Below are 111,614 nucleotides of genomic sequence, written 5' to 3' on the forward strand. Positions count from 1 at the left end.
ATTGATGGGGTTAGCGCAAGCGAAGCTCTTGATCGAAGCCCCGGTAAACGGCGGCCGTAACTATAACGGTCCTAAGGTAGCGAAATTCCTTGTCGGGTAAGTTCCGACCTGCACGAATGGTGTAACCATGGCCATGCTGTCTCCACCCGAGACTCAGTGAAATCGAATTCGCCGTGAAGATGCGGTGTACCCGCGGCTAGACGGAAAGACCCCGTGAACCTTTACTACAGCTTGGCACTGAACATTGAACCTACATGTGTAGGATAGGTGGGAGGCTTTGAAGGCGTGACGCCAGTTGCGCTGGAGCCGTCCTTGAAATACCACCCTTGTATGTTTGATGTTCTAACGCAGGGCCCTGAATCGGGCTCGCGGACAGTGCCTGGTGGGTAGTTTGACTGGGGCGGTCTCCTCCCAAAGAGTAACGGAGGAGCACGAAGGTTGGCTAATCCTGGTCGGACATCAGGAGGTTAGTGCAATGGCATAAGCCAGCTTAACTGCGAGACGGACAGGTCGAGCAGGTACGAAAGTAGGTCATAGTGATCCGGTGGTTCTGAATGGAAGGGCCATCGCTCAACGGATAAAAGGTACTCCGGGGATAACAGGCTGATACCGCCCAAGAGTTCATATCGACGGCGGTGTTTGGCACCTCGATGTCGGCTCATCACATCCTGGGGCTGAAGTCGGTCCCAAGGGTATGGCTGTTCGCCATTTAAAGTGGTACGCGAGCTGGGTTCAGAACGTCGTGAGACAGTTCGGTCCCTATCTGCCGTGGGCGTTGGATGATTGAAGGGAGTTGCTCCTAGTACGAGAGGACCGGAGTGAACGAACCTCTGGTGTTCGGGTTGTCACGCCAGTGGCACTGCCCGGTAGCTAAGTTCGGAATCGATAACCGCTGAAAGCATCTAAGCGGGAAGCGAGCCCTGAGATGAGTCATCCCTGACCCCTTGAGGGTCCTAAAGGGCCGTTGGAGACCACAACGTTGATAGGTGGGGTGTGTAAGCGCAGTGATGTGTTGAGCTAACCCATACTAATTACCCGTGAGGCTTAACCATACAACACCCAAGAAGTGTTCTAAGGCTTGTAGCAAATACCAAGCGAACTACTAACTAATTCAGTGATAGCGAAGCCAACAGGCAAATCGTTATTCACGTCAGCTTTCTGGATTAAGAATTTGCCTGGCGGCCATAGCGCCGTGGAACCACCTGATCCCATGCCGAACTCAGAAGTGAAACGCGGTAGCGCCGATGGTAGTGTGGCATTCGCCATGCGAGAGTAGGACACTGCCAGGCACCCAATACAAGAAACCCCGCTCATCGAGCGGGGTTTTTTATTGGCTGCAATTCAGTAAGTCGCCTGATAATTGACCCATCTTATCTCTTCTCCTCTGTTCTTATTGTTACTCGTCGCTGTTTTCTGGTTCCACAAATAGCCCGATGTTCCGCTTGGTACTCTTTCTTCGCTGAACCGCTGTCGCTTTTTTCGGTGGCTCTGGCGTCGTCATATCCCGTGCATCCCATGATCGCCTATACGTCATGATCTTTTGCTTGGGCTCTCTGCTTCCTGAGTTAGCTGCCCCCTCTTTTTAAGCCGCAACCCCATCGTCCCTGCTTTTCTATGACGGTGTTAACCGGCCCTGACTTTATTCCGAAGAGGGGTTATTGGCGGTAGCAACATGCAGGAGCCGTGGTCGCTGCGTTGGGTCGTTGTTGTTTGGGGTAATAAGGAATTGGGAAGGGATTCGCGCAGGAACGCAGAGGTTCGATGTTGATAGGTGATCTTGTGGCAGCTGTTGAGCCCACAGGTGAGAAGATCAAGAAAGGAGTTGAAGAAGACTAATGTGTTGAGCTCTATGAGGAGTGGCAAATCGCAGGCAAATAAAAAGCCCACGCAACATGCGTTGCATGGGCTCGGTATGAATGGCGGAGGAGGTGGGATTTGAACCCACGGATGGTCGCCCATCGCCGGTTTTCAAGACCGGTGCATTCAGCCGCTCTGCCACCCCTCCGCAGCAGTGCGGCGAATATTACCATGCTGATCCGGCTTGTAAATCCCCGTCCGGTTCGATTGCTGGTTAATTGCACGAAACGACATGAAAAAGTGGCAATCAGGGTGCATCAAGCGCTTTTTTGGCCAGATAACTTGACTTGAAAACAGACTCAACCACTATAGTGGCCTCTATCATATCCTCTGCAAGATAACGTTATGACTATTAAAAATGCCCTGTTTTGCGCGCTGGCTGGCGTGACCCTGCTGGCGACGCCGGTACATGCAAGTGAGCTGACCAAAAGCGATGTCGAGCAAATCGTTCGCGACTATCTGGTCAAGAATCCCGAGATCCTGGTCGAGATGTCCAATGCCCTGCGTGCCAAGCAGGAGAGCCAGCAGGCCGAGAGTGACAAGGCGCTGATCAAGGCTCACTCCAAGCAGCTTTATGCCAATCAGGATCCCGAGATGGGGAATCCGAAGGCGTCGCTGACCATTGTAGAGTTTTTCGATTACAACTGCGGTTACTGCAAACGGGCCCATCCGCTGGTCAAGCAGCTGATGGCGGAAGATAAAGATATCCGGTACATCTACAAGCAGTTCCCCATTCTGAGCGAGTCCTCCTACTTCGCTGCCCGTGCTGCGCTGGCTGTCCAGCTGGGTCAGCCTGACAAGTACCAGGCGTTCCACGAGAAGCTCTATACCCATCAGGGCCCGCTCGCTGATGAAGCACAGGTCAAGCAGTTGGCTGTGGCGGCCGGTGTGGACTGGAGCAAGGTGGAAGCCAAGATCAAGGATGGCAGCATTGACCAGAACCTCGGTACCAACCGTGCGCTGGCTGAAGCGCTCGGTATCTCCGGTACCCCGGCCTTCATCATCGGTGATCAGATCCTGCGCGGTGCCCCCCGTGATCTGGCCAGCCTGAAGGGGTTTATCAAGGACGTGCGTGCCGGCAAGAGCATTCAATAAGCAGTTGTCATGGTCGAGGGCCCAGCGCCCCGGCCAGATACAGAAAGAGGGTCGGTATCACTACCGGCCCTCTTTTTTATTATGTCCTTTGGCACAAGTGGTCGTCGCGAAAGGACCATAACAACGTGCTCAGGACCCGGCCTGTTGGCCTCAGTAACAAGTATTAGCAGAGTCGTTCGGAGTCTATTGATAAATATTTCACCTTGCAGAGGCGTGTCGTGAGCATTGCTTAATTCCGGTCAAGATTTTTTCTGCTGCTTGCCTTAGAATCGCCGCCCGTTGCAGGAGAAACCCCTATGTTAGTTGATATTTTACGGCTGGTTTTTATAGCCGGAGGCCTCGTATTCATCTTTATGCTGGTGCAAGCTTGCTGGCGGAAGAAGCAGAGTGGATCCTTTGAGGCGACCCCCTTCTGGCCGGTGGCGTTGATCGGTGGGGTTGCCAACTTTCTCGATACCCTGGGGGTGGGCAGCTTTGCGGTAAAGACCGCCTGTTACAAGCAGTTCAAGCTGATCGATGATCGGGTGCTGCCGGGTACCCTAAATGGGCAGTGCGTGCTGCCGACCGTGACTCAGTCGCTGATCTTCGTCGGCGCAGTCGCAGTGGAGCCGCTGACGCTGATCAGCATGATGATGGCCGCCGCAGCTGGCGCAGCCTGGGGCGCTCGTCATGTGGCCTCGTTTGATCGGCAGACCATCCGGCTGGTGATGGCTATCTCCTTACTGGTCGTTGCAGGGCTTATCTTTGCCGGTCTGCTGGGGCTTTTCCCTGTAGGCGGCGATGCGATGGGGCTCAGCGGCTACAAGTTGGCGATTGCCCTGCTTGGCAATTTCATCTTCGGGGTACTGATGAATGTCGGTATAGGCCTGTTTGCCCCCTGCATGACGCTGGTTTATCTGCTGGGGATGAATCCGCTGGCGGCGTTTCCGATCATGATGGGCTCCACCGCCGTGCTTAGCGTTTTCTCCGCAGGCACCTTTATCCGCAAAGGGGCGTTTGATGCCAAGGCGGTGCTGGCGGTAGCCATCTTCGGGCCCATCGGTGTGGTGCTGGCAGCCATGCTGGTCAAATCCATGGATATGGAGATGCTGAAGTGGCTGGTTGCCTTTATCGTCATCTATACCTCTTGGACCATGTATGCCTCCTGGCGGGCGGTGCGTCGCTCCCCTGTGCAGCTGACGGTGGAGAGCGCAGGCTAGCCTGTACCAGTGCCGCTTCGGCCTTGGCTCCCAGAAAGACATAGAGGCCGAGCGCCAGCAGCAAACCCACCGCACACCCCATCACTCCGACCGCTGGCCAGAGCAGCTCGCTCTGGCCGAGCGAGCCTTTGAACAGCAGCAACAGCCCCTCGATCGAGACCGCGATCAGAATGGCGGCGATAAAGCGGGTGATGGTGCGACGAATGGCGCTGTGGCGGAAGATATCCTTATGCAGCAGTACCTCCTCTTCCAGAATGGTCTTGCCCAGATCGAACACCGCCAGTGCCAGCGTCAGAAAGATGATGGCGCTAAAGGCGCCGAGCTGGTTCTGCTGCTCGCCGCACAATAGCTGGTAGAGCTGCTCCAGCCCGTGCCAGATCAGGGTAGCGACGATCAAAAACAGCGCCATGCTGAGCACCACATAGACCGCCTTGAACCAGGGCATGGCGCGGCGGCGCTCCCTGTCTCCCATCAACCAGCCAATCAGCTGATTCAGACAGACGGTGATCTCCCGTCCTTGCCCCTGCACGATAAGGTGCAATCGGTTATGGGCGGCCGGTGCCGCAGGCTGGATGCACATCGGTCCCTGATAGTGGTCAATGCTGACCACAAAGGGATACCCCTTGAGTGAGACAAGGGGGGCGCTGAGCAGCCCCTGCAGTAGCGGGGTCAACTCCTCCTGATACTCCTGATAGCGTCGCAGCACATCGATGGGGCTCATCTCTGCCATATGGACCTCGGTGACGTGGGATCTTTTGGTGAATGTGCAAATAGTGGGCCTGCTTTATGACAGGGATGGCGGGGCAAGTTGCACCAGAGGATGACAAATCGGCGGATTGCTAGGGGGGAATGCACTAGAACTGGGCGTATCGATGCCCTGTCTGGTGATGAAGGCACTGCAATAGAAAAGGGCCCATGACGGGCCCTTTGCGACAACCAGCGGCGATTTAGCCAGCCAGCTTGGCGAAGCTGCGTTCGGCGGCAGCTAGGGTATGTTCGATCTCCTTGTCACCGTGAGCCAGTGACAGGAAGCCTGCCTCGTAGGCGCTCGGCGCCAGATAGACACCCTCTTCCAGCATGAGATGGTAGAAGCGCTTGAAGCGTTCCATATCGCAGCGAGTAACCTGCTCGTAGCGGGTGATTTCGGGCTCGTCGGTGAAGAAGAAGCCGAACATGCCGCCCACATAGTTGATGGCGAGCGGGATGCCGTGCTTGGCGGCGGCCGCTTTCAGTCCCTCGGCAACACGAGCTGTCTTGGCGCTCAGCTGCTCATAGAGACCCGGCTCCAGCAGCAGATCCAGCATGGTCAGACCGGCCGCCATGGCCACCGGGTTGCCGGAGAGAGTACCCGCCTGATAGACAGGGCCGGTCGGGGCTATGTGCTGCATCACCTTCTTCTTGCCGCCGAAGGCGCCCACAGGCATGCCGGCACCGATGATCTTGCCGAGGGTGGTGAGATCCGGGTCGATGTTGTAGTGACCCTGAGCACCGCGCAGGGAGACGCGGAAGCCGGTCATCACCTCGTCCAGGATCAGCAGGGCACCGAACTCGTCACAGATGGCGCGCAGCCCTTCCAGGAAGCCGGGGACCGGCGGGATGCAGTTCATGTTGCCTGCGACCGGCTCGACGATGATACAGGCGATCTCGCTGCCGTACTGGGTGAAGGCTTCACGCACCGAATCCAGATCGTTGAAGACGCAGGTCAGGGTGTGTTTGGCGAAATCGGCTGGAACGCCCGGGCTGTTGGGTTGACCCAGGGTTAGGGCGCCGGAACCGGCCTTGACCAGCAGGGAGTCGGCGTGGCCGTGGTAGCAGCCCTCGAATTTGACGATCTTGTCGCAGCCGGTGTAGCCACGGGCCAGACGGATGGCGCTCATGGTGGCTTCGGTACCGGAGTTCACCATCCGCACCTGCTCCATGGAGGGGACGATCTGGCGCACTTTCTCGGCCATCAGCACTTCGATCTCGGTCGGCGCGCCGTAGCTCAGCCCCTTCTCCACCGCCTTGATGACGGCAGCCTTGATGGCCGGGTGGTTGTGACCCAGCAGCATGGGGCCCCAGGAGCCGATGTAATCCACGTAGGCCTGACCATCCACATCATAGAGATAGGCGCCATCGGCGTGATCGATGAAGCGGGGCGTGCCGCCGACCCCATTGAAGGCGCGGACCGGTGAGTTGACGCCACCCGGAATGGTCTGGCGGGCCTGTTCAAACAGCTGATCTGATTTTGACATGGATCATCCTTAATGGGATTTTGGTCGTCACACAAGGGATTGCAGCCGATTGAGACTCGGCAGGTCGGAGCATCAGGAGTATGCTTTGCGCTCTCGCCACCCGGACTCTCGGTCTGCTCCCGTGACAAAAATTTAACGGGCCGACTATAGCAGAAAGCCCCAGCCCTGGGCAGCCGAGCAACGCGCCGGGTGATCCTGATCTCAGCTAGCTGACGATATGGTTTTTCCAAGTTGGTGTAACAAGATGGCGCAACAAGCTTTCTCCTCTGAAGCCGATACCTCTTCGCGGGGGCCGTTTTCCCGCATTATCCGGCAAGACAAGATGCCCTTGCTGGTTCTGTTGCTAGCGGCGCTGGTCGGCACCCTGGCCGGACTGGTGTGCGGTCTGTTCGAATCTGGTGTCCACTGGCTGGCAGAACAACGTATCGCCTTGCTGGCAGACCGTCCCTGGTGGCAGCTCGGTCTGCTCGGCTTTGGCTTCAGCGCCTTGTTGGGATTTGTCGGTTACTTCCTCACTCATACCTTTGCCCCGGAAGCGGGTGGTTCCGGCATTCCCGAGATCGAGGGGGCGATGGACGATCTGCGCCCTGTTCGGTGGTGGCGGGTGTTGCCGGTCAAGTTCTTCGGCGGCATCTGCACCCTGAGTTCCGGCATGGTGCTGGGGCGGGAGGGGCCTTCGGTACAGATCGGCGGCAACCTCGGCAAGATGGTGGCGGATATCTTCCGGCTGCCCAAGGAGCATGGCCATGCCCTGTTGGCCGCCGGTGCGGCGGGCGGTCTGGCGGCAGCCTTCAATGCGCCGTTGGCAGGCATCCTGTTCGTGATGGAGGAGATGCGACCGCAATTCCGCTACTCCTTTCTGGCCATCAAGGCGGTGGGGATCTCCGCCATCATGGCGACCTTGATGTTGCAGAACATGAAAGGCCAGGGGGCGGTGATCACCTTGCCTCACTACGATGCGCCAGCCCTCAAGGCGCTCTGGCTGTTCCTCTTTATGGGAGCCACCTTCGGGGTGCTCGGTTTTGTCTTCAACAAGCTGGTGCTGGCCTGTCAGGATGGCTATCTGGCGTTGCATCAGAACAAGCGCCACCGTTTTGTAGCCATTGGCATGCTGGTCGCCGGAACGTTCGGTGTGCTGTCGCTGTTTGCTCCTTCGGTGACGGGGGGCGGCACCGAGCTTATTCCTCATCTGATGGGGGATGAGTATGCGATGGCGACCCTGTTCCTTATCTTCTCGGTGCGGCTGGTTGCGACCCTCATCTGCTTCTGCTCCGGTGCCCCGGGCGGGGTGTTTGCGCCAACCCTGGCGTTGGGCACCCTGTTTGGCGTGGTGTTTGGCCATCTGTTTCATGCGGCGTTTCCGGAGCTTGGCATCGAGCCCGGCGCCTTTGCCATCGCCGGAATGGGGGCTCTCTTTGCTGCCACTGTGCGCGCCCCCATCACGGGTATCGTGCTGGTCACCGAGATGACCGACAACTATCAGCTGATCCTGCCGATGATGATTACCACGGTTGGGGCGACTCTGGTTGCCCAGTGGCTGGGTGGCCGACCGATCTATTCCCAGATCCTGGAGCGAACTTTACGGCTCGCCGCGCGTCAAAAGCGGGGTGATGGCAGCGCCACGGCCAGTTAATTTTTCCCTTTATCGCCTGTGACCCCGGTCAGGGCGGTATAGTGAAGGGAGAGGCGCTGCCGTAAATGGCGTGATAACGGGATGAGGGGCTATGTCCAATCTATTGAAGTTATTGGTCGTGTTAGCCGTTGGCGGGCTCATCGGTTACTTTGTCGGGAACCGTCAGGAGCTGGCCCAGAGCAGTCTGTTGGTGGTACAGCAGGAGACGCTGGATCGTCAGGGCAAGGCCATCGGCCAGCTCAAGACCGAATTGGGGGTGAAAGATACCCAGCTGGCGACCCAGAAAGCGGCCTTTGAGCAGTTGCAGACCACCCTGAAGAGTCAGGAGGCGCAGGTGCAGGAGCTCAAACGCCAGTTGGCCTTTTTCGAGCGGATCATGCGCCCCACCGGCGAACAGGTGGGGGTAGTGATCGACAACCTGACTCTGCAGGAGACCAGCATTCCCGGTCGCTACCACTATCGTCTCGCCCTGACCCAGCCCGCCAAGAAGCGGGAGCTGTTTCGTGGTCAGGTGCAGATCCGGGTCGAGGGGAGTCTGGCTGACAAGCCGAAGACGCTAACCGGCCGCGATCTCGGGATGAAGGTGAGTGAGTGGCGCTATGCCCTGCGTTATTTTCAGCTGCTGGAAGGGAATTGGCAGTTGCCGGAAGGCTTTGTGCCGGATCGGATCCGTGTCACCATCAACAAGGATGGCAGGCAACCGGCGCAAGAGCTGTTGGTTGAGTGGGGTGAGGTGATCAAGCCGCTGGTCGCCGCACCGCCTGCTCCGGTTCCCGCGGCCGGTTAAACGTGGTGAATACTTGAACTGAATGGTCGGGTATTGGATAATTTCGCGGTTTCCATGTTTGTGGATCTAATGGTTGTGAGGTCAGTAATGAGTGCAGTAGCAGAAGCCCCGCTGCCCATCCAGATGACGGATGCGGCGGCCAACAAGGTGAAGAACCTGATCACCGAGGAAGAGAATCCCGAGCTGAAGCTGCGGGTATACATCACGGGTGGGGGCTGCTCCGGTTTCCAGTATGGCTTTACCTTTGATGAGAAGATCAACGACGGGGACACCGTAGTCGAGAAGAATGGCGTCACCATGGTGATCGATCCCATGAGTCTGCAATATCTGGTAGGCGGCAGTGTGGATTACACCGAGGGTCTGGAAGGTTCGCGCTTCACCGTGACCAACCCCAATGCCACCACGACCTGTGGCTGTGGCTCCAGCTTCTCCATCTGATCGGCATTATCGGTCTGATGAAACGGCTCTCGGCAACGAGGGCTGTTTTTGTTTGTGGTGCTCAGTGCCTCCATCAAACAGCATTTCTCTGAAACAACAAAGGCGCCTCGATGGCGCCTTTGTTGTTTGCTGGATGGCTTAGCGGGAGCTTGCCGCCGCGACCAGCGGGATCCGGTTCACCGCCTTGCCCATGTAGGCGAGGGTGATGGTCACAATGATGCAGGTGAAGCTCAGCCACATGTAGGGCAGGTAGTCGAGGGTTGCCACCCCCAGTACCCCGGCCATGAAGATGCCGTTGTCGCTCCAGGGCACCATGCCGCAGGTGAGGGTGCCGCCAAACTCGGCGTTGCGAGAGAGGTTCTTGCGCGCCAGTCCCAGTCGGTCGTAGTTCTTGGCCATGATCTTGGGAGTCAGGATCAGCGACACATACATGGCTGAGCCAAACACGTTGGCCAGAAACGCGGTGCCGATGGTGTGGCTGGTCAGGCTGCCGACGCTATTGATGCGCTTCTCGAAGGCGCTGGCGATCACTTCCAGAATACCGACCTTCTCCAGCAGGCCGCCAAACCCGAGACCGAAGATGATGACCGCGACCGAGCCCAGCATGGACTCCATGCCGCCGCGACCGAGAATGTTGTCGATAAAATCGATGCCGGAGGTGATGGCAAATGGGCTATAAGCCGAGTGCATTGCCTTGACCGGATCCATGCCCTGGAAGGCGATGGCCCAGATCAGGCCCAGCAGGGCGCCGAAGCTGATCACCGGGAAGGCGGGCTTGCGATTGGCCAACAGGCCCAGCACCAGCACCACCGGCACTATGGCCAGCGGAGTGATGTTGAACTGGTTGTCGAGGGCCTCCATCACCAGATTGACCTGCTCCAGGCTGACATTGCCTGAATACTGCATGCCCACCACGGTGAACAGCACGGCGGTGATGACATAGGAGAGCAGGCTGATAGGCAGCATCCCCTTGATATGCTCCACCACGTCGACGTTGGACATGGTCGAAGCCAGCACTACTGAGTCGGAGAGCGGAGAGAGCTTGTCACCAAAATAGACGCCGGAGAGCACGGCACCGGCGACCAGCGGCGCAGGCACGCCGAGACTGTGGCCGATCCCCATCATGGCGATACCGGCGGTGGCGGCAGAGCCCCAGGAGGTGCCGGTGGCCAGCGAGGTCAGGGAGCAGATGATCAGGGTTGCCAGCAGGAAGATGGACGGGTGGATCACCTTGAGGCCGAAGTAGATGATGCTGGGGACTATGCCACCAGCAATCCAGGTGCCGACCAGAGCACCGACGGAGACCAGGATCAGGATGGCCCCCATTCCCTTGGCAACGCCGTCAACGGCCGCCTGTTCCAGGGATTTGTAATCGTGGCCGAGTTTGATGCCAAGCCCCATGATGACGAACCAGGCGATGAACAACGCCAGCTGGATCGGCAGATCGAGCACGCTGGTGAACGAGAATGCCAGGGCCAGGAAAATGGCCAGACAGGCAAACACCTGTGCCATGCCCGGTAGTCGGATGTGGTTTTGTTGGTTTTGCATAGATACTTCCTAAACTCTTGCTCGCCAAGGTCACTCCCTCTCGTCCTGTGGATACATCGATCCCGAGGAGGCAACCCAAAAAGAGGCCGCAATCTACCACAAACCCGACGGGTTAAAGCCCCATCAAATTGGCAAAAATGCACATTTGATTGAAAAAATCACAAATTAGTTGATCTCATAACCCGTTTTTGAGCGGCCTGTTGACACATAGGGTCACATACGAAGCTTTCCTGTGACGCCACTTGCATCCCCAGTAGATGAAGATAATTATTATCAATTGTTGATTGGGGAGAAAACAATGCGCTGGATATTGCGGGGGATGATGTTGCTGGTGGCGGTGGCCGTACTCGCATGGGGTCAGGATAAAGAGTACGGCACCTGGAGTGTAGGTTTTCTGCTGGCTGCCTGGGTGATGCTGGAGCCCGGATTGCGCCCCGCCTTGATCTTGCTGCCAGTGGCCGGGTTGACCGGTATCGTCACCCTGCTCTGGCAGCAGCCCTGGTTATGAGCTTTTGACGGGAGCCTGCTTAATCTTCTGCTGTGCCACCTTGAGCGATTCGACCACCAGCTTCTCCATTTCGGTGCGCTTGGCGTCGGTCAGGAAGTAGATCATGTCGACATTGTGGCGAATATAGTGGGCGGGGAGCTGGTTGAGGGTGAGGCAGCAGAGGTCGGCCATCTGATCGCTGTTGAGCTTCTGCTGCAGCCCCTGTTTCTCAATCTCCTTGAGCACCAGATGTTCGTAAAAGTTGTGAATGTCGGTATCCAGTATCATATGCGTTCCTTGGCATGACGATGAGCGGGGAGTCGTCAAAAGCATAGCCATAACAAGGAGTAAAAACAAAAGGCCCATCACTTTCGTGATGGGCCTTTTGCGTAATGAATGGTGCGAAGAGAGGGACTCGAACCCTCACATCCGTGGGACACTAACACCTGAAGCTAGCGCGTCTACCAATTCCGCCACCTTCGCACACTGATTTTCTCCAGCTGGTTTTTAAATGCGGTTGGAGCGCATTGATCTGTGTTTACATGTCAGAATCATGGTGCGAAGAGAGGGACTCGAACCCTCACACCCGGGGGGCACTAACACCTGAAGCTAGCGCGTCTACCAATTCCGCCACCTTCGCACATTCGGGTTTCCAGTCTGGATTTACATGCTGTCTGGATAAAGCATGGTGCGAAGAGAGGGACTCGAACCCTCACATCCGTGGGACACTAACACCTGAAGCTAGCGCGTCTACCAATTCCGCCACCTTCGCACATTGTGTTACCAGTTTTGATTTACATGCTGTCTGGAGAAGCATGGTGCGAAGAGAGGGACTCGAACCCTCACACCCGGGGGGCACTAACACCTGAAGCTAGCGCGTCTACCAATTCCGCCACCTTCGCACATTCGGGTTTTCTAGTTGGATTTACATGCTGCTGAATCAGCATGGCAGTATTGGTGCGAAGAGAGGGACTCGAACCCTCACATCCGTGGGACACTAACACCTGAAGCTAGCGCGTCTACCAATTCCGCCACCTTCGCATCACTGCGGAGGGGGATTCTATAGAGTTTTGGGGGAGCGTCAACAGCCAAAGGGGACTTTTTTCGCTGTTGACGCTCAAAGTGGCGCCAAGGGTACAAAACTTCAGCAATCAGCTGACGTTTGGCGTTCAGTAACGGCCCAATGCGCTCTGATACATCCGTTCATACTGGGTGACCGAGTCAGGCCAGTTGAAGCGGGTGCTCATGGCATTGCGCTGCACCTTGGCAAAACGCTCTTTGTCCTGCAGGAAATAGAGCAGACTGCGGCGCATGGTATCGAGCAGGATGGCGGCAGTCGGATCGTTAAAACAGAAGCCGGTGGCATGCTCGGGATCGGCATCCCAATCCACCACGGTATCTTTCAGACCTCCCACGGCGCGCACCAGTGGCAGGGTACCATAGGCGAGACTGTACATCTGGTTGAGGCCGCAAGGCTCGAACAGAGAGGGCATAAGGAAGAAGTCGGCACCGGCTTCGACCAGATGGGCCAGCCGATCGTCATAGGTGTTGATGAAGGCGAGCTTGCCCGGATAATCCCGGGCCATGGTTTGCAGTTGCGTGGCGAGCGCAGGATCGCCAGAGCCGACGATCACCACTTGTACTTGATGGTGGAGGAATTTCTCCAGCGCAGGGAGCAGCAGGGGAACGCCCTTCTGCTCGGTCAGGCGGCAAACCATGCCGTAGATGGGCAAGTCCGCCACGGCCAGCCCCGCTTCCTGCTGCAGGCTCTCTTTGCAGAGCTGTTTGCCAGCCATGTTGTCGATGCTGTAGGTCGCAGGCAGGAATTCGTCGAACTCCGGATCCCAGTCCTTGTAGTCGCAGCCGTTGAGGATGCCGCAGAGATCGGCCGCCCGTTGCTGGAAGATATGCGCCATGCCGTGGGCGCCGAGGTGAGTCAGCAGCTCCTGGGCATAGTTGGGGCTGACCGCATTGATTTTGTCGGCGTAGAGCACCCCGCATTTGAGCAGATTGACGTGGCCGTAGTCGTAGTTGATGCGGCGTTCGTAGTCGGCGATCTCGGGCATGGCCCAGAACTGCTCGCGGCCAAACACCCCCTGAAACGCCGCATTGTGAATGCTGATCACGCTGCGGGTCTGCTGGAAGAAGGGGTTGTGAGCGTGGCGAGTTTTCAGCAGCAGTGGCAGCAGGCCGGTGTGCCAGTCATTGCAGTGGGCGATATCCGGGGCAAAGCCAAGCTGCTCGCAGGCATGGAGGGCTGCGGCCGAGAAGAAGGCAAAGCGCTCGCCATTATCCGGATAGGCCTGATTGTTCTCGGCGTAGAGCTGGGGACGATCGAAATATTGCGGGCAGTCGAGCAGATAGACGCAGACGCCATCCAGCTCCATCTGGTAGATGCGATAACCGATATCTGGCAGCCCGGGGTGGGTTGGCAGCCAGCGTGACGCCACCAGTCTGGCCTCATCCCGTCGCTTTATCGTCTTGTAGAAGGGCAGCATGATCCTGACATCATGCCCCTTCTGGGCCAGGTACATCGGCAGGGCTCTGGCGACATCGGCCAGACCCCCGGTTTTGACCAGCCCCTCAACTTCCGAGGCAACAAACAGGATTTTCAGTGGGTTAATAGCCAACTCTTGCTCCCTTAGGTACCACCACGATACCGCCTTCGGATACGGTAAATCGCTCTCTATCGTGGTCCAGATTTTCACCGATAACGGTGCCGGGCGCAATTTCAACGTTTTTATCAATGATGGCGCGCCGGATGGAGCAGCCTTCACCAATCTTCACATCCCCCAGCAGAACGGATTCACTGATATGGCTGCACGCGCCGATATTGCAGCGGAAACCAAGGATGGATCGCTGGATCTGGCTGCCCTGAATGAAGCAACCGGCGGAGATCAGCGAGTTGGCGATCTTCACCTTGCACTCGTCGCTGTCGATGAAGGTGGCCGGTGGCAGCGCCGGATAGTGGGTGTGCAGGGGCCACTTGCGGTTATAGAGGGAGAAGGGGGGATTGTCGGCCACCAGGTCCATGTGCGCTTGCCAATAAGAGTCGAGGGTGCCCACATCCCGCCAGTAGACGTGCGGTTTCTCGCCGGGGATGACGTTGGTGCTGTAGTCATAGACATAGACGGGGGCACGTGGGTAGAGGCTCGGGATCACATCCTTGCCAAAGTCGTGGCTGGAGTTCTCCTCGGCGGCATCCCGCTTCAACTCGCGGCAGAGGGCATCGGTCTCGAAGATGTAGTTGCCCATGGAGACCAGCGCCTGGGTCGGATCGCCGGGAATGTGCTTGGGCTGCTTTGGTTTTTCCTGAAAGCCGATCATCCGCCCTTCGGTATCCACCTCGATCACCCCGAAGGCGCTCGCCTCTTCGATGGGCATGCGCAGGGCCGCGACAGTCATGGCGGCGTTCTTCTGCTTGTGGAAGGTGACCATCTGGCTCACATCCATCTTGTAGATGTGGTCGGAACCGAAGATGCAGACGTGATCCGGTTCGGCCCGCTCGATAAAGCCGAGGTTCTGGTAAATGGCGTCGGCGGTGCCGTCATACCAGCGTTTGCCCATCCGCATCTGGGCCGGGATGGGATCGATAAAGCGGTCGGTGATGCCGACGATATTCCAGCCCTTCTTCATGTGCAGGTAGAGGGACTGTGATTTGAATTGGGTCAGTACATAGATGCGCAGAAAGTCGGCGTTGACGAAGTTGTTGAGGACAAAGTCGATCAGCCGGTAGCTGCCACCGAAGGGGACGGAAGGCTTGCTGCGGGTGGTGGTCAGAGGCTGTAGGCGAGTACCTTCGCCACCAGCCAGGATCATGGTCAAAATGCCTGCCATCGTATTTCTCTCCCTGAATTAACAACATGAAAAGGTTTTCAATGTTCGGTATAAAAACACCCCTAAAGGGGTGGTTTTTATCGTGTGCTTAATACCTTATCAGATGCCGGATGGCGCTCTCTAGCTGTTTTATTGTGCGGCTTACACTTATTTACATTTTGCTCAGATAGACCTTGAATTTGGCATCACTGCTGATCACTTCAGTCCGTTTGAAGTGTGTCTCCAGTATAGGCTGGTAGCGCAAGAAGGCGTTGGCAACAATGGTCAGTGAACCATTTGGCAGCAAAAATTCCGGCGCCTTGGCCAGGAACTGCTCGGTCGCCGCATAGAAGGTTTTGAGACCCGCATGGAATGGCGGGTTGGAGACGATGTGCTGGAAACGGGTGGAGACATCCGAATAGACATCGGAAGCGGTGACCTTGCCCTTCAGACCGTTGATCGCCAGGGTGCGGCGGCTCGATTCGAGCGCCAGCGCGCTGATATCCACCATGTTGACCTGCAGATCCGGATTGCGCTTGGCCAGCACAGACCCAATCACCCCGGCGCCACAACCGAAATCGAGCAGCTCGCCCTTCATCGGCGGCACGGCGGCCAGCAGCATCTGGGTGCCGAGATCCAGCTCGGCGGCGCTGAAGACACCGGGCAGCGCCAGCACGGTCAGCTCGGTATCACCGGCCTTGCACTGATAGCGGCCAAACCAGCTATCCAGATCGAACGGGGCGACCGGTTTGCAGAGCTCACCGTGATAGAGCGAGCAGCGGCGGGCCGAATCGCGCTTGATCGGCTTTTCGCCATAGGGGGCCAGCAGCTTGTCGGCACCATTGATGCCGCCGCGGTTTTCACCGGCGAGGAACAGATCGGCACCCGCTTCCAGCAAGGGGGTCATCATGGCCAGCAGATATTGTGCCTCGGCCTTGGCCTTGGGCATCAGCAGCAACAGGGCATCGAAGCGCGGGGCTCCACCGAGCTGGTGGTCGAACAGGATAGCCTCGCCGAGGGCGGCCTGCTGGCTGCGGTAGTAGCAGTAATCGGTGGTAAAGACGGTCAGGGTCCGGGCCAGGCTCGCCAGTTGGCGGGGGTAGTCATCCTCCAGCGCGCCGCAGACAAGTAGCCGCTTGCCGACAAAGAGGGCTTGGTTTCGTTCCAGCATCTGGCTGACGGCACTGATAGGGCTGCTCATCGGGTCTCTCCACGCAATTTTGGGCGGCCATTATACATAGCCCCTTTCGCCTTGACATTTATGCCGTGTTCCCGAAATATGCCCAGACACCATTTTTTGACCAGAGATGACGAAATGCGGTTCAACGGGTTGAAACGAAAGCACAAAAAAAGCCTGAAATTCGGGCCTGCCGACGTTCGCGCGTAACCTCTCATCCCTGAGAAGCTTCAAACCCCGGTTGCGCACATCGTACCGGGGTTTTTTATTGCCATATGCGCGTCATTTAGGAGAAGGAGATCCCATGTTTCAAGGTTCAATCGTTGCGTTGATCACCCCGTTTCGACAGGGAAAGCTGGATGAAGAGGCGCTGCTGCGTCTGGTGGAGTGGCATATCGAGCAGGGTACTCACGGCATTGTGCCGGTAGGCACCACGGGCGAAAGTCCGACCCTGACCCACGACGAGCACTGCCGGGTGGTGGAGCTGGTGGTCAAACAGGTCGCTGGCCGTATTCCGGTGATTGCCGGAGCGGGCTCCAACAATCCGGTCGAAGCCATCGAGTACACCCTCCATGCCGAGCGGGTGGGCGCCGATGCCACCCTGCATGTAGCCGGTTACTACAACCGCCCCAATCAGGAGGGGCTCTACCACCACTTCAAGGCGGTACACGATGCCACCGCCAAGCCGATCATTGTCTACAACATCCCGCCGCGTGCCATCGTTGACGTGCAACCCGCGACCCTGGCCCGTCTGGCCGAGCTGCCGCGCATTGCTGGGGTGAAAGATGCCACCGGCGATCTGGCCCGCCCCTGGACCGAGCGCCAGCTGATCAAAAAGCCTTTCGCCTGGCTCTCCGGTGAAGATGCTACTGCCGTCGCCTATAACATCGGCGGTGGTCAGGGCTGTATCTCGGTGACTGCCAACGTGGCCCCCAAGCTGGTAGCCGAGGTGCAGAACCTCACGCTGGCGGGCAAGTGGCAAGAAGCACGCGAATTGCAAGACAAGCTGATTCCGCTTCATCAGGCGATGTTTGCCGAGCCGAGCCCGGCTGGTGCCAAGTATGCCGCTTCCCTGCTCGGTTTCTGCAGCGAGGAGTGCCGCCTGCCGGTGATGCCGCTGTCAGAAGCGACCCGCGAGCGCATTCGCAGCGCCATGCAGCAGCTCAACCTGCTGTAATGCAAAACGGGTGAGCCAAGGCTCACCCGTTTTGTTTTCGGCTTTTGTTTCCGGTCTTTATTTCCGACCTTTAGTAACGGTATGGCCACGCTCAGGCTGCGTGATGCAGCCAAGCGGCGATGGCCAGTTGCAACTCGACATATGCCGGATAGAGGAAGAGCTCTGCCAGCTCGGCAGGCCACTCGTCATGCTCGTCCGACTGGGTTTGCAGATGGGCGTGCAGGCTGGCCAGAGCTGGCAGCCAGGGCGCTGGTTGTGGCAGCGTGGCCGCAGTGCGGGCGACCAGATCGATCCCCTGGCACAGGGCCGCGAGTGCCTGCTGTTGAATGCCTTTATCCTGAGGATGCTCCAGCCAGAGCTGCTCGTGATGCTGCCAGTGACGCAGCCCCTCGCTTACCCCCGTTATGCCATCCATACCTTCATGTTCGACCTGCGCCTGCAGGGCCAGCGGTTTGCCAAGACCAGCCAGTCGATAGCCGCGCTGGGCCTTGGATTGGGCGCCAAGGCGCAGCCCGCCGATCCTGGCGAGGTGCCGGGCCAGTGCAAACAGCGCCGCGGTCGCGCCGGATTTGAGCTCCAGTTCCAGCTCGTTGATGGTGGTGCTGCCCTGACTGCCGACTATCTCTCCCTGATCCCAGGCCAGCTCAATCTCGGTCCCCTCGAAGGCGATCAGCCAATGGCGGCGCAGGAAGTCGGTACGAAACTGGGCGACCAGCTGCTGCTGAATGTGGTCACGCTCGGTCAGGGTCGGCCAAATCTCATCGGGAAAGGCCGAGAGGGTCGGCAGATCGCCGCTCACGGGAGCGTTGTACTCGGGTCTGGCGTGCAGGCCGCCCACCACCTGACCGCGGCATTTGATGGTCTGCTCGGCGAAGGCGTCGCAGCGGCGAATGCGCAGCCCCATGTCCAGACGACGCAGGGCAAGGGTCGGCGTATCGAAATAGACGTTGCCGAGCTGCTGTTGTGACGATTCTTTAATCTCAAAAGAATTCAGCAGGTTGGATAACTCGGGTTGAATGTCGCGGGCGACAAAAAACTTTATCTCGATCTCAGTTTGCATAGTCATTCCGGGCTGGCAGGCAACTTTGGGGGGCAGGATTCGGGTCGCGGGGATATAATGCCCGCGAGACGACTAGATTAATTCGCGGTTTAATTGAGGGCGCAGTTCGGTTACCATGCGCGCCTCATAAAATCGTATCGAGTGTTTTTTCACCGACACAGGTTTGGCCATGCCAGTAAATACTATTTTGGGGCTTTTTGCCAAGTCCCCCATCAAGCCGCTGCAGAAGCATATCGTCAAGGTTCACCAGTGCTCACAGCAGTTGGTTCCCTTCTTTGACGCCGTTGCCGAAGACCGTTGGGAAGATGCCGAGAAGATCCGGCAGCAGATCGCCCAGCTGGAAAAAGAGGCAGATACCCTCAAGCGTGAAATCCGTCTGAAACTGCCTCGCGGCCTGTTCCTGCCGGTTGCACGTACCGACCTGCTGGAGCTGTTGACCCAGCAAGACAAGATTGCCAACCGTGCCAAGGATATCTCCGGCCGCATGCTTGGTCGTCGCATGGAGTTCCCCGCCGAAATGCGGACGGATTTCATGGCTTACCTCAAACGTTGTATTGATGCGACCGCTCAGGCCGAGAAAGCGATCGGGGAGCTCGACGAGCTGCTCGAGACCGGCTTCAAAGGACGGGAAGTGGAAATGGTTGCCGAGATGATCCACCAGCTGGATCTGATCGAGGACGATACAGACACCATGCAGATCGGACTGCGCCAACAGCTGCAAGCGGTTGAGCACAATTACAATCCGATCGATGTGATGTTCCTTTACAAGATCCTCGAATGGGTAGGTGACCTGGCAGATCAGGCCGAGCGCGTAGGCGCCCGTCTGGAACTGATGCTGGCTCGTTCGTAATCGACTGACTGGGTAAACACTACTAATGGACATTATCGCGAATTACGGCACCACTCTGGTGCTCGTGGCGGCCTTGTTCGGCTTTTTGATGGCTTGGGGCATTGGCGCGAATGACGTGGCCAACGCCATGGGGACATCGGTCGGCACCAAATCCCTGACCATCCGTCAGGCGATCATCATTGCCATGATCTTCGAATTTGCCGGTGCCTATCTGGCCGGTGGCGAAGTGACGGCCACCATCCGTAACGGCATCATCGACAGCAATGCGTTTGTCGATAGCCCGGACCTGCTGGTGCTCGGCATGATCGCCTCCCTGCTGGCAGCAGGCGCCTGGTTGATCCTCGCCTCCTACTTCGGCTGGCCTGTTTCCACCACTCACTCCATCATCGGCGCCATCGTCGGTTTTGCGGTGGTGAGCATTGGCCCGGAAGCGGTGCAGTGGAGCAAGTTTGGTGGCATCGTCGGCTCCTGGGTCATCACCCCGGCCATCTCAGGTGTTATCGCCTACTTCATGTTCATCAGCGTGCAGAAGCTTATCTTCAACACCGATGATCCCCTGAACAACGCCAAGCGCTATGTGCCGTTCTACATGTTCCTGACTGCGCTGGTGATCTGTCTGGTGACCATCAAGAAGGGGCTGACCCACGTCGGTCTGCACCTGAGCGATGGCGAGGGCATTCTGCTTTCCATCGCCATCTCCATCGCAGTGGCGTTTGCCGGCTGGATCTACATTCGCGGCCAGAAGTACAACCCGCAGGATGACAGCAAGATGCACTTCGCCAACGTGGAGAAGGTGTTCGGCATCCTGATGGTGATCACCGCCTGTGCCATGGCCTTTGCCCACGGCTCCAACGATGTGGCCAACGCCATTGGCCCGCTCTCTGCGGTGGCCTCTATCGTGGCTTCCGGTGGCGAGATTTCCAGTCAGGCAGCCATTGCCTGGTGGATCCTGCCCCTCGGCGGTATCGGTATCGTGATCGGTCTGGCGACCATGGGCGAGAAGGTGATGGCGACGGTCGGTACCGGCATCACTCACCTGACCCCGAGCCGTGGTTTTGCTGCCCAGCTGGCGACTGCCGCGACCGTGGTGATTGCCTCCGGTACCGGTCTGCCCATCTCCACCACCCAGACCCTGGTCGGTGCTGTGATGGGTGTCGGTCTGGCGCGCGGTATTGCGGCGCTGAACCTGGGGGTACTGCGCAACATCGTGGTCTCCTGGATCATCACTCTGCCTGCCGGTGCCATCCTGGCTATCGCCATCTTCTACGTGCTGCAGGCCTGCTTCTCCTAATCGAAGCGGCATTCAGCAAAAAGCCCGAGTCATTGACTCGGGCTTTTTATTGTGCGCGGGAGAGAGGTGCTGCTCCCTTTGCAATCAGCCTTAGAGGTTGGCGCAGATCTGCCACAGATCGTACTGGATAGCGGCAGCGGTTACTTCCCGACCCGCCCCCGGTCCCTGTATCACCAGCGGGTTGGTGCGGTAGCTGTCGCTCTCGATGGCGAAGATGTTGTCGCACGGCAAGAGGTTCGCAAACGGGTGGTGGGGCTCCAGCGCCTCCAGTCCGACCCGCGCCTTGCCGTCATGCTCGAAGCGGGCCACGTAGCGCAGCACCTTGCCAAGGCGCTTGGCCCCTTCGAAGGCGGTCTGGATCGGGCCATCCAGCTCTTTCAGTCTGTCCATAAACTGATCGGCGGTCACCTTGCGAAGCGTAACGGGCACCAGATTCTCCAGCTCGATATCGGCGGAGTCGAGCTCGAAGCCCGCTTCCCGCGCCAGAATAAGCAGCTTGCGCCGCACATCCTGACCAGAGAGATCTTCGCGGGGATCCGGTTCGGTCAGGCCGTGCTGCCACGCCTCGTCCACCAGCTCGGAGAAGGGGCGGGTGCCATCATACTGCTGGAACAGCCAAGAGAGGGTGCCGGAGAAGATGCCGGAGACCCCCTGAATGCGGTCGCCGCTCTGGCGCAGCATCTGGATGCTGGACTGGATTGGCAACCCGGCACCCACGGTGGCGTTGTAGCGCCACTGTACCTGATGGTCACGGCAGGTTTGCTTGATGCGCTGGTAGAACTCGCTGTCGGCGGCACCGGCAAACTTGTTGGCGGCGATGATGTGAATGCCGAGCTGGGCAAAATCCGGGTAGTAGCGGCTCACCGTTTCGCTGGCGGTCATGTCCAGCGCAATCAGCGCATCGAAGCCGTGCTGCTCAAGCTGGGAGAGCAACTCTGGCCAGATCAGCGGTTTGGGATTGAAGTTGTCCTGTACCTTGAGGGGGTTGAGCCCCTCTTCATCCAGCAGGCCCCCTTCCGAGCTGAACACCCCGTAGAGGGTGAGCGCCAGATTGAGTTCATGTTCCAGCCGTGCCTTTTCGCGGGCATAGAGGCTCAGCCAGTGGCCGCCGATATTGCCCTTGCCGAACACCACCAGTCCGACCCGGGTCGGGCGGCTGAAGAGGGCGCTGTGGAGGGCGATGAGCAGCGGCTCCAGCACCACCTGGCGCAGCACGGCCACCAGACTCAGGCCATCTCGGGCCACCTGTACGAACTCCAGTGGTTGATCTGCCAGCAGCTGATAGAAGCGGTGACACTGCTCCGCGTTGTCGGTGACACCGGCGCCGACCAGCGCCACCAGACTGAACCCCTCTTTCTGGATTAGGCCGGTGAAGCTCCCTTGCAGCTGGAAGTCGCGCAGCAGCTCGAAGGCGCCTTGTGCCACCTCAAGGGTGTAGGCGAGGCGCAGGATCCGGCGATCCGGCTGGCGCTGCAGGGTGAGCGGGTTGAGGCGGTGACGGGCCAGATGGGCCTCGATGGTGGCGACCGTCTGTTCATAGTTGGTCTGCGGCAGCACCTTCAGCTCGATGAGGGCGATCTGATCCACCGAGGAGACGATGCGGGCGCCACCAGAGCGGGGGGCGCGGCGCAGGATGTGGGTGCAGCCCTCATCCGGGTTGTAGCTGCAGCGCAAAGTGAGGCGCTGGCGGCTGTCGGCCACCGGTTGCAGGGTGCGCGAATGCAGCACCGAGGAGCCAAGACGGGCCAGCTCGTTGGCTTCGGCGAGGCTCAGGCGCTCCAGCAGGCGAGCTTCCTTCACCCGGCGCGGGTCGGCGCTGTAGACACCGGCCACGTCGCTCCAGATGGTGGTGGATTCGCCGTCCGCCAGTAGCGCCAACAGGCTGGCGCTGTAGTCGGATCCATTGCGACCGAGCAGCAGGGAGCGCCCCTCCATGTCGGCGGCGATAAAGCCGGTTACCACGATGCGACCGGCATGCTCCGCCAGCCGCGCCTTGAGCAGTTCGCTGGAGAGGGCGGTATCCACCTTGACCAGTGCGCCATCCTCGGCGCGCAGGAAACTGCGGGCATCGAGCCAGATGGCCTTGTCACCGCGGCTGGTGAGCAGGGCAGCCAGCAGGCGAGCCGACCACACTTCGCCAAAAGCGAGCAGGCCGTTGCGGGCGAAGCGATCAAACTGCCCTTCAAGCGTTTTGGCTATCAGCTGCATGTCGTCGGCCAGCTGCTTGCTCAGATCGAGCTGCAGTTCACCCTCCAGCAGGCCGTCGATCAGGCTCTGCTGATAGGCCTGCAGGGCAGAGATGGCTTCACCGGCGGCTTCGTCCCCCGCTTCGGCCAGCTCCACCAGCTGGATCAGTCGGTTGGTGGTCTTGCCAGCGGCGGAGACTACGATCAGCTCGTCGCCACCCACCTGTTGTTCAACGATACTGGCGACCCGGCGATAACAGACCGGATCCGCCAGACTGCTGCCACCGAATTTGTGGACGTGACGCCGCTTCAATCCTGCTTCTGCTGCCACCGCGATCTCTCCTTGTTGCTGCTGTTCCATTACTTCGCTACCTGTTCTGCCTGCTGCGCCTGTTCAAAAGCCTGAGCCAGATCGGCCACCAGGTCTTCACCGTGTTCAATACCGACCGACAACCGCAGCAGCTGGGCGCTGATGCCTGCTGCCTGCTGCGCGACCGGGGTCATGGCCCTGTGAGTCATGCTGGCCGGATGGGCCACCAGACTCTCCACTCCGCCGAGGGACTCGGCCACTGAGAAGAGGGTGAGGGCCGCGAGGAAGGCGCGAATGCCCGCCTCGCTGCAATCGAGTTCAAAACTTAGCATGGCGCCGAAGCCGGACTGTTGACGGCGCGCAATATCGTGGCCCGGATGGCTCGGCAGGCTGGGGTGATAGATGCGTTTCACCAGCGGCTGCTGTTGCAGGAAGGCGAGGATGCGGTCGGTGTTCTCCTGATGGGTGCGCAATCTGGGGGCCAGAGTGCGCAGGCCGCGCAGGGTAAGGTAGGAGTCGAACGCCCCGGAGGTGAGCCCCAGACAGTTGGCCCACCACACCAGCGACTCGGCCAGTGCCGCCTCCTTGGCAATCGCCACTCCGCCCACCACGTCTGAGTGACCGTTGATGTACTTGGTAGTGGAGTGCACCACCACGTCGGCACCGAGTGCCAGGGGTTGTTGCAGCAAGGGGGAGAGGAAGGTGTTGTCCACCACTACCTGTGCACCCACCTCATGAGCTGCGCTGGCAATGGCGCTGATATCCACCACCCGCAGCAACGGGTTGGAAGGGGTCTCGACCCATACCAGCACAGGCTTCTGGGCCAGCGCGGCGGCCAGAGCTGCCTCATCCCCCTGATCTACAAACTGCACCCGGTAGTGGCCCTTGGCTGCCAGATACTCGAACAGGCGCCAGGTGCCGCCGTAGCAGTCGTGAGGGGCAATCAGCAGATCCCCAGCCTTGAGCAGTGCTGTGGTGACCAGATGGACGGCGCCCATGCCGGTGCCGGTGACCACGGCGCCAGCGCCCCCTTCCAGCGCCGCCAGCGCGTCCGCCAGATTGGTGCGGGTCGGATTGCCGGAGCGGGCATAATCGTATTGACGGGGCTCGCCAAAGTCGGCAAAGGTGTAGTTGCTGGAGAGGTAGATGGGGGGCACCACGGCACCGTGTTGCTGGTCTGTCTCAATCCCGGTGCGAACCGCCAGGGTGGCCTTGTGGGTCATATCACTCTCCTTGATGTCTCTTTACACGCCGGCATCTTGCTGCCACGCGCCATCCCGCCATTGTGGGCTCATGGACAACCACACTACGCCAGCTTAAAAAAGCCGTCAACACTTCCAGACGTCTAAATGGCTTTGCTGTTGGATTGCCATTAATTTCCTTAAGGGTTAAAATCCGCGCTCACGGCTAAATGAGAACAGGTGAGTCATGGGAACAGAGTGGAACGGCGACTACGTCAGCCCCTACGCGGAACACGGTAAGAAGAGCGAACAGGTCAAGAAGATTACCGTCTCGATCCCGCTCAAGGTGTTGAAAGTGTTGACCGATGAGCGCACCCGCCGTCAGGTGAACAACCTGCGTCATGCGACCAACAGCGAGCTGCTCTGTGAAGCCTTCCTGCACGCTTTCACCGGCCAGCCGCTCCCTTGCGACGAAGACTTGCGCAAGGATCAACCGGACAGCGTCCCTGCCGAAGCGCGCGCCATCATGGAAGCGCTGGGCAAAGAGATCGAAGATTTCGACAAGGAATAACCCCCAATGACGCGGCCCTGGCCGCGTCATTGCTATCTGCCATGTCCCGCTTCAGCCTGCGCCACTATCACCACCACGTCTGCAGCCATAGCCACGACTTTGCCCAACTGGTGATCCCCCTCGATGGCCCCCTCGAGATCGAGGTGCAGGGCCATGGGCGCCGGCTTGCCCCCGGTTCTGCCTGCGTCATCGCCCCCGGCGAGCGGCACGACTACGCCGCCGATCCCGCGCTTTCGTTTCTGGTGCAGGAGAGCGACTGGCTACCCGGCGATCTGGCGGCTTGCCCCTTTATCGAGCTGGATGAGCCCCAGCGCCACTACCTCGCGTTTCTGCACCGCATGGTGGCCGAAGGGCGGCAGGTGGCGGGCATGGCGCAGGTGTGGCTCTCCCTGCTGGCGGAAGGGCAGGGGATGAAGAGCGCAGCCATTCCACGCCTTGCCGCCCGCATCCTCAAGGTGCAACGCCATATCGATGCCAACCTCGCCTCCCCGCTGACCAATCAGCAACTCGCCGCCATCGCCTGCCTTGGCCAGAGCCAGTTCAAGCTCGCCTTTCGCCAGCAGCTGGGGGTAAGCGTCTCCCACTACATTCGCAGTCGACGCATGGCGCTGGCGCGTACCCTGCTTGCCGGTACGCAACTGCCCGTTGGCGAGATTGCCAGCCGCTGCGGTTACCAGAATCAGGGGGCGTTCAGCGAGCGCTTCCTGACCGAGACCGGGCTCACTCCGTCCCTCTGGCGCCAGCAAAACGGCCGCCTGCCGCAACGAAACGGCTGATCGCCGAAGACAGGTTTCTCTCTTTGGGCCATGCTGCGGGTCATGCAAGGTGCACGATAAACAGGAGCAGAAATGGAGACGATTAGCTGGCAGGATTTCGAGGTGGTGGAGCTCCGGGTGGGCACCCTGGTGCGGGTCGAGCCGTTCCCCGAGGCGCGCAAACCGGCCTACAAGGTGTGGGCGGATTTTGGCCCTGAACTGGGGATTCGCAAGAGCAGTGCCCAGATCACCGCGCTATACCAGCCAGAGCAGCTGGTGGGCCGCCAGATCATCGCCGTAGTCAACTTCCCGACCAAACAGATAGGGCCGTTTCAGTCTGAATTTCTGCTGACCGGTTTCTACCGGCCAGATGGCGCCGTGGTGATGGCGATCCCCGAGCGGGCGGTGGAGAACGGCGCCAGGCTGGGCTGAGTTCACACCCGAACAGAGACAAGAGAGGCGACCCTAGGGTCGCCTCTCTTTTTGTTTTCTGTTGTGGGTCGTTACTTCAACAGGCTGAAGATCAGCGCTGATACCGCCAGCGAGCCGGTCAGCAGGATAAAGCCGTTGGTCCAGCCCTGACGGAAGCGGGCCAGCGCCTCCACCTTGTAGATGGCAATCACCGGCATGATAAACAGGATCATGGCGATGACCGGGCCGGAGAGGGTTTCCATCAGCCCCAGAATGCCCGGGTTGATGACGGCGGCCCCCCAGATAGAGAAGAACATCAGGGCGATACCGACTTTGTCCGCCTTGGCCAGCGGCAGGCCGGTAGGCTTGGCGATCAGGCTTTTCAGGCTTTCACGGGCACCGAGGAAGTGGCCAAGGAAGGAGGAGCTGATGGCGATAAAGGCGATGAGCGGTCCCAGAGTCACGATCACCGGGTTATCGGTGATGTTGGCGAGATAGGAGAGCACAGAGACGTTCTGGGCCTTGGCTTCAGCCAGCTGGGCTGGCGAGAGGCTCAGCACGCAGGAGAAGACGAAGAACAGCACGAAGCCCACCAGCATCACTGTGGTGTTGCGCAGGATCAGGCCGCTCTTGGCTTCCGCCTGCTCGCCATATTCACGACGCTGCACGTTGGCAAAGCCGGAGATGGCTGCGGCGTGGCTGAAGGCGAACACGGTGACAGGCAGCGCCAGCCAGACGGTGTTGAGGAAGCTGACCCCTTCAAACGCCGTCACTTCCGGCCATTGCCACTGAGGGATCAGGTAGCAGGAGAGAGCCGCCAGAATGGCCGCCAGCGGATAGACCATAAAGGCGAAGGCACGCAGCATTGCTTTCTCTCCCGCCAGCATCACGGCGATCATGGCAAACACCAGCACGCCGGAGAGCATCACCCGATCCGGAGCCGCCATGCCGAGCTGGTTGACCATAAAGCTCTCTACAGTGTTGGTCAGCCCGACCCCGTAGATGAGCAGGATCGGGAAGATGGAGAGGAAGTAGAGCGCCGAGATAAGGCGACCGGCCATCTTGCCGAAATGCTCCTCCGCCACTTCAGTGAAGTCGGCGTGGGAGCGTGACGAGGAGAGCACGAAGCGCGCCAGCCCGCGGTGGGCGAGGAAGGTCATAGGACCCGCCAGTACTGCGACGATGACGAGGGGCCAGATGCCGCCCAGACCCAGATTGATAGGCAGGAACAGGATACCGGCCCCAACGGCGGTGCCAAACAGGCTGATGACCCAGTGGGTGTCGTGACGGCGCCAGCGGGTGGTGCTGGCTGTGGTGGAGCAGGAACCGGATAGCTCCTTGGTAGCCTCTACAGATAAACTCATTACTAATTCACTTTTTGTTAGTGTTTTAATCTGAGTTTATTGTGGTTTATCGGGATTTAATTCTCAAAAAGTGAGACTGAAACATATCACTGCCATTGCGGGGTTTAGCCAGCGAGATTGGGAATGGAATCTGGTTCACAGAATGGAACAAAACTGATATTGGTGATTTTTGTGAAATATAAAACCAAAATTTGATCTACTATCATTTTTTTATTTTGGCTAATCAGGTGTTTTCAGAATTACGTGAAAAATAGCACCGTTTCTCGCCGGCCGATTGTGATGTTTCACTATCATTTCGCTTCTTTGCCAGCGTATCACGCTGTTCAAAAGCGCCTTTGGTAGCGGATCACACCGGCCATCACTCGGGGATACTTCCCTGAAAAAGCAGGCGGCCATCGGGCCGCCTGCTTGTCTGGTGTGATGATATCGCTATCCGTTTAGTGGGCCAGAATGTTGCCCCAGGCGAGATCCGGATCCCCCATCACGATAAAGTCAGGGTTCTCCAGCGACTCGGTTTCGTTGTAGCTGAGTGGCTGCAACGCCAGGCTGAGGATGCGGCCACCGGCTGCCTCGACGATGCACTGGGCGGCGGCGGTGTCCCACTCGCCGGTGGGGCCGAGCCGCACGTAGCAATCGGCCGCCCCTTCCGCCACCAGACAGGATTTGAGGGAGCTGGAACCAAGCGGGATCAGCTCGTAGTTGATGGCCGGGTTGAGGCGGCGGGTGAGGTTCTCCAGCTTCTGGCGGCGGCTGATGGCAACTACCAGCGAGTCGGGCTGGTCATGCTCGTGATGCATGGCGCTGATGGGCAGTACCTCGCCATTCACCTCCTTGAAGGCGCCGTAGCCGCGCACCGCCCAGTAGAGCACGTTGGACTCGGGAGCGTAGATGACCCCGAGCACCGGCACATTGTCCCGCACCAGGGCGATCAGGGTGGCGAAGTCGCCGCTACCCGCGATAAATTCGCCAGTGCCGTCGAGGGGGTCCACCAGCCAGTACTGCCGCCAGTTGGATCGCTGGCTGAAGGGGATGTCGGCTGCCTCTTCGGTCAGCACCGGCACATGGGGGGTGAGCGCCGACAGCGCCTGTTTGAGGTAGGCATCGGCAGCAAGATCGGCACTGGTGACCGGGGTGGCATCCTCCTTCAGCTGACGCTCGAACTGACCGCCGTGATAGATGTCGTGAAGGATCCTTCCGGCTTCGCGGGCAATCTCCTTGACCCCCGGCACCCAGGCCAACAACTCCTGCATCTCGTTATCCTCTGTCTGTTAACTGCCCGTCTGCGGGCTACTCTGCCTGCTCCGCCAGCCACTTCTGGGCCAGGAGCAGGGCACTGATGCTGCGCGACTCGGTGAAGTCGGGCCGCGCCAGCAATTTGTCGATCCGGTTGAGTGGCCAGGGGATTACCTCCAGCGGTTCGGGCTCGTCGCCGATCCGCTGTTCGGGGAAGAGATCCCGGGCCAGCAAAATGTCCATCCGGCTGGAGAAGTAACCGGGCGCCAGCGACACCTGCTTGAGCAGGGTCAGGCTGTTGGCGCCAAAGCCTGCCTCCTCCATCAGCTCCCGGTTGCCCGCCTCGAAGGCATCTTCGCCCGGGTCGATCAGCCCTTTAGGGAAGCCCAGCTCGTAGGAGTGGGTGCCTGCGGCATATTCGCGCACCAGCAGCAGGGTGTGGGCATCGAACAGCGGCACCACCATGACGGCGCCACGATTACCGCCGCGCATCCGCTCGTAGACCCGCTCTTCGCCGTTGGAGAATTTGAGGTGTAGCGATTCCACCTTGAACAGTCGGCTCTCGGCGACGATATCGGCTTTGAGGATCTCCGGCTTGCTCTTGGGGTGATCCAGTTGGTCGGCTGAGATGTGCTCGGGTTTGCTCTTGTGGGGGTCGCTCATCGGACGCTGGCTGCTCGTTAAAAAATCGTGCTTCAAGAGTAAACGACTCTCACACCGAACACCACGGGGCAGGGAGGGCAAAGGGGGAGGAAAAATCCGTTATACTGCCGCCCCGTTTTCCGAGATCCGCGATCAAGAGGCCCGATGCCACACTTCCGCTCCACCACCTTGCCCTGGCACCAGATAGATACCGTCTTGCTCGATATGGATGGCACCCTGATCGATCTGCATTTTGACAACCACCTCTGGCAGCAGCTGGTGCCGGAGCGTTACGCCGAGCGGCTCGGTCTGCCGCTGGATGAAGCCAAAGCGCAGATCGACGTCCACTATCACGCCGTCAACGGCACCCTCAACTGGTACTGCGTGGATTACTGGAGCGAGACCCTAGGGCTCGATATTCGTGCCCTCAAGCAGGAGCTGCTGGCGAAGATCCAGTGGCGTCCCCACGCCATCCCCTTTCTGGCCGCGCTACGCGCCGCGGGCAAGCAGCTGGTGCTTTTCACCAATGCCCACCCCGCCAGTCTGTCGGTGAAGGATGCGCAGCTGGGGCTGAGCGACCATCTGGATCTGATGGTGAGTACCCACGAGCTGGGCTGGTCGAAGGAGAGCCAGCACTGCTGGCAGGCACTGGCCGAGCGGCTGGCGTTCGATCCGGCCCGCACCCTGTTTGTGGATGATAGCGAGCGGATCCTGCAGGCTGCCGCCGACTACGGTATCGGCTATCAGCTGGCGATCCAGAATCCGGATAGCTGCCAGCCGGAGCAGAGCATTACCGCTTTTCCGGTGATCCGCGACTATGCCGAGTTGCTGCCGCTGGCAATCTGAAGCAGTTCAAACAAGAGAGGGCTGCATCATGCAGCCCTCTTTCTTTGATTTGAATTTTGGTTATCTGACGCCTGATGGCGAAAAATCACAGCTCCCGAAACGGGCGCCGCTTCTCCTCTTCGATGACGATCGCCTCCAGATTGGCGATCCGCTCCTGCAATTCTCTGATGATCATATCCTGCTTGCCGAGGCGGTCGGTGATGCGTGCATCCCCCATCTGATAGCGGGCCCGCTTGCCGAGATATCCGAACAATACGCTGATAAATACGATCAGGACTATGCCTGTCCACATGGTCATGTCACGACTCCTTGTCGTCTATAAACGGCGAAAACGCTGATGAGGTTTGCTCTGTTTTCTCATAGCCGCCGAGCGGCCGCAATGGGGCCCATTGTCCCTTTGTGACGCAGACAGCTATTGCTGCCAGAGTAGCCGACCGACCCAGAGCGCCCACAGGGTGAGGTGCAACAGCACGATAAACCAGAAGACCAGCCGGTAGCTGCGCTTCTGGGTCTTGTGACGCAGCCACTGGCGGGCAACCAGCGCCCCCGGCCAGCCGCCGCACAGCTCCAGCAGATGGAGCCTCGATTCGGGAATGCGCCACTCACCGCGCACTGCCTGCCGCTTGTCCCAGGCGTAGGCCGCCAGCGTCAGCAGACTCATGGTCAGCAGTGCGGCCAGTGGCCACCACTGCTGGCCGTCGAGGCCGAGCCAGAGGGCGGCGCCCAGCGGCAGCAGTGCCAGCGCCATCATTGGGCCAGCTCCCAGCAGCGCTCCTCATCCTGCTTGAGGGTGCGGATCACCCTGGCCGGATTGCCCACCGCCACCGAGTCGGCCGGGATGTCGCGGGTGACCACTGCGCCGGCACCTATGATGGAGCGCGGCCCTATGGTGACGCCGGGGCAGATGATGGCGCCGCCGCCGATCCAGCAGTCATCGCCGATCCGCACCGGCTTGTTGTAGGCGGTCCAGTTGCGTCGTTCCAGATAGTTCATGGTGTGGGTGGCGGTGTAGATCTGCACGTTGGGGGCCAGCAGCACATGGCTGCCGATGTGTACTTCGCCCACGTCGAGAATGGTGACGTTGAAGTTGAAGAAGGTCTTCTCGCCGATATGGATGTTGCGGCCAAACTCGCAGGTAAACGGCGTGCTGATCCAGCAGGAGTCGGGGCAGTGGCCAAACAGCTCGCGGCAGATCTGCTGGCGCAGAGGGGCATCGCCTGCAGGTGAACCATTGAGCCGAGCCAGCAGCGCCTGACCGCGGATCCGGTCGTTGGCTATCTCCTCGCTCTGGCTATCCAGTGCCCCGCCAGCCAGTACCTTGTCCCAGTCGCTCGCCATTGCTACCTCCTCATGCTGCAAGAGCAGGCAGTATACGTGACTGTCAGGGGCGCCGTCAGTCTGTCACTTGTTGCAGGTGATCCCCGTCAACCTGCGGGCCAGACGAGGGGCAGGATCAGCAGGGCCGAGACGAAGTAGGGGAGCAATACCCGCAGCCCGAGACTGCGACCGCCGATACCGAGGGCCAGCAGCCCCTTCACCAGCGAGTTGACCAGCCCGGCCAGCAGGATGCCTCGGGCCGCCACCTCCAGCGCCAGCTCCTTGTGGGAGAGTTGGGAGAGCGACAAGGTGATGGCGTCCACGTCGGTGATCCCCGACACCAGCGCCAGCAGGTAGACCCCGGAGTTACCCACCTTGTCTTGCAGCAGGGTGGCCATAAAGCCGATCAGCGCCAGCAGCAGGCCGAACTTGATGGCGGTGGCCAGATCGAGCGGGTTGCTGGTTTCCGGCTGCACCGGGCCGTCGGTCAGCTCTTCGCGCTGACGCCAGAACCAGAAGGCGAAGCCGTAGACAGTGGTGGCCAGCAGCAACAGGGGGGCGACGAGGCGCATCGCCAGCTCGCTGTGAATCAGCAACACCAGCACCAGCAGCCGCAGCCACATGGTGGCCCCCGCCAGCAGGATGCCGGTAGCCAGCAGCCGCTCCAGCCCCCCTGCTCCTTGTTGAGGCGAGCGAACTGCAGGGTGAGGGCAGTGGAGGAGGCCAATCCCGCCAGTATGCTGGTGAGCACCAGCCCGGCGCGGGTGCCGAGCAGCCGTACCGCGAAGTGGCCACAAAACGAGATGCCGGCGATCACCACCACCATCAGCCAGATCTTGAAGGGGTTGAAGGCATCGAGAGGGCCCATCTCCTCGTTGGGCAGCACCGGCAGCAGCACCAGCGAGATAAGCAGAAAACGCAGGGTGGCGTGGAACTCGGTTTCGCTGAGAAACAGCATCCCCTGCTGGATCTGCCCCTTCAAACCCATCAACAGGGCGGCCAGCACGGCGCAGGCGACCGCTTCGCTCGGGCTGAGCAGCACCGACATCAGCCCCAGCAGATAGGTGAGCAGCATGGCCACCGAGCTGGTGAGGCCAAACTCCCCTTGCCAGCGCTGGGCCAGCCAGACCGAGAGGCCGCAGCCGATCACCACCGCTAGAAGGCCGAGCAGCGGCAGCCAGGGGCCCAGGGTAGGCAGCAGCAAACCGCACACCCCGCCGAGCAGGCCGATGAGGCCGTAGGTACGCATCCCGGCGATGCGCTGGTTATCCCCCAGCTGGCGCACCTGCCAGCCCCGCTCCAGCCCGATGATCAGGCCGATGGCCAGCGAGACCAGGGCTCCGTTGACCGGTTCTGCATTGATCCACATAACGACTTCCTTTTCGTCATCTGCCTGCCTTGTTCCCATGATGGCACAGCGCTTGAGGTCACTGAGAGGCATGGCTCACAGAGTCTGCGTCTGGCTCCCGGTGCGGGTGGCTGAGTTGATATGAGCAAAAGAGATAAGCAAAGAGTTATTTCTTTCTTCTGGGCATAACAACTCCACGGCATGCTGTTCTCAACCCAACAAGATATGGAGTATCACCATGAAACTGCGAATGACCGCCCTGACCCTGCTCTCTCTGCTGGCATTTGGCCAGGCGAATGCCGCCGAGATCCGCCTGCTCAACGTCTCTTACGATCCGACCCGCGAGCTGTTTCAGGAGTACAACGCCGCCTTTGCCAAGGAGTGGAAGGCCAAAACCGGCGACGACGTGGTGGTGAGCCAGTCTCACGGTGGCTCCGGCAAGCAGGCCCGCGCTGTGGTGGATGGACTGGAGGCCGACGTGGTATCGCTGGCGCTCGCCTACGATGTCAACGCCATCGCCAAGGCGGGGCTGACCGCTGCCGACTGGCAGAGTCGCCTCGGCAACAACGCCTCGCCCTATACCTCCACCATTGTCTTCCTGGTGCGCAAGGGCAATCCCAAGCAGATCAAGGATTGGGATGATCTGGTGCGCAAGGATGTCGCCATCGTGACTCCCAACCCCAAGACCTCTGGTGGGGCACGCTGGAACTATCTGGCCGCCTGGGGCTATGCCCTGAAGAAGAGCGGCAGTGAAGAGGGGGCCAAGCAGTTTGTTGGCGATCTATTCAAGAACGTGAAGGTGCTGGACTCAGGCGCCCGCGGTGCCACCACAAGCTTTACCGAGCGCGGTCTTGGTGACGTGCTGCTGGCGTGGGAGAACGAAGCCCTGCTGGTGCTTGGTCAGGCGGGTGCCAGCGACAAGTTCGAGTTGGTGGTGCCTTCGGTCTCCATTCTGGCGGAGCCGCCGGTCGCGGTGGTGGACAAGGTGGCCAGGAAGCACGGTACCGACGCGGTGGCCAAGGCCTATCTCGATTATCTCTACTCTGACGAGGGGCAGCATATCGTCGCCAAACATCACTATCGCCCCAGCAACCCGGCGATCCTGAAGGAGACGGCAACCCAGTTCCCTCAGCTTGCCTTCTTTACCGTCAAGGATCTGGAAGGGGATTGGGAGAAAGCCCAGAAGAAACACTTCGCCCAGGGCGGTCTGTTTGACCAGATCTATCAGCCGGGTCGTTGATAGCTTCGTTATCCATCACTGAACTGGCCCCTGTGCCAGCCGATAGGAGCACCAAGATGAACAAGATCCTCCTGGTTCCCGGTCTGCACAACAGTGGGCCGGATCACTGGCAGAGCCGCTGGCACGATCATTTTCCCCAATGGCAGCGGATGACCGGGCTACCGTGGGACAAGCCGGACCTCAGGGTCTGGAGTGCCAAGCTGGCGAGCAAGCTGAAACGTCGTCGCAGCCGGGTCCATCTGGTGGCTCACTCTTTTGGCGCGCTGACAGCCATCGCGGCGGCCCGCTTGCAGCCGGAGAAGGTGGCCTCGATCTTTCTGGTGGCGCCCGCCGATCCCGCCCGTTTTGGCATTGCGGATGAGGCCTTGGCCGGGCCGCTGCAGGTGTCGGCCCAGCTGGTGGCCAGCCGCAATGATCCCTGGATGAGCTTTGAACGGGCCGAATACTGGAGCCGTCAGTGGCAGGTGCCGCTGTTCGATGCCGGTGAGGCGGGCCATATCAATGCCCAGTCAGGTCATGGGGACTGGCATCAGGGGCTGCATTTGCTGGGGGCACTCTACCGCCGTGGTGAGCTGGTAGTGGCATCGGTCAAGACCGCATCGACCCGGCCGGTCGTATTGGGCTTTCGCTAGGTATCTGTGAAGTGGTTGGAGGGTTGTCGGGCGCGCTGTTCGCTGGCTACTCCATGCCCCCGTTCTTTGAATGCTCCGCTCCGTATTGCTCCATTTCTTAGGTCTTTTATTTATATAAAAGACCTTTTTTTATTTGGAGTGCGCCAAGAGCCTTGTGACTCTGCGGTTAGACAAAAAAGTGATTAGTAAAGTCGCAATTGATGTTTGTTGCCGATGAGGGGAGTGCGCAGAATCACCATATCGAAAATTCTTCATAACAGATGGATGTGTTATGCGATTTGGTTCTTATTCTGTCCTGCCCGGTTTTGGCCCCACCTTGGGGTTCAGCCTGCTCTATCTGGGCCTGCTGGTGCTGTTGCCGCTCTCGGCCCTGGTACTGTTTGCGATCAACAACCTGACCGCCGCCGAGTTCTGGCAGGTGATTGGTTCACCCCGGGTGCTCGCCTCCTTTCGCCTGAGCTTCGGGGCGGCCTTTGTCGCGGCGCTGCTCAACAGCCTGTTTGGCCTGATCCTGGCCTGGATCCTGGTGCGCTACACCTTCCCCGGTCGTCGTCTGGTGGATGCGCTGATCGACCTGCCGTTTGCCATGCCGACCGCCGTGTCCGGCATCGCCCTGTGCGCCATCTTCGCTCCCAACGGCTGGATCGGCCAGTTGCTGGCGCCGCTCGGCATCCAGCTCGCCTACAACCCTATCGGGGTGGTCATCGCACTCACCTTTATCGGATTGCCGTTTGTGGTGCGTACCCTGCAGCCGGTGCTGCGGGAGGCTGAAACCGAGCAAGAGGAGGCCGCCGCCAGCCTCGGCGCTGATCGCTGGCAGACCTTTATCCGGGTGCTCTGGCCGACCCTGATCCCGGCCCTGCTCACCGGCTTTGCGCTGGCGTTTGCCCGCGGGGTGGGGGAGTACGGCTCCGTCATCTTTATCGCCGGCAACCTGCCTATGGTCTCGGAAATCGCGCCGCTGATGATCATGAGCCACCTGGAGGAGTATGACTACGCCGGTGCCTCTGCCATTGCCGTGGTGATGCTGCTGATCTCATTCATTTTGTTACTGCTAATCAACAAGTTGCAGGCCTGGAGCTGGTCTCGCATCGGAGGGAGCCGGATATGAGTTCATCTGCTATCGCCATTGAGGCGGCCTCTGTGGAGGCGACCCCCGCTCGCAAGGCACCGGTCGTGATCCGTGAACCCCAGTGGGTCAAGTGGCTGCTCATCACGGTGGGTCTCGGCTGGTTTGCCGCCCTGTTGTTGCTGCCGTTGGCCACCGTCTTTATTCAGGCGCTGACGCCGGGGCTGGCTTTTTTCTGGCACGCCATCAGCGAGCCGGATGCTCTGAGTGCCCTCGGTCTGACAGCACTGGTGACGCTATGCGCCGTTCCCCTCAATCTGTTGTTCGGGATTGCTGCGGCTTGGGCCATCGCCCGTTTCCGCTTCCCCGGTCGGCAGCTGCTCATCACCATCATCGATCTGCCCTTCTCGGTGTCGCCGGTGATCGCCGGTCTGATGCTGGTGTTGATGTTCGGCAGCCGCGGCTGGTTCGGTGACTGGCTGAGCGAACATGACATCAAGATCATCTTCGCCACCCCGGGGATCATCCTGGCCACCACCTTCATTACCGTGCCCTTCGTGGTGCGCGAGCTGCTGCCCCAGATGGAGGCGCGCGGCCCGGAAGAGGAGGAGGCGGCCATCATGCTGGGGGCGAGCGGTCTGCAGATGTTCTGGCGCGTCACCCTGCCCGGCATTCGCTGGAGCCTGATGTACGGCCTGCTGCTCTGTACCGCCCGTGCGGTCGGGGAGTTTGGCGCGGTGTCGGTGGTTTCCGGTCATATTCGCGGCCAAACCAATACCCTGCCGCTGCATATCGAGATCCTCTACAACGAGTACCAGACCGGCGCCGCCTTTGCAGTGGCAAGCCTCTTGGCTCTGTTCGGGATCTTCACCCTGCTGGGGGAAACCCTGTTGGCCCGGCTGCGTGCCCAGCCCACCAAATCTCACTGATCACCGTTTTAAAGAGGCAGCCATGAGCATTCAGGTTCAACAACTCAACAAGCATTTCAATCAGTACGCGGCGCTGGCAGACATCAACCTCGACTTTCACGACGGTGAGCTGGTGGCACTGCTCGGCCCCTCCGGCTGTGGCAAGACCACGTTGCTGCGGATCATCGCCGGGCTGGAGCAGGCCGACAGTGGCAGCGTCATCATCCGCGGTGAGGACGCCTCGGATCTCCATGTGCGCGAGCGCAACGTCGGCTTCGTATTCCAGCACTACGCCCTGTTTCGCCACATGACGGTGTTCGAGAACGTAGCGTTTGGCCTGCGGGTCAAACCGCGCAGCGAGCGCCCGGCCGAGGCGGCCATTCGTGCCCGGGTCAAAGAGCTGCTGGATCTGGTGCAGCTCAGCCACGTGGCCGAGCGCTATCCGACCCAGCTCTCCGGCGGTCAGCGTCAGCGGGTCGCGCTGGCCCGCGCGCTGGCGGTGCAGCCCAAGGTACTGCTCTTGGACGAGCCCTTCGGCGCCCTCGATGCGCAGGTGCGCAAGGAGCTGCGCCGCTGGCTGCGCGAGCTGCACGACGAGCTGCACGTCACCAGCCTGTTCGTGACTCACGATCAGGAGGAGGCGCTGGAGGTAGCGGATCGGGTGGTGCTGATGAATGCCGGACGGGTCGAGCAGATCGGCACCCCGGCCGAGGTCTACGACCAGCCCGCCAGCTCCTTCGTCCACAGCTTCCTCGGCAGTGTGAATCAGTTCCGCGGTCGGGTGGCGGAGCAGGGATTCGGCATCGGCGAGCAGCTGCTCGGCGGGCCGTCGGCTTCTCATCTGGCTCACGGCAGTGCCGCTATCGCCTATGTCCGTCCCCATGAGCTGGAGATCTTGCCAGCCGATGCTCCGGGCGGGATCCGCGCCACCATTACCCGTCTGCTGCCCATGGGGCCACGCATTCGGGTGGAGCTGCGTGGCGATGGCGAAACCAAAGGGGCCCACTATGAGGCGGAGCTGAGCAAGGAGGCGGCCAAGCAGTTTGCCCCGGGACAGGGGGTGCGGCTGGTGGCCAGACAGGCGCAGTTCTATCCCGATTACCAGATTTGATGTTGTGTTGCGGGCGGCATGGCCACCCGGGTTCAGGTGCTCTGCCGGGGCATGATCCGGCCAAATAACAAAAATGAGGGGGTGACCAGCTTGTGTCACCCACTCTTCGCAGGAGGCGACAAGGTGAATTTTCAGCAGTTACGAATTATCCGGGAGGCAGCGCGGCGGGATTACAACCTAACCGAGGTGGCCAACGCCCTTTTTACCTCGCAATCCGGGGTGAGTCGCCATATCCGCGAGCTGGAAGAGGAGCTGGGGATCGAGTTGTTCATCCGCTACGGCAAGCGGCTGCTCGGCATGACCGGGCCGGGCAAGGAGTTGCTGGTGATTGCCGAGCGCATTCTCAATGACGCCAACAACATCCGCAAACTGGCCAGCACCTTTGCCAACCGCGACTCGGGCCGTTTGCTGGTGGCGACCACCCATACCCAGGCGCGCTATGCCTTGCCGCGGGTGGTGAAGGCGTTTCGCGAGCAGTTCCCGCTGGTGCAGCTGGAGCTGCGTCAGGGCAGCCCGGAGGAGATAGTGCGGCTGGTGCAGAGCGGCGAGGTGGATATCGGCATCAGCAGCGAGCAGCTCGACAAGAGCGAAGGGGTGGTGGCATTCCCCTACTACCGCTGGCACCACAATATCGTGGTGCCCGAGCAACATCCGTTGGCAGGCGAGCGGGATCTGACGCTGGCGGCGCTGGCCAACTGGCCTATCGTCACCTATCAAGCCGGGTTGACCGGGCGGGTGCGGGTGGATGAAGCCTTTGCTGCGGCTGGCATCGAGCCGCAGATCCTGCTGACGGCGCAGGACTCCGATGTCATCAAGACCTATGTCGAGCTGGAGATGGGGGTCGGCATACTGGCCGACATGGCGTTCGACACCCAGCGTGATCAGGGGCTGGTGCAGCTCGATGGCAGCCATCTGTTTGCCCCCCACACCGCCTGGATTGGCCTCAAGCAGGGGCAGTTCCAGCACAACTTTGCCTGGCAGTTTATCCAGCTCTGCAACCCCGAGCTGGCGCTGGCGGATATTCAGGCCCGCGCCATGGGCAGCGAGCCCGCCCTCGACTTCCAGATTTGAATCGGAAGATAAGAGCAAAAGGGGAGCCAATGGCTCCCCTTTTGCTATCCGGTGGCGAGTTACTTCACTTCATCCCACGCCATCTGCCAGTGGGAGCCGATGCCCGGCTCGTACTGGGTGGCGGTGGTGGTCCACTGCTGGCAGTAGCCGCTGTAGGGGAAGGGCTTGCACTGATAGACCTTGCCATTTTTCGGCTGCTGAACCTTGGTACCGGCGGTGTAGGACTTGATGTTGTTCGGGAAGACGAAGTCATATTCGCCGCTGCTCTGCTCCTTGAACATCAGATCCATGGTCTGCTGGATGGTCTCGCCGCCCGCTTTCGGGGTGGCCTTGATCACCAGCTGGTGGTGACCAGCCTTGAGACCTTCCAGCGCCATGGTGAAGGTGTGGCTGCTGTCCTTGATGTCGGCACTGCTTTCCCCCTTGGCCACGCCGCCGTGGTCATAGAGGGTGTTGGAGACGGTCAGATCGCCCTGTGCTGTGACGGTGAAATCGAGGGTTGCCTTGCCGTTGTCCAGCACATAGTCGCTGGCCAGACCGCTGACGCTGATGCTGTCCACCACCGGCGGTTGCTGCTGTTGCAGGTCAATCTCGACCCGCTTCAGTTTGCTGTCTCGATGCAGATAGACGGGGTTCATACCGTAGACCGGATTGAACTGGCCATCGGCTCCTTGCTGACCGGCGCGGATCAGGCTCTGTTCGGCGTTGATCTTGCTGGCGAGGGCATGAGCCCAGTTGTTCTTCTGGCCCTGTTCGGCAGTGGTGATGGTCAGCACGGTTTGCAGATCGGGGCGCTCGCCGTTGGCATCGAATACCCGGGTCATCGCCTTGTCGCCTGCCGTGAGGTCGATGGAGGGGTAGATGGTGCCTGCCTGGCTCCACTCCAGCGGCGGTTGGCTGCCATCTTTGAACTTGGCATCGATGATGTTGTAGAAGCTGTTGCTGGTGTCGCCCACTTCCCACACGCCGAGGATCACCTGATAACCGGTGCGCTCCGGCAGGATGCAGTTGTGGGTCACCTGCTTGGGCGGCTGCACCATATTGCCGTCGATGACGCAGAAGGGGGTCAGGTCGAACGAGGCGCGGGTGAGCGGCTGGTTGGGGTTCCAGTCCTGCTTGGTGAGGTAGTAGCGCCAGTTGCGGGTGACGTGGTTGGCAGTGAAGGTCCAGCTGATGGCGAAGGGGCCGGGCTGTACTTCACGCTTGGTCCAGCGGTCGCTGGTCTGGATGTTCAGCTCGCTCCAGCGGGGGCTGCCCGCTGAGGCGATTTGACCATCCTGCGGGCCGCTCTGCGGGAAGCCTGATGGGCCCTCCACGCTCTGTGGCTCCCACTGCACGCCGCCACACTGGCTGTTGCCACCGGTTTTGCACAGGTAGTTGCGGCTCTCTGGCTGGCTGATATAGCCGTGGGCCAGGGCGCTGCCGCTGGCCAGCAGGGCCAGCATCGCCGCGATGTGATTGAGTTGGATTTTTGCTGCCATACATTCCTCTGTTCGATAGATGTGGGCAGTCAGTTGGCCGGGGAGATCCCCGATGCACACTTGCGTGTGGCAACCCCGCTATCCTGGACAAAACGTCTGTAGACCGGAGGCTTTGCGTCCCGACCTTTCGGTCAGTTTGCCAAATGACTAGATGGTTAGTGATGGGCCAAATGTTCGGCCGTCAGCATTGTGCACTGCCTTGATTAATTATTTGAAGTTAAATGTTTAAATGCGCCATTCAATGGCGCGAAAATCATTCTAACTGGCTGTTTTAAAACTGTTATCTCATCTGTGAATGGCGCCGATTAACGTTGAATATGCCGATAAGGTGCATGCTGATTGCGTGTTGGCGGCGTAAAAAAAACCTGCCAGCTTGGCTGGCAGGTCGGGTGACAAGGCGACACGGATTGACGCCATCAATGACGGGCGCGCTGCTCTCCGGAGGGGGGAGATACGGGAGCCATCATTGGCGCTGCAGCTGACTCCTTGCCCAGTTTGAACACCGCAAGTCGCTCATCCAGACTGCGGGAGAGACCGGCCAGCAGCTCGCTCTCCTGCGCCAGTTGCGAGGCGGACTGGGACATCTCCAGCGCCGAGTCGTTGATGCCGCTGACGTTGCGGTTCATATCCTCGGCCACCATGCTCTGCTGCTCGGCGGCGGTGGCGATCTGGGTCGCCATGTCGCTCACATGCTGGATGTGGTTGACGATCAGGGTGAGATCCTGCCCCGCCTGCTGGGACTGGTTGACGCTGCTCTCCGCCAGTTTGCGGCTGGTATCCATGGCGTTGGCGGCGGTGACGGCCCGTTGCTGCAGCTGGGCAATGGTACTCTGGATCTCTTCGGTGGATTGGCGAGTGCGGCTGGCCAGCTGGCGCACCTCGTCGGCCACCACGGCAAAGCCGCGGCCCTGCTCGCCAGCCCGTGCTGCTTCGATGGCGGCGTTGAGGGCCAGCAGGTTGGTCTGCTCCGAAATGGCGCTGATGACAGCGGTCACTTCGCTGATCTGCATCACCCCCTCCTTGAGCTGGTTGACCTGCTGGGTGGCCTGCTCCACCTCGGTGGCCAGCGCCTTGATGCCGTGCACGCTGGCGTGAACGTCGCGGTTGCCGAGCCCGGCTTCTCCGGTCGCTTCCTGGGTATCCCGCGCGGTATTTTCGGCGTGTCCGGCCACATCGGAGATGGTGGCGCTCATCTCGTTCATGGCGGTAGCGAGCTGGGCCAGTTGATCCCGCTGGCTGGTCACCGCCTGATTGGTCTGCTCGGCAGAGGCGGCGATGCGCAGGGCGGCATCCGCCACGTTGCGAGCCCCCTGACTGGCTTCCAGCAGGGCGTGACGGATGGCATCGAGACTCTGGTTGGTGCAGCGGGCGACCACTCCCAGCTCATCCTTGCCCTGTACCGGGATGCTCACCACCAGATCCCCCTTGGCGACCCGCTGCATGGCGTGGTTGATCTGGCTGAGGGGGGAGACGATGGAGTGGGTGATGCGCCAGCCCAGCAGCCCCATCAGCAGGATCACGATGGCGGTGGCGGTACCCATCTTCATGTACTGGGCCCAGATGGTCTGCTGAATATCCTGCAGCAGCATGCCGGAACCGAGGATCCAGCCCCAGGGCTGATAGCCGGAGACCATGGAGAGCTTGTCGGCGGTTTCGCCCGATGGGCCGACCCACACATATTGCAGAGTGCCCTGTTTGCCCCCTTTGGCGATATCCACCATCTGATACCAGAACTGCCCGGCGGTGGCGGCGCCCCCTTCACCCATCTTCTGGCCGACCAGTTCGGGGCGGATAGGGTGAACCACCATGGTGCGGTTCTCGTCGATGACGAATAAATAGTTGTTGCCATCAAAGCGGGTGTTGGTCAGCAGCTTGCGCGCCTCCTGCTGGGCCTGCTCTGCTGGCAGGGTGCTGGCCAGAAACTGGATCTGGCTCATGGCCTGTTCCAGAACCGCATTGAGCCGCGCCTCTCGCTCGCTCATCAGATTGCGCTGGAGCGCGTTGGCCGAGATAAGCAGCAGCGAGACAAAACCGACAAACGCCAGTGCGAGCAGCAAAATCAATTTGCGGCTCACGGTAATATCACCGAGCTTGAACATGACTAAACCCTCATTTCCCTGTTGATTTTATGTGGCTCTGTACCGCGGCAGCCAGTTCGTAAGAGTTAACAACTCATTTACTTTCAGTCTCTTGCCGACCTTTCTCAAATGAGCGTTTTAACATCAGTATAGTCAGCAGACAGCAACCCCCACTTTTTGGTAGCGTGTTGATGCGCATCCCTGCGCAATTTTTGCCAAAGAGTGTGAATCATTTGGCATTTCACTAAAAAAAGGAGTGGGCCCCGCTGCGGGTGACCCCATAACAAGAGGGAATTTATGAGTTCCATTGCCAGGAATTACTTCAACCAGCTCAACGCCGACTACCTGCAGGTGCACAGGCGCAAGGAGGATCTCTTCTGGTCCACCTATATGGGCACCAGCGACGATCAGGCCGGTTTCACCGCGGCCGAGCAGGCCTACAAGGCCTTTTGTGCCAATCCGGCCCGTCTGCCCGAATTGCGGGAGATGTTGGCGCAGGCCGACGAGGATGATCTCAAGCGCGGTCTGCAAGGCTGGATCGCCTTCTTCGAGTGCAATGTGATTGAAGATCCCGCCGCATCCGCCCTGATGGATGAGTTGGTGGCTGCCGAGGCGGCGCTGTTCGCCCGCCGCAAGGGGCTGAAACTGACCCTGCTGGATGAGCAGGGCCAGCAGGTCGCAGGCAGCCTGCCCGCCGCCAGTACCTCGCTCGCCGCCAGCCCGAACGAGGCGGTGCGCCAGAGCGCGCTCGCCATGTTCCACACCCTGGAGCAGTGGGTGGTCGGCAACGGTTTTCTCGAGGTGGTGGCGATCCGCAACCGCTTTGCCCGCGCCATGGGCTATCGCGACTACTTCGACTACAAGGTGCGTAAGAACGAGCAGATGAGCCCGGATCAGCTGTTCGCCATCCTCGACGACTTTATCGCCCGCACCGATGGGCGGCTGCAGCAAAGCCTCGCCGAGCTCAAAGCTGCCAAGGGCGAGGCGGCCCTGCAGCCTCACAACCTGCGCTACAGCGTGAGCGGTGACGTGACCCGCCAGCTCGATCCTTACGTGCCCTTCTCGCGGGCGTTGCGGGATTGGGTTGAGAGTTTCCGTCGGCTCGGCATCCAGTATCGCGGGGCGACCCTGACCCTGGATTTGCTGACCCGTGAGGGGAAATACGAGAACGGCTTCTGCCACGGCCCGGTACCGAGCTTCTTCCAGCAGGGTGAGTGGATACCTGCGGTGGTCAACTTCACCAGCCTGGCCGACCCTGCGCAGGTGGGCAGCGGCTGGAGTGGCCTCAACACCCTGTTCCACGAGGGGGGCCACGCTGCGCACTTTGCCAATGTCACCGGCAACGCGCCCTGCTTCTCACAGGAGTTTCCGCCCACCTCAATGGCCTATGCCGAGACCCAGTCGATGTTCTGCGACAGCCTGCTGGACGATGCCGACTGGCTCAAACGCTACGCCAGAAATGCGGCGGGAGAGGCTGTTCCCGACGCGCTTATCAAGGAGATGATCGAAGCGCGTCAGCCGTTTCGCGCTTTTAACGAACGCCAGATCGCGCTGGTGGCCTACTTCGAACGGGATCTCTACGCCATGGATGAGGCGGAACGCACTCCCGCGGCAGTGCTGGCGCTGGCCCGCCAGTGGGAGCGCAAGATTGTCGGGGTCGAGAGCCCGCGTCCGTTGCTGGCCATTCCGCACCTCCTTAATCAGGAGTCGGCCTGCGCCTATCACGGCTACCTGCTGGCGCTGATGGCGGTGGAGCAGACCCGCGCCTATTTCCTCAAGCGTGATGGCTACCTCACCGACAACCCGCGTATCGGGCCGGATTTGGCCGCCCACTACTGGGGGCCGGGCAACGGCATGAGTCACGATGAGACCCTGCGCAGCCTGACCGGCGAGGGATTCAGCGCGGTGCCGCTGGCCGAGGCATGCAACCTGAGCGCAGACGAAGCGTGGCAACAGGCGCAAGCCTGCATGGCCGCCGCCCAGCAGCGCCCCGCGGCTGGCGAGGGAAGCCCGCTCGACGCCCATATCCGCGTGGTACACGGCGCCGAGCTTATCGCCGACAACCGCGAGTCGGAAACCCGCATGCTGGCCGATTTCGAGGCGTGGATCGTTGATCATTACCGACGAGCGTCAGCCGCGTAAACCACAGTGCTCCCGGTGAGCATGCCGGGAGCACGGCGCCTTATGGCTATCCCTTGTTACAGCTGTAGTGGGGGATACCTCACTAGGGATGGGTACGACACCAGGTGTCGCTTTGGCAATAGTGTCCGCGATTTTCCCATCAAATATGTATTCATATGAAGATGAGCGTGAACAGTGAGCGGCAAGGTAATAGATTCGGTGATTCACGCTGTTATGTCTGTTTTGTTAATAGTGTTTTTTGCACTCACCTTTGTGCATAAAGATTGATCTATTCATCTTTTTGAGAACCATTCCCATCTTGCTGGATTGACTAAATTGTCCACAGCTGCAAAATCGCCCACCTTGCCACTCCCGATGTGAATCGGGTTCGGAAAGCCTCAGATCTCCGCCCGGAGATGGCTGGGCCGCACATAGGAAAGGTGTGGCCGTTGCCCGCCTTTCACCCTCGAAATCAGCACACAAGTCAGGAAGCCCTCTTGCTCATCAGGCAGGAGCGGACGGGTGTGTATATCCGTATGGTCGTGCAGGGACGATATGACCAGCGTTTGTTATGGGTGGTATGTTGCGAATGAATCGCATCTTTTTGATGTTGGCGCTGTTGCCCCTGCTGGTGTGTGCCAGTGAGGTGGACAGAGTGCGTGAAGCTTGGGTGATCAAGGCTCGGGCGGGAGAGCTGGATGCGGCAGCGCATGGGCTGGATGCGCTCTATCGACAAAGTGGTGATGGCAAGGTGCTCGATGATCTGATCGCCGTGCAGCTGTGGCGGGGTGATCGCAAGGGGGCGCTGGCCGCCTGTGAGCCGTGCGAGCTCAACCCCATCAGCAACAGTACGCTGGAAGAGGTGGCCCGTGCCGCCCGCGACGAGAAGCGCTACTCCGAGGCGATCAGCTATTACCGCATCCTGCAGGGACGCGATCCGGCCAACCGCAATGGCTGGCTCGGGCTGTTTCTCACTGCTAGTGATCAGGGCAACCGCGAGCTGGCCCGCCGCGCAGCGGGTGAATATGAGGTCAACTTTGGCCGCGACCAAGCGATCCTCGAAGCCCGCATCTATGCCGCCCGCCAGGGTGAAGATCCCATGGGCGAGCTGCTGGCCCGCCAGCAGTGGCTGGAGCTGGAGCCGGACAACCCCGATCAGGTGCTGGCACTCTATCGGGTAGCCGTGAGTCTGGGGGCAGGGCCTGCCGCTGCGGAGCTGATGGGTCGTTACCCCAAGCTGTTCAAACCGGTCGACCGGCTCTGGCTCGATTATTACCAGGCAGTCAATCTGCTGCGGATCTCGGCCCAGACCGAAGATCCGGCGCTGGCCCGTCGCTCCCTTACCCGCACGCTGGCGCTGCAAGAGCGGATCCTGGCCCGCGCCCCCCACGATCATGTGCTCTATATCAGTGCCCGTCGCGATGTAGTGGTGACGCTGGTAGCCCTTGGCGATTTTGCCCGGGCCGAACGGGAGTCCGCTACGCTGCAGGCCGAAGGGCCGCTACCCGACTATGTGCTGGAGGCGCGCGCCGATGCACTGGCCGGGCTGGGGCGGGTGGATGAGGCCTCCGTGATTTACCAGCAACTGGCGACCCCTGCACGGGCCAAAGACAAACGCCTGCTGGAGAAGCGCTTCTATGCCTATTCGGATGGAGAGCGCTATGGCGCGGCGCAGGGGCTGCTGGCCGGTTGGCAGGAGCCGCCGACTCGCTGGGATTTCACCGGCAACATGCGGATGGCCAACGACGACTACGAGAAGGTGTTGCAGCTGAAAACCTTGATGCAGGCCTGGCGTGGTCAGGCGGGCGCCGCAGAGGCGCAGTTGGAAGCGTGGCTGCAAACCGCGCCAGCCAATCCCTGGCTCTGGCTGCAACTGGGGGATATCCGCCGTTGGCGGGGCCATCCCGACGGGGCCGAGCAGGCGTATCGGCAGGCCGTGCGCTGGCTGCCTGCCGGACGCACCGTGCTGGCCGAGCCCGGTCGCCTCAACGCCCGGCTCGACAAGGGCGACTGGCAGGACACGCCGCAGGCCGTGCGCACCCTTGGCAACCTGACCCGGGATCGTCAGGAGTTGCAGCAGCGGCTGGCTCTGGAGCAGGCCCCGAAATTTGTCACCGACCTGACCCATGGCCGCAACGAAGGGGGCTCGGTGCAGGCCAGCCGTGACTGGAGCTACGACAGCCGCCTCTACAGCGCTCGCAGCGATGGCGGTGATCGGCTGTTTGTCCGTCGTCAGGGCAGCTTTGGCGAGTTCGACCAGCAGCCCGAACGCGCCGCCTATACCGGGCTGGGGGCCGAGCTTTCTTTCTACCCGCTGCAGCTGACGCTGGAGGGGGGGACGGGGAGCGAGCTCAACCACAAAGGCTATCTGTGGAGTCGCCTCGACTGGCGGCTGGATGATCACTGGACGCTGGGCACGGCCATCAACCTCAACAGTGCCGATACCCCGCTGCGGGCATTGGCGCGTGGCAACTACGCCGATCAATACCAGCTCGATCTGGGCTGGCGTCAGGATGAAACCCGCGAGGGGGCACTGCGGCTGGAGCGGATGGATATCAGCGATGGGAACCGGCGGCTGACCGCCTCCGGCTGGCTGCGTCAGGATCTCTGGCGCCGGGATCGCTGGTGGTTTGATACCACCTTGCGCGGCGCCACCTCACGCAACGAGGCGGTGGAGGTCGACTACTTCAACCCCCTGCAGGATCGCAATCTGGAGCTGGAGCTGGCGGGGCGCTATCGACTGCCGCTGGACGGGCGTCGCTCTTTGCTGCAGAGCCTGACCATGAGTGGCAATCACTACTGGCAGCAGGGCTATGGCAGCGATCAGGGGTGGCAGCTCAGCTATCGCCATGACTGGATCCTCTCTCCCGCTCTCAGCCTGGGCTATGGCCTGGGCCGCCGTCAGGCCATCTATGACGGCAACCCCGAGTTCGGAAATTTCATCTTCGCCAATCTGCAATGGAGTTTCATGTGATGAAACGCTGGCTTGCTCCTTTCGTTTTGCTGCTTGCACTGCTGCCTTCGCTGACGCAGGCGGCCCGGCAACCCGATGACTACGTGGTGCTCTGCTACCACGATATCGTCGATCTGAAATTGACCCCCAACCTCAAGCTCTATCCCCAGACCATCCGGCGCGACACTCTGATCCGCCACTTCAACTGGATCAAACAGCAGGGCTATCACCCGGTCAGCTTCCAGCAGATCCTGGATGCCAAAGCGGGCAAGGCACCGCTGCCGGAGAAGGCGATCCTGCTCAGCTTCGATGACGGCTACGAGAGCTTCTACCGGCTGGTCTATCCGCTGCTCAAGCTCTACAACTATCCGGCGGTCTTTGCGCTGGTGGGCAGCTGGCTGGATGTGGCCGATGACAAGATGGTCCCGTACGGCAATGACAAACTGCCGCGCAGCTACTTCGTCGGCTGGCCGCAGATCCGCGAGATGCAGGATTCCGGACTGGTGGAGCTGGCCTCCCACACTTTTACCTCCCACTACGGGCTGCTCGCCAACCCGCAGGGCAACGTGCAACCGGCGGTTACCACCGCAGGCTGGAGCCAGAATGGCTACGAGAGCATGGCTGACTATCGGGCCCGGATAAAAGCCGACTTCGACGCATCGGCCAGTCAGCTCAGGGAACAGACCGGTCGGGCACCACGGATCCTGGTCTGGCCCTACGGCGCCTTCAACCAGACTGCGCTGGATCTGGCCCGTGCGGCGGGGATGCCCTACACCTTCACCCTGGCGGAAGGGCTCAACAAGCTGAGTGACTCGGGCAGCACGGTGCGCCGCTATCTGCTGGAGGAGGACACCAGCCTCGAAACTCTGGACGAGATCATGGGGGGCAACACCTGGGAGCGGCAGGTGGAGCGCTTGGTGCACGTGGATCTGGACTATGTCTACGACAAGGATCCGCAGCAGATGAACAAGAACATCGACATGCTGCTGGACCGGATCAAGGGTTACGGCATCACCACCGTCTATCTGCAGGCCTATGCCGATGACAACGGCGACGGGGTAGCAGAGGCGCTCTATTTCCCCAACCGCCATATGCCGGTCAAGGCGGATCTCTTCAATCGGGTGGCCTGGCAGCTCAAGACCCGGGCCGGGGTCAAGGTGTTCGCCTGGATGCCGGTGATGGCCTACGACATGGGGCCGAACCATGTCTATGTTACCGACAGCCGTACCGGCACTTCGGCCAAGGGGCAGTATCTGCGCCTTTCGCCCTGGGATCCTGCCAGCCGTCAAATCCTTTTGGATATCTACGAGGATCTCGGTTTTTACACCAAGTTCGATGGCCTGCTGTTCCATGACGACGCCTTCCTCAGCGACTACGAGGGGCCGATGCCGCTGGCTCGCACCCCGGATGCGCTGCAGGCGCAAGGGGAGCAGAAGACCGATCTACTGATCGATTTCACCATGGCGCTGCGCGATGCCGCCGCTCGTTACCGGCAGGGGGGAGCCGACGGCCTCAAGACTGCCCGCAACATCTATGCGGCGCTGGTGACCGAGCCGCAATCCCAGCAGTGGTTTGCCCAGAGCATGGCGGCGTTTGCCAAGGCCTATGACTACACCGCTGTAATGGCGATGCCCTATATGGAGCAGGCAGAAAACCCCGATGAGTGGCTGGCCAGGCTGGCGGAAGATTCACTGGCACAGGTGCCGGCCAAACGGCTGGTGTTCGAGCTGCAGAGCCGCAACTGGCGTACCGATCAGCCCGTCCCCGATGCCGAGCTGGCGCGCTGGATGCAGATCATCCAGCGCAAGGGGGTGACCAACTTTGGCTACTACCCGGACGATTTTCACAACAACCAGCCGGATCCGGCGGTGCTCAAACCGGTCTTCTCGGTGCAGACCCAGCCTCAGCCGGCCCAGCTGCCGGTGACGCCGGTTGCTGTCAGCGGCGCTGCGGCCACCCACGGGGAGGCGATGCGGTGAAGGCGCTTCTGGAAGGGATAGCCATCTTTACGTTGGCCTATCCCAGTCTGATGGCCATGGTGTGGGTCTGTGGCGGTCTCTATTACTACTTCCAGTGGGAGCGGCGGGATATCGCGCTGGCCAAGCGGGGGCTGGAGCTCCCCTATTACCCCAAAGTGACCTTGATGGTGCCTTGCTACAACGAGGGGGCCAATGTCGAGGAGACCATCGGCCACCTGCTGCGCCAGCGCTATCCCGATTTCGAGGTGCTGGCCATCAACGACGGCAGCAAGGATGACACAGGTGCGCGGCTGGATCGGCTGGCGCAGCAGGATCCGCGCCTGACCGTGCTCCACCAGCACAATCAGGGCAAGGCGATGGCGCTCAACAACGGGTTGACCGTGGCCAGCGGGGAGATCCTGGTTGGTATCGACGGCGATGCGGTGCTGGACTATGACGCGGTGCGCTGGATGGTGAAGCACTTCATCGAGAGCCCGAGGGTCGGGGCGGTCACCGGCAATCCGCGGGTACGCACCCGCTCCACCATCATCGGCAAGATCCAGACCGGCGAGTTCAGCTCCATCATCGGCCTCATCAAGCGGGCTCAGCGTATCTACGGTACCGTCTTCACCGTCTCCGGAGTGGTGGTGGCCTTTCGCAAGCAGGCGGTCGAGGCGGTCGGCGGCTGGAGCAATGACATGGTGACCGAGGACATCGACATCAGTTGGAAGCTGCAGCTGGCCGGCTGGCTCATTCACTACCAACCGCAGGCGCTCTGCTGGGTGCTGATGCCGGAGACGGTACGCGGTCTCTACAAGCAGCGGCTGCGCTGGGCGCAGGGGGGCGCCGAGGTGTTTCTGCGCTACGGGTTGCAGGCGATGCGCTGGCGCAACCGCCGCTTCTGGTTGCTGCTGTTGGAGTATCTCTCCAGCGTGGCCTGGTGCTACAGCATGTTGCTGCTGGCACTGATCTGGCTGATTGAGCCTGACGTGAGCGGACTGGCGGTGGGTCATCTGTTCCAGTGGACCGGGGTGATGATGACCGCTATTTGCCTGGTGCAGTTCGGGGTCAGCATCTTTATCGACAACCACTACGACAAGAGCATGGCCCGCAGCTTTATCTGGTGCGTCTGGTATCCGCTCATCTACTGGCTGCTCAATCTGGTGACCGTGGTGGCGGCGGTGCCCAAGGCGATCCTGCGTCGCCGTGGCCAGCTGGCGGTGTGGGAGAGTCCTGACAGGGGGGAGGCGTTCCGTGACAAAACATAAGTTGGCGAACGAGATGATTATCAGCAACGGTACCCGGCGCAGCTGGAAGTATCGGCTGCGGGATCTGCTGATCCTGCTGGTGACCTGGGTCGGCTGGATTTTTCTGGCCCTGCAACCCTGGCTCAACTATCTGGAGGCGGAGGAGGATGAAAGCTTTATCGGCTCGCTGGATGCCATCGAAGTGGGACAACTGTTTCTGGCCCTGCTGTTCGGCATCTTCCTGCTGATCCACTCTTGGGCAAAATACAACAGGCTGCTGCACCGGTTGGTGGGCAAGCGAACGGCCTCAAAATCGCCGTAATCATAAGGGGCCGGTCGGCCCCTCTTTTGTTTCCGTTTGTCACACATTGCCACAGAAGCTTCCCCCTCTGGCAAAGTCTTGTGACCGGACGGGTGTGCAATGGTGCCATCAGCAGGGAGATGAGGCCCTGCCGCGATGGAACCAGGGAGCATGTTATGACGAACAAATGGATGTGGTGGCTGTTGCCACTGCTGGCGGTCGGAGTCTGGTGGCTCGGTTATGCGGGGGATGCCAACGGGGTGTGGCCCTGGCGCCATGAGATGTTGTTACTGACCGGCCTGCTGGGGATGGCCTATATGGCGATTTCGCTGTTGCTGGCGTTGCGCTTGCCGCAGTTGGAAGTATGGTGTGGCGGTCTGGACCGGATGTTGCGATTGCACCGTCAGACGGCCATCGGCGGTGCATTGGCGCTCACTGCGCATTGGCTGGTGGTGGAGGTGCCCAAGTGGGCAGTCTCGGCGGGTTGGCTGAGTCGTCCCGCCCGGCGTGGGGCCAGTGCAGCTGGAGCTGGTGCAGGTAATGGCATCTCGCTCCATGCCCTTGGCAATACCCTGGGTGAGTGGAGTTTCTATCTACTGATCGCGTTGGTGGTAGTGAGCTTGCTGGCGCTGGTGAGTTATGGCCGTTTTCGGCTGATCCACCGGCTGGCGCCGCTCATCTATCTGGCGGGGTGGGGGCACGGGCTCTGCCTGTTGCCTCAGGTAGGGGCCATGACCCCTGTTGGGGTAGCGGTCTGGTTGAGCGGCGGGATCGGTGCTATCGGGGCCCTCTACTCTCTGTTGGGGCAAGTGGGGGCGCGGGATCGCCATCCCGGCCGGGTCGTTGCGGTGCGGGCGCTGGCGGATCAGACCTGTGAGCTGGCCATGCAGCTGGAGCGGCCGCTCGCCCATTACCGCCCGGGTCAGTTTGCCTTCTTCGAATTTGATGCCAAGGAGGGGCCGCATCCCTTTACCCTGGTGCGGGTGTCAGCGGATCGGCGCCAGCTGGTGATCGCGGTGCGGGCGCTCGGGGATCATACCCGTCAGCTGGTGGCAGAGGCGCGCGTCGGGGATGGGGTGGTGGTGACCGGGCCCTATGGCGCCTTTGTCGCCCCGCAAGGGGGAGGCCTAGCCCTCTGGCTGGGGGCCGGGATCGGCATCACGCCGTTCGTCGCCTGGCTGGAGGGGCTGGCTGCCCGCGGGGAGCGCGGCGAGGGGATCACCCTGATCCAGTGCGCGCCGGATCTGGCGGGAGCTGTCTACCACCGACGGTTGGCCGAGCTCTGTCATCGCACCGGCGTGCGCTATCAGCTGCATCTGGACAAGACAGCCGGGCGGCTGGATCTGATCCGCATCGCGCATGATGCGCCCGAGAAGGTGTGGTTTTGCGGGCCGGAGGGGATGGCAGATGCCCTGACCCGGCTGTTGCCGGACGGGCATCTGCATCGCGAGCTGTTTCGCTTTCGTTGAGCTCGATGGGCGCCGTTATTTGGCGCTGGCTGGCAACTGCTTGAGGGCGGCTTGTACCGCCGCCTCCAGCTGCGGGTCGCGCCCGGCCACCATGTCGGCGGGAGTGAGGGGCACCTGCAGATCCGGGATCAGCTCCTGATTCTCATAGAAGGTGCCGTCCGGTTTGCGCAGTCCCAGGGTCGGAATGCCGTAGGAGAGCCCCGGGATCAGCCTGGAGTCGTGGCTGTAGACCATGGTGCCGGTGCCGGGCACCGGATCGCCGACGATGGGGCCGACCTTGAGGGTGCGGTAGTACTCGGGGAAGGCGGAGCCTTCCGAGTAGCTGCCAGCGTTGACCAGTACCACCGAGGGCTTGGTCCACTGGCGAGTGGCGGCATCGGTTTCCCCCTTGCCCTGACGGGGCCAGCTGCTGGCCATCCCCTTGGCGCTGCCGCTGCCGGTCAGAAACTCCACCAGGGTATTGGCGAGATAGCCACCGCTGTTGAAGCGGACATCGACGATCAGCGCATCGCGATTGCGCTGTCTGCCGAGGGCATCCGCCACCACTACATCGTAGACCTCGCTATTCATTGCCGGCAGATAGACGTAGCCGACCCGTCCTCCGCTCAGGCTGGCCACCAGCTCCCGCCGTTTCTCAATCCAGCGATCCTGTTGCAGCTGGTACTCCTGCTGCTTGTCGATGGCGGTAAGCACCACCTCGTCAGTTTGCTTGTTGCCCTCCTGCTGGAAGGTGAGGGCAAGCCGGGCACCGGCCTGATGGTTGAGGGCTTGATCCAGCTCGGCCAGATTGGCAATCGGGACGCCGTTGATGGCGAGCAGGCGGGCGCCCGGGGCGATATCGCTCTCCTGATCCAGCGGGCCGCCAGAGAGCAGGGCGGTGAGCTCGACCCCTTGCTCGCCATCCTGCCAGTAGCCACCCAGGCTGGCGGTCTCGTCCGCCATGCGCGGGAAGGGGGCGGGGCCGCTGCCCCAGGTGTGGGAGACATTGAGCTCGCCAGCCAGCTCCGCCAACAGGTTGCCAAAGTCCCGCGGGTTGCCGATGCCCGGCAGCAGGCGGCGGTAAGCGGCGACATAGCTATCCCAGTTCACCCCGTTCATGTCGTCCAGATAGAACTCGTCCCGGGTGAGCCGGGCGATCTGATCGAAGGCGGCAGTCATGCGTGCCTGCCAGCGGTTGGTGGGTTGCAAGGCGAAGGGGGCGCTGGTGGCTTCGCCGGAGTCGAGGTGGATCCGGGTGATCTCCCCATCCCGCACCAGGGTAGCCAGGGTGCCCTGCTGGTTGAGGCTTGCCAGCGCTGGGCCGGGCTGCTCGCCAAACAGTTCGCTGGTTTTGCCCTTGCGCAGATCCTGGCTGTAGCCCTTGATCTCGCTCTCGCTGTTGACCCCCATCTCCTCCACCAGATAGATCACTTGGTCGCCGATGATGCGGCTGGCGAGCAGGGTACCGGTGGGTTGCAGCAGCAGCGCTTCGCGATGGTTGAGACGATCGCTCTCAAAGCCGTATCCCCCTTTCGGCGGCTCCAGCTCGGCAATCGCATCGGCTCTGGCGGCGCGGCTGCTGTAAATGCCGAGCAGGTTGGTGACGAGGGGCTCGCCATCGGGCCCCAGTGCGCCAAACCGGGTCGATTGCCAGTAGAGGATGGCGCCATCCTGACTCCAGCCCGGTTGCCCATCCTGATAGCCGTTGAGGCTGACATTGACCGGTTTGGCCTTGGGATTGGCCGTATCGATCACCGCGATCTCCTGCTCTGCCGCATCGGGGCGGAAAGTGAGCGCCAGATGGCGGGAGTCGGGGGCAAAGGCGAGATGCACCTCGTGGCGCGACGGGTTGAAGCTGGCAGGCACCAGCTCCCGCTGCTTGTTGCTCGCCAGATCCAGCAGGTGGATGGCCTGGCCATCCACCACGAAGGCGAGCTGCTTGCCGTCGGGGGAGAGCACCGGACGGCTGATCCCCTTGTCGGGAATGGCCAGCAGCAGGCTCTCGGTCAGAGTGCCGGGATCGCTGAACAGCAGATCCGGATCACCCTTGCGCAGGCGATAGAGGGCGGCGTGCCCCTGCTGCTCCGACAGATAGATGAGGGCGCTGCCCTGCTCGGCGAAGAGGGGGCTGGATTGCTCGCTCGGATCTCGGGTCAGCTGGCGCACCCGCTCCCGCTCGGGGTCGACGGCAAACAGGTTGCCCTCGCTCACCAGGATCAGCTCATCCGCCTCTTCGCTGACCAGCGCTTCATCTGCCAGGGTCAGGGTCTCGCTCGCCTCATCCGGCGTGCTCGCCACTTGCGGGGTGAGGGTCAGCTTGCGTGGCTCGCTGCTACCGGCATCGAGGCGATAGAGTTCACCCAGCCATGACCAGACCAGATCGCCACTGCGAGAGGCGCTGAGCCCCCGCACCGGATGGCCCTGATAGTGGGTCAGCTGTTGCTCCTTGCCGCTGGCGAGATCCCGGCGCCAGACGTTGAAATCACCACTGCGCTCGCTCAGGTAAAAGAGGGTATCTCCCTTGTCGCTCCAGACCGGATCGGTGGCCGCCACCCGATCTTCGGTCAGCTGCTTGTGCTGCTTGCTATCAAACAGCCAGAGACGGGGCACCGCGAACGAGTGCTGATGCTTGCGAAAGGGTTGATCCGCCGCGGGCATCTGGTAGACGAGCCGCTCCCCGTGGGGGCGGGCGAGGGTCGCAGGCAGCGGCAGATCGGCCTGCAAGGTGCCGCCGGTGATCGGGGTCCAGTAGAGCTCGCCCCATTGGTAGCCTTCCGCGACAAAATGGTCGGCATCGGGCGCGCCCAGGCGCTGGCTGCTCAGCAACAGCCGTTTGCCATCGGTGCTGAAGGCTTGCGGCAGATCGGTGCGCGAATCGCGAGTGAGGCGCACCATCTCGCCGCCGTTGGCGGGTACCACGAACACATCCTCGTTGCCGTAGAGATTGGCGGCAAAGGCGAGCTGTTTGCCATCCGGCGACCAGATTGGCCGCTGGCTCAGGTAGTCGCTGCCGGTGAGCGCCGTAGCGGGGCCACCCTCGGCACTGGCGACAAAAATGCGCCCCTGCCAGGTGAAGGCAAGCTGCTTTCCATCGGGGGAGAGGACGGGCTCGCGCAGCCAGAGCGCATCGGCGGCGACACTGGCAGGCAGCCAGAGCAGAAGTGGCGAGAACAGCAGGGTGGCGAGGCGGCACGAAGAGCGCATGGCATGATCCTGTCGGGGAGTGGAGTGTTATCTTCGCCGATCATTGCCCCGGGTGCCAGCGCGATAATTTTTGTATCTTGTTGTTTTAACTGTTAATTACTAATGCCAAATGACAGCGTTCAAGGAAGATGGCCTGGCTGCGACAAGATATGTTTTGCCGGGCATATTGAGTATTGATGGCGATCCAATATCATGGCGCTCGCTCGCCGCTCGGCGGGCATCGTTCAGATGATCTGGTAACAAGAAAAGCCCGCACCAGAGGCTTGTCGAGGGATGGAATGAGAGCCGTATTACTGTGTTTGTTGGGGCTTTGGCCCGCATTGAGTTTTGCCTTTACCGAAAAAGCCGATTTGGTGGTGGTCAAGAAGTCGACCTATAGCCTGACCCTGATGAAGGATGGCAAGGAACTGAAGCGCTACTGGATTGCTCTGGGCCCGGCGCCCAAGGGGCACAAGCAGCAGGAAGGGGATCAGCGTACGCCGGAAGGGCGCTACACCCTCGACTACAAGAAGACCAATTCCGGCTACTACAAAGCCATCCATATCAACTATCCGAACCTGGATGACATCAAGCGCGCCAATGAGCTGGGTGTTCGCCCGGGTGGTATGATCATGATCCACGGCCAGCGCAACAGCATTGGCAACCGCAGGGTTCAGCCTTCCAACTGGACCAATGGCTGCATCGCCATGCTCAACCACGAGCTGGATGAAGTGTGGGACGCGATTGATCCGGGTACGCCCATCGTCATCGAGCCCTGATCCCCTTGTGCACGCCCGCGACTCCGCGGGCGTTTTATTTCCCGCCAGTGATGACGTGACAGCGCTTGCTGTCCCGTGCTAGTTTTTTCGGCTCGCTTTGGCTGTGACAAGGAAGATCACATGATGTCAGTAACGAGCGTGCCCGAGCGAACGGGGATGCTCTGGTGGCGTGCCACACTGGATATGCTCCCGCTCTCCATTTCGGTGATCCCCTGGGGGATCCTGTGTGGCGCTTTGGCGTTGCAGGCAGGGCTGAGTCCGCTTCAGGCTCAGCTGATGTCGTTGCTGGTCTACGCCGGAGCCGCCCAGCTCTCGGCCACGACCCTGTTCGGGGCGGGCACGCCCCTGCTGCCCATCATGGGCTCCACCATGGTGATCACTTCCCAGCATCTGCTATACGGCTTCACCTTCCGCCGTGACGTATTGCCGCTCTCCCTGCGCTGGCGGGCCAGCCTTGCTTTTTTCCTGACAGATGAGATGTTCGCTGTGGCGCTGAAAGACCGGGAGCGCAGCGGCCACTTTGATCCGGCCTACGCGCTCATCGCGGGATTCGTCTTCTATCTGTTCTGGAATCTGGCGACCCTGCTCGGCATCGCGGCCGGCCAGTACATCGATGGACTGGACAGCATGGGGCTGGATTTTGCTATCGCGGCCACCTTCATCGCCATGACCATTCCCGCCATGAAAAACTTGCCCATGGTTGCGGCCACTCTGGTGAGCGGCGGCACAGCGTTGCTTACCAAGCCGCTGCTGGCGGAGATCCACATCATCGTCTCGGCTCTGGCTGGCATGGTGGTGGGCTATGTGTTGCACCGGATGAGGAGGTAGCGTGAGCTGGCTGATGATTGGCCTGCTGGCCCTGATCACCTTTTTCAACCGCTTCGCCTTCTTTTCTCGGTTGACCCGATATCAGCCGGGTGCCGAGATGGGGGCGTTTCTCGGCTTCTCGGCCCAGTCGGTGCTGACTGCAATCTGGTTGCCCATCGTCTTTAGCTACGAGCCGGGGATAGGTCTTGACTGGGATCCTGACTACCTGACTGCCACCCTGTGGGTAATGCTCTTGACCCTGTTGCGGCTGCCGACTCTGGTTGTGGTGGTGGGTGGAATGGGGGGCTTCTTTCTGCTGCGCTGGCTGGGAGGCATAGCCGAGCTCTTGCCTTGGTGAAGCGCAAGCCGTGATCTTGTGTAATGGATGTCATTATTCGACATCCGTCATGTCATGAATGTCACTTCAAAAAAAGCCTGCAAATGGTGAGGATATGGGCTCTGTCCGTGAAGGAGTGTCCCATGTCTTTGATCGAAACCTGTCAGCGTATCGTGCGCGATCCCCATCTCTCCGCCGCCCAGAAGAGCCACGCACTGGCGCTGGCCGCCGAGAATGCGTTGCCCTACCCCGACCTGCCTGCCGCAGTCGCCGAGGCGATGGAGCAGGGATTTATCTGCGACATGTTCGAAGGGCACGCCCCCTACAAGCCGCGTTATGTGCTGCCGGACTATGAAAAATTCCTGACTCAGGGCTCTGCCTGGCTGGAGTTGGCGGCGCCGCAGGATTTCGACGAGGCGCTCAACGCCCTGCGCATCCTGTATCACCATGTCCCCTCCGTCACCGGCATGCCGGTCTGGCTGGGTCGGCTCGACCATCTGCTGCTGCCGTTTGTCGGCAAACTGGATGACGAGACCCTCTATCGCAAGCTGAAGGGGTTCTGGGTCTATCTGGACAGGGTGCTGCCGGACGCCTTCATGCACGTCAACATCGGGCCGGATGACAACCGCATCTGCCGCCTGATCCTGCGCATCGACAACGAGCTCAAGCAGGTGGCGCCGAACCTCACCTTTTTCCACGATCCGGAGCAGACCCCGGACAGCCTGCTGCTGCAGGCGGTGAAGAACATCGCCGAGTGCAGCAAGCCGCACATTGCCAACTACCCGATCCATCGCGATACCTTTGACCAGCGTGGTTTTGGCATCGTCAGCTGCTACAACGCCCTGCCGCAGGCCGGTGGCGCCAATACCCTGGTGCGCATCTCCCTCAAGCGGGTCGCCGAGCAGTGTCAGGGGATCGATGATTTCCTCGGTTGCCTGCTGCCCCACTACTGCCGTCTGGCCTCTCAGCTGATCGAAGCGCGGGCCTCCTTCCTCCACGATGAGTCTGGTTTCTTCGACAGCTTCCTGGTGAAAGAGGGGCTGCTGGATGAGGATCGCTTTGTCCCCATGTTCGGCATCTACGGCATGGCGGAAGCGGTCAATATCTTGATGGATAAAGAGAATCTGCCGGATCGCTATGGCCATGGCGAGGAGGCGAACCAGCTTGGCTATCGCATCTCGGCCCAGCTCTCCGCCTATGTGACCACGACCCCGCAGACCCATGCCTGGGGTGGCCGCGCTTTGTTGCATTCGCAAGGTGGCCTCAGCATCGATGTGGCTGTTACCCCCGGGGTGCGCATTCCCTACGGGCATGAGCCGGATCCGGCCAGCCATGTGCTGGCACTGGCACCGCACCACACTTATTACCATTCGGGGATCAGCGAGATCCTGACGCTGGATCCCACCATCCGCCAGAACCCGCAGGCGCTGTTGCAGCTCTGCAAAGGGGCGCTCGCCATCGGTATGCGCGAGTTCACCGCCAACGTGGCCGACAGCGATCTGGTACGGGTGACCGGCTACATGATCCGCAAGAGCGACGTGGCCCGCTTCGCAGAGGAGGGGTCGCGCTTGCAGACCACCTGTCTCGGTGCCGAGGCGAGTGAAGTGACCGCCATTCGTCAGCGGGCACCGCGAGTGGTCGCCCACGAATCGACTATCGGCGAGTATTGAGTTCGCACCGATGGCTGATGTTTTGCCAACACGCAGCGCCCTGGTAAGCAGGGTGCTGCCGTTCTCCTGTGTCGATGGGCCGGGCAACCGGCTGGTGCTGTTTCTGCAAGGGTGCAACTTTCGCTGCCCCGGCTGCCACAACCCGCACACCATAGGGCTGTGCGACGATTGCGGTGACTGCCTTGCGGTCTGCCCAAGCGGCGCCCTGACCTTGAGCGAAGGCAAGGTTCATTGGCAGGCAACGCTCTGCACCGATTGCGACGCCTGTCTGGATGTCTGCCCGCGCAGTGCCAATCCCAAGACCACAACCATGACGGTGGACGATGTGTTGGCCCTGCTGCGCCGCTACGGCCCACTGCTGAGCGGGATTACCGTCTCCGGCGGCGAGGCGACCACCCGGCTCCCCTTTGTGGTTGCGCTCTTTACCGCCATCAAGGTCGCGCCGGATCTGGCCCATCTCACTTGCCTGCTCGACAGCAACGGCTTGCTGGCCGAAACCGGCTGGCAGCGGCTGCTGCCGGTGCTCGACGGCGCCATGCTCGATCTCAAGGGGTGGCGTGACTCGGTGCATCACTCCCTGACCGGCTATGGTCGCGAGCGGGTGCTGGGATCGCTGCAACTGCTGGCACGCCACGGCAAGCTGACCGAACTGCGGCTGCTCCATGTGCCGGGCAAGAGCGATTTTCTGGATGCGAGTGGTGAGCTGGACGCGGATCTCGCCGCCTTCTTGCAGCAGCTTGGGCCTGTGCCCATTCGCATCAACGGCTTTCGCCACCATGGGGTACGGGGTGAGGCTGCGCAATGGCCAGAGGCTAGCCAAACCGAGCTGGAACAGCTGACCAGTCGTTTGCGTGCAGCGGGATTGGGGCCGGTCTCACTGCCTGCCTTGATGGGCTGAGTGGCTGCGTCATCCGGTGACCGTTATGGCGTGAGGTGCGGCATGGAAAGGCCGCAACTGTGATTTCTGTCTATTGGAGGGGGCGAGAACGGCGGCTAGAATAATGGCCATCTTCTTACCCCTCAATGACAGATAATCATGAGTGAAAGCAAGGCGTTATATCGGGTTCAGTTTATTTGCCACAGCGAGCGCTACGAAGTCTATGTGCGCGAAGTCAATCAGGGCCAGCTGTTCGGCTTTATCGAGATTGCCGACTTTGTCTGGGACAACCATACGGCACTTATCGTCGATCCCAGTCACGAGAAGCTCAAGAGCGAATTTGCCGATGTGCGCCAGACCCTTATTCCCATGCATCAGGTGCTGCGCATCGATCAGGTGAAAAAGCAGGGGGCTGCCCGCATCACGGATCTGGGCAGCAACGTCGCCTCCTTCCCCAGCCCCATCTATACCAAACGTCCCTAGTCCCTACTTGCTGTTGATGTTTCGCCGCGGTGAAACATCAATCTCTGCTCGTTGTCGTCCGGTTCAGGGCTCAATCAATTCACGACCCAGTTGCAGGATCCGCTGGCGGAACCAGTGACGGGCCGAGCCATCACCGGCCGGGCCATACCAGACCAGACTGTGACTCACCTTGCCGTAATCGAACGGTGCTGGACGCATCACCAGATCCGGCTGACTGGCCATGCAGGCCGCCCAGCCACCGATGGCGGTGAGGATCAGATCAGTCTGGGGCAGCAGGGCCGCCGCGCTGGCAAAATCGGGCAGGGTGGCGCCAATCTGACGACGCACCTGCTGCTGGGCCAGGCTCTGCTCGAAGAAGGGGTTAGCCAGCTCCTGATCCCGGATGGCGATATGGCGCCAGCTCAGGTAGGCATCGAGATCCCAGGGCTTGGCCAGCGCGGGGTGGTCTTTGCGCAGCAGGCAGACCAGTTTCTCTTCCCGCAGGGTCTCCCATACCAGCCCGGGCTGGCGCGGCAACGGCTGGCTCTGGTCATGGGGCAGGATCACGAAGTCGAGTTTGCCCGCTGCCAGCGCCTCCAGCCCCTGCTCATCTTTGTTCCAGATCTCCGGCACCATGCCCGGCACCTCTTTCATCAGCTGACCCAGAATGGGGCCCACCGGCCAGGTCATCACGCTCTCGCGCAATCCCAGCCGCAATGTGCCCTGCCACTGCTGCGGGTTGAAGGCGTTCTGGCGAGTGAGGCCGTTCAGCTCCCCCAACAGCCGGTGCAGGGTGGGCGCCAGTCGCTCGGCCATGGGGGTGAGCAGCAGCTGGTTGCCCTGGCGGTAGAGCAGTTGATCCCCCAGCAGATCCCGCAGCTGGTTGAGGGTCTTGCTGACGGTGGAAGGCGTGGTGCAGAGCCGCTCGGCGGTGCGGGTGACGCTCTGGTTGTCGAGCAGCAGGTGCAGGGTGACCAGATGGCGACCTCCCAGCCGAGAGAGAGCGATCAGATCCATAGTGGCTCCTGAAATTGATGAAGATAAACAGGCTTGGAATCAGGGAGATTCAGCGTGACCTGCTGGCATTCTCTCACAGCAGGGGGAGGGTGAGCAGACTCCTCAAGAGGTGACTGCGAACGCAACAGACAAAAAAGCCCCGCCAAAGCGGGGCTGATGCGGATTAGCCCTTGAGCACCGCCGCCATGGCGTCAGCCACATAGTCGACGTTGCGGCTGTTGAGGCCCGCCACGCACATGCGACCGGATCGCACCAGATAGACGGCGAACTCCTCGCGCAGTCTGTCCACCTGCTCCGGGGTGAAGCCGGTGTAGCTGAACATGCCGCGCTGGTTGATGAAGTAGCTGAAATCGCGGTCCGGCACCTTGGCGCTCAGCACCTCGAACAACTTCTGGCGCATGTCCTTGATGCGGGTGCGCATCTCGGTCACTTCATCGACCCACATAGCGTGCAGCTCCGGCTGGCTCATCACAGCCGCAGTGATCTGGCCACCGTGAGTGGGCGGGCTTGAGTAGTTGCGACGCACGGTGGCCTTCATCTGACCCAGTACCCGGCTCGCCTCTTCGGCATCCTTGCAGATCACCGACAGGCCGCCGCAGCGCTCGCCGTAGAAGGAGAGGTTCTTGGAAAACGAGTTGCTGACGAAGAAGCTGACGCCGGCGGCCACCATGGCGCGGATGGCGTAGGCATCCTCTTCCAGCCCGTCGCCGAAGCCCTGATAGGCGATGTCCATAAAGGGGATCAGGTTCTTCTCGACCACCAGCGCGATCACCCGATCCCACTGGGCGCGGGAGAGATCCACCCCGGTCGGGTTGTGGCAGCAGGGGTGCAGCAGCACGATGCTCTTGGCCGGCAGGCTGCTCAGGCAGTCGATCATCGCATCAAACTGCACGCCGCCGGTGGCCGCATCGTAGTAGGGGTAGTCGTGCACCTTGATGCCGGCTCCCTCGAACATCGCTTTGTGGTTGTCCCAGGTGGGATTGCTGACCCATACCTCGGAGGTCGGGAAGTAGCGCTTGAGCAGATCTGCCCCGATCTTCAGCGCGCCGGAGCCGCCGATGGTCTGGATGGTGGCGATACGTCCCGCCTTGACCGCTTCATGGTCGGCACCAAACAGCAGGTGTTGCACTGCGGTGCGGTAGTTGGCGGCGCCTTCCATCGGCTGGTAGGGGCGCGGGGCCGGGGTGGCGGCGCGCTGGGCTTCGGCTTGCTGCACCGACGGCAGCAGCGGAATACGCCCCTGCTCGTCGTAATAGAGGCCGATCCCCAGGTTCACCTTCTGCTCGCGGGTGTCTTTGTGGAAGGTCTCGACTAGCGTCAGGATGGGGTCGCCAGCGTAGGCATCGACGTGTTCAAACATGGGGGATCCTTGAAATTGACTGTCCAGTAAAACCGGCGGTCAGCCGGGCTGGACATCATGGCGCAAAGCTGGCGGTGGCTCAAGCCCGACGCTGGTCGAGCCTGAAGGGATGGTGCCGCCATCCTGCTTACTTCAAATAGGATCTCAGGACGCTGACCACCTGATCCAGATCCTCCAATCGCTCGGCCGGGGTGGCATCGGGGGCGCCGAGATGCTCGCGCATATGTCCCTCCAGCACCTCCAGCATCAAGCCGTTGACGGCGCCGCGGATGGCGGCGATCTGCTGCAAGATAGCGGTGCAGTCGCTCTCCTGCTCCAGTGCACTCTCCAGCGCACCGGCCTGTCCCTTGATGCGGCGCACCCGTGCCAGCAGCTTCTTTTTGTCGTGAATGGTGTGGGACATGACGGATCCTCTCGATCAATAAAACTATACTGGGGTATAGTATATTGCATCATCGCTCTCAGGAGAAATCCATGTCATCCCTTGCTCAATCCCACTGCCATCAACCCGTCATCCACGAGGGCAATCCGCTGGCCGAACAGAAGACCCGCTGGGCCGTATTGTTGACCGTCATCATGATGGTGGCGGAGATCGGCGGCGGCTGGTTTTACAACTCCATGGCGCTGCTGGCCGATGGCTGGCACATGAGCTCCCACGCGCTGGCGCTCGGTCTCTCGGTGCTGGCCTATCGCGCCGCCCGCCATTTCGCCCGTGACCACAGGTTCAGCTTCGGCACTTGGAAGATCGAGGTGCTGGGTGGTTTCACCAGCGCCCTCTTGCTGGTGGGAGTGGCTGGGTTGATGCTGTTCGAGTCGGTGTTCCGGCTGCTCGATCCCAGTCCGATACACTATCAACAGGCGATCGCTATCGCGCTGGTGGGGCTGCTGGTAAACCTCGCCTGTGCCTGGCTGCTCAAGGATGATCACGGCCACCATCACCACGGCCATGGGCATGACCACCATCATGAGCATCACGACCACGCTCATCATCATGACCATGACGATCACCACGGCCATCAGGATCTCAACCTGCGCGCCGCCTATATCCACGTGCTGGCGGATGCGGCCACTTCCGTGCTGGCGATTCTGGCGCTGGTGGGGGGCATGCTTTGGGGCGCTGACTGGCTCGACCCGCTGATGGGCATAGTCGGTGCCGGACTGGTCGCGGTATGGGCCTGGGGTCTGTTGCGCGACTCCGGTCGGGTGCTGCTGGATGCCGAGATGGATACCCCGCTGGTGGCGGAGATCCGCGAGGTCATCGCCGAACTGCCGGGCACTGATATTCGCGATCTGCACGTCTGGCGGGTAGGGCAGCAGCAGTATGCCTGCGTGCTCTCTTTGCTGATGGTTAATCCGCTACCGGCGCAGCAGATCCGCGAACGGTTGGCGATCCATGAAGAGCTGGTGCATGTGACCATCGAGATCGCCAGCGAACAGGATAAATAACGGGGGCCGTTGGCCCTCTTGGTTTCAGTGCCGTTGGCATTCTGATGTCAGTGCGGCTGCCCGGTGATTTCATCCTGGGGCTTGTGTTGCCACACAGCGCCGAGCAGCAGCTTGAGCAGTAGTCCGGGCGGGTTGTCCAGCAGCTTGCCGGACTCCAGTAGCAGCTGACCATCTGCGCGAAACCCGAGGCTGGCATCTATGGTGCCATCCTCCGAGACCACCTGGATCAGGCCATTGAGGGCGGAGCGCTCACCGGGCTGACAGCGCAGCCGCAGTTCGCGGGGTTCCCCCAGCAGGGTGAAGGCGCGGCTCAGCGGGGGCGAGTCTTCATAATCGGGCCAGTTGAAGAAGTGATACTGCTCGGCCAGGGTGCCAGCCTGCTGGCAAAACTGGTCGAACAGCTGCCCGATCGCCTGATACTCCTGATCGAGTCGTCTCGCCTGCTCTTCAATCCGTTTCATTGCTTACTCCTTGTCTATCCACTTGATCAGACATTGCTTTTCTGACCCCGTGACTGCCGTTTCCCAGATATGAGGCCAAATGGCCGCGAGGTCTGTGAGCCGGATCGAAGTTTCAGTCTGAAAACGTTATCTTGTTGAAACTGGATGATTTTTTTTGCCCGTCCGCTCACATTTGAATCGATTACCGCTGATTAATATGGCACCGCCTGGCAATGACCGGGTGCTCGACTATCGAGACTAACTACAGCGGGAATTATAAAAATATGGATATGAAAAAGACCAAAGTGGCGCTGGTAACAGCCTCACTGCTCGCGCTTTTGTCTGGCTGTAATGACAACAGCACATCTCCCTCTACGCCTGAACCTTCTGATGGCCCTGTCGCTCGTCTACCCAAGATGGATCCCCCGAAAGAGTTGCTGGAAGCCGATAAAAACCAGGTTGTCATCGCTCTGGTGGATACCCAGTCGGCAGCCAAAGGTGCCAAGGCACCGTTTGACAGCCACAGCCTGCATCTTTGGAACAACGACGCCTGCAAGGCAACGGCTGATAGTGGCCTGAATACCGGGTGGGATGACAAGAGCAAGACTCCTGCTGCGGTCGACAGCTTTGGTCCGGCCTGGGTCGTTCCGCTCAAAAATGTGGAAGGGTGCATCAACTTTATCGCCCGCAACGGCGATCTGGCCAACCTGACCGGCAGCGATATGAAGGTGATCTTCAGTGAGCATCCGGATCGCACCGTGGCCATCGTCGCGGGCAAGAAAGATCTGTTTGGCAGCCGTGCCGAGGCCTTTGCCGCCGCCTTCGGGGTGGCGGGTGCCAGTGCCCATCTGATTGATGGCAATACCCTGATCTGGCAAGGTGGCAAGGACAAGCCCCATGTTCGCCTCTATTACACCGGCTCGGGCACCATCAAGGCCAATACCGAAGGGGTGTTCGATTTCCCCTATATCAAACTGACCGCGACCAGTCTGACTGCCGAGCAGCAGGCCAAATATCCGCATCTCAAGGATGCTGCCGCCTTCGCCCTGCCTGCCGGTAAAGATCTCAAGCCCCTGCTCAAGGGGGAACTGGTGGCTATCGGCACCGATGCCGACGGTATCCTGCAAGGAGCCACCCTGGTGCAGAGCGCCGGCGCCCTCGATGCGCTCTATGCGACAGAGGCGACCAAGCTGAGCTATGGCGCCGTGGTAGAGGGTAACCGGGTGACCTTCCGCCTCTGGGCGCCGACCGCCAAGTCGGTCAAGTTGGCCCTCTACAACGCCAGCCACCAGAAGAGTGGCGAGGTGGCCATGACTTTCGACAGCGCCAGCGGCAGCTGGAGTTACGAGGGGGGCAGCGAGCTGATCGGCCAGTTCTACCGTTACGACATGGAGGTCTACCACCCGCTGAGCCGCAAGGTTGAGCGCTATGAGGTGACCGATCCCTACTCCTTGAGCCTCGCGATGAACTCCGAGTTCAGTCAGGTGGTGGATCTCGACGATCCAGCGTTGAAACCGGAGGGGTGGGATAGCCTGAAGGCGCCACACAGCCAGCAGAACCCCGCCGACATCACCATCTATGAGGCCCATATTCGTGACCTGACCGGCAACGACGCCTCCACCGATGAAGAGAAGCGCGGCAAGTTTGTCGGTCTGACCCAGCCCGACTCTGTACCGGTCAACCATCTGAAAGCGCTGGCCAAAAGCGGCGTCAGCCACCTGCACCTGCTGCCGGTGTTCGATATCGCCACTGTCAACGAGGATCCGGCCAAGGTGGCCAATCTCGGCGATGACTTCAGCAAGCTCTGTCAGGTCAATCCGGATGTGAAAACATCCAGATTTGGCGGCTACTGTGGTGGCGGTCAGACCGTGGGAGATGTGCTGGCCGACCTGCAAGGGGGCGACGGCAAGGATAATCCGCAGGTGCAGGAGCTCTCCGGTTACCTGCGCGGCGTCGACTCCTTCAACTGGGGTTATGACCCCTACCACTACACCACGCCGGAAGGCTCCTACGCCACCAACGCCGAGGGCACCAAACGTATTCTGGAGTTCCGCGAGATGGTCAAGGCCATCAAGCAGAACATCGGCATGAACGTGGTGATGGATGTGGTCTACAACCATACCAACGAATCCGGGCTCGGCCCCAAGTCGGTGCTCGACAAGATCGTGCCCTGGTACTATCAGCGCCTCAATCCGGAGACCGGCTCGGTGGAGAACTCCACCTGCTGCTCCAACACGGCGCCGGAACACGCCATGTTTGCCAAGCTGATGGATGACTCCCTGGTCACCTGGGCGCGCGACTACAAGATCGACGCCTTCCGCTTCGACCTGATGGGCCACCATCCGAAAAATCAGATGGTGCAGGCGCTGGCCGCGGTGAAGAAGGTCAATCCCGAGATGTACTTCTACGGCGAGGGGTGGAACTTCGGCGAAGTGCAGGATGACAAGCGCTTCGTGCAGGCGACCCAGAAGCATCTGGGCGGTACCGGTATCGGCTCCTTCTCCGACCGCTTGCGCGATGCAGTGCGCGGCGGCAGTCCGTTCGACGGCGGCGATACCATTCGCAAGACCCAGGGCTTTGGCAACGGTGCCTTCGTCGATCCTAACGAAATGAGCAAGGTGGAGCTGGCAACTGCCTTGCACCAGTCCGATCTGGTGCGGCTCGGCATGGCGGGCAACCTCAAGGAGTTCGTGCTGACCGACAAGGATGGCATACCGAAGAAAGGCGCCGAGATCGACTACAACGGCCAGAGCGCCGGTTATGCCCAGGATCCGGTGGAAGTGCAGAACTATGTCGACAAGCACGACAACCAGACCCTGTTCGACAACCTGATCTACAAGGCGCCTGCCGGAGCCGATCTGGTGCGGATGCTGGGGGTCTCGCTGGCGACAGCCATGCTGGGTCAGGGCATTCCCTTCACCCACGCCGGTGTCGAGCTGCTGCGTTCCAAATCCATGGAGCGGGACAGCTATGACTCGGGCGACTGGTACAACAAGGTCGACTACACCCTGGGCGACAACAACTTCGACAAGGGGTTGCCGCGCAAGGACAAGGATGGCGACAACTATCCGCTGATCGAGCAGGTGCTCGGCAAGCATGCCAAGCCGGGCTCGGCCGAGATGGCGCAGATGGTGAGCTTCTATCAGGAGCTGGCGGAGCTGCGCAACTCCTCCCGTCTGCTGCGTCTGGGCAGTGGCGCCGAGGTGATCAAGCGGGTCGACTTCCGCAATACCGGCCCGGATCAGGTGCCCGGCCTTATCGTCATGACGGTGGATGATGGCGTCAGTGCCGGAACGGATCTGGATCCGGCCATCGACGGTCTGGTGGTGATGATCAACGCCAGCAACCAGAGCCAGAGCATCGGCGACTTCCGTGACGGTAACGATCAGCCTATCGATCTGAGCGGTATGGTGCTAAGCAGCAAGCATCGCGCTGTCGACAGCATCGCCAGCGGCGCCGCCTATGATAACGGCCAGCTGACGCTGGGGGCCTGGTCTGCCGCCGTGTTCGTCAAGCCGCAGTCTGGTGCACAGGGCGCGGGCCTGCCGGTCAGCAAGAAGACCGACTTGAGCACCCTGCCACCGTTTGGCACTACCGCCGTCTACCTGAAAGGGTTCCTCGATGAGTGGGGCAACACCAACCAGATGATCTTCAGCGGCAACTTTATGTACGAGTTCACTACCGAGGTGAGCACCGACAAGCTGGGTACCACCAACGTCAAGATCGCTGACGCCAGCTGGGGGCCGGTCAACTACGGCAGCTGCAACGCCGGTGACAAGCTGGTGGTCGGCACTCCGCTGACCCTTTGCAAGGGGGGAGAAACCGGCAATATCGGTGTCGATCTGGCCAAGGCAGGCAGCTACAAGTTTGTCTTCACCGCCATGAACAAGGACAAACCGACCCTGAGCGTCAGCTTCACCGAGCCGGTGCAGAGCTGCAAGGTGCTGGATACGGTGGCGGGCAATCCGCTCGGCTACAACCTGTTCGTCAAGGGTGAGCTTTCAGGCTGGAATGCCCAACCTCAGTACCAGCTGAGCTACAAGGGGATGGACGGCGATCTCGCCATCTATCAGACGGCGTTCAACTATGCCGGCAGCACCGAGTTCAAGGTCGCCAACGAGGACTGGAGCAAGGAGTACCTGCTCAACGGTGGCGGCGCGGTGAACGCTGAAACCGGCTATTCGTTCGCCTTCTCCAAGGGTGGCAGTGCCAATAACAGCATCACCCTGCCGCAGGGGCTGTGGAGTGTGCTGGTGAAGGTTGACCCGGCTGGCGTCAAAGCGGGTACTGCCGTCATTCAGGAGTGCAGCGTCAAGTAAGCAAGCCATTGAGTCCGGGGGATGGCTCGGCGCCCCCGGGTTGAATTCCACCTTGCCAAGGGTGGGATAACTCCGAGAGAGTAAGCAAAGCGCGACTGCCGACCGGCAGGCGCGCTTTTTCTTTTACGGGGTGCAGTGAGAGGAAAAAGAAAAGCCGTCCCGGTTGGGGGACGGCTTTTGGCTGGGATGCCATTGGCTGGCTTAACCCTTGTGCAGCAGCCGCAAGGCGTTGGCGGTGACCAGCGCGGTGGCGCCGGTATCGGCCAGCACCGCAATCCACAGGCCAGTGATGCCGAGCAGGCTGGTGACCAGGAAGATGGCCTTCAGTCCCAGTGCCAGCGCGATATTCTGGTGAATATTGGTCAGTGCCGCCCGCGACAACCGGATCATCGCGGCAATACCGCCGAGCTGGTTGTGGGTCAGCGCCGCATCGGCGGTCTCCAGCGCCACATCGGTGCCGCCACCCATGGCGATGCCGATACTGGCCCGCTTCATGGCCGGGGCATCGTTGATGCCATCGCCGATCATGGCAACCTTCCGGGTGCTGGCCAGCTTGGCGATCTCTTCTACCTTGTTCTCCGGCAGCAGACCAGCACGCCAGCCCATGCCCAGCTCGGTGGCGATCGCCTCGGCGGCGCGGGGGTTATCGCCGGTTAACATGATGCTGTTGAGCCCGAGTCGGTTGAGCTCTTGCAGCGCGGTGGCGGCTTCAGGCCGGATCTGATCCCGCAGCGCCAGCAGGGCGACCGGCAGCGCCTGGTCGCCGCTGCTCTGGCAGAGCACCACGACGGTCTTGCCCTGCCGCTCCAGCGAAGCAATCCGGGTCTGCTGTGCCACATTCAGGGTCGCCACCCGGCTCGGTGCCAGCAGTTGCCACAGTTCGCCGTTGATGCGCCCCTCAACGCCCATGCCCGGCAGGGCTCGCAGGTCGCGAGCCTCCGCCAGCGTCATCCCCTGTTCGGTCGCGTTGGCGACCACGGCGCGGGCCAGCGGGTGGTGGGAGCCCTGCTCGATGGCAGCCGCCAGTGCCAGCAACTCGGTCTCCGGTTGGCCATTGAGGCTCACCAGCTCGGTCAGTTGCGGCTTGCCCAGCGTCAGGGTGCCGGTCTTGTCAAACGCCACGGTATCGATATGGGCCAATCGTTCCAGCGCGGCCCCCCCTTTGATCAGCGCCCCCTGACGGGTGGCGGCGGCCAGTGCCGAGGTAACCGCTGCCGGGGTGGAGATGACCAGCGCGCAGGGGCAACCAATGAGCAGCAGTGCTAGGCCACGATAGATCCACTCATCCCAGCTCTGGCCAAAGGCGAGCGGTGGAATAATGACGACCAGCAGGGCGATCAGCATCATGGCCGGGGTGTACCAGCGGCTGAAGCGGTCGATAAAGCGCTCGATGGGTGCGCGCTGGCTCTCGGCCTCTTCAATGAGGTGCAGGATGCGGTCGATGGCGTTGTTGCCGGGCTCGGAGACGACTTCAAGACGCAGCACCCGATCCGCCGCCAGACTGCCGGCAGGCACCTTGTCACCCTGACGACGTTCCACTGGAATGGATTCACCGGTCAGGGCGCTTTCGTCAAACGCACCGAGTTCATCGAGCAGGCGGGCGTCGGCAGGTAGACGGGCACCCGGGGCGATTTCGATGATATCGCCGGGACGCAGCTCATCGGCACCGACTTCTTCCCGCACCTCTCCCTCGGCAGTGGTACGGATCCGCAGCGCCTTGTCGGGTACCAGCGCCATCAGAGCGGTCACCCCGGCTCGGGCGCGTCCGGCGGCGTAGGCCTCCAGATGTTCCCCCAGCATAAAGAGCAGCAGCACCATGGCCGCTTCGGCGGTTTCACCGAGGAACAGGGCGCCCAGCGCTGCCACCGTCATCAGGGTTTCGATGGCGAAGGGGGAGCCGCTTTTGGTCAGCGCCCACGCCTTGCGGGAGATGGGCCACAGACCCCAGAGGGTCGCCAGGGTAAAGAGTGGCTGACCGAGCTCTTTCGGCAGCAGGGCGGCGACCAACATCAGGCCGGCCAGCGACAGGGGCTGCCAATATTTGCCCAAAAAGTTACCGAATAGATTGCCTTGCAGGGGCTGTTGTGAAGCTTGCTTGCGGCCAGCTGCCTGCTTGTCAGCGCTTTCCCCTTTGAGCTGGAAACCGGCGGCCAGCACGGCGGCGGTGACGGGATCGGGGGAGAGGCCGGGGGCCAGATCCACTACCAGCTTCTCGGTGGCAAACAACACGCGCGCCTGTTGCACGCCGCTCACCCGGCTGACGGCGGTCTCGATCTTGCGGGCGCAGCTGGGGCAATCCATCCCCAACACCTGCCAGCTGTGGCGACTGTTACCTTGCTCCGGCGCAACCAGAGGGTCGGCAGGGGGCATATCGTGCTCATGCTCATGCTTATGATCGTGAGCTGGCGATAAGGGGGCGCTGCAGCACGCTTTATCGTGGCAACTTCCTCGGGGAGGCTCTTCATCCCCGGGGGATTCATTGCCGTCACGGGATGCGTGCTCATGAGGCGTCTGGGTTGAACAGCAACTGACGGGCGTGGTGTTGTCGCAGCAGTGGCTATCGTGGTGATGTTCACTCTGGCCGGAGGCCGCCTTGCTGACGGCCTTGATGGGGGCGGCGTGCTGATGATTGCAGCAGGATTTGCTCATGATGAGTCCCTCTTGATGGATCCCGCCCCTGCGAGATCCCTGATTACGAGAAGGAGTCTAAACCTTGGTGTTAAGTCCAAGGTCAACCCCTTTATATCCCTTGTCTTCGCGGGTGTTTGTCTGGTCCCGCCGCCCCTATACTGATCACCCGGATTTTTACTACACCAATAAAGGACATAACACATGAGCAACTCAGTCACTCTGCAAGGCAACCCGGTTTCCGTCGCTGGTCACTTCCCGGTCGCCGGTGAGCAAGCCAAGCCCTTCTCTCTGGTGGCCAAGGATCTCTCCGACGTGACCCTGGCAAGCTTTGCCGGTCAGCGCAAAATCCTGAACATCTTCCCGAGCGTCGATACCCCGACCTGCGCGACCTCTGTGCGCAAGTTCAACGAGCAGGCCAGCGCGCTGGAGAACACAGTCGTGCTGTGCATCTCCGCCGATCTGCCGTTCGCCCAGTCCCGCTTCTGCGGCGCCGAAGGTCTGGACAAGGTAGTGACCCTCTCCACCCTGCGCGGTGCGGCCTTCATGGAAGATTACGGCGTTGCCTTCTCTTCCGGTCCGCTGGTCGGTCTGACCGCTCGCGCCATCGTGGTGCTGGATGGTGACAACAAGGTGCTGCACAGCGAGTTGGTCGCCGAAGTGGCTGACGAGCCGAACTACGCTGCGGCGCTGGCCGTGCTGTAAGGCTGCAAGCCATGAAAAATCCCGCTTCGGCGGGATTTTTTTATGCGGGAATTGTCTGTTCAGGGCGTAGCGGGCGGTGTGGTTGCCGGTTCAGCCTTGGCGGGTGGGGAGGGTTGCCACTCCACATAGGGGCGGTGGATCTTTTCGTAAATCTCGGCCAGTTTGCCGGTGGCGGCCAGCTGATCGATGGCTTGGCGGAGAAATTCGTCCATCTCATCGCCAGCAGTCCCTTTCTGGATGATGAAGACATCCTCGAAATCTCCGAAAAATTCTCGCCTGATATTGGTCAGCCCCAGCTGCTTGAGCATCAGGTCGGCCTCCTCTTGTGCCCAGACAAAGGCGTCGATACGGCCGCGTGAGAGCTTGCGCAGTGACTGCTCGATACTCATCGAGCGCTGCACCGGGAAGGGCATATAGTCGGGAACCGCCTCGATCAGCAGATCCCGTTTGGTGGGCACTATGCCGTAGGCCATATCTGTGGTGACCGGATAGGCGGTATTGCTGTAAATCACATGGGCAACCTTGCCAAAACTGCGGGTACTGAAACGATAAGCCAGCATATCGATATCCTTGAGGTTACGGATGGCTGGCAGCCCCAGATCAGCCTTGCCGACACTCACCCCAGCCATGGCGCGCCATGGGGTAGATGGTGATCTTGATGGTCACATCGGGGTAGAGATCATCGATGGTATGCACCAGGTCGACAAAGGGGCCTGTCTTGTCGGCATTGATCAGCCCTGGCAGCTCGCCAAGGTGGGCATTGAGGATGCGCACCGGTTTCGGCGGCTCGGGTGCTGCGTCGCTCTCCGGAGTCTGCGACTGGCCGAGAGTCGCGCTGCCGAGCAGGGTGACCACGAGCAGCAGAAGGGGGATGTGTCTGGTCATGGCGGGTCTCTCTTGGTGATGGGTCAGCTAAAGTGTAGTCAGCCCGTCGCCAGCGCCCCTCGGCCAGGCCATCATGGATATGGTTTTACTTCTCGGCCCCCGCTCACTAGACTTCGCCTCCCACTTCTTTGTTGACGTAGCGCCATGACCTTTAGCGAACTTGCCCTTCATCCTGCTCTGCTTGCCTCTTTGCCCGCCACCTTGCAGACGCCGACCCGCATCCAGCAGCTGGCCATTCCGGCGGCGCTGGCGGGGCAGGATCTGCTGGCGCTGGCCCAGACCGGCAGCGGCAAGACTCTGGCGTTTGGCTTGCCGCTGCTGCAACGGCTGGATCCTTCCTCCAGTCAGGTGCAGGGTCTGGTGCTGGTGCCGACCCGCGAGCTGGCGATTCAGGTCACTGTTGCGCTTAAAGAGGGCGCCGAGGCGCTGGGGCTGCGCATCGTGACGCTGTGTGGGGGCGTTGCGCAGGAGCGGCAACAGGCCGAACTGGCGCAGGGGCCACAGCTGCTGGTCGCCACGCCGGGGCGGTTGCGGGATCTGCTGACCCAGCAACTGCTGGGGCTGGATGGTTTGCAACTGCTGGTGCTGGATGAAGCGGATCGCCTGCTGGAGATGGGCTTTGCTCCCGACATCAAGGCACTGCTCGGCTTTATTCCGGCGGATCGCCAAACCCTGCTCTTCTCCGCCACCTTGCCTGCCGAGCTGGAGGAGCTGGCCAACGGCCTGCTGCGCGAGCCTACCCGTATCGAGGCCAACCCTCTCAACAGCGTGGTGAACAAGATCGAAGAGCGGCTCTATCTGGTCAACAAGAGCAGCAAGGTCCCGGCGCTCATCAGCTTGCTCAAGGAGCAGGCATGGCCGCAGGTGCTGGTCTTTATCAGTGCGCGGGATGATGCCGACGGGGTTGCCAGAAAGCTGGCCAAGGCGGGCATTGCGGTGGCCGCCCTTCATGGCGAGAAGGAGCAGGCGGTGCGCGAGCAGGCGCTCGGCGATTTCAAAGAGGGCAAAATTCGGGTGCTGGTGGCCACCGACCTGATGGCGCGCGGCATCCATGTGGAGGCGCTGCCGGTGGTGATCAATCTGGACTTGCCCGCCAGCGCCCCTGTTTACGTACACCGCATCGGTCGTACCGCCCGGGCTGGCCGCGAGGGGCTGGCCATCTCGCTGGTTTGTCATGGCGAGAGTGACATGCTGCAAGCTATCCGCACCCTGACCGGCCGCGAACTGCCGTTGGGCGATCTGGCGGGGTTCCCGGTCACTGACCAGCCTGCCAGCGGAGAGGGCAAGCGCCCCCCTCGTGACAAGCAGGCCAATCGCCGCACTCAGGCCAAGCGCAGCGTCAAGCAGTTCAAGGGCAAGCGCTGACCTCAGGGTTTGCCTTGCTCCCGCGCGAAGAAGTCACGACGCCACTGGCTCAACACCTCCTCTTTGTGCTGTTGCCACAGCGCAGGATCCATCTGCTGTTGGCTGATCGCCAGTTGCTGCTCCAGCTCGGCCAGCTCTCGCTGGTAGCGGCTGCGTTGATCCAGCTGCTGCTGGCGCGCCTCGGCAAACGCCAGCGTGGCTTCGACTTTCTCTGCGGGGAGGAAGTGATGGGCCTGGGTGGCCAGCTCCTCATCTCCCCAAAGCTGACGAGCTTGCTGCAGGCGGGCATCCGGGTTGAACAGATCCACCGCCAGATCCGGATGATCCGCCGCCCACCTATCCTGCAAGCGGCTGAGGGCGTCCAGCCGCTCTGCCAGCGGCAACTGCTCGCTCTCCTGCGCCAGCTGATCCAGCGCCAGGGCATAGCGCCCCTGTAACCGGATCAGGCTCTCCCCCTCGCTCAGCCACCCGGCCTCTGTTGCTTCCAGATTGCTCACGCGCTGCGCCAGCGGCAACTCGCTGTCGCTGATCTCGCTGGCAAGCTGGTTGATCAGTTCATCCGGCATCGCCTGCCAGCTGCTGCGCACTTCTTTGCTTTTGCCATCCATCCCCTCAGCGTTTGGCATGCGGGGAGGCGGGCTCCCCGGTTCTGCTGGCAACTGCATATCGGCCGGAGAGGGCGTCGTCGACCGTTCTGGCGATATCGGGGACTGCTCTTCCTGCCAGCCCAGATTCACCAGCAAAAGGGTCAGGATCGCCAGCGCCAGTATCCCGTAACGGCGAGTCATCGGCTGATCTCTCCCTTGACCGGGAAGTGGTCTGAGAGGTTGCTGGCGGGCCAGAGGCTGCCATCGCTGCTGCGCGGGATCCAGACCGTGTTGAGGTTGTGGCTGGCGTTGCCGTACTCCCGACTCACTACCAGATAGTCCAGATACTCGACATTGGCGCCACCGGAGAGTGGGCCACCGGCATAGGGGTTGATCCTGGGATCGAAGGTGGCTTCGGTATAGCCGCCATAGGCGGGTTCATAGGCATTCAGATTGGCCAGCATGTTGGCGTAGTCATCGGCAAACTTGCGTTTGTTGACGTTGAAGTCGCCGCCGTAGATGACGGTGTCCGTGGCAGGGATCTTCAGGCTGGCTGCCAGAGAGCGGATCTGACCGAACTGGATCTGGCGCAGCTTGCGCGCCTCGTCGGTGTCGAAGCTGGCGGTGTGGGTGGCGAACAGGTGCCACGCCTTGCCCCCCTTGATCACCTCGGCGTACATCACCCCCTTGTCGGCGAAGCAGTCGATACCGGTGCATTGGGGATAGACCAGCTGGGCCTCCCGCACGATGGGATAGCGGCTAACGATCACCACGCCGCCGTCATGAATGTTGACCCCGGGCTTGTCGAGTACCTTGGTCTGGTAGGGGTACTCTTTCGCCAGCGCCTGCAAAAAGCCCTCGCGGCGGCCATCGAATACTTCTTGCAGCAGCAGGGCGTCATAACCCTTGAGATAATCAGGCAGCAAGGTCAATCGCTCGCCGATGCTGGAGGCGATCACCGGCAGCGCCCAGACGTTGTAGCTGGCCACCTTGAGCCTGTGTTCTGCCGGTTCCGGTTGCTCCCGTTTTTGGGGGGGCGTGATCATATAGTGCAGATCGTCGTAGCGGCCGGTGAATTTGGCGGCAAAGGCCAGCTCCTGTGGCCCGGCAACGCGGTGGATCGCCCGATCGTTTTGCCAGCCGGATGCGCTGGTCGGCGTTTCGCCACCGTGCTGCAAGGTGGTGTTCCACCAGGTACCCTCCATCAGCTGGTTGAGCCGATAGACGTCGCCACCCGCTGTGGTCACGCGGGTTTCGAACAGATAGCTCTTGCCCGCTTTTACCCCCTCATAGCGATTGAAGCTGAGTACCATGGCGCTCTCCCACGGGCCCAGCTCGGTGCGGTGCTGGCTCCACTGACTGCCGGGTTGCAGCTGGCCGCTGCCGCTTTGGCGGATGTCGATCTGAAGCGGTTCAGGACTGTTGTTGGTGAGATAGACATCGGTATCGGCCAGTGCCAGTTGCGGGAACTGGCTGACCAGCAGCAGGGCGGCATAACTGAGGGTTTTCTGCATCACAGGCTCCTTTTGGTTGCAGGGCAATGGAAAGTGACTGTTATGGCGAATGCAGAGGTCAGTTTGTTTACATTTTGGTTACAAGTAAATAAATTGGTTTTGTTTGGAGCTTTGTGGAGGTGTAAAGCGAGCGAGGCAGCACGCTTAAAGAGAGAGGGAAGAGCGAGGGAAGGCGCCCGTGTCAGGCGCCTTCAGGAGTTAGCGGTGGGCCAGCGGGTAGGTGAAGAGCGCCAGATGGGCGAAGTTGAAGGCGAAGTGGATCAGGATGGCCACGGAGAGTCGCCCGCTGAGCTGGAATGCCAGGCCATAGCAGCAGCCTGCCAGGGTCGCAAACAGCGCCAGCAGTGGGCCACCGGGCAGGTGGATGGCTCCGAACAGTAGCGCAGCCACGACGATGCCAATCCAGGGGCGGTAACGCTCGGTCAGCTCCTGCTGGATCGCGCCGCGAAACAGCGCCTCTTCTGCCACGCAGGTGAACAGCAGATTGTTGAGTGCAAACAGCCACCACCAGTGGGGCAGACCCACTTCCGGTTTCAGTGCCCCCAACTGCCAGGCGATGACCAGCAGGGCTCCCAGCGGCAGCAGTAACAGGACCAGCGGGCGCCAGCGGATTGCGCCCCCCTTGCCCAGCAGCATCGGGCAGGCCAGCAGCAAGCCAAAGAGCAGCAGCGGTTTGTCGAGGTTCAGATACATGTTGAACGGCACGCTGGCGGGGCCTGCCAGCGCCTGATCCAGCGCCTTGAGATTGTTGAAGCCGGGGATTAGGTGCAGGGTCAGCGCAATCGCCCAGAGGATCAGCACCACTCTGGTCACCATCGCCCAGCGGGCGGGGAGGGTTGGCGCACGCCACGCCAGCAGTAATCCTGCGACCGAGACCAGCAGGGCGGGTAGCGTCATTCGGTCAAGCCACAGTGCCAGCAGCAGGGAGAGTCCCAGCAGAGCAAAGGCGGGAAGACGTTGGCGGAAGAGGGCAAGCAGCACTGCCAGTGCCAGCGCGCCCCAGATAAATGAGTCGGGAGGGGGTAACATTGGATCTCCTTGATCGAGGCAGGCGGCAACCTTAACAAGTGGGCGTCAGCAGGACAACCGCGCAGGAGGTGGTCGGATCCCTTCTCTATACTCATCAACAGGGTAAAGGGAGAGCAGCTGATGAAGCATTGTCTGTGGTTGTTGTGTTGTTGGTGTGTCTGGCTGCAGGCCGCACCCTTGCTGCTGGTGACCGGTGAGTTCACCCCCTATACCGGCAAGGCCCTGCCTGAAGGTGGCGAGAGCACCCGGCTGGTGACGACCCTGCTGCAAGAGGCCGGGTATCGAGAGCTCCAGGTCGACTACCTGCCCTGGCCCCGCGGCTATCAGTTGACCCGCAATGGGTTGGTCGCGGCCACCTTCCCCTACGCCTGGACTGCCGAGCGGGCCAAGCTCTTCCACTACAGCGCTCCCATTCACATTGATCGCCTCTCCTGGTTCACCTATCGGGGGAGCGAGGTCATTCAGGCTGGCCGCTGGCAAGGGTTGCGTGTCTGTATTCCGCTGGGGTGGAGTACCAGCCATGCCGACGGGGTGATCAAGAGTTTCGGGCTGGATCTGCAGCGCCCCAAGACCCTGGCACAATGTCTGCAATTGCTGGATCGCAAACGGATCGATCTGCTGCCGATGAACGAGACGGTGACCCGGGATGCCAGCCGTCAGCTGTTTGGCGATCCCTGCCATCTGCAGGCATTGCCCCACTTTCGTCAGAGCGACACCTTTTACCTGATCATTTCACGGCAGTACCCTGAGGCCGCCAACCTGCTTGAGCGCTTCAATCATGCTCTGGCTGCCGCCCGTGCCGATGGTCGCTATGACCAACTGGTCTCCCGAGCCGGAAAGGGGATCGATTGCCGTTGAGGGTGCACGGCCGGAAAACAAAAAGCCGGAGCAGTGGCTCCGGCTTTCTATTTGCCTTCAGGGACGCTTAGCGGCCTGATTCGGCGATCACGCGGGCGATGATATCGGCGCGCTTGCCGGCTTCCAGTTCGCCCAGGGCGATCAGGCCAGCCTTGAAGATGACGTTCTTCGGCAGGCTGACATCGTCCAGCGTGGCGATCGCTTCAACGTGCATGCCGTTCAGACGGCTGGCATCGCGCGGGCTCAGGTTGACCTGAGTGTTCATCACCTGCTTGCCTTTCTTCTTGGCAGGTGCAGCCGCTTTCTTGGTGGATTCCTGTTCTTCGTCTTCCGGCAGTTCGTCATCAAAATCGTAAATAGACATAGTCAATCCTGTTGAGTTAGGCAAAAGGGCACGTTTGCCCGACATAGTAATCCGACATTGGGTCAATCAGCCCATATCCTCGTTACGGATAAAGGCGCGCCAGGAGCCGAGCACCTGGGCAAAATCTTCCAGCCCGCACATGGCCAGCTGTTCATCATCGTAGTAGGCGAGATCGTCAAGATCCTCACCCAGCTCGATATTGAGGGCGTTGGCTTTCACCTCCGCCTCTTCATGGGTCAGCAGCAGGGAGTAGTCACCGCCGTTGAGCCGGTATTCGACTCGGGTGCGGTTGGAGAGCTGATCAATGATGGAGAAGAGCTCGTCGAGCTTCTCTTCATCCTTGCCAACCTCGTCGATCAGCCACTGACCGATGGCTTCATGGCCCATGGAGAACCGGGCGCGATAGCCACCAAACGGGTCGCGGCGAAATTCATAATCCATAGCACAGTCCAGATCGGAGGGATGGGCCATCACGGGCAGGCGGGTGCAAGCACGCAATTCCTGCTCCATGGCGGGGCACACATCGGGTAAAGTGGCCTATTCTAGCGATCCCCCTCTCGCTTGTCTTGATGATGTGGCATCTTTGCGCCCATGTGCCCTGAATCGCCCCGTGGTGGCGCTGCCAGATCAGCCCCTTGTCCGGAGATGTTATGCAGCTAAACGATAACCTTGCCCGCCAGATCGTCGCACGGGCGATGAAGATCCTGTCGTTCTCGGTCAACGTGATGGACGAACACGGCCTCATCATTGCGTCCGGCAATCCGGAGCGGATTCATCAGCGCCACGAAGGGGCTGTGCTGGCGCTGACCGAAAACAGGGTGGTGGAGATCAGCGAAGCGACTGCCTTGCAGCTCAAAGGGGTGCGGCCCGGCATCAATTTGCCCATCTCCTATCAGGGGGAGCTGATCGGGGTGATCGGTATCTCTGGCGATCCGGAGGAAGTTCGTGCTTACGCCGAGCTGGTGCGAATGACGGCAGAGCTGATCCTGGAGCAGGCGGCGCTCACCGAGCAGTTGCAGTGGGACAAGCGCCACAAGGAGGAGCTGGTGTTGCAGCTCATTCGTGGTGAGGGGCTAGTCGATCAATTGCTGCAGGCGGCCCGTTTTCTCGGACTGGATTTGGCCCAGCCTAGGGTGGTGGCCGTGCTGGCCCTGGAGGAGGCGGATCCGGCGCGTCTGCGGGAGCTGGTTCATCAGCTGGAGAACCCGGAGCGGGACAATCTGGTCGCCATCAACGGGCTCGACGAGATAGTGGTGCTCAAACCGGCGCAGTTGAGTGAGGGCGTCTGGCAATCGGCGCAGGAGCGCAGCCGGATCAAGCAGTTGCTGGCTCGCATTCCCCACTTCAAGGTGCATATCGCGGTGGGCGATTACTTCGCCGGGATCGACGGGCTGGCGCGCTCTTATCAGACGGCGCGAGATACCCTGCGCCGTGGCCTGCGGCAGGCGCCGCGCAAACAGGTCTACTTCTTTGAGGACTACCGTTTGCCAGTGCTGCTGGGCAGTCTGGCGGACTCCTGGCAGGCGGATCAGCTGCGCACACCGCTGCAGAAACTGGCCCGGGAAGATGGCAAGGGGGTGCTGCAGAAGACCCTGCGCCATTATTTCTTGCAGGATTGTGATCTGCATCGCTGTGCCGAAGCGCTGTTCATTCACCCAAATACCCTGCGCTATCGGCTGGGGCGGATAGAGCAGATAACCGGGTTGAATTTCAACAAGTTAGACGACAAATTTTTGCTCTATCTCGGCCTTAATCTCGACTTGTGATTGTGAAGTTGGACAAAAAACCACTTTTAAATGACGCAATTTTTGGTTTGTAAGCCAAAGCATTCTGATTGCAGATCTCCATAATGGCGGCCATTCACTCCCACTGAAGGTGTCCGTCATGATCCCGGTTACAGCCCTTGGCGCCATCGCAGCGCTCTCCATCGCCATCATCCTCATTTTGAAGAAGGTGCCGCCCGCTTACGGCATGATCGTGGGGGCTTTGGCCGGTGGTCTGATTGGCGGTGCCGATCTGACCCAGACCGTCGCCCTGATGATCGGCGGGGCCCAGGGGATCACCACGGCGGTGATGCGGATCCTGGCGGCCGGTGTACTGGCGGGCGTACTGATCGAATCGGGTGCGGCCACCACTATCGCCGAGACCATCGTCAAAAAGCTCGGTGAAACCCGCGCCCTGCTGGCGCTGGCACTGGCGACTCTGATCCTGACTGCGGTCGGCGTATTCGTGGATGTGGCCGTTATCACGGTCGCCCCCATCGCGCTGGCCATCGCCCGCCGTGCCGACCTCTCCAAGGCGGCCATCCTGCTGGCGATGATCGGCGGCGGCAAGGCGGGTAACGTCATGTCCCCCAACCCTAACGCCATTGCCGCGGCTGATGCCTTCCATCTGCCCCTGACCTCAGTGATGGCGGCGGGCATCATTCCGGGTCTGTTCGGTCTGGTGATGGCCTACTGGCTCGCCAAGCGGCTGAACAACAAGGGCAGCAAGGTTGCTGCTGATGAAGTGGTGAGCTTTGCCGGTGCCAAGTTGCCAGGCTTTGCCGCCGCCATCAGTGCACCGCTGGTCGCCATCCTGCTGCTGGCCCTGCGCCCGGTCGCCGGTATCGTGGTGGATCCGCTGATTGCGCTCCCCCTCGGTGGTCTGGTCGGCGCCCTGATGATGGGTAAATTCAGCAAGGTGAACCAGTTTGCGGTCTCCGGCCTCGCCCGCATGGCGCCAGTCGCCATCATGCTGCTGGGTACCGGTACCCTGGCAGGCATCATCGCCAACTCCGGCCTGAAAGATGTGCTGATCAGCGGTCTGACCGCCTCCGGCCTGCCTTCTTACCTGCTGGCGCCGATCTCCGGTGCCCTGATGTCGCTGGCGACTGCCTCGACCACCGCCGGTACCGTGGTGGCCTCCAACGTATTCAGCTCCACCCTGATTGAACTGGGGATCAGCAGTCTGGCCGGAGCGGCCATGATCCATGCCGGTGCCACCGTGTTTGACCACATGCCCCACGGCTCCTTCTTCCATGCCACCGGTGGCAGCGTCCACATGGGGGTAGGTGAGCGCCTGAAACTTATCCCTTACGAAACTGCAGTCGGTCTGACCATTGCAACTGTCTCTACCCTGATGTTTGGCGTGTTTGGCCTCGCCTAAGGAGTTGATATGAAAATTGTTATTGCCCCCGATTCATTCAAGGAGAGTCTGAGCGCCATGGCGGTGGCTGATGCCATCGAGGCCGGTTTCAAGCAGGTGCTGCCGAACGCCACCTACGTCAAATTGCCGATGGCCGATGGCGGTGAGGGCACGGTGCAATCGCTGGTGGATGCCACCGGTGGCCGGATCCTGCCGGTCGAAGTGACTGCGCCCCTTGGCAACAAGGTGCAGGGCTTCGTCGGCCTGCTGGGTGATGGCGAGCGCGCCGTCATCGAGATGGCCGCCGCCTCCGGCATCCATCTGGTGGCGCCCGAGCAGCGCAATCCGCTGCACACCTCCAGCTTCGGGACCGGTGAGCTGATCCTGGCCGCGCTGGAGATGGGGGTGAAGCACCTTATTCTCGGTATCGGCGGCAGCGCCACCAATGACGGCGGTGCCGGCATGATCCAGGCGCTCGGCGGCAAGCTGCTCAAAGCGGATGGCTCTGCCATCGAGCTGGGTGGCGCCGGTCTTGCCGAACTCGCGACCATCGATCTGAACGGTCTGGATCCGCGCCTGAGCGATCTGATTATCGAGGTGGCGTGCGATGTGAACAACCCGCTCTGCGGCCCGAAAGGCGCCTCTGCGGTGTTTGGCCCGCAAAAGGGGGCGACCCCCGAGATGGTGGCGCAGCTCGATGCCAACCTCTCCCGTTATGCCGACTGCATTGAACAGGCCCTTGGCAAGCAGGTGAAGGATATTCCGGGGGCGGGCGCTGCCGGTGGCATGGGGGCCGCGCTGGTCGGTCTGCTTGGTGCCGAGCTCAAGCCCGGCATCCAGATCGTCATCGAAGCGCTGAAACTGGCCGAGGAAGTGGCCGATGCGGATCTGGTCATCACCGGCGAAGGGCGCATCGACAGCCAGACCATCCATGGCAAGACGCAAATCGGTGTCGCACGTTGCGCCAAGCAGTTCGGCAAGCCGGTGATCGGCATCTCCGGTTGCCTGACCGACGATTGCGGTGTGGTACACGATCACGGGCTGGACGCGGTATTCGCCGTGGTCAACCGCGCCATGTCTCTGCCGGAGGCGCTGGAGAGCGCCAGCACCAACATTCAACTCACCGCGCGCAACGTTGCGGCACTCTATCAACTCAAGGGTTGATCCGGTTCGGCCGATGCGCGCCATCGGCCACTCAATATCCCCGTTTGGGGCATCTCCCATCTCGCGAGATGTCTGACTGCCCTGGCACTTATTTGCCGATCCATCGTGATCGGCTCTTTTCTTTCCGTTCCTTTGTCTTGCCACACTTTTGACTCCATGGGTCAGCGCGGTTTTGATAGGCGCACATCTCCCTTTACGGCATAGTGGTCGTACCAAGTACAAGGAGAGACTCATGTTCCTGCTGACCCTGGGGGTTACGCTGTTTACCCTGATCCATCTCTACCCCTGTTTTGCGGTAGCCCATCGGGCGCGACTGAGAGAACGGCTGGGGGAGAATCGCTACAAGGGGCTCTTCTCCCTGCTGGTGTTTGTCGCCATCGCCTGCATCATTGCCGGTTGGCGGTCGGCCAGCTCGCTGCCGCTCTATTTCCTGCCGGAGTGGGGGCCGATGACCATGACGGTGATGATGCCCTTTGCGCTGATCCTCTTTTTCTCCGGCCAGGGGCCCAACCATCTGCGCCGCTGGCTGGTGCATCCCCAACTGCTCGGTACCCTGCTCTGGGCGGTGGCCCATCTGCTGGTCAACAGCGAGGCGCGCTCTCTGGTGTTGTTTGGCGGCATCGGGCTGTGGGCGCTGGTGAGCATGGTCTGGATTTCGGTGCGGGACTGGCAGCGATATCCCCGCCCGGCGGCCAACTGGACGGGCACCGGCATCAGCGTCGGGGCGGGCCTGGCTGCCACCGCGCTGCTGGTGTTCTGGGGCCACGGCTGGCTGACCGGCATTCCATTGCATTGAGAGTGAACTGCGGCTCTGGTAACCGCGTATGATGGACAAAACAAAAGGAGTCTTGGCGATGAAATGGTTCACTCTGTTGCTGTTATTGGTGGCCGGTGCGGCCTCTGCGGCGTGCCCCGATTATTTCAATGTGGAGATGCGGGAGCTAAACAACTCTCAGCGCCACAACCTCTGTCAGCTGACCGAGGGCAAGGTGGTACTGGTGGTCAATACCGCCTCCTACTGCGGCTACAGCGGCCAGTTTCGCGATCTGGAGCAGCTCTACCAAAGCTACAAGGATAAGGGGCTGATTATTCTGGGTTTTCCCTCCAACGACTTCTGGCAGGAGGCGGGCAACGAGACCAAGACTGCTGAGGTATGCCGCCGCGACTATGGCGTCACCTTCCCGATGTTCAATCGGGTAGCGGTGCGGGGCTCCGATGCTGTGCCACTGTTCAAGGGGCTGGCGGCGGCCGCTGATGGGGATGAGCCGAACTGGAACTTCCACAAGTATCTGGTGGGGCGCGATGGCAAGCTGATCGCCAGCTACGGCGCCAACCAGAATCCGGCTGACGACCCCCTCAAACTGCAGATCACCCGGGCGCTGGGGCTCTGACCCTACCCCTTGGCGGGCGGCTCTGGAATAATGGGCTCCCGCCACTCAATCCGGTTATCTTGTGCTGCAACGTCTTCCTCAAATGGTGATCTTCGATGCGCTGGTGCGCGAGCAGGGGATCTCTGCCGCCGCCCGTCGTCTCGGGGTCTCCAAATCCCATATCAGCAAGCAGCTGGCGCTGCTGGAGACCACCCTTAGCGCCCAGCTGGTCCAGCGCACCACCCGCCGCTTCGTCCTGACCGAGCTGGGTCAGGAGTATGCCCGTCACTGTCATGCGCTGGTGGCGGTGGCGCAGGAGGCTGACTCCATGATCGCCGAGCGGCGTGGCAAGGTGAGTGGCGTGCTCCATCTCGGGGTGGGCCAATCTTTTGGCCGCTTGCACGTCATTCCTCATCTCAAGGCGTTTCAGGATCGCTATCCCGAGTTGGAGCTGGAGGTCTCGCTGTTCGACCACAGAACCAATCTGGTGGATGAGGGGCTGGATCTCTGGCTCACCACCTATGAGGACAAGCCGGAAGGGCTGGTGGGACAGCGGCTGGCCGACATCGGCTTCGTGGTGGCGGCTTCGCCGGATTACCTGCTGAGCCACGGCACGCAGCTTCATCCCAAGGATCTGGCCCAGCACAACTGCATCACTTACCAGAGTCGGGAGCGGCGCTATCACCAGTGGTCGTTTCGCCAGGGCAAGGAGCGCCAGACGGTGCAGGTGGCGGGCAACTATCGGGTGGATATGGCGGAGGCGGTGCGCGATGCGGCGCTGGCCGGGCTCGGCATCGCCTATATCGCCAACTATTTGCTGGACAAGGGGTTACAGAGCGGCAAGCTGATCCCTGTGCTGCCAGGGTGGCGACCGAACCAACAGATGGCGGTACACGCCGTTTATGCCCGGCGCGAATATCTGGATCCCAAGATCCGTCTCTTCATCGATTTCCTCAAGGCCCGCTTTGGCCCCGAACCCTATTGGGAGCAGCGACTGGCCCCCTGGCTCGGGGGTAAATTGTCCGGCGGTGAGGAATGATTGTTTCCATATAAGAACTCTCGATTTCTCCTGATACTAAAATCGAACCAAATCAGCCAGTTGGCGCAACCGATATCGTGCAAACGTTTTTTCTAACAGGCTTGTAACCAAGCTGACTTGCAGTGACGGGGGGAGAGGCGCAGAATCCGCGCCCATCTTTTGCCCCACCTGATGGAGTCCCTATGATTGCCCTGCTCGGCATCCTGAGTATCCTGGCGCTTGCCGTCATCTGCTCTGATAATCGTCGTCGTATCCCGTTGCGAACAGTTGGCCTTGCCCTCTGTCTGCAAATCATGTTTGCCGGTCTGGTGCTCTGGTTGCCTGCCGGTCAGCACGTGCTGAACGGGGTCAGCGAGAGCGTAAGCAGCGTGATCGGTTATGGTCAGGAGGGGATCGCCTTCCTGTTCGGTGATCTGGCCAAGTTCAAGCTGGGCTTCATCTTTGCCTTCAACGTGTTGCCGGTCATCATCTTCTTCTCAGCGGTGATCGCCATCCTCTACCACATCGGCATCATGCCGCGGGTGATCGCCCTGCTGGGTGGTGGCTTGCAGAAGCTGCTGGGTACCGGCCGTGCCGAGAGCCTCTCCGCGACCGCCAACATCTTCGTCGGCATGGTGGAAGCGCCGCTGGTGGTCAAACCCTACCTCTCCAAGATGTCCGATTCCCAGTTCTTCGCGGTGATGAGCTGTGGTCTCGCCTCCGTCGCCGGTGGCACCCTGGTGGGCTATGCCAGCCTCGGGGTTGAGCTGAAATACCTGATCGCTGCCGCCTTCATGTCGGCCCCTGCCGGTCTGGCGATGGCCAAAATCCTGGTGCCGCCGGGAGCTGAAGAGGTCGATCACCATCAGGATGTGGAGATCCCCCGCGCCACCAACGTGATTGAAGCGGCGGCCGATGGCGCCATGTCCGGCCTCAATATCGCGGTGGCAGTCGGTGCGACCCTGCTGGCCTTCGTTGGCGTGATCGCCATGCTCAATGGCCTGCTCGGCTGGGCTGGTGGTCTGGTAGGGCTGGATCTGAGCTTCCAGATCATTCTGGGCTGGCTGTTTGCCCCCGTCTCCTGGCTGATCGGGGTACCCTGGGATCAGGCGCAAGCCGCTGGCGCTCTGATCGGTACCAAGATCGTGGTCAACGAGTTCGTCGCCTTTATAGGTCTGGTGCAGGATCAGACCCTGAGCGAGTCGAGCAAGGCCATCGTGACCTTCGCCCTGTGCGGCTTTGCCAACATCTCCTCCATGGCGATCCTGATCGGCGGTCTGGGTTCCATGGTGCCGGAGCGCAAATCCTTCATCGCCCGTTACGGCATGCGCGCCATTCTCTCCGGCGTGCTGGCGAACCTGATGAGCGCCTGTCTGGCCGGTCTGTTCCTCGCCCTGTAACAGTCGCGGTACGGAATAGATGTAACAAGGGCGCCCTCATGGCGCCCTTGTCATATGGATAAAATGAAGCCCCGACCTTGATCGGGGCTTTTTGTTGGTGCTCAGTCGACGTAGAAGGTCTGCTGGAAGCTGAGGTTCTGTTGCTGCCCACCGCCCATGATCTTCAGGGTGAACTGATAGGTGTCTTCGTTGCGGTAGGGGAGGGTCGCCAGATAGTAGATGGCATCCCCCTCTTTTACCTCCTGAAAGTTCAGGGTGCGGATGGTGCCGGTCAGGTTCTTGGCCTCACCGGTGATCCCCACGGCTTGCGCCACTTTCTGCTTGTCCTGTACCGCGATATTGATGATGGCGTTGTAGCGGCTGCGCTCCAGTCCATACGCCTTGGCGACCTCTGGTGTAAGGAAGCTGGAGTTGAAGGCGTTGTAGTGCACCAGCCAGGGCCCCAGCTCCTTCATCTGTTCTGCCTTGAGCGGCAGGGTCATCAGCAGTGCCAGCAGGCCACTCATCCAGGCTATTTTCATCTGTCATCCCTCTCATATCTACGGTTGGCGCAGGCCGATTCATTCAGCCTTGCGCGTCATTCAGCAGTGCACTCACTTCTTGCGGCAACTGTTTGGGGCTGTCGATGGCGACGGTTTTGTGCCGCCCCAGTTCGCCCCGCACTATGGTGATCTGTCCCTTGGCCACCTTGAACTGCTTGGCCAGAAACTTGATCAGATGGCTGTTGGCCTGGCCATCGACGGGCGGCGCCGTGATGGCCACTTTCAGCTCTTCGCCATGCAATCCGATGATCTGATCCCGACTCGCCTTGGGCTGGATCACCAGATGCAGTACCAGTTCATCCCCTTGTTGCAGGACGGCTGGCATCAAATCATCCACCACAGCTGGCCGAACAGGTCACCCAGCAGGTAGTTGATGGCTTGCAGGCCGATAAAGGCGACCAGCACCGAGAGATCAAGTCCGCCCAGTGCCGGCAGTACGCGGCGGATAGGGGCGAGGAACGGCTCGGTCAGCTGATGCATCACGTATTCGATGGGGTTGCGGCCCTGGCTGACCCAGCTCAGGATGGCGCGGATCAGCAGTACCCAGAAGATCATCGAGCCCGCTTTCTTCAGCACGGTCAGCGCGGCAAACAGGCTGATGCTGAGCCAGTCCGCCAGCAGTACGTTCATGCTCTTGAGCAGGGCCAGCTTGAGGAAGGCGACAGCCAGCGCCAGCACCACGGAGGCGAGATCGATGCCGCCAAAGCCCGGGATAACGCGGCGCAGCGGGATCACCAGCGGATTGGTCAGCTTGACCACCATCTGGCTCATCGGGTTGTAGAAGTCGGCGCGGGCCCACTGCAGCCAGACGCGCAGCAGGATCACCATCAGGTAGAGATCGAAAACGGTGTTAATCAGAAAGTAAGCAGTGTTCATCTGGGCTCCTGTTAGAAGAGGGTTTCCATTTCGGTGGCACGAGCGACGGCCGCCTGCATGGCTTGCGCAGTCAGCGGCATCAGCCCCTGCTGCTGGAATGTCTTGATGGCTTCGGCTGTGGTTCCACCCTTGCTGGTCACCTGCTCACGCAGGGTCTGCAGCGACAGCTCGGGATTTTGCTCCACCATGGCGGCTGCGCCCTGCGCGGTCTGCTGCACCAGCAGGCGTGCCTGTTCGGGCGAGAAGCCCAGTGCCTCCGCCTCTTCGGCGATGGCCTGCATAAAGAGGAAGAAGTAGGCCGGGGCACTGCCCGCTGCGGCGATGATGCCGTTGATGCCGGACTCCTGCTCCACCCAGAGGGTCTTGCCGACCGCCTGCATCATCTGCTCGGCAAAGTTGCGATCACTGGCTCCAATATGCACGGGCGCGTAGAGACCGGTCATGCCCAGACCCAGCAGGGCAGGGGTATTGGGCATAGTGCGGATGATGCGGTCATGGCCACCGGCCATCTCGCCAAGGCGCGCCACCTTGATACCGGCCGCGATGGAGATCAGCAGCTTGCCCTCAAGGGAGCCCAGCTCGGCAACCAGAGCGGCCAGCATGCCAGCCATCAGCTGCGGCTTGACCGCCAGCACGATCACCTCGGCATCGCGGGCCGCCTCGGCATTACTCTGGGTGATGCGAATGCCATGTTCGCTCGCCAGCGCCTCCAGCTTGGGCAGACTGGGGTTGGCTGCAGTGATCTGCCCGGCGGGATAACCCGCCTTGACCAGTCCGGCGATGATGCTGCGGCTCATATTGCCCGCGCCGATAAAGGCCAGCGTTCTATGCTGCATCAGATGCTCCTGTAGCACATGGGGTCGCGGCGGGATGGGTGCTGCCTGCACCACCAGACGCCAGAATTCGGTGTTCCATCAAACGCTCCTGTTGATGAAGTTGCGGCAAGAGGCGGACGTATGGGTTATCCGCTGGCCTTGCCTATGAGTAGTCACGGGCGCCGAAGATGGCGGTGCCGACCCGCACCATGGTGCTGCCATGGGCGATCGCCAGTTCAAGATCCTCGGTCATCCCCATCGAGAGGGTATCCACCGTGGGGTATTGTCGCGCAAGCTCGGTGAACAGAGTCTGCATACGGGTCATTTGAGCGGCCAGTACGCTCTCGTCACTGGTGTGCTCGGGAATGGCCATCAGCCCCCGCAGCACCAGTCGCTCACTTTGAAAGACCAGCTCGGCAAGGCGGAAAATCTCTTGTTCCGACGTTCCGGATTTGCTGCTCTCTCCGCTAATATTGATTTGCAGACAAACATTTAGCGGTGCCATTGTGGTTGGGCGCTGGTTGTTGAGGCGGTCGATCAACTTGTCCCGATCCACGCTCTGCACCCAGTCAAACCGTTCGGCGACCAGTTTGGATTTGTTCGATTGCAAAGGGCCGATAAAGTGCCACTCTATGTCGCTATATTCCGGCTGCTGGCGCAAGGTATCGATCTTGGCCGCTGCTTCCTGAGCGTAGGATTCGCCAAAGCAGCGCTGACCTGCGGCATGGGCGGCCATGATGGCCTCGACAGGTTTGGTCTTGCTCACGGCCAGCAGGCGGATCTGCTGCAGGTTGCGGCTCGCCCGTTCGGCGGCCTGGGCAATACGTTCCTTTACCTGAAACAGGTGCTGGGCAATCTGGTTCATATTTCGTTAGTGATCTTGTGATGGGAGAATGACAAGTCTATGGATATCACAGAGTTATTGGCTTTCAGTGTAAAGCATAAAGCCTCGGATCTACACCTCTCGGCCGGGGTTCCCCCGATGATCAGGGTTGATGGTGAGGTTCGCAAGATCAATTTGCCCGCCCTGGAACATCGGGAAGTGCATGCCCTCATTTACGACATCATGAACGACCATCAGCGCAAGGAGCTGGAGGAGAACTTCGAGGTCGACTTCTCGTTCGAGGTGCCCAATCTGGCCCGTTTCCGGGTCAACGCCTTCCAGCAGGCGCGCGGTTCGGGCGCGGTATTTCGTACCATCCCCAGCACTGTGCTGAGCCTCGAAGATCTCGATGCGCCGGAGATCTTCCGCAAGATTGCCGAGTTCCCGCGGGGTCTGGTGTTGGTGACCGGCCCGACCGGCTCGGGTAAGTCGACCACTTTGGCGGCCATGGTCAACTACATCAACGAGAACTTCCATCACCACATCCTCACCATCGAGGACCCCATCGAATTCGTCCACGAGAACAAGCGCTGTCTGGTGAACCAGCGGGAAGTGCACCGGGATACCAAGAGCTTCAGCAACGCCCTGCGCTCGGCACTGCGGGAAGACCCGGACATCATTCTGGTGGGCGAGATGCGCGACCTTGAGACCATTCGTTTGGCCATGACCGCCGCCGAAACTGGCCATCTGGTGTTTGGCACCCTGCACACCTCGTCGGCGGCCAAGACCATCGACCGTATCATCGACGTCTTCCCCGGCGCGGAGAAGGACATGGTGCGCTCCATGCTCTCCGAATCCCTGCGGGCGGTTATCTCCCAGACCCTGCTTAAGCGCATTGGTGGCGGTCGGGTGGCGGCTCACGAGATCATGATGGGCATTCCGGCGGTGCGTAACCTGATCCGGGAGGACAAGATTGCCCAGCTCTACTCGGTGATCCAGACCGGGATGACCCACGGCATGCAGACCATGGATCAGAGCCTCAAGCAGCTGGTGAGTCGTGGCGTGGTGGCATCCCTCGATGCCAAGGCCAAGGCCGTTGATCCCAACAGCATTTAAGAGACTCGCGTCCAGGGAGGGATAGATGATGAATCTGGATGATCTGCTGAGCGAGCTGGTCGAGCGAAAGGGATCGGATCTGTTTGTGACGGTGGGCTCGCCGCCCACCCTCAAGGTAAATGGCCATCTGGTGTCGCTGGGGGGGGAGGCGCTCGACAAGAAGGGGGCTCTGACGCTGGTCAGGGATACCCTCAGCAGCGATCTCTTCGAGCGCTATATCCGCACCAAGGAGGCCAACTACGCGATCTATCGCGAGGCTCTTGGTCGTTTTCGGGTCAGCGCCTTCTGGCAGCAGGAGCTGCCCGGCATGGTGGTGCGGCGTATCGAGACCCGCATTCCCACCTTTGAAGATTTGCAGCTACCCAAGATCCTGCAAGAGGTGGCGATGGCCAAGCGGGGACTGGTGCTGTTTGTCGGCGCCACCGGGGCGGGCAAATCGACTACCCAGGCGGCGATGATCGGCTATCGCAACCAGCATGCCGATGGTCACATTCTGACGGTGGAAGATCCGGTGGAGTTCGTCCATCAGCATGGTCGCAGTCTGGTGACCCAGCGAGAGGTGGGGATCGACACCGAGTCATTCGATGTGGCGCTGAAAAGCTCGCTGCGTCAGGCGCCGGACGTGATCCTGATCGGTGAGATCCGCAGTCAGGAGACCATGGAGTTTGCCCTGCAGTTCGCCGAGACCGGCCACCTTTGTCTCGCCACTTTGCATGCCAACAATGCCAACCAGGCGCTGGATCGCATCCTCCATCTGGTGCCGCAGGAGAAACATCGCCAGTTTCTGTTCGATCTCTCCTTCAACCTCAGAGCTATTGTCGCCCAGCAACTGGTGCCGAGTGTCGATGGTTTGCGGCGCAGTGCGGCATTCGAGATCCTGCTCAATACCCCGCTCATCACCGACATAATCCGCAAGGGAGAGATGCACCGTCTCAAGGAGGTGATGACCAAATCTGCCGAACTGGGCATGCAGACCTTCGATCAGGCGCTTTTCAGCCTGTTCTGCGCCGGCCAGATTGGCTACAGTGAGGCCCTCGCCCATGCCGACTCGGCCAACGACCTGCGGCTGCTGATCAAGCTCTCCGGTCGCGAGCAGCTGGGGTCCGGCACACTGGAAAATGTGACGCTGGATGAATGAAACATGGGGCCGATCCGCTGTTCGGCCCCTAGCCAGAAAGGAACGTTATGCTGATTGTGGTTTCCCCGGCCAAGACGCTGGATTACGAGTCACCGCTGGTGACCCCCCGTTTCACCCAACCCGAGCTGCTGGATCACTCCGCCGAGCTGATTAGCCGAGCCCGCCAACTGAGCCCTGACCAGATCGCCACACTGATGAAGATCAGCGACAAGCTGGCCGGTCTCAATGCCGCCCGTTTTGCCGAGTGGCAGCCAGATTTCACCCCCGCCAATGCCCGTCAGGCGCTGCTGGCCTTCAAGGGGGATGTCTACACCGGTTTGGCGGTAGAGGATTTCAGCGAGGCCGATTTTGACTTCGCTCAGGCACACCTGCGGATGCTCTCCGGCCTCTATGGCGTGTTGCGTCCCCTCGACCTGATGATGCCCTATCGACTGGAGATGGGGACCAGGCTCAACAATAGTCGCGGCAAGGATCTCTACCAGTTCTGGGGGGAGGTGATCACTCACCACCTCAACGACGCGCTGGCAGCGCAGGGGGATGAAGTGCTGATCAATCTGGCCTCCGACGAGTATTTCAAGTCGGTACGACCCAAGAGCCTGAAAGGGCGGATTGTCACACCGGTGTTCAAGGATGAGAAAAACGGCCAGTTCAAGATCATCAGCTTCTACGCCAAGAAGGCGCGCGGCATGATGGCTCGCCACATCATCAAGCACCGTCTGACCGAGGTGGAGCAGCTGACCGGTTTCAACGCCGAGGGCTACTACTTCGTACCGGAAGAGTCGGACGCCAATACCCTGATGTTTAAACGCGCCGAAAATTAATTACAAAAAGAGGGAACCAATCTTTCGACCCGTGGGTCTGAATATGTGAATCCTCTGTTGTAAGCACTTTTTATTCGCCGACGTTTGATACGTCGGCTTTTTTATTGCCGTTTTTATTGTCCATCGATTGCCTTCGCCGGGACTATGTGGTTCAGATAGACTCAAGACAGGGAGCGAGTCGTCGTGAGGTGAATATGGAACAGAAAAATGCCATTCGGCAGGTTGCCGTCCCTTGGGCTCCGTCCCGCCAGCTCCCACCCGGGCTGGTCGTTGCCGAGCTGCATCAGGATCTCTGGAGCGACTCCCTGACCATCATGCTGGGTCGGGCACGCAGCATCGATCTGCCCCCGCAAATCCTCTGCCGGGTCTATTTTCGCCATATCTACGCCCTGCGGGTCATCGAAGATTGCGATCTGGCCGAGGGGAAGGATAGTCACGCTATCGAAGAGCAGATCCAGCTCATCACCCCATCCCGTTTTGCCAGCTGGTTCCATCAGGAGTCGGACGGCCTGCATCTGGATGAAGACCTGCAACACTATCGCATCTCGACCTGGGATTATTGCGCCGATGTGCTCACCTCCTCGGCGCCGGAGCTGCAATTCCTGCCCCAGAGCGAGTAGCCAGCTGTTACGTCAGAGGCGAAGGATGATCCTTCGCCTCTTGGTTTTTGGGCGGGCGCAGATTTTGTGGCGTTCAGGCCATTCAACCCAAGTGGTGGCCTGTTGTGTCGACACAAAAAAAGCGCCTCAGAGGAGGCGCGGGGAAAAAGACAGATTGGAAGCGTCACATGGGTGCTACTTGAATCAGCGAATGAGCCGTGCCATTCAAGTATGGAGCCATCATGCCAAGCTCAATCTGAAGTAGTTCTGAGGCGATTCTTCATTTTCTGTTCATCTTGTCAGCAAAGCGTGGTCACTGACTGAAATCCTTTTCATTCTGGTCACCATATTGTCCCGCCCTCTCCAAGGCGCTCATCGTCTCATGGGGCCAGCTCGAATGTTGTGCCAGTCTGTTCCAGAGCCAGCAACCAGCGCTTGATGGGAATGCCGCCAGCATAGCCGGTCAGCTCGCCGCTGCGTCCGATCACCCGATGGCAGGGCACTATGATGCTCAGCGGATTGCGCCCATTGGCAGCGCCCACAGCCCGCACCGCCTTGGGATTGCCTATCGCCTGGGCAATCTCGAGATAGCTCACGGTCTCGCCATAGGGGATATCGCACAAAGCATTCCACACCGTTTGTTGGAACGGGGTGCCCTTCGCTGCCATGGGCAGATCGAACTGCTGCAATTTTCCGGCGAAATAGGCATTGAACTGGGCAAGATAGGGGGCCAGCGCCTTGTCATCCCGTTGCCAGTCAGCTTGCGGCATGACGGGGCGCTCCCCGTGCATGAACTCCACGTGACGCAGTCCATCCTGATCGATGGCGATCAGCAGGGGGCCGCGGGCGCTGTCGCAAAAACTGTATCTCATCGGCTGACATCCTTTGGGGGCGGGGGGGCTCAGTCCAGAACCGGTTTGCCGCGGGCGGACTTGATATCCCCCTTGCGCTTTTTGGCATCGACCCGTTTGCGCTGGGAGCTGCGGGTCGGCTTGGTGGCATGGCGAGCCTTGGGGCGCCAGGCTGCTTTTTTCAGCAACTCCACCAGACGGCTCATCGCCTCCTTGCGGTTCATGTCCTGGCTGCGATGGCTCTCGACCCGGATCAGGATAAAGCCATCGTGTACCCGGCTGTCGCTCAGCTTGTCGAGACCCTCCTTGTAGAGGGGCGTCAGGCTGGGAGAGTTGCGGTAATCGAAGCGCAACCAGACGGCGGAGTCGGTCTTGTTGACGTGCTGTCCACCGTTGCCCTGTGCCCGCATGGTCTGAAATTGCAGCTCATGCCAGGGAATCGTGACGCTGTTGGAGATAACTAACATGCTGTTTTGCTCTTGTTTGGTGCATACCCGCTGACCGCTGCAGCATGGTGCCTCATTATGGGGCGTGCTGGCCGGTTATGGGGATGTGCCTGGCGAATGGCGCAGGCATTAAACTCTATCTATATGAAATAAAACAATAAAAATACTTGGCATAAGAATTGAAACCCGATTAATGACACACCATGGATTGGGAGCAACCAGATGAAGCTGATTAGTGCGATTATCAAACCGTTCAAGTTGGACGATGTCCGCGAGGCTATTGCCAACCTGGGGGTGGAAGGGCTGACCGTGTCCGAGGTCAAGGGATTTGGCCGCCAGAAGGGACACACCGAATTATACCGGGGAGCCGAGTATCAGGTCGACTTCCTGCCCAAGGTGAAGCTGGAGATTGCTACCGCCGATGATAACGTGGAAGGGGTGATCGAGGCGATCTGCAAGGCGGCCTATACCGGCAAGATCGGCGACGGCAAGATTTTTGTCTACGACTTGCTGCAAGCGGTGCGCATCCGCACCGGCGAGAGTGACGACGAGGCGCTGTGATGAACCGCATCCGTGACGTACAGATCTGTTGACCTCCTGATCTCGGGAAATCCCGATGGAGTGAGCGCTTATTGAAGCCTGATCAACATAACGTTTTGCTCTGAAGAGGCCGAATGGGATTCCATCCGGCCCTTTTCATTTGTGGGCGATTAAATATGTGATGTGGCGACGGCGAGCTTTCTTGATCCGCTTATAAGATGTATGCAGAATGCAAACGGAAATCGTTATCACTCTGTATAGCTAATCAAGGAATGGATGATGAAAATGAAGATGTTGGCACTGGCTTTCTCTGCGTTGGCAGCTCAGTCGGCATTGGCGGCCGGGGAAGTGAATGTCTACTCCAACCGGCAGGATGAGCTGATCAAGCCCATCATCCAGCAGTTCGAGAAGGAATCTGGCATCAAGGTGAACGTGGTGTTCGCCAAAGAGGGGTTGAACGAGCGTCTGGAGCGGGAAGGCAAACTCTCTCCGGCCGATCTGATGCTGACCGTCGATATCAGCCGTCTGACCGATCTGGTGGACAAGGGGCTGGTGCAGCCGGTGGACAGCAAGATCCTGCAGGAGAACATCCCCGCTATTTATCGTGATCCGGAGAATCGCTGGTTCGCCCTGACTACTCGGGTTCGCGCCATCTACTCCAGCAAGGAGCGCCTCGGCAAGCTCGACACCATCAGCTACGAAGACTTGGCCAAGCCTGAATTCAAAGGAAAAATCTGCACCCGCAGCGGCAAGCATGAGTACAATGTGGCGCTGGTCTCCTCCATGATTGCCCATCACGGCATGGCCGAGACCAAAACCTGGCTGGAAGGGGTCAAGGCCAACCTGGCGCGCAAGCCGCAGGGCAACGACCGGGATCAGGTCAAGGCGATCAAAGATGGCATCTGTGACGTGTCGCTCGGCAACAGCTACTATCTGGGCGCCATGTTGAAAGATCCGGCGCAGAAGTCCTGGGCGGATGCGGTCTATATCAACTTCCCGAACCAGGCTGACCGCGGTGCACACGTCAACGTGAGTGGCGTGGCCATGACCAAGTATGCCAAGAACAAGGCCGAGGCCCAGAAGCTGATGGAGTTTCTGGCTGGTGATACCGCCCAGCACATGTATGCGGATGTGAACGCCGAATATCCGGTCAAGGCCGGATTCGAGCCTTCCGCCATGGTCAAGTCCTGGGGCAGTTTCAAGTCTGACGCACTACCGGTCAGCGATTACGCCAAGCACCGCAAGGACGCCTTGCAGTTGCTGGATGAAGTGAAGTTCGATTTGTAATCAGATGGGGCCAACGGCCCCATCAACATCTGTGGTCTCATGAAAAATTTTGGATGGATGACCGGCAGCTGGGCCATCGCCCTGCTGCTGGGTTTACCGGTTATAGCCCTGCTTTTCTCTGCCTTCTCGGCTGAGGGGGAGCTGTTTCGCCACCTCGCCGATACCGTGCTGCTCGATTATCTCGGTAATACCCTGGGGCTGGTGGTCGGCGTAGTATTGTTAAGCCTGCTGTTTGGCGTACCCACCGCCTGGCTGGTGGCCATGTGTCAGGTGCCGGGGCGCCGTGCCCTGCAGTGGGCCTTGATGCTGCCAATGGCCATGCCCTCCTATATCGTCGCCTACGTCTATACAGACTTGCTCGATTACTCGGGCCCGCTACAGGCCGGATTGCGAGCACTCTTTGGCTGGAACAGTCCGGCCGATTACTGGTTTCCGGCCGTTCGCTCCCTTGGCGGCGCCGCCTGGGTGCTGGCGCTGGTGCTGTTCCCCTATGTCTATCTGCTGACCCGCGCCTCTTTTCTCGAGCAGTCAGTCAGCCTGATCCACTCCAGCCGCCTGCTCGGCTGTACCCCGTGGCAGAGCTTTCGTCGTCTCAGTCTGCCGCTGGCGCGCCCCGCCATCATGGTGGCGGTATCGCTGGTGGCCATGGAGACGCTGGCCGATTTCGCCACCGTCCACTTCTTTGCCATCAACACCCTGACCACCGCGGTCTACGATACCTGGCTCGGCTATGGCAGTCTGGCCACCGCGGCCAAGCTCTCCTGCCTGATGCTGCTGGCGGTGGTGCTGCTGATCGCGCTGGAGCGCCGCTCGCGCAGTCGGCAGCAGGTGTTCCAGAAGTCCATGGGCCATGAGCAGCCGCTGCGCTATCCGCTCAGGGGGATGAGTCGCGCTCTGGCCGCTTTCTGGTGCTGGGGGCTGGTGCTTGCCGGTTTCGGCCTGCCGTTCGTCATCCTGCTCGATTACGGGGTACGCTATTTCGAGCTGTCGTGGACGCCGGAGTTTGTCCGCTTTGCGGGTAACAGTCTGCTCATCTCGGCGCTGACCGCACTGCTGGCGATGGGCATCGCCCTGCTGCTCGGCTTCTTCCGCCGCCTCGATGGCGGGATAAAGAGTCTGTTGCCCCTGCGCATCGCCGCCATGGGCTACGCCATGCCGGGTACCGTGCTCGCCATCGGCGTGCTGGTGCCGCTTACCGCCCTCGATTTTGCCATCAACGATCTGGCCGAGTGGCTGGGACGTCAGGGGCCGGGGCTGTTGCTGACCGGTACCATCACCGCCATCGTGTTCGGTTATCTGGTGCGCTTCGTGGCCATCGCCATCGGCTCGGTGGAGAGCAGCATGGGTAAGATCTCCCCCAGCCTTGACATGGCTGCCCGCTCCCTGGGGCAGGGGGATGGCGGCATGCTGCGCCGTGTCCATCTGCCGCTGGTGCGCCGTGGTCTGTTTGCCGGTGCCATGCTGGTATTCATCGAATCCATGAAGGAGCTACCCGCCGCTCTGCTGCTGCGGCCGTTCAACTTCGATACCCTGGCGACCCACGTCTACCAGTTCGTCTCGGACGAGATGCTGGAGCGCGGTGCCCTGGGCGCTATCGTCATCGTGCTGGTGGGGCTGTTGCCGCTGATCTGGGTCAACCGCACTCTAGACAGTCCGGGTCACTGAGTCGCCACGTCGGCCAATGAAATTGCATGCGGTGTGCTGAACCGAAAGGCAGCGCGCCGCCAGAAACGAGAGGAAGTCAGCCTTGTCCTGTTTGCAGGTTGAAAATGTCAGCTGCCGTTACAACGGCCGCAATGTGCTGGAGCAGCTTTCCCTGACGGTGGCAGACAACGAGATCGTCTGCCTGCTGGGAGCCAGTGGCTGCGGCAAAACCACGTTGCTCAAGGCCATCGCCGGGCTGCTGCCGTTGGCAGAGGGCTCGATTCGCCTCGGCGATACCCTGCTCGACGGGCCGGGTGCCAGCGTGCCGCCCGAGGCGCGCAACATCGGCATGATCTTTCAGGATTACGCCCTCTTTCCCCACCTGACGGTGGCCGACAACGTCGGTTTCGGGCTGACCAAACTCGACCGCAGTGCCCGCCAGCAGCAGGTGGACGAAGCGCTTGCGCTGGTCAATCTGCAGGGGCTGGGGGATCGTTATCCTCACCAGCTCTCCGGCGGCCAGCAGCAGCGGGTAGCCATCGCCCGGGCGCTGGTGTGCAAGCCACGGCTGATGCTGCTGGATGAGCCCTTCTCCAACATCGATACCCAGGTGCGTATGAAGCTGATCCTCGAGATCCGCGCCCTGCTCAAGCAGCAGGGGATCGGCGCCATCTTCGTCAGCCACAGCAAGGAAGAGGCGTTTGCCTTCGCCGATCGGCTGGCGCTGTTTCGCGCCGGTCACATCGAGCAGGTGGGCCAGCCTGAGCAGCTCTATCGCCGCCCGCAAAACCGCTTCGTGACGGAGTTTCTCGGCGGGGTCAACTATCTGGCTGCCGAGGTGGTGGACAGCCACTGCGTGCAGACGGCGCTCGGGGTCATCTGTGGCAGCGAGCCCCATGGCCAGGTGGTGGGCGAGCAGTTGCAGCTGATGCTCAGACCCCAGCAACTGCTGCTGGAGAGCGCCGCAGATGGGGAGCTCAAGGTGGTGGAACAGCAGTTCCTCGGCCACCACTGCCGGGTGCTGTTCGAGTGTGGCGATCTGCAGCTGGAGGCGAGCATTGGCGAGCCCCTTGATGGGATGCGGGCACGGATCAAGGTCGCTCCCCATGGATTGGTGTTGTTTGACCCTTTGCCCTGAACGCGTGATATCGTCGTGAAATCAAAGAACTGGATCCACTCTGGTTTATAATCGCGCAACGCAAATAGCCCGTAACGCTAACGCCTACTCAGGGGAGAGATATATGAAAGCCCAAGCCGGGATCTGCGCAGAGCCGAATCTGCACGCCCTCTATCTGATGTTCAATCGTACCGGCGATGCCGCCGAACTGGTCGGCCGTCTGGCCAAACTGCCCGCCCTGTGGCAGGCGGTCGCCGCCGATTTCCCCGATGCCGGTTTCAGCGGTCTGGTTGCCGTTGGCGCCGATGCCTGGGATGGTCTCTACCCTGCCGCCCGTCCGCCCCAGTTCCGCAGCTTTATGGCGCAATCCGCCAACGGTCAGGAAGCCCCCAACACCCCGTTTGATCTCTTTATTCAGCTGCGCGCCGATCGGGTGGATGTGCTGCACCACGCCGGTCACCGTGTAATGGCGCTGCTGGCCGGACTGGTCGAGCTGGCCGAAGAGGTGCGCGGTTTCCGCAATCTGGATTTCCGTGACCTGACCGGTTTCGTCGATGGCACCGAGAACCCGCAGGATGAACACCGTGCCGAAGTGGCGTTGCTGGCCGATGGCGAGTTTGCCGGTGGCTCCTACATTCACGTCCAGCGCTGGGTCCACGCCATGAGCGACTGGGAGAAGCTGGCGCAGAAAGAGCAGGAAGACATTATCGGTCGTACCAAGCCCGACAATATCGAGTATGAATCTGCCGCAAAGCCGCTTACCGCCCACATCAAGCGGGTCAATCTCAAGACCCCGAAAGGGGAGTCCATGGAGATCCTGCGCCAGAGCATGCCCTGGGGCACCATGACCGAGCAGGGACTCTACTTCATCTCCTGCTGCCGCACACCGCAGCACTTCAACGCCATGCTGGCCAGCATGTACAAGGGGGAGGGCAGCCACTTCGACCACCTGCTGCGTTTCACCAAGGCAGTGACCGGCGCGGCTTTCTTCGCACCATCGGAAGGTTTTCTGATGGCGCAGGGCAAATAAGCCCGCCTGGCGAAGACTGAGAAAACAAAAATCCCGGCCTTGGCCGGGATTTTTCGTTCTGGCGTGACCGCTATGACGCGGTGGAGGCCATTACGGCGTCTGTTCGAACAGCTCGAGGGCGGAGAGGTAGAGCTCTTCGATATCGGTGTCGCTGGTCGGGGTGATGAAGATGGTGTCATCACCGGCGATGGTGCCGAGGATCCCCTCTGCCTTGCCGAGGGAATCGAGCAGGCGGGCGATCAGCTGGGCTGCGCCAGGGCTGGTGTGGATCACCACCAGTGCGCCGTTGTGATCGACGTCCAGTACCAGATTCTTGAGCGGGCTGGAGGTGGTGGGCACGCCCAGTTCCACCGGCAGGCAGTAGACCATCTCCATCTTGGCATTGCGAGTGCGAACGGCGCCGAAGCGGCTCAGCATGCGCGATACCTTGGACTGGTTGATGTTCTCGAAGCCCAGCTCTTGCAGGGCGGTGACGATTTCTGCCTGGGAGCCAAAGCGCTCTTCTTTCAGCAAGGCTTTAAAGGCCTTGGCCAGTTTTCTTGCTTGTCGTTGTGTTTCATCTTGGTCTCACGAATGAGGAGGTGTGGCGGCCTGTGCGATACAGGCGGCAGATACGAACAGCGGGGCCATTTTGCATTCATATGCCGTTTTTTGCAAGGAAGCGGCGCTTGTTCTGCATATTGATTCAAAAATGGCTTGCATCAACCTTTATTAGGGATAGAATCGGGATGAAATTTTGAAAACTTATTCAATTGGGCTGTATGGGTATTGAATTAATAGGTATCGAGAAGTCCTGGCACAAGGTGCCGGTTCTGCAACAGGTCAGCTTTCGGACATCCCCCGGTGAAACCTTGGTGTTGCTGGGCCCGAGCGGTGCTGGCAAGAGTTCCCTGCTACGAATGATGAACCTGCTGGATACCCCGGATGCGGGTGTTCTGCGGATTGGTGAAAGTGAATTTTCTTTCCCGAACTCCCTCTCTGCTGCCGAATTCAACCGCCAGTCCCAACTGCTGCGTCGCAAGGTGGGGATGGTGTTCCAGCAGTACAATCTCTGGCCACATCTCACTGTGATGGAGAATCTGATTGAAGCGCCGGTCAAGGTGCTCGGCATGAGCAAGGAGGCCGCCATCGAGAAGGGGGCCTATCTGCTGGCCCAGCTGCAACTGGCCGACAAGCGCGATGCCTGGCCGGCACGCCTCTCCGGCGGTCAGCAGCAGCGGGTGGCCATTGCCCGTACCCTGATGATGGATCCGGAAGTGTTGCTGTTTGACGAGCCGACTGCCGCCCTCGATCCCGAGATCACCAAGGAGGTGGCCGAGATCATCCGTAACCTGAGCCAGACCGGCATTACCCAGGTGGTGGTGACCCACGAGGTCGACTTTGCCCGCAAGGTGGCCAGTCAGGTGATTTATCTGGAGAAGGGGCGGATCATCGAATCCGGCACCGCTGCCATTTTCCAATCCCCGCAAACCAGCCGGTTTGCCGAATTCTTGATGCATTGATATTGAATCGATAAGGAAGCTGTCATGAAAAAGAGTCTGTTGTTGGTTGCTGCCATGGGTCTGTTGAGTACCTCCGTCATGGCCAAGGAGATCAAGTTCGCCACCGAGGCCACCTACGCGCCGTTCGAATACCTGGATGACAAGAACGAGTTTCAGGGTTTTGACATCGATCTGGCGCGCGCCATCTGCGAGCAGGCCAAGCTGGAGTGCAGCTTCCACAACCAGGCCTTTGACAGCCTGATCCCCAGCCTCAAATTCCGTCGCTACGATGCCGCCATTGCCGCCATGGACGTAACCCCTGAGCGGGCCGCTCAGGTCGATTTCTCCGACATCTATTACGAGAACTCGGCAGTATTCGTCGCCAAGAAAGGGGCCTTCAAGGGGCCGGAAGAGATGGTCGACAAGACAGTCGGCGTGCAGAACGGCACCTCTCACCAGTCCTATCTGGTGGATAACTGGGTGAGCAAGGGTCTGCTGACCGTGCCGTACGCCAGCTACCAGAGCGCCTTCCTCGACATGATGAATGGCCGTACCGACGGTGTCTTTGCCGATACTGCCGTTGCTGCCGACTGGCTGAAGCAGCACAAGGAGTATGCGGTGGTGGGTGCGCCGGTGACCGATGCCAAGTACTTCGGTACCGGCTTTGGCATCGCGGTGGCCAAGGGCAATCAGGAGCTGCTGACCCAGCTGAACAAGGGGCTGGCCGAGATCAAGGCCAACGGCACCTATCAGAAAATCTTCGACAAATACTTCGCGCAGTAAGCCATGTTGAGCCTGTTGTTGGATGCAGCCTGGATGACCCTCGGGCTGGCCTTGGCATCACTGGTCGGGGGCATGGTATTGGCACTGGCGTTCAGTGCCGCCGAGCTCAGCAAGCAGCGTGCGCTGGTGTGGCCGGTGGCCACCCTGACCACGCTGATCCGTGGCCTGCCCGAGTTGCTGGTGGTGCTGTTCATCTACTTCGGTTCGACCCAGGTGCTGTTCCTCATCACAGGCGAGTATGTGGAGTTCAGTCCGTTCGCCTGTGGCGTGCTGGCGCTCTCCCTGCTGTTCGCCAGCTATGCGACCCAGACCCTGCGGGCGGCGCTCAATGCGGTGCCTTCAGGTCAACGGTTGGCGGCGCTGGCGTTGGGTTTGAGCAAGAGCCACATCTTCTTTCGCATCGTGTTGCCGCAGGCGTGGCGCCATGCCCTGCCGGGCCTCGGCAACCAGTGGCTGGTATTGCTGAAAGATACCGCGCTGGTGTCGCTTATCGGGGTGAACGAGATGATGCGTCAGGCCCAGATGGCCTCGGCCAGTACCTATGAGCCTTTCACCTGGTATGCCGCCGCCGCCCTCATCTATCTGGCCATCAGTCTGGTGAGCGAGTACGGCCTCGGGCTGGCTGCCCGCTACACCCGCCGCTACGGAGGCTAACTGATGCAAGAGTATCTCGTTACGTTGCTGGGCGGCCTTGTCACCACGCTGGAGCTGACCCTGTTCAGCCTGCTGCTGGGGATTGTGTTGGCAGCCCTGATGACCTGGGTGTTGGAGCTGCGCCTGCCGGTGGCGACCCAGCTGGTGCAGCTGTGGGTGCTGCTCTTTACCGGTACGCCGCTGCTCATTCAGATCTTCCTGATTTACTACGGGCCGGGTCAGTTTGAGTGGCTGAAAGCCAGCCCGCTCTGGCCGCTGCTCAAGCAGCCCTGGTTCTGCGCCGTGCTGGCGCTGGGTCTCAACACGGCGGCCTACTCCACCCGGTTGTTCAAGGGGGCGCTCGATGCCATCCCGGCTGGTGAGGTGGAGGCGTGTCGTGCGCTTGGCTTTAACGGTCGCCAGACCCTCTGGATGAAGGTGCGCCACGCCGCCCGTCATCTGGTGCCTGCCTACTCCAACGAGGTGATCCTGGTGCTCAAGGGGAGCTCCCTCGCCAGTACCATCACCATCATGGACATCATGGGGCTGGCGCAGGGGTTGAACGCCCAGACCTACGATACCCTGGCGGTGTTCGGGGTGGCTGGCGGGCTTTATCTGGCGATGAACGGATTGTTAACAATTGGTTTTCGCTGGTGTGAAAAACGGGCGTTGGCATTCCAATCCTGAAACCTTCAGAACTACCTCTTTATGGTAAGGAGAAGTGCAGAAAAACTGTGCTTCTCCTCCAACTTTTTGTATTTCCCTCCAATTTTTGCTCCCGCATGTTTCGTGGCTCACAGAACCCGTGACTGCAACTGTTATCAGATTGTTTTTTATGGGGGGATCCATTAAGGTTGGGCGCACAACAACAAACAACCTTAAACCTACGCTTAAACATGGAGTTGATCATGAAAGTTGCCGTTCTGGGTGCCGCTGGTGGCATCGGTCAAGCCCTCGCTCTGCTGTTGAAAAACCGTCTGCCGGCCGGCTCCGAGCTGAGCCTGTATGACATCGCCCCGGTTACCCCGGGTGTGGCCGTTGACCTCAGTCATATTCCTACCGACGTCGCCATCAAGGGCTTCTGCGGTGAAGATCCGACTCCTGCGCTGGTTGGGGCCGATGTGGTGCTGATCTCCGCCGGTGTGGCACGCAAGCCGGGGATGGATCGCTCCGACCTGTTCAATATCAACGCCGGTATCGTCAAGAATCTGGTCGAGAAGTGCGCGGCCACTTGCCCGAAAGCACTGATCGGTATCATCACCAACCCGGTCAACACCACTGTGGCTATCGCCGCCGAAGTGCTGAAGAAAGCCGGTGTCTATGACAAGCGTCGCCTGTTCGGTGTCACCACTTTGGACGTGATCCGCGCCGAGACCTTCGTGGCCGCCGCCAAAGGGTTGAACATCGACAAGGTACGCGTCAATGTGATCGGTGGTCACAGTGGCGTGACCATTCTGCCGCTGCTCTCCCAGATTGAAGGCGCCTCCTTCACCGCTGAAGAAGTGGCTGCTATGACCAAGCGCATCCAGAATGCCGGTACCGAAGTGGTAGAAGCCAAAGCCGGTGGCGGTTCCGCGACCCTCTCCATGGGTCAGGCGGCTTGCCGTTTCGGTCTCTCCCTCATCAAGGGTCTGCAGGGCGAAGCCAATGTCATCGAGTGCGCCTACGTGGAAGGCAACGGCGAGCACGCCACCTTCTTCGCACAGCCGGTACTGCTGGGCAAGAATGGCGTCGAAACCGTACTTGATTACGGCAAGCTGAGCGCGTTCGAGCAGGAAGCGATGGAAGGCATGCTGGCTACCCTGAAAGCCGATATCCAGCTGGGTGTCGATTTCGTCAAGTAAGCGGGTCAACCGTGCCAACAAGGGAGCTTCGGCTCCCTTTTGTATTGATGAGATCCGCCCGGCAGGCTAAGGGGATGGGGCTTGGTGCCGATAACAGAGTGCAGCAGGAGATCCTTATGATGAAACCCCTTACCCTTCTCGTTCTTGTCGGTGCATTCACCGCGCCCCTTTATGGCGCCGAGGCGGTATCGGCTGCCGTATCGAGCGATGCGCCTGCAGCAAGTGCATCGGCACCGACCGCAAGCAGTGCTGCGGTGGCAACGGCCCCTGTCTCTGCCGCTACGGCCACTCCCACTCCCTCTGAGGCAGTCCCCGTCTTGCTCCCGACCGAGCCGGTCACACCCGTTGCCAGCAGTGGCGAGGGGGCAGCGCCGCTGCCAAAACCGGCTGAGCCTGCCGCTGTGGTTGCGCCTCCCGTGCCACTGGCCGCTGGCGAGTTGCAGGCGGTGCCGCTCTATCGTCAGGACGAGCTGCTCAACTGGATTGAGCAGGGGCGCCACCTCACTCAGGTGAAGCAGGATCGCTGTCAGCTGACTCAGGATATCGAAGCACGCGCCTCGGTGATGAAGATCCCGGCCTATCAATTCCTCTGGGGGGATATGCTGGCGTGGGGTGTCTGTACCAAACCCAATGCCGAACTCGGGGTGCAATATATGTGGGAGGCGGCCAATCAGGGGTTGGCGCCGGCGCTGGAGCAGTTGGGCCGCTACTACTGGAAAGGAACTTTGGTGCAGAAGGACTTGGTGCGAGCCGAGACCCTGATGCGCGAGGCAGCCAGCCTCGGTTTTCTGCGGGCTCGCATCGAGTGGGTCGAGATGCTGTTGCAGGGGATGGGCAGTCCGCTCGATTATGAGGACGCCTATCGCTGGCTCCATGGCTCCGTCATAGGTGACAAGGCGCTGCACCAGAAGGCGGCGACTCTGCTCAACCGTCTTGGCAACAGGATGCCGGCCAACGTGGTGGCCCGCGCCAAGGCGATGCACTGATCCAAAAAAAATGACCCACAGATCTGCACCTGTGGGTCCGGTTCCAGCCGCCGTGCCATGACAGGCCGGAACCTCCCTCTGTTATATGGCTGCCCGCGCTTTAGAGATCTTGGTGGGGGCCAAAAACTTCGTAATGGCGCTGCCCCGTTGGTACCCCAGCAGCCAGCAGCTGCCGCTTGATCTCTTGCATGAAGCCGACAGGGCCACAGAAGTAGTAGTGGGCCTCAGGCGTGATGCGCTCCTTCACGGCAGTCAGATCCATGGTGCCGGCCAGATCGTAATCTTGACCCTGCACATCACTGGCCTCCGGCTCCCGATACCAGACCCGGCTCAGCAAGTTGGGATGCTGGCGGGATTTTTGCTGAATATCCTCCCGGAAGGCGTGTACAGCACCCTGTTCGCAGGCGTGTAGCCAGGTGATATCAGCCTGATGGCCGCTCGCCAGCAGCTGGTTGAGCATGCTCATCATCGGTGTCACGCCGACACCGGCGGAGAGCAGTACCACCGGGGTCTGGCTGTCGGCTTTCAGGTAGAAATCGCCGGTGGGGGGCATCACTTCGATCTTGTCACCCGCCTGCAGGTGATCGTGCAGCAGGTTGGAGACCTGACCCTGTGGCTCGCGTTTGACGCTGATGCGGTAATCCTGTCCATTGGGTGCATCGGAGAGGGAGTATTGGCGGATCTCCTGATATTCCAGCTCGGGGTGAACCAGCTTGATGCTGAGGTATTGGCCCGGTTTGAAGGTCAGTACCGGCTTGCCATCTTCCGGCGCCAGCAGGAAGGAGGTGATGAGGTCGCTCTCGGCTCGCTTCTCCTTGATGATGAAGGTGCGGGTACCTTGCCAGCCGCCATCCTGATTGGCCTTCTCCTGATAGATCTCCTGCTCGCGGCCGATGAAGATGTCGGCCAGCACGCCATACGCCTTGCCCCAAGCCTCCAGCACTTCGTCGGTGACCGCACTTCCACCCAATTCTTTGAGCGTGGCCAAGAGATGACTACCTACAATGTGATATTGTTCCGGCTGGATCAGGAATCCGGTATGTTTGTGCGCAATCCGCTCGACCGCACCGGCGAGCGCTCCCAGATTGTCGATATTCTTTGCATACGCGGCGACTGCATTGAACAGGGCCAGCGGCTGGCCGCCACTGCGTTGGTGGGCCAGGTTGAAGATATCTTTCAGCTCCGGGTTATGGCTGAACATCCGCTGGTAGAAGTGCTGGGTGAGGGCAGGGCCTGCCGATTCGAGCAGCGGAATGGTGCTTTTGATGACGGCAACGGTGGTTTGATCTAGCATAGGGGCCTCGTTCTAATTGAACATATAAAATGTCATTTAATAAGTGGCATCCTAGATGTTTATTTGATTTGAATCAATACTCCACTTTTCGCATCGCGCTAATCAGGTTTTATGAGACTAACCAGTTATACAGATTTTGGATTGAGAGCCCTGCTCTATCTTGCCACCCTGCCGGAAGGGGAGTTGTCGAGCGTTGCCAAGGTATCGGCCCTGTATGGCGTTTCCCGCAACCACATGGTGAAGGTGGTCAATCAGCTGGTGAAGCTGGGCTATCTGCAATCCCAGCGGGGCAAGAATGGCGGTATTCGTATGGCTTGCGATCCCGCCACCATCAATATCGGGCAGGTGATCAGGGCGTTGGAAGGCAATCTGGACGGCATTGACTGCGGCTCGCCCGCTTGCCACATCGTCTCTGTCTGTTTGCTCAAGAGTGCGCTGAAAGAGGCGATGGATGCGTTTCTGGCGGTGATGGACAGCTATACGCTGCAAGACCTGCTGGCCAACCGTGACGAGCTACAGAGGGTGTTTGGCGAGTTGATCCCGACGCTGGTGCTGGAGCCGGATGATGAAGATGAACAGTGACGATGAGCAATAGAAAAGGGCTGCCACTGGCAGCCCTTTTTCAATCTTGCGAATCCGACTCCGCCCGATACGATGCTGGCATGATCCGCGCCATCTTCACCATGTTGTTCTCCACATCGAGGATCTCGATAGGATAACCGGCCAACCGGATCCCGATGTTGGGCTGGGGTATCTCCTCCAGATATTCGAGGATCAGACCGTTGAGGGTGCGCGGGCCGTCGATGGGCAGATGCCAGTTCATCTCCTTGTTTAGTTCACGAATATTGGCTGAGCCTTCGACCAGATAAGAACCATCTGACTGGGGGTGGATCTCGTCGCTCGGCGCTGGCGTCATGGAGGTGGTGAAGTCGCCCACGATCTCTTCCAGAATGTCGTCCAGAGTGATTAGACCTTGAATATCGCCGTATTCGTCGACGATCAGGCCAATTCGCTCCTTGTTGCGCTGGAATTTGACCAGCTGCACGTTGAGCGGCGTTCCTTCCGGAATGAAGTAGATCTCGTCCACTTCCCGCAACAGACTCGATTTGTTGAACTGGTCCCTGGCTACCAGCCGCAGGGCATCGCGCGCGTGTAAAAATCCGACAACGTCGTCGATATTGTCGCGATAGAGCAGGATCTTGGTGTGAGCGCAGTGGGCCAGCTGACGCTGGATGCTCTTCCAGTCATCGTTGATGTCGATGGCGTAGATATCGCTGCGCGGCACCATGATGTCCTCGACCAGCATCTTGTCGAGATCCAGAATGCTCAGCAGCATCTCCTGATGACGCTGGGGGATCAGGTTACCCGCCTCATTGACGATGGTGCGCAGCTCCTCGGTGTTGAGGGAGTCATCCTTGTTGGGATTGATCTTCAGCATCTTGAGCAGGCCGCTGGTGATGCCGTTGATCAGCCAGACCAGCGGCGAGAGCGGCACCATCAGCCCCTTGAGGATCCAGGAGGCGGGATAGGCGATCTTCTCCGGAAACATGGCGGCCAGGGTCTTGGGGGTCACTTCACCGAATACCAGTACCACCAGGGTCAGGCCGAAGGTGGCGATGGCGACCCCGAGATCACCAAACAGCCGGATACAGACGATGGTGGCGATGGCGGAGGCGAGGATATTGACCAGATTGTTGCCGATCAGGATCAGCCCCAGCAGGCGATCGGGGCGGGCGAGCAGTTGCTCGACGCGACGTGCGGCTTTGTGTTTGGTCTGTGCCAGATGCCGAAGTTTGTAGCGGTTGATGGACATCAGGCCGGTTTCGGCACTGGAGAAAAAGGCGGAAAGAAGGATCAAGATAACGAGAACAATCAGTAATGTACTCGTTGAGATGCTGTCCAAAAAGGGCTCCTGTTGGATGGTATGGCTAAAAGAGTATAGGTGTCAGCTCAACAGCACTTCTTTGACGAAGCGACTGCCAAAGTAGGCAAGAGTCAGGATGAAGCTGCCGATCAGACTGAGCGTGATGACTTTGCGGCCGCGCCAGCCATAGGTGTGATGACCCCACAGCAGCAACACGTAGACACACCATGCCAGGATGGAGAGCACTGCCTTGTGAGACTTGCCCTGGGCGAACATATCTTCGAGGAAGAAGAGGCCGGAAGCGATGGAGAGTGTCAGTAGCAGCACCCCTGCAGAGATCAACTGAAACAGCCGTTTCTCCACTGTCATCAGTGGCGGCATGGCTGGCAAGTTGCTGATTTTTCGAGATTTAAGCTGCTTGTCCAGACAGGCGAGCTGCAGCGCAAACAGACAGGCGATCATCAATACCGAGTAGGCCATCAGGGCGAGGCCGATGTGCAGCAACAGCTGGGGATGGGCCTCCAGATGGGTTATGTAGCGACCCGGGATCAAGGCGCTGGCAGCCAGCAACAGGGCCGAGAAGCTGTAGACCACCGGCAGCAGGATCCAGCCGTTGAAGCGGCGGGTCACGCAGGTCATGAAGCAACTGATGATGAGGCTGACCAGCGAGGCAACGTTGAGCATGCTCAGGTTCTGGCCGTAACTCTGCAATACCTCTGAACCGAGGGCGCTGGCGTGGGCGATCAGGGCCAATCCGATACAGGCAAACAGGGAGCGCTGTCCCACCGGCTTGGCGCTCAGTAACAGATGCAGGGAGGCGATGATGGCCAGCAGATAAAACGCCAGGGCCAGAACAGAGATTACGATCATAACCAGGTCGTTGTTGCACAAGCTTTTGAGGGTAAGAGGGGCAGTATACCTTGCACGAGAAGTGCTCGCCAGTTGTGCAACGGCCGATCTGCCCATATATAGGGAGAAGCTCCCTGCTGCTGCGGTGCGGTGAATAATCGTCCTCGCGCCCGCTCTGGGTTATAATGCCCCCAATTTATTACGCCAAGAACCGGAATCCGTCATGTTTGAGAATTTGACTGAACGACTCTCGCGCACCTTGCGCAATGTCAGTGGCCGTGGTCGCCTGACCGAAGACAATATCAAGGAAACCCTGCGCGAAGTCCGCATGGCGCTGCTCGAGGCGGATGTCGCCCTGCCGGTCGTGCGTGATTTCGTGGCGCGTGTCAAAGAGCGCGCAGTCGGGCAGGAAGTGGCCAAATCCCTGAGCCCGGGCCAGGCATTCATCAAGATTGTGCACGGTGAACTGGTCACCGTAATGGGGGAGGCCAACGAACAGCTCAACCTGGCTGCCCAGCCGCCTGCGATCATCCTGATGGCCGGTCTGCAGGGGGCCGGTAAGACCACCACAGTTGGCAAACTGGCCAAGCTGCTCAAAGAGCGCAGCAAGAAGAAGGTGCTGGTGGTCAGTGCTGACGTTTATCGCCCAGCAGCGATCAAGCAGCTGGAGACCCTGGCGAGCGACATCGGCGTCGACTTTTTCCCGAGCGATGCCAGCCAGAAGCCGGTCGACATCGCCACCGCAGCCATCGATCAGGCGCGCAAGAAATTCTATGACGTGGTGATCGTCGATACCGCCGGTCGTCTGCACGTTGATAGCGAGATGATGGCCGAGATCCAGGATCTGCATGCCACCATCAAGCCGGTCGAGACCCTGTTCGTGGTGGATGCCATGACCGGTCAGGATGCCGCCAACACCGCCAAGGCGTTCAACGAAGCGCTGCCGCTTACCGGTGTCATCCTTACCAAGGCGGACGGCGATGCCCGTGGTGGTGCTGCTCTGTCGGTGCGTCACATCACCGGCAAGCCGGTCAAGTTTATCGGTATGGGTGAAAAGACCGATGCGCTGGAGCCGTTCCACCCGGATCGTCTCG

99 protein-coding genes, 6 tRNA genes, 2 rRNA genes, 3 pseudogenes and 1 riboswitch (2 of these 111 running past the window's edge) are annotated in these 111,614 nt (G+C 60.4%); of the genes and pseudogenes, 62 read left to right on the top strand and 48 right to left on the bottom strand.

What is annotated here, in order from left to right; all coding sequences use genetic code 11:
* Both ACTG2S_RS03870 and rrf read left to right on the top strand, forming a co-directional pair.
* A 23S ribosomal RNA gene (locus ACTG2S_RS03870) occupies positions 1–1,052 on the top strand (it extends 1,838 nt beyond the left edge of the window).
* A gap of 122 nt (positions 1,053–1,174) precedes the next feature.
* A 5S ribosomal RNA gene (rrf, locus tag ACTG2S_RS03875) occupies positions 1,175–1,289 on the top strand.
* A 628-nt stretch (positions 1,290–1,917) separates the two neighbouring features.
* On the opposite strand, the gene ACTG2S_RS03880 is transcribed toward rrf, so the two are convergent.
* A tRNA-Ser gene (locus ACTG2S_RS03880) sits at positions 1,918–2,005 on the bottom strand.
* A gap of 197 nt (positions 2,006–2,202) precedes the next feature.
* Here ACTG2S_RS03880 and ACTG2S_RS03885 point away from each other — a divergent pair.
* Positions 2,203–2,952, top strand: coding sequence for a DsbA family protein (locus ACTG2S_RS03885; RefSeq protein WP_042084194.1), 750 nt, complete (start codon positions 2,203–2,205; stop codon positions 2,950–2,952).
* Positions 2,953–3,248: 296 nt separating this feature from the next.
* On the top strand, positions 3,249–4,151 hold the full coding sequence (locus ACTG2S_RS03890; protein ID WP_167574370.1) for a sulfite exporter TauE/SafE family protein: 903 nt from the start codon (positions 3,249–3,251) through the stop codon (positions 4,149–4,151).
* Here the strand turns inward: ACTG2S_RS03890 and ACTG2S_RS03895 are convergent.
* Together ACTG2S_RS03895 and hemL are read right to left on the bottom strand one after the other, a co-directional pair.
* On the bottom strand, positions 4,066–4,881 hold the full coding sequence (locus tag ACTG2S_RS03895; protein WP_274160520.1) for a hypothetical protein: 816 nt from the start codon (positions 4,879–4,881) through the stop codon (positions 4,066–4,068). The two genes, ACTG2S_RS03890 and ACTG2S_RS03895, sit on opposite strands and share 86 nt — an antisense overlap.
* Before the next feature lie 217 nt (positions 4,882–5,098).
* Complete coding sequence (gene hemL, locus ACTG2S_RS03900; protein ID WP_439982005.1) at positions 5,099–6,385, bottom strand: glutamate-1-semialdehyde 2,1-aminomutase; 1,287 nt, start codon at positions 6,383–6,385, stop codon at positions 5,099–5,101.
* A gap of 244 nt (positions 6,386–6,629) precedes the next feature.
* Here hemL and clcA point away from each other — a divergent pair, with 244 nt between their 5' ends.
* From clcA to erpA, 3 genes are all read left to right on the top strand, one after another.
* Positions 6,630–8,018 (top strand): H(+)/Cl(-) exchange transporter ClcA, encoded by a 1,389-nt coding sequence (clcA, locus tag ACTG2S_RS03905; protein WP_274160521.1) that lies wholly within the window; start codon positions 6,630–6,632, stop codon positions 8,016–8,018.
* Between the two features lie 91 nt (positions 8,019–8,109).
* Entirely contained in the window at positions 8,110–8,805 is a 696-nt protein-coding gene (locus tag ACTG2S_RS03910) for a DUF6776 family protein (protein WP_005343032.1), read from the top strand.
* Between the two features lie 87 nt (positions 8,806–8,892).
* Positions 8,893–9,243: an iron-sulfur cluster insertion protein ErpA gene (gene erpA, locus ACTG2S_RS03915; protein WP_005340225.1), complete on the top strand. Its 351-nt coding sequence runs from the start codon at positions 8,893–8,895 to the stop codon at positions 9,241–9,243.
* A 138-nt stretch (positions 9,244–9,381) separates the two neighbouring features.
* Here the strand turns inward: erpA and nhaC are convergent, their stop codons facing one another.
* A complete protein-coding gene (nhaC, locus tag ACTG2S_RS03920) occupies positions 9,382–10,791 on the bottom strand; it encodes a Na+/H+ antiporter NhaC (protein ID WP_005357819.1) in 1,410 nt (469 codons plus the stop codon).
* 298 nt (positions 10,792–11,089) lie between these two features.
* Here nhaC and ACTG2S_RS03925 point away from each other — a divergent pair, with 298 nt between their 5' ends.
* Positions 11,090–11,299 (top strand): hypothetical protein, encoded by a 210-nt coding sequence (locus ACTG2S_RS03925; RefSeq protein ID WP_005343034.1) that lies wholly within the window; start codon positions 11,090–11,092, stop codon positions 11,297–11,299.
* Here the strand turns inward: ACTG2S_RS03925 and ACTG2S_RS03930 are convergent.
* The 9 genes from ACTG2S_RS03930 to rsmC form a co-directional block, all read right to left on the bottom strand.
* A complete protein-coding gene (locus tag ACTG2S_RS03930) occupies positions 11,294–11,566 on the bottom strand; it encodes a late competence development ComFB family protein (RefSeq protein ID WP_005343036.1) in 273 nt (90 codons plus the stop codon). The two genes, ACTG2S_RS03925 and ACTG2S_RS03930, sit on opposite strands and share 6 nt — an antisense overlap.
* A gap of 109 nt (positions 11,567–11,675) precedes the next feature.
* Positions 11,676–11,761: transfer RNA gene (locus tag ACTG2S_RS03935), tRNA-Leu, on the bottom strand.
* A 71-nt stretch (positions 11,762–11,832) separates the two neighbouring features.
* Positions 11,833–11,918 (bottom strand) — tRNA-Leu (locus ACTG2S_RS03940).
* 46 nt (positions 11,919–11,964) lie between these two features.
* A tRNA-Leu gene (locus ACTG2S_RS03945) sits at positions 11,965–12,050 on the bottom strand.
* 44 nt (positions 12,051–12,094) lie between these two features.
* Positions 12,095–12,180: transfer RNA gene (locus ACTG2S_RS03950), tRNA-Leu, on the bottom strand.
* 53 nt (positions 12,181–12,233) lie between these two features.
* A tRNA-Leu gene (locus ACTG2S_RS03955) sits at positions 12,234–12,319 on the bottom strand.
* A gap of 128 nt (positions 12,320–12,447) precedes the next feature.
* A complete protein-coding gene (glgA, locus tag ACTG2S_RS03960; protein WP_201976623.1) occupies positions 12,448–13,908 on the bottom strand; it encodes a glycogen synthase GlgA in 1,461 nt (486 codons plus the stop codon).
* On the bottom strand, positions 13,898–15,115 hold the full coding sequence (glgC, locus tag ACTG2S_RS03965) for a glucose-1-phosphate adenylyltransferase (RefSeq protein ID WP_005340236.1): 1,218 nt from the start codon (positions 15,113–15,115) through the stop codon (positions 13,898–13,900). The genes glgA and glgC overlap by 11 nt, the downstream gene beginning before the upstream one ends.
* A gap of 151 nt (positions 15,116–15,266) precedes the next feature.
* Positions 15,267–16,295 carry a 16S rRNA (guanine(1207)-N(2))-methyltransferase RsmC gene (gene rsmC / locus ACTG2S_RS03970; protein WP_274160522.1) on the bottom strand — a complete coding sequence of 343 codons (1,029 nt, stop codon included), beginning with the start codon at positions 16,293–16,295 and terminating at the stop codon, positions 15,267–15,269.
* Between the two features lie 280 nt (positions 16,296–16,575).
* On the opposite strand from rsmC, the gene dapA reads away from it, so the two are divergent.
* Positions 16,576–17,448: a 4-hydroxy-tetrahydrodipicolinate synthase gene (gene dapA, locus ACTG2S_RS03975; RefSeq protein WP_043820620.1), complete on the top strand. Its 873-nt coding sequence runs from the start codon at positions 16,576–16,578 to the stop codon at positions 17,446–17,448.
* 91 nt (positions 17,449–17,539) lie between these two features.
* On the opposite strand, the gene ACTG2S_RS03980 is transcribed toward dapA, so the two are convergent.
* On the bottom strand, positions 17,540–18,508 hold the full coding sequence (locus tag ACTG2S_RS03980; protein ID WP_274160523.1) for a CYTH domain-containing protein: 969 nt from the start codon (positions 18,506–18,508) through the stop codon (positions 17,540–17,542).
* A gap of 169 nt (positions 18,509–18,677) precedes the next feature.
* Here ACTG2S_RS03980 and ACTG2S_RS03985 point away from each other — a divergent pair, with 169 nt between their 5' ends.
* Entirely contained in the window at positions 18,678–19,358 is a 681-nt protein-coding gene (locus ACTG2S_RS03985) for a TIGR00153 family protein (protein ID WP_005340244.1), read from the top strand.
* 25 nt (positions 19,359–19,383) lie between these two features.
* The gene (locus tag ACTG2S_RS03990; RefSeq protein ID WP_005343043.1) at positions 19,384–20,649 is read left to right on the top strand and encodes an inorganic phosphate transporter; all 1,266 of its coding nucleotides are present in this window, start codon (positions 19,384–19,386) and stop codon (positions 20,647–20,649) included.
* A 90-nt stretch (positions 20,650–20,739) separates the two neighbouring features.
* On the opposite strand, the gene ACTG2S_RS03995 is transcribed toward ACTG2S_RS03990, so the two are convergent.
* Both ACTG2S_RS03995 and metB read right to left on the bottom strand, forming a co-directional pair.
* Entirely contained in the window at positions 20,740–23,196 is a 2,457-nt protein-coding gene (locus tag ACTG2S_RS03995) for a bifunctional aspartate kinase/homoserine dehydrogenase II (protein ID WP_258721903.1), read from the bottom strand.
* Entirely contained in the window at positions 23,196–24,368 is a 1,173-nt protein-coding gene (gene metB, locus ACTG2S_RS04000; protein ID WP_439982007.1) for a cystathionine gamma-synthase, read from the bottom strand. Before metB ends, ACTG2S_RS03995 begins: the two co-directional genes overlap by 1 nt.
* Before the next feature lie 205 nt (positions 24,369–24,573).
* On the opposite strand from metB, the gene metJ reads away from it, so the two are divergent.
* From metJ to ACTG2S_RS04015, 3 genes are all read left to right on the top strand, one after another.
* Positions 24,574–24,897: a met regulon transcriptional regulator MetJ gene (gene metJ / locus ACTG2S_RS04005; protein WP_005340251.1), complete on the top strand. Its 324-nt coding sequence runs from the start codon at positions 24,574–24,576 to the stop codon at positions 24,895–24,897.
* Between the two features lie 41 nt (positions 24,898–24,938).
* Positions 24,939–25,673: a helix-turn-helix domain-containing protein gene (locus ACTG2S_RS04010; RefSeq protein ID WP_439982008.1), complete on the top strand. Its 735-nt coding sequence runs from the start codon at positions 24,939–24,941 to the stop codon at positions 25,671–25,673.
* 72 nt (positions 25,674–25,745) lie between these two features.
* Positions 25,746–26,084, top strand: a complete 339-nt coding sequence (locus ACTG2S_RS04015) for a tRNA-binding protein (RefSeq protein WP_439982009.1) — start codon at positions 25,746–25,748, stop codon at positions 26,082–26,084.
* 71 nt (positions 26,085–26,155) lie between these two features.
* Here ACTG2S_RS04015 and ACTG2S_RS04020 read toward each other — a convergent pair whose 3' ends face one another.
* The 3 genes from ACTG2S_RS04020 to nudE form a co-directional block, all read right to left on the bottom strand.
* Positions 26,156–27,427 (bottom strand): aromatic amino acid transport family protein, encoded by a 1,272-nt coding sequence (locus ACTG2S_RS04020; RefSeq protein WP_439982011.1) that lies wholly within the window; start codon positions 27,425–27,427, stop codon positions 26,156–26,158.
* A gap of 437 nt (positions 27,428–27,864) precedes the next feature.
* The gene (gene cysQ / locus ACTG2S_RS04025) at positions 27,865–28,677 is read right to left on the bottom strand and encodes a 3'(2'),5'-bisphosphate nucleotidase CysQ (protein ID WP_005357849.1); all 813 of its coding nucleotides are present in this window, start codon (positions 28,675–28,677) and stop codon (positions 27,865–27,867) included.
* A gap of 37 nt (positions 28,678–28,714) precedes the next feature.
* Positions 28,715–29,323 (bottom strand): ADP compounds hydrolase NudE, encoded by a 609-nt coding sequence (gene nudE / locus ACTG2S_RS04030; protein WP_439982013.1) that lies wholly within the window; start codon positions 29,321–29,323, stop codon positions 28,715–28,717.
* 144 nt (positions 29,324–29,467) lie between these two features.
* On the opposite strand from nudE, the gene yrfG reads away from it, so the two are divergent.
* Positions 29,468–30,148, top strand: a complete 681-nt coding sequence (yrfG, locus tag ACTG2S_RS04035; RefSeq protein WP_219595065.1) for a GMP/IMP nucleotidase — start codon at positions 29,468–29,470, stop codon at positions 30,146–30,148.
* An 85-nt stretch (positions 30,149–30,233) separates the two neighbouring features.
* Here yrfG and ACTG2S_RS04040 read toward each other — a convergent pair whose 3' ends face one another.
* From ACTG2S_RS04040 to ACTG2S_RS04055, 4 genes and pseudogenes are all read right to left on the bottom strand, one after another.
* Complete coding sequence (locus ACTG2S_RS04040; protein ID WP_005340264.1) at positions 30,234–30,446, bottom strand: hypothetical protein; 213 nt, start codon at positions 30,444–30,446, stop codon at positions 30,234–30,236.
* A gap of 114 nt (positions 30,447–30,560) precedes the next feature.
* Positions 30,561–30,899 (bottom strand): DUF1294 domain-containing protein, encoded by a 339-nt coding sequence (locus ACTG2S_RS04045; RefSeq protein WP_439982015.1) that lies wholly within the window; start codon positions 30,897–30,899, stop codon positions 30,561–30,563.
* On the bottom strand, positions 30,896–31,486 hold the full coding sequence (locus ACTG2S_RS04050; protein ID WP_206876161.1) for a sugar O-acetyltransferase: 591 nt from the start codon (positions 31,484–31,486) through the stop codon (positions 30,896–30,898). Before ACTG2S_RS04050 ends, ACTG2S_RS04045 begins: the two co-directional genes overlap by 4 nt.
* 86 nt (positions 31,487–31,572) lie before the next feature.
* Positions 31,573–32,834: pseudogene (locus ACTG2S_RS04055) on the bottom strand (MgtC/SapB family protein).
* 217 nt (positions 32,835–33,051) lie between these two features.
* On the opposite strand from ACTG2S_RS04055, the gene ACTG2S_RS04060 reads away from it, so the two are divergent.
* The 6 genes from ACTG2S_RS04060 (at position 33,052) to cbl (ending at position 38,844) form a co-directional block, all read left to right on the top strand.
* Complete coding sequence (locus ACTG2S_RS04060) at positions 33,052–34,053, top strand: sulfate ABC transporter substrate-binding protein (protein WP_439982018.1); 1,002 nt, start codon at positions 33,052–33,054, stop codon at positions 34,051–34,053.
* A gap of 56 nt (positions 34,054–34,109) precedes the next feature.
* Entirely contained in the window at positions 34,110–34,685 is a 576-nt protein-coding gene (locus ACTG2S_RS04065; protein WP_075115969.1) for an RBBP9/YdeN family alpha/beta hydrolase, read from the top strand.
* A gap of 271 nt (positions 34,686–34,956) precedes the next feature.
* Positions 34,957–35,796 (top strand): sulfate ABC transporter permease subunit CysT, encoded by an 840-nt coding sequence (gene cysT / locus ACTG2S_RS04070; RefSeq protein ID WP_064337394.1) that lies wholly within the window; start codon positions 34,957–34,959, stop codon positions 35,794–35,796.
* Positions 35,793–36,683, top strand: a complete 891-nt coding sequence (cysW, locus tag ACTG2S_RS04075) for a sulfate ABC transporter permease subunit CysW (protein ID WP_005343065.1) — start codon at positions 35,793–35,795, stop codon at positions 36,681–36,683. Before cysT ends, cysW begins: the two co-directional genes overlap by 4 nt.
* Before the next feature lie 22 nt (positions 36,684–36,705).
* Positions 36,706–37,773 carry a sulfate/molybdate ABC transporter ATP-binding protein gene (locus tag ACTG2S_RS04080; protein WP_042030337.1) on the top strand — a complete coding sequence of 356 codons (1,068 nt, stop codon included), beginning with the start codon at positions 36,706–36,708 and terminating at the stop codon, positions 37,771–37,773.
* A 123-nt stretch (positions 37,774–37,896) separates the two neighbouring features.
* Positions 37,897–38,844 (top strand): HTH-type transcriptional regulator Cbl, encoded by a 948-nt coding sequence (gene cbl, locus ACTG2S_RS04085; RefSeq protein ID WP_439982020.1) that lies wholly within the window; start codon positions 37,897–37,899, stop codon positions 38,842–38,844.
* A gap of 59 nt (positions 38,845–38,903) precedes the next feature.
* Here the strand turns inward: cbl and gbpA are convergent, their stop codons facing one another.
* Complete coding sequence (gene gbpA, locus ACTG2S_RS04090; RefSeq protein WP_421315252.1) at positions 38,904–40,325, bottom strand: N-acetylglucosamine-binding protein GbpA; 1,422 nt, start codon at positions 40,323–40,325, stop codon at positions 38,904–38,906.
* 65 nt (positions 40,326–40,390) lie between these two features.
* Positions 40,391–40,476: riboswitch (cyclic di-GMP riboswitch) on the bottom strand.
* A gap of 265 nt (positions 40,477–40,741) precedes the next feature.
* The gene (locus ACTG2S_RS04095) at positions 40,742–42,424 is read right to left on the bottom strand and encodes a methyl-accepting chemotaxis protein (protein ID WP_113740062.1); all 1,683 of its coding nucleotides are present in this window, start codon (positions 42,422–42,424) and stop codon (positions 40,742–40,744) included.
* A 276-nt stretch (positions 42,425–42,700) separates the two neighbouring features.
* Here ACTG2S_RS04095 and ACTG2S_RS04100 point away from each other — a divergent pair, with 276 nt between their 5' ends.
* From ACTG2S_RS04100 to ACTG2S_RS04125, 6 genes are all read left to right on the top strand, one after another.
* A complete protein-coding gene (locus ACTG2S_RS04100; RefSeq protein WP_439982022.1) occupies positions 42,701–44,545 on the top strand; it encodes a M3 family metallopeptidase in 1,845 nt (614 codons plus the stop codon).
* Between the two features lie 568 nt (positions 44,546–45,113).
* Positions 45,114–47,498, top strand: coding sequence for a poly-beta-1,6 N-acetyl-D-glucosamine export porin PgaA (gene pgaA, locus ACTG2S_RS04105; protein ID WP_439982023.1), 2,385 nt, complete (start codon positions 45,114–45,116; stop codon positions 47,496–47,498).
* Positions 47,498–49,456, top strand: a complete 1,959-nt coding sequence (gene pgaB / locus ACTG2S_RS04110; protein WP_439982024.1) for a poly-beta-1,6-N-acetyl-D-glucosamine N-deacetylase PgaB — start codon at positions 47,498–47,500, stop codon at positions 49,454–49,456. The genes pgaA and pgaB overlap by 1 nt, the downstream gene beginning before the upstream one ends.
* Complete coding sequence (pgaC, locus tag ACTG2S_RS04115; protein WP_439982025.1) at positions 49,453–50,703, top strand: poly-beta-1,6-N-acetyl-D-glucosamine synthase; 1,251 nt, start codon at positions 49,453–49,455, stop codon at positions 50,701–50,703. The genes pgaB and pgaC overlap by 4 nt, the downstream gene beginning before the upstream one ends.
* Positions 50,690–51,004 (top strand): hypothetical protein, encoded by a 315-nt coding sequence (locus ACTG2S_RS04120; protein WP_042084245.1) that lies wholly within the window; start codon positions 50,690–50,692, stop codon positions 51,002–51,004. The genes pgaC and ACTG2S_RS04120 overlap by 14 nt, the downstream gene beginning before the upstream one ends.
* A 155-nt stretch (positions 51,005–51,159) precedes the next feature.
* Entirely contained in the window at positions 51,160–52,452 is a 1,293-nt protein-coding gene (locus ACTG2S_RS04125; protein ID WP_274160535.1) for a ferredoxin reductase family protein, read from the top strand.
* 15 nt (positions 52,453–52,467) lie between these two features.
* Here the strand turns inward: ACTG2S_RS04125 and ACTG2S_RS04130 are convergent, their stop codons facing one another.
* Positions 52,468–55,635, bottom strand: a complete 3,168-nt coding sequence (locus ACTG2S_RS04130; RefSeq protein ID WP_439982026.1) for a S41 family peptidase — start codon at positions 55,633–55,635, stop codon at positions 52,468–52,470.
* A gap of 278 nt (positions 55,636–55,913) precedes the next feature.
* Between ACTG2S_RS04130 and ACTG2S_RS04135 the strand changes: the two genes are divergently transcribed.
* The 6 genes from ACTG2S_RS04135 (at position 55,914) to ACTG2S_RS04160 (ending at position 60,567) form a co-directional block, all read left to right on the top strand.
* The gene (locus ACTG2S_RS04135) at positions 55,914–56,393 is read left to right on the top strand and encodes a L,D-transpeptidase family protein (RefSeq protein ID WP_042084254.1); all 480 of its coding nucleotides are present in this window, start codon (positions 55,914–55,916) and stop codon (positions 56,391–56,393) included.
* 120 nt (positions 56,394–56,513) lie between these two features.
* Positions 56,514–57,221: an AzlC family ABC transporter permease gene (locus tag ACTG2S_RS04140; protein ID WP_005348822.1), complete on the top strand. Its 708-nt coding sequence runs from the start codon at positions 56,514–56,516 to the stop codon at positions 57,219–57,221.
* A 1-nt stretch (position 57,222) separates the two neighbouring features.
* On the top strand, positions 57,223–57,558 hold the full coding sequence (locus tag ACTG2S_RS04145; RefSeq protein ID WP_005340292.1) for an AzlD domain-containing protein: 336 nt from the start codon (positions 57,223–57,225) through the stop codon (positions 57,556–57,558).
* A 122-nt stretch (positions 57,559–57,680) separates the two neighbouring features.
* Positions 57,681–59,207: a YjjI family glycine radical enzyme gene (locus tag ACTG2S_RS04150; protein ID WP_439982027.1), complete on the top strand. Its 1,527-nt coding sequence runs from the start codon at positions 57,681–57,683 to the stop codon at positions 59,205–59,207.
* 10 nt (positions 59,208–59,217) lie between these two features.
* Positions 59,218–60,105, top strand: coding sequence for a YjjW family glycine radical enzyme activase (locus ACTG2S_RS04155; RefSeq protein WP_439982029.1), 888 nt, complete (start codon positions 59,218–59,220; stop codon positions 60,103–60,105).
* A 138-nt stretch (positions 60,106–60,243) separates the two neighbouring features.
* Positions 60,244–60,567, top strand: a complete 324-nt coding sequence (locus ACTG2S_RS04160; protein WP_005340296.1) for a DUF1820 family protein — start codon at positions 60,244–60,246, stop codon at positions 60,565–60,567.
* A gap of 63 nt (positions 60,568–60,630) precedes the next feature.
* Here the strand turns inward: ACTG2S_RS04160 and ACTG2S_RS04165 are convergent, their stop codons facing one another.
* The 3 genes from ACTG2S_RS04165 to ACTG2S_RS04175 form a co-directional block, all read right to left on the bottom strand.
* On the bottom strand, positions 60,631–61,563 hold the full coding sequence (locus ACTG2S_RS04165; protein ID WP_100646832.1) for a LysR family transcriptional regulator: 933 nt from the start codon (positions 61,561–61,563) through the stop codon (positions 60,631–60,633).
* 163 nt (positions 61,564–61,726) lie between these two features.
* Complete coding sequence (locus ACTG2S_RS04170) at positions 61,727–62,923, bottom strand: amino acid aminotransferase (protein ID WP_439982030.1); 1,197 nt, start codon at positions 62,921–62,923, stop codon at positions 61,727–61,729.
* Between the two features lie 127 nt (positions 62,924–63,050).
* Positions 63,051–63,326, bottom strand: a complete 276-nt coding sequence (locus tag ACTG2S_RS04175; protein ID WP_005340299.1) for a metal/formaldehyde-sensitive transcriptional repressor — start codon at positions 63,324–63,326, stop codon at positions 63,051–63,053.
* 71 nt (positions 63,327–63,397) lie between these two features.
* Between ACTG2S_RS04175 and dmeF the strand changes: the two genes are divergently transcribed.
* Positions 63,398–64,369, top strand: coding sequence for a CDF family Co(II)/Ni(II) efflux transporter DmeF (dmeF, locus tag ACTG2S_RS04180; protein WP_274160540.1), 972 nt, complete (start codon positions 63,398–63,400; stop codon positions 64,367–64,369).
* A 47-nt stretch (positions 64,370–64,416) separates the two neighbouring features.
* On the opposite strand, the gene ACTG2S_RS04185 is transcribed toward dmeF, so the two are convergent.
* Positions 64,417–64,830 (bottom strand): hypothetical protein, encoded by a 414-nt coding sequence (locus ACTG2S_RS04185; protein WP_005348835.1) that lies wholly within the window; start codon positions 64,828–64,830, stop codon positions 64,417–64,419.
* Between the two features lie 263 nt (positions 64,831–65,093).
* Between ACTG2S_RS04185 and pulA the strand changes: the two genes are divergently transcribed.
* Entirely contained in the window at positions 65,094–69,128 is a 4,035-nt protein-coding gene (pulA, locus tag ACTG2S_RS04190) for a pullulanase-type alpha-1,6-glucosidase (protein ID WP_439982031.1), read from the top strand.
* Positions 69,129–69,329: 201 nt separating this feature from the next.
* On the opposite strand, the gene ACTG2S_RS04195 is transcribed toward pulA, so the two are convergent.
* On the bottom strand, positions 69,330–71,777 hold the full coding sequence (locus tag ACTG2S_RS04195) for a zinc/cadmium/mercury/lead-transporting ATPase (protein WP_439982032.1): 2,448 nt from the start codon (positions 71,775–71,777) through the stop codon (positions 69,330–69,332).
* Between the two features lie 183 nt (positions 71,778–71,960).
* Here ACTG2S_RS04195 and tpx point away from each other — a divergent pair, with 183 nt between their 5' ends.
* Positions 71,961–72,461 (top strand): thiol peroxidase, encoded by a 501-nt coding sequence (tpx, locus tag ACTG2S_RS04200; RefSeq protein ID WP_005341463.1) that lies wholly within the window; start codon positions 71,961–71,963, stop codon positions 72,459–72,461.
* A 59-nt stretch (positions 72,462–72,520) separates the two neighbouring features.
* Here the strand turns inward: tpx and ACTG2S_RS04205 are convergent.
* A pseudogene (locus ACTG2S_RS04205) lies at positions 72,521–73,346 on the bottom strand (ABC transporter substrate-binding protein).
* 144 nt (positions 73,347–73,490) lie between these two features.
* Here ACTG2S_RS04205 and ACTG2S_RS04210 point away from each other — a divergent pair.
* Positions 73,491–74,711 carry a DEAD/DEAH box helicase gene (locus ACTG2S_RS04210; RefSeq protein WP_279499011.1) on the top strand — a complete coding sequence of 407 codons (1,221 nt, stop codon included), beginning with the start codon at positions 73,491–73,493 and terminating at the stop codon, positions 74,709–74,711.
* A 2-nt stretch (positions 74,712–74,713) separates the two neighbouring features.
* Here the strand turns inward: ACTG2S_RS04210 and ACTG2S_RS04215 are convergent, their stop codons facing one another.
* The 3 genes from ACTG2S_RS04215 to ACTG2S_RS04225 all read right to left on the bottom strand — a co-directional run bounded on the left by ACTG2S_RS04215 (position 74,714) and on the right by ACTG2S_RS04225 (position 77,841).
* Positions 74,714–75,499, bottom strand: a complete 786-nt coding sequence (locus ACTG2S_RS04215) for a hypothetical protein (protein WP_439982035.1) — start codon at positions 75,497–75,499, stop codon at positions 74,714–74,716.
* Positions 75,496–76,812, bottom strand: coding sequence for a sphingomyelin phosphodiesterase (locus tag ACTG2S_RS04220; RefSeq protein WP_439982037.1), 1,317 nt, complete (start codon positions 76,810–76,812; stop codon positions 75,496–75,498). The genes ACTG2S_RS04215 and ACTG2S_RS04220 overlap by 4 nt, the downstream gene beginning before the upstream one ends.
* A 198-nt stretch (positions 76,813–77,010) precedes the next feature.
* Positions 77,011–77,841 (bottom strand): lysostaphin resistance A-like protein, encoded by an 831-nt coding sequence (locus ACTG2S_RS04225; protein ID WP_439982039.1) that lies wholly within the window; start codon positions 77,839–77,841, stop codon positions 77,011–77,013.
* A gap of 120 nt (positions 77,842–77,961) precedes the next feature.
* Between ACTG2S_RS04225 and ACTG2S_RS04230 the strand changes: the two genes are divergently transcribed.
* Positions 77,962–78,699 (top strand): substrate-binding periplasmic protein, encoded by a 738-nt coding sequence (locus tag ACTG2S_RS04230; RefSeq protein ID WP_257686752.1) that lies wholly within the window; start codon positions 77,962–77,964, stop codon positions 78,697–78,699.
* Between the two features lie 67 nt (positions 78,700–78,766).
* On the opposite strand, the gene ACTG2S_RS04235 is transcribed toward ACTG2S_RS04230, so the two are convergent.
* Complete coding sequence (locus tag ACTG2S_RS04235; RefSeq protein WP_005348860.1) at positions 78,767–79,063, bottom strand: hypothetical protein; 297 nt, start codon at positions 79,061–79,063, stop codon at positions 78,767–78,769.
* Positions 79,064–79,129: 66 nt separating this feature from the next.
* Positions 79,130–79,504 (bottom strand): YacL family protein, encoded by a 375-nt coding sequence (locus tag ACTG2S_RS04240; RefSeq protein ID WP_031227767.1) that lies wholly within the window; start codon positions 79,502–79,504, stop codon positions 79,130–79,132.
* Between the two features lie 209 nt (positions 79,505–79,713).
* On the opposite strand from ACTG2S_RS04240, the gene ACTG2S_RS04245 reads away from it, so the two are divergent.
* The 7 genes from ACTG2S_RS04245 (at position 79,714) to ACTG2S_RS04275 (ending at position 87,141) form a co-directional block, all read left to right on the top strand.
* Entirely contained in the window at positions 79,714–80,829 is a 1,116-nt protein-coding gene (locus tag ACTG2S_RS04245; protein ID WP_204480246.1) for a sugar diacid recognition domain-containing protein, read from the top strand.
* Positions 80,830–80,947: 118 nt separating this feature from the next.
* Positions 80,948–82,210, top strand: a complete 1,263-nt coding sequence (locus ACTG2S_RS04250) for a GntP family permease (RefSeq protein ID WP_005340326.1) — start codon at positions 80,948–80,950, stop codon at positions 82,208–82,210.
* A 9-nt stretch (positions 82,211–82,219) separates the two neighbouring features.
* Positions 82,220–83,353 carry a glycerate kinase gene (locus tag ACTG2S_RS04255; protein ID WP_439982040.1) on the top strand — a complete coding sequence of 378 codons (1,134 nt, stop codon included), beginning with the start codon at positions 82,220–82,222 and terminating at the stop codon, positions 83,351–83,353.
* A gap of 232 nt (positions 83,354–83,585) precedes the next feature.
* On the top strand, positions 83,586–84,149 hold the full coding sequence (locus tag ACTG2S_RS04260; RefSeq protein WP_439982042.1) for an NnrU family protein: 564 nt from the start codon (positions 83,586–83,588) through the stop codon (positions 84,147–84,149).
* 58 nt (positions 84,150–84,207) lie between these two features.
* Positions 84,208–84,744 carry a glutathione peroxidase gene (locus ACTG2S_RS04265; protein ID WP_439982043.1) on the top strand — a complete coding sequence of 179 codons (537 nt, stop codon included), beginning with the start codon at positions 84,208–84,210 and terminating at the stop codon, positions 84,742–84,744.
* 82 nt (positions 84,745–84,826) lie between these two features.
* Positions 84,827–85,762, top strand: a complete 936-nt coding sequence (locus ACTG2S_RS04270) for a LysR family transcriptional regulator (protein WP_439983225.1) — start codon at positions 84,827–84,829, stop codon at positions 85,760–85,762.
* A gap of 182 nt (positions 85,763–85,944) precedes the next feature.
* Positions 85,945–87,141: a NupC/NupG family nucleoside CNT transporter gene (locus ACTG2S_RS04275; protein ID WP_005348874.1), complete on the top strand. Its 1,197-nt coding sequence runs from the start codon at positions 85,945–85,947 to the stop codon at positions 87,139–87,141.
* Positions 87,142–87,242: 101 nt separating this feature from the next.
* Here ACTG2S_RS04275 and ACTG2S_RS04280 read toward each other — a convergent pair whose 3' ends face one another.
* The 5 genes from ACTG2S_RS04280 to ACTG2S_RS04300 form a co-directional block, all read right to left on the bottom strand.
* Complete coding sequence (locus ACTG2S_RS04280) at positions 87,243–87,662, bottom strand: DUF4426 domain-containing protein (RefSeq protein ID WP_005357936.1); 420 nt, start codon at positions 87,660–87,662, stop codon at positions 87,243–87,245.
* 43 nt (positions 87,663–87,705) lie between these two features.
* A complete protein-coding gene (yggU, locus tag ACTG2S_RS04285; protein WP_005357938.1) occupies positions 87,706–88,008 on the bottom strand; it encodes a DUF167 family protein YggU in 303 nt (100 codons plus the stop codon).
* Entirely contained in the window at positions 88,008–88,559 is a 552-nt protein-coding gene (locus tag ACTG2S_RS04290) for a YggT family protein (RefSeq protein ID WP_005340343.1), read from the bottom strand. The genes yggU and ACTG2S_RS04290 overlap by 1 nt, the downstream gene beginning before the upstream one ends.
* An 11-nt stretch (positions 88,560–88,570) precedes the next feature.
* Positions 88,571–89,395, bottom strand: a complete 825-nt coding sequence (proC, locus tag ACTG2S_RS04295; protein WP_439982045.1) for a pyrroline-5-carboxylate reductase — start codon at positions 89,393–89,395, stop codon at positions 88,571–88,573.
* 142 nt (positions 89,396–89,537) lie between these two features.
* Positions 89,538–90,239 carry a YggS family pyridoxal phosphate-dependent enzyme gene (locus tag ACTG2S_RS04300; RefSeq protein WP_421322270.1) on the bottom strand — a complete coding sequence of 234 codons (702 nt, stop codon included), beginning with the start codon at positions 90,237–90,239 and terminating at the stop codon, positions 89,538–89,540.
* A 39-nt stretch (positions 90,240–90,278) separates the two neighbouring features.
* On the opposite strand from ACTG2S_RS04300, the gene tapT reads away from it, so the two are divergent.
* From tapT to ACTG2S_RS04320, 4 genes are all read left to right on the top strand, one after another.
* Complete coding sequence (tapT, locus tag ACTG2S_RS04305) at positions 90,279–91,313, top strand: type IVa pilus ATPase TapT (protein WP_005340354.1); 1,035 nt, start codon at positions 90,279–90,281, stop codon at positions 91,311–91,313.
* 28 nt (positions 91,314–91,341) lie between these two features.
* On the top strand, positions 91,342–92,451 hold the full coding sequence (gene tapU / locus ACTG2S_RS04310; RefSeq protein ID WP_274160594.1) for a type IVa pilus ATPase TapU: 1,110 nt from the start codon (positions 91,342–91,344) through the stop codon (positions 92,449–92,451).
* Positions 92,452–92,498: 47 nt separating this feature from the next.
* The gene (gene yaaA / locus ACTG2S_RS04315; protein ID WP_100646812.1) at positions 92,499–93,272 is read left to right on the top strand and encodes a peroxide stress protein YaaA; all 774 of its coding nucleotides are present in this window, start codon (positions 92,499–92,501) and stop codon (positions 93,270–93,272) included.
* Positions 93,273–93,466: 194 nt separating this feature from the next.
* Positions 93,467–93,892 carry a hypothetical protein gene (locus tag ACTG2S_RS04320; RefSeq protein WP_005340360.1) on the top strand — a complete coding sequence of 142 codons (426 nt, stop codon included), beginning with the start codon at positions 93,467–93,469 and terminating at the stop codon, positions 93,890–93,892.
* Positions 93,893–94,251: 359 nt separating this feature from the next.
* On the opposite strand, the gene ACTG2S_RS04325 is transcribed toward ACTG2S_RS04320, so the two are convergent.
* Complete coding sequence (locus ACTG2S_RS04325) at positions 94,252–94,743, bottom strand: methylated-DNA--[protein]-cysteine S-methyltransferase (protein ID WP_274160552.1); 492 nt, start codon at positions 94,741–94,743, stop codon at positions 94,252–94,254.
* A 29-nt stretch (positions 94,744–94,772) separates the two neighbouring features.
* Positions 94,773–95,189: an alternative ribosome rescue aminoacyl-tRNA hydrolase ArfB gene (arfB, locus tag ACTG2S_RS04330; protein ID WP_021230947.1), complete on the bottom strand. Its 417-nt coding sequence runs from the start codon at positions 95,187–95,189 to the stop codon at positions 94,773–94,775.
* Positions 95,190–95,390: 201 nt separating this feature from the next.
* Here arfB and glnK point away from each other — a divergent pair, with 201 nt between their 5' ends.
* The 5 genes from glnK to ACTG2S_RS04355 all read left to right on the top strand — a co-directional run bounded on the left by glnK (position 95,391) and on the right by ACTG2S_RS04355 (position 100,786).
* Positions 95,391–95,729 carry a P-II family nitrogen regulator gene (gene glnK / locus ACTG2S_RS04335; RefSeq protein ID WP_005341406.1) on the top strand — a complete coding sequence of 113 codons (339 nt, stop codon included), beginning with the start codon at positions 95,391–95,393 and terminating at the stop codon, positions 95,727–95,729.
* Between the two features lie 258 nt (positions 95,730–95,987).
* A complete protein-coding gene (locus ACTG2S_RS04340) occupies positions 95,988–96,995 on the top strand; it encodes a Fe(3+) ABC transporter substrate-binding protein (protein ID WP_439983227.1) in 1,008 nt (335 codons plus the stop codon).
* Positions 96,996–97,034: 39 nt separating this feature from the next.
* Positions 97,035–98,660: an ABC transporter permease gene (locus ACTG2S_RS04345; RefSeq protein WP_274160553.1), complete on the top strand. Its 1,626-nt coding sequence runs from the start codon at positions 97,035–97,037 to the stop codon at positions 98,658–98,660.
* An 82-nt stretch (positions 98,661–98,742) separates the two neighbouring features.
* Positions 98,743–99,777 (top strand): ABC transporter ATP-binding protein, encoded by a 1,035-nt coding sequence (locus tag ACTG2S_RS04350; RefSeq protein WP_439982047.1) that lies wholly within the window; start codon positions 98,743–98,745, stop codon positions 99,775–99,777.
* Positions 99,778–99,880: 103 nt separating this feature from the next.
* Positions 99,881–100,786: a Dyp-type peroxidase gene (locus ACTG2S_RS04355; protein ID WP_136502300.1), complete on the top strand. Its 906-nt coding sequence runs from the start codon at positions 99,881–99,883 to the stop codon at positions 100,784–100,786.
* Positions 100,787–100,876: 90 nt separating this feature from the next.
* Here ACTG2S_RS04355 and argR read toward each other — a convergent pair.
* Positions 100,877–101,346 (bottom strand): annotated as a pseudogene (argR, locus tag ACTG2S_RS04360) (transcriptional regulator ArgR).
* A gap of 201 nt (positions 101,347–101,547) precedes the next feature.
* Here argR and ACTG2S_RS04365 point away from each other — a divergent pair.
* The 6 genes from ACTG2S_RS04365 to ACTG2S_RS04390 all read left to right on the top strand — a co-directional run bounded on the left by ACTG2S_RS04365 (position 101,548) and on the right by ACTG2S_RS04390 (position 106,513).
* Positions 101,548–102,288 carry an ATP-binding cassette domain-containing protein gene (locus tag ACTG2S_RS04365; RefSeq protein WP_005357971.1) on the top strand — a complete coding sequence of 247 codons (741 nt, stop codon included), beginning with the start codon at positions 101,548–101,550 and terminating at the stop codon, positions 102,286–102,288.
* A 24-nt stretch (positions 102,289–102,312) separates the two neighbouring features.
* Entirely contained in the window at positions 102,313–103,050 is a 738-nt protein-coding gene (locus ACTG2S_RS04370) for a transporter substrate-binding domain-containing protein (RefSeq protein ID WP_005340381.1), read from the top strand.
* 3 nt (positions 103,051–103,053) lie between these two features.
* Positions 103,054–103,704: an arginine ABC transporter permease ArtQ gene (gene artQ, locus ACTG2S_RS04375; RefSeq protein WP_043826111.1), complete on the top strand. Its 651-nt coding sequence runs from the start codon at positions 103,054–103,056 to the stop codon at positions 103,702–103,704.
* A gap of 3 nt (positions 103,705–103,707) precedes the next feature.
* On the top strand, positions 103,708–104,370 hold the full coding sequence (gene artM / locus ACTG2S_RS04380; protein ID WP_005348902.1) for an arginine ABC transporter permease ArtM: 663 nt from the start codon (positions 103,708–103,710) through the stop codon (positions 104,368–104,370).
* A gap of 221 nt (positions 104,371–104,591) precedes the next feature.
* Positions 104,592–105,527, top strand: a complete 936-nt coding sequence (gene mdh / locus ACTG2S_RS04385) for a malate dehydrogenase (RefSeq protein WP_069554449.1) — start codon at positions 104,592–104,594, stop codon at positions 105,525–105,527.
* 401 nt (positions 105,528–105,928) lie between these two features.
* On the top strand, positions 105,929–106,513 hold the full coding sequence (locus ACTG2S_RS04390) for a tetratricopeptide repeat protein (RefSeq protein WP_439983229.1): 585 nt from the start codon (positions 105,929–105,931) through the stop codon (positions 106,511–106,513).
* Positions 106,514–106,613: 100 nt separating this feature from the next.
* On the opposite strand, the gene hmpA is transcribed toward ACTG2S_RS04390, so the two are convergent.
* On the bottom strand, positions 106,614–107,807 hold the full coding sequence (gene hmpA, locus ACTG2S_RS04395; protein WP_429190633.1) for an NO-inducible flavohemoprotein: 1,194 nt from the start codon (positions 107,805–107,807) through the stop codon (positions 106,614–106,616).
* A 111-nt stretch (positions 107,808–107,918) separates the two neighbouring features.
* Here hmpA and ACTG2S_RS04400 point away from each other — a divergent pair, with 111 nt between their 5' ends.
* Entirely contained in the window at positions 107,919–108,389 is a 471-nt protein-coding gene (locus ACTG2S_RS04400; protein ID WP_005340388.1) for an Rrf2 family transcriptional regulator, read from the top strand.
* Between the two features lie 40 nt (positions 108,390–108,429).
* Here ACTG2S_RS04400 and ACTG2S_RS04405 read toward each other — a convergent pair whose 3' ends face one another.
* Complete coding sequence (locus ACTG2S_RS04405; RefSeq protein ID WP_439982048.1) at positions 108,430–109,710, bottom strand: HlyC/CorC family transporter; 1,281 nt, start codon at positions 109,708–109,710, stop codon at positions 108,430–108,432.
* Between the two features lie 42 nt (positions 109,711–109,752).
* On the bottom strand, positions 109,753–110,541 hold the full coding sequence (locus ACTG2S_RS04410) for a cytochrome C assembly family protein (protein ID WP_005340390.1): 789 nt from the start codon (positions 110,539–110,541) through the stop codon (positions 109,753–109,755).
* A gap of 202 nt (positions 110,542–110,743) precedes the next feature.
* Here ACTG2S_RS04410 and ffh point away from each other — a divergent pair, with 202 nt between their 5' ends.
* Positions 110,744–111,614: the 5' portion of a signal recognition particle protein gene (gene ffh / locus ACTG2S_RS04415; protein WP_274160556.1), read on the top strand. 506 nt of this gene lie beyond the right edge of the window; 871 of the gene's 1,377 nt are visible here — the first part of the coding sequence; it begins with the start codon at positions 110,744–110,746; its stop codon lies off the right edge, out of view.

Source organism: Aeromonas sp. 82P (assembly GCF_051919365.1).
Taxonomy (GTDB): Bacteria; Pseudomonadota; Gammaproteobacteria; order Enterobacterales; family Aeromonadaceae; genus Aeromonas; species Aeromonas veronii.

What these genes read in the sequence shown, in the direction of transcription:
- ACTG2S_RS03885 (WP_042084194.1), top strand. Translation starts at nt 2,203, where the DNA reads ATGACTATTAAAAATGCCCTGTTTTGCGCGCTGGCTGGCGTGACCCTG.
- ACTG2S_RS03890 (WP_167574370.1), top strand. Translation starts at nt 3,249, where the DNA reads ATGTTAGTTGATATTTTACGGCTGGTTTTTATAGCCGGAGGCCTCGTA.
- ACTG2S_RS03895 (WP_274160520.1), bottom strand. Translation starts at nt 4,881, where the DNA reads ATGGCAGAGATGAGCCCCATCGATGTGCTGCGACGCTATCAGGAGTAT.
- hemL (WP_439982005.1), bottom strand. Translation starts at nt 6,385, where the DNA reads ATGTCAAAATCAGATCAGCTGTTTGAACAGGCCCGCCAGACCATTCCG.
- clcA (WP_274160521.1), top strand. Translation starts at nt 6,630, where the DNA reads ATGGCGCAACAAGCTTTCTCCTCTGAAGCCGATACCTCTTCGCGGGGG.
- ACTG2S_RS03910 (WP_005343032.1), top strand. Translation starts at nt 8,110, where the DNA reads ATGTCCAATCTATTGAAGTTATTGGTCGTGTTAGCCGTTGGCGGGCTC.
- erpA (WP_005340225.1), top strand. Translation starts at nt 8,893, where the DNA reads ATGAGTGCAGTAGCAGAAGCCCCGCTGCCCATCCAGATGACGGATGCG.
- nhaC (WP_005357819.1), bottom strand. Translation starts at nt 10,791, where the DNA reads ATGCAAAACCAACAAAACCACATCCGACTACCGGGCATGGCACAGGTG.
- ACTG2S_RS03925 (WP_005343034.1), top strand. Translation starts at nt 11,090, where the DNA reads ATGCGCTGGATATTGCGGGGGATGATGTTGCTGGTGGCGGTGGCCGTA.
- ACTG2S_RS03930 (WP_005343036.1), bottom strand. Translation starts at nt 11,566, where the DNA reads ATGATACTGGATACCGACATTCACAACTTTTACGAACATCTGGTGCTC.
- glgC (WP_005340236.1), bottom strand. Translation starts at nt 15,115, where the DNA reads ATGGCAGGCATTTTGACCATGATCCTGGCTGGTGGCGAAGGTACTCGC.
- rsmC (WP_274160522.1), bottom strand. Translation starts at nt 16,295, where the DNA reads ATGAGCAGCCCTATCAGTGCCGTCAGCCAGATGCTGGAACGAAACCAA.
- dapA (WP_043820620.1), top strand. Translation starts at nt 16,576, where the DNA reads ATGTTTCAAGGTTCAATCGTTGCGTTGATCACCCCGTTTCGACAGGGA.
- ACTG2S_RS03980 (WP_274160523.1), bottom strand. Translation starts at nt 18,508, where the DNA reads ATGCAAACTGAGATCGAGATAAAGTTTTTTGTCGCCCGCGACATTCAA.
- ACTG2S_RS03985 (WP_005340244.1), top strand. Translation starts at nt 18,678, where the DNA reads ATGCCAGTAAATACTATTTTGGGGCTTTTTGCCAAGTCCCCCATCAAG.
- ACTG2S_RS03990 (WP_005343043.1), top strand. Translation starts at nt 19,384, where the DNA reads ATGGACATTATCGCGAATTACGGCACCACTCTGGTGCTCGTGGCGGCC.
- ACTG2S_RS03995 (WP_258721903.1), bottom strand. Translation starts at nt 23,196, where the DNA reads ATGGAACAGCAGCAACAAGGAGAGATCGCGGTGGCAGCAGAAGCAGGA.
- metB (WP_439982007.1), bottom strand. Translation starts at nt 24,368, where the DNA reads ATGACCCACAAGGCCACCCTGGCGGTTCGCACCGGGATTGAGACAGAC.
- metJ (WP_005340251.1), top strand. Translation starts at nt 24,574, where the DNA reads ATGGGAACAGAGTGGAACGGCGACTACGTCAGCCCCTACGCGGAACAC.
- ACTG2S_RS04010 (WP_439982008.1), top strand. Translation starts at nt 24,939, where the DNA reads ATGTCCCGCTTCAGCCTGCGCCACTATCACCACCACGTCTGCAGCCAT.
- ACTG2S_RS04015 (WP_439982009.1), top strand. Translation starts at nt 25,746, where the DNA reads ATGGAGACGATTAGCTGGCAGGATTTCGAGGTGGTGGAGCTCCGGGTG.
- ACTG2S_RS04020 (WP_439982011.1), bottom strand. Translation starts at nt 27,427, where the DNA reads ATGAGTTTATCTGTAGAGGCTACCAAGGAGCTATCCGGTTCCTGCTCC.
- cysQ (WP_005357849.1), bottom strand. Translation starts at nt 28,677, where the DNA reads ATGCAGGAGTTGTTGGCCTGGGTGCCGGGGGTCAAGGAGATTGCCCGC.
- nudE (WP_439982013.1), bottom strand. Translation starts at nt 29,323, where the DNA reads ATGAGCGACCCCCACAAGAGCAAACCCGAGCACATCTCAGCCGACCAA.
- yrfG (WP_219595065.1), top strand. Translation starts at nt 29,468, where the DNA reads ATGCCACACTTCCGCTCCACCACCTTGCCCTGGCACCAGATAGATACC.
- ACTG2S_RS04040 (WP_005340264.1), bottom strand. Translation starts at nt 30,446, where the DNA reads ATGACCATGTGGACAGGCATAGTCCTGATCGTATTTATCAGCGTATTG.
- ACTG2S_RS04045 (WP_439982015.1), bottom strand. Translation starts at nt 30,899, where the DNA reads ATGATGGCGCTGGCACTGCTGCCGCTGGGCGCCGCCCTCTGGCTCGGC.
- ACTG2S_RS04050 (WP_206876161.1), bottom strand. Translation starts at nt 31,486, where the DNA reads ATGGCGAGCGACTGGGACAAGGTACTGGCTGGCGGGGCACTGGATAGC.
- ACTG2S_RS04060 (WP_439982018.1), top strand. Translation starts at nt 33,052, where the DNA reads ATGAAACTGCGAATGACCGCCCTGACCCTGCTCTCTCTGCTGGCATTT.
- ACTG2S_RS04065 (WP_075115969.1), top strand. Translation starts at nt 34,110, where the DNA reads ATGAACAAGATCCTCCTGGTTCCCGGTCTGCACAACAGTGGGCCGGAT.
- cysT (WP_064337394.1), top strand. Translation starts at nt 34,957, where the DNA reads ATGCGATTTGGTTCTTATTCTGTCCTGCCCGGTTTTGGCCCCACCTTG.
- cysW (WP_005343065.1), top strand. Translation starts at nt 35,793, where the DNA reads ATGAGTTCATCTGCTATCGCCATTGAGGCGGCCTCTGTGGAGGCGACC.
- ACTG2S_RS04080 (WP_042030337.1), top strand. Translation starts at nt 36,706, where the DNA reads ATGAGCATTCAGGTTCAACAACTCAACAAGCATTTCAATCAGTACGCG.
- gbpA (WP_421315252.1), bottom strand. Translation starts at nt 40,325, where the DNA reads ATGGCAGCAAAAATCCAACTCAATCACATCGCGGCGATGCTGGCCCTG.
- ACTG2S_RS04095 (WP_113740062.1), bottom strand. Translation starts at nt 42,424, where the DNA reads ATGTTCAAGCTCGGTGATATTACCGTGAGCCGCAAATTGATTTTGCTG.
- ACTG2S_RS04100 (WP_439982022.1), top strand. Translation starts at nt 42,701, where the DNA reads ATGAGTTCCATTGCCAGGAATTACTTCAACCAGCTCAACGCCGACTAC.
- pgaA (WP_439982023.1), top strand. Translation starts at nt 45,114, where the DNA reads ATGAATCGCATCTTTTTGATGTTGGCGCTGTTGCCCCTGCTGGTGTGT.
- pgaB (WP_439982024.1), top strand. Translation starts at nt 47,498, where the DNA reads ATGAAACGCTGGCTTGCTCCTTTCGTTTTGCTGCTTGCACTGCTGCCT.
- ACTG2S_RS04125 (WP_274160535.1), top strand. Translation starts at nt 51,160, where the DNA reads ATGACGAACAAATGGATGTGGTGGCTGTTGCCACTGCTGGCGGTCGGA.
- ACTG2S_RS04130 (WP_439982026.1), bottom strand. Translation starts at nt 55,635, where the DNA reads ATGCGCTCTTCGTGCCGCCTCGCCACCCTGCTGTTCTCGCCACTTCTG.
- ACTG2S_RS04135 (WP_042084254.1), top strand. Translation starts at nt 55,914, where the DNA reads ATGAGAGCCGTATTACTGTGTTTGTTGGGGCTTTGGCCCGCATTGAGT.
- ACTG2S_RS04140 (WP_005348822.1), top strand. Translation starts at nt 56,514, where the DNA reads ATGATGTCAGTAACGAGCGTGCCCGAGCGAACGGGGATGCTCTGGTGG.
- ACTG2S_RS04150 (WP_439982027.1), top strand. Translation starts at nt 57,681, where the DNA reads ATGTCTTTGATCGAAACCTGTCAGCGTATCGTGCGCGATCCCCATCTC.
- ACTG2S_RS04155 (WP_439982029.1), top strand. Translation starts at nt 59,218, where the DNA reads ATGGCTGATGTTTTGCCAACACGCAGCGCCCTGGTAAGCAGGGTGCTG.
- ACTG2S_RS04160 (WP_005340296.1), top strand. Translation starts at nt 60,244, where the DNA reads ATGAGTGAAAGCAAGGCGTTATATCGGGTTCAGTTTATTTGCCACAGC.
- ACTG2S_RS04165 (WP_100646832.1), bottom strand. Translation starts at nt 61,563, where the DNA reads ATGGATCTGATCGCTCTCTCTCGGCTGGGAGGTCGCCATCTGGTCACC.
- ACTG2S_RS04170 (WP_439982030.1), bottom strand. Translation starts at nt 62,923, where the DNA reads ATGTTTGAACACGTCGATGCCTACGCTGGCGACCCCATCCTGACGCTA.
- ACTG2S_RS04175 (WP_005340299.1), bottom strand. Translation starts at nt 63,326, where the DNA reads ATGTCCCACACCATTCACGACAAAAAGAAGCTGCTGGCACGGGTGCGC.
- dmeF (WP_274160540.1), top strand. Translation starts at nt 63,398, where the DNA reads ATGTCATCCCTTGCTCAATCCCACTGCCATCAACCCGTCATCCACGAG.
- ACTG2S_RS04185 (WP_005348835.1), bottom strand. Translation starts at nt 64,830, where the DNA reads ATGAAACGGATTGAAGAGCAGGCGAGACGACTCGATCAGGAGTATCAG.
- pulA (WP_439982031.1), top strand. Translation starts at nt 65,094, where the DNA reads ATGGATATGAAAAAGACCAAAGTGGCGCTGGTAACAGCCTCACTGCTC.
- ACTG2S_RS04195 (WP_439982032.1), bottom strand. Translation starts at nt 71,777, where the DNA reads ATGAGCAAATCCTGCTGCAATCATCAGCACGCCGCCCCCATCAAGGCC.
- tpx (WP_005341463.1), top strand. Translation starts at nt 71,961, where the DNA reads ATGAGCAACTCAGTCACTCTGCAAGGCAACCCGGTTTCCGTCGCTGGT.
- ACTG2S_RS04210 (WP_279499011.1), top strand. Translation starts at nt 73,491, where the DNA reads ATGACCTTTAGCGAACTTGCCCTTCATCCTGCTCTGCTTGCCTCTTTG.
- ACTG2S_RS04215 (WP_439982035.1), bottom strand. Translation starts at nt 75,499, where the DNA reads ATGACTCGCCGTTACGGGATACTGGCGCTGGCGATCCTGACCCTTTTG.
- ACTG2S_RS04220 (WP_439982037.1), bottom strand. Translation starts at nt 76,812, where the DNA reads ATGCAGAAAACCCTCAGTTATGCCGCCCTGCTGCTGGTCAGCCAGTTC.
- ACTG2S_RS04225 (WP_439982039.1), bottom strand. Translation starts at nt 77,841, where the DNA reads ATGTTACCCCCTCCCGACTCATTTATCTGGGGCGCGCTGGCACTGGCA.
- ACTG2S_RS04230 (WP_257686752.1), top strand. Translation starts at nt 77,962, where the DNA reads ATGAAGCATTGTCTGTGGTTGTTGTGTTGTTGGTGTGTCTGGCTGCAG.
- ACTG2S_RS04235 (WP_005348860.1), bottom strand. Translation starts at nt 79,063, where the DNA reads ATGTCTATTTACGATTTTGATGACGAACTGCCGGAAGACGAAGAACAG.
- ACTG2S_RS04240 (WP_031227767.1), bottom strand. Translation starts at nt 79,504, where the DNA reads ATGGATTATGAATTTCGCCGCGACCCGTTTGGTGGCTATCGCGCCCGG.
- ACTG2S_RS04245 (WP_204480246.1), top strand. Translation starts at nt 79,714, where the DNA reads ATGCAGCTAAACGATAACCTTGCCCGCCAGATCGTCGCACGGGCGATG.
- ACTG2S_RS04250 (WP_005340326.1), top strand. Translation starts at nt 80,948, where the DNA reads ATGATCCCGGTTACAGCCCTTGGCGCCATCGCAGCGCTCTCCATCGCC.
- ACTG2S_RS04255 (WP_439982040.1), top strand. Translation starts at nt 82,220, where the DNA reads ATGAAAATTGTTATTGCCCCCGATTCATTCAAGGAGAGTCTGAGCGCC.
- ACTG2S_RS04260 (WP_439982042.1), top strand. Translation starts at nt 83,586, where the DNA reads ATGTTCCTGCTGACCCTGGGGGTTACGCTGTTTACCCTGATCCATCTC.
- ACTG2S_RS04265 (WP_439982043.1), top strand. Translation starts at nt 84,208, where the DNA reads ATGAAATGGTTCACTCTGTTGCTGTTATTGGTGGCCGGTGCGGCCTCT.
- ACTG2S_RS04270 (WP_439983225.1), top strand. Translation starts at nt 84,827, where the DNA reads ATGGTGATCTTCGATGCGCTGGTGCGCGAGCAGGGGATCTCTGCCGCC.
- ACTG2S_RS04275 (WP_005348874.1), top strand. Translation starts at nt 85,945, where the DNA reads ATGATTGCCCTGCTCGGCATCCTGAGTATCCTGGCGCTTGCCGTCATC.
- ACTG2S_RS04280 (WP_005357936.1), bottom strand. Translation starts at nt 87,662, where the DNA reads ATGAAAATAGCCTGGATGAGTGGCCTGCTGGCACTGCTGATGACCCTG.
- yggU (WP_005357938.1), bottom strand. Translation starts at nt 88,008, where the DNA reads ATGCCAGCCGTCCTGCAACAAGGGGATGAACTGGTACTGCATCTGGTG.
- ACTG2S_RS04290 (WP_005340343.1), bottom strand. Translation starts at nt 88,559, where the DNA reads ATGAACACTGCTTACTTTCTGATTAACACCGTTTTCGATCTCTACCTG.
- proC (WP_439982045.1), bottom strand. Translation starts at nt 89,395, where the DNA reads ATGCAGCATAGAACGCTGGCCTTTATCGGCGCGGGCAATATGAGCCGC.
- ACTG2S_RS04300 (WP_421322270.1), bottom strand. Translation starts at nt 90,239, where the DNA reads ATGAACCAGATTGCCCAGCACCTGTTTCAGGTAAAGGAACGTATTGCC.
- tapT (WP_005340354.1), top strand. Translation starts at nt 90,279, where the DNA reads ATGGATATCACAGAGTTATTGGCTTTCAGTGTAAAGCATAAAGCCTCG.
- tapU (WP_274160594.1), top strand. Translation starts at nt 91,342, where the DNA reads ATGAATCTGGATGATCTGCTGAGCGAGCTGGTCGAGCGAAAGGGATCG.
- yaaA (WP_100646812.1), top strand. Translation starts at nt 92,499, where the DNA reads ATGCTGATTGTGGTTTCCCCGGCCAAGACGCTGGATTACGAGTCACCG.
- ACTG2S_RS04320 (WP_005340360.1), top strand. Translation starts at nt 93,467, where the DNA reads ATGGAACAGAAAAATGCCATTCGGCAGGTTGCCGTCCCTTGGGCTCCG.
- ACTG2S_RS04325 (WP_274160552.1), bottom strand. Translation starts at nt 94,743, where the DNA reads ATGAGATACAGTTTTTGCGACAGCGCCCGCGGCCCCCTGCTGATCGCC.
- arfB (WP_021230947.1), bottom strand. Translation starts at nt 95,189, where the DNA reads ATGTTAGTTATCTCCAACAGCGTCACGATTCCCTGGCATGAGCTGCAA.
- glnK (WP_005341406.1), top strand. Translation starts at nt 95,391, where the DNA reads ATGAAGCTGATTAGTGCGATTATCAAACCGTTCAAGTTGGACGATGTC.
- ACTG2S_RS04340 (WP_439983227.1), top strand. Translation starts at nt 95,988, where the DNA reads ATGAAAATGAAGATGTTGGCACTGGCTTTCTCTGCGTTGGCAGCTCAG.
- ACTG2S_RS04345 (WP_274160553.1), top strand. Translation starts at nt 97,035, where the DNA reads ATGAAAAATTTTGGATGGATGACCGGCAGCTGGGCCATCGCCCTGCTG.
- ACTG2S_RS04355 (WP_136502300.1), top strand. Translation starts at nt 99,881, where the DNA reads ATGAAAGCCCAAGCCGGGATCTGCGCAGAGCCGAATCTGCACGCCCTC.
- ACTG2S_RS04365 (WP_005357971.1), top strand. Translation starts at nt 101,548, where the DNA reads ATGGGTATTGAATTAATAGGTATCGAGAAGTCCTGGCACAAGGTGCCG.
- ACTG2S_RS04370 (WP_005340381.1), top strand. Translation starts at nt 102,313, where the DNA reads ATGAAAAAGAGTCTGTTGTTGGTTGCTGCCATGGGTCTGTTGAGTACC.
- artQ (WP_043826111.1), top strand. Translation starts at nt 103,054, where the DNA reads ATGTTGAGCCTGTTGTTGGATGCAGCCTGGATGACCCTCGGGCTGGCC.
- artM (WP_005348902.1), top strand. Translation starts at nt 103,708, where the DNA reads ATGCAAGAGTATCTCGTTACGTTGCTGGGCGGCCTTGTCACCACGCTG.
- mdh (WP_069554449.1), top strand. Translation starts at nt 104,592, where the DNA reads ATGAAAGTTGCCGTTCTGGGTGCCGCTGGTGGCATCGGTCAAGCCCTC.
- hmpA (WP_429190633.1), bottom strand. Translation starts at nt 107,807, where the DNA reads ATGCTAGATCAAACCACCGTTGCCGTCATCAAAAGCACCATTCCGCTG.
- ACTG2S_RS04400 (WP_005340388.1), top strand. Translation starts at nt 107,919, where the DNA reads ATGAGACTAACCAGTTATACAGATTTTGGATTGAGAGCCCTGCTCTAT.
- ACTG2S_RS04410 (WP_005340390.1), bottom strand. Translation starts at nt 110,541, where the DNA reads ATGATCGTAATCTCTGTTCTGGCCCTGGCGTTTTATCTGCTGGCCATC.